The sequence below is a fragment of the Cobetia sp. 2AS genome (assembly GCF_029846355.1).
Taxonomy (GTDB): domain Bacteria; phylum Pseudomonadota; class Gammaproteobacteria; order Pseudomonadales; family Halomonadaceae; genus Cobetia; species Cobetia amphilecti.
In genome coordinates this window covers 921,974-1,037,316 of sequence record NZ_JARWKQ010000002.1, presented here as the reverse complement: position 1 = coordinate 1,037,316, position 115,343 = coordinate 921,974, and the positions used below count along the sequence as shown (strand labels likewise).

At 63.4% G+C, this 115,343-nt stretch carries 92 protein-coding genes and 4 tRNA genes (2 of these 96 running past the window's edge); 56 read left to right on the top strand and 40 right to left on the bottom strand.

Annotated features, from left to right (window positions below):
• The 3 genes in view from QD356_RS09550 to dctP are tightly spaced (at most 10 nt apart) and all read right to left on the bottom strand, a layout consistent with a single transcriptional unit that may run on beyond the window.
• A protein-coding gene (locus QD356_RS09550) for a TRAP transporter large permease (protein ID WP_054555518.1) crosses the window boundary here: on the bottom strand, positions 1-294 show its 5' portion. The gene continues 984 nt to the left of window position 1, outside the view; only the first 294 of its 1,278 coding nucleotides appear in the window; it begins with the start codon at positions 292-294; its stop codon lies off the left edge, out of view.
• Between the two features lie 10 nt (positions 295-304).
• Positions 305-886, bottom strand: coding sequence for a TRAP transporter small permease (locus QD356_RS09545; protein WP_192837559.1), 582 nt, complete (start codon positions 884-886; stop codon positions 305-307).
• Positions 886-2,112, bottom strand: coding sequence for a TRAP transporter substrate-binding protein DctP (gene dctP, locus QD356_RS09540; RefSeq protein ID WP_172978708.1), 1,227 nt, complete (start codon positions 2,110-2,112; stop codon positions 886-888). Before dctP ends, QD356_RS09545 begins: the two co-directional genes overlap by 1 nt.
• A gap of 659 nt (positions 2,113-2,771) precedes the next feature.
• Between dctP and QD356_RS09535 the strand changes: the two genes are divergently transcribed.
• The 3 genes from QD356_RS09535 (at position 2,772) to trxC (ending at position 6,252) form a co-directional block, all read left to right on the top strand.
• Positions 2,772-4,415, top strand: a complete 1,644-nt coding sequence (locus QD356_RS09535; RefSeq protein WP_192837560.1) for a choline dehydrogenase — start codon at positions 2,772-2,774, stop codon at positions 4,413-4,415.
• 79 nt (positions 4,416-4,494) lie between these two features.
• A complete protein-coding gene (locus tag QD356_RS09530; RefSeq protein ID WP_279877631.1) occupies positions 4,495-5,562 on the top strand; it encodes a YeiH family protein in 1,068 nt (355 codons plus the stop codon).
• Positions 5,563-5,814: 252 nt separating this feature from the next.
• A complete protein-coding gene (trxC, locus tag QD356_RS09525) occupies positions 5,815-6,252 on the top strand; it encodes a thioredoxin TrxC (RefSeq protein ID WP_043331344.1) in 438 nt (145 codons plus the stop codon).
• 123 nt (positions 6,253-6,375) lie between these two features.
• On the opposite strand, the gene QD356_RS09520 is transcribed toward trxC, so the two are convergent.
• Positions 6,376-7,230, bottom strand: a complete 855-nt coding sequence (locus QD356_RS09520; protein ID WP_192837561.1) for an SDR family oxidoreductase — start codon at positions 7,228-7,230, stop codon at positions 6,376-6,378.
• Positions 7,231-7,697: 467 nt separating this feature from the next.
• Between QD356_RS09520 and QD356_RS09515 the strand changes: the two genes are divergently transcribed.
• Positions 7,698-8,066 carry a hypothetical protein gene (locus QD356_RS09515; RefSeq protein WP_043331343.1) on the top strand — a complete coding sequence of 123 codons (369 nt, stop codon included), beginning with the start codon at positions 7,698-7,700 and terminating at the stop codon, positions 8,064-8,066.
• 208 nt (positions 8,067-8,274) lie between these two features.
• Here QD356_RS09515 and QD356_RS09510 read toward each other — a convergent pair whose 3' ends face one another.
• The 6 genes from QD356_RS09510 to QD356_RS09485 form a co-directional block, all read right to left on the bottom strand.
• Positions 8,275-8,610, bottom strand: coding sequence for a zinc ribbon domain-containing protein YjdM (locus QD356_RS09510; RefSeq protein WP_107336248.1), 336 nt, complete (start codon positions 8,608-8,610; stop codon positions 8,275-8,277).
• 246 nt (positions 8,611-8,856) lie between these two features.
• Positions 8,857-9,783 carry a hydroxymethylglutaryl-CoA lyase gene (locus QD356_RS09505; RefSeq protein WP_192837562.1) on the bottom strand — a complete coding sequence of 309 codons (927 nt, stop codon included), beginning with the start codon at positions 9,781-9,783 and terminating at the stop codon, positions 8,857-8,859.
• A gap of 5 nt (positions 9,784-9,788) precedes the next feature.
• Entirely contained in the window at positions 9,789-12,074 is a 2,286-nt protein-coding gene (locus tag QD356_RS09500) for an acetyl/propionyl/methylcrotonyl-CoA carboxylase subunit alpha (RefSeq protein WP_192837563.1), read from the bottom strand.
• A gap of 168 nt (positions 12,075-12,242) precedes the next feature.
• On the bottom strand, positions 12,243-13,082 hold the full coding sequence (locus QD356_RS09495; RefSeq protein WP_192837564.1) for an enoyl-CoA hydratase-related protein: 840 nt from the start codon (positions 13,080-13,082) through the stop codon (positions 12,243-12,245).
• A gap of 83 nt (positions 13,083-13,165) precedes the next feature.
• Positions 13,166-14,773, bottom strand: a complete 1,608-nt coding sequence (locus tag QD356_RS09490) for a carboxyl transferase domain-containing protein (protein WP_054555514.1) — start codon at positions 14,771-14,773, stop codon at positions 13,166-13,168.
• A 56-nt stretch (positions 14,774-14,829) separates the two neighbouring features.
• Positions 14,830-15,999 (bottom strand): isovaleryl-CoA dehydrogenase, encoded by a 1,170-nt coding sequence (locus QD356_RS09485; protein WP_043331338.1) that lies wholly within the window; start codon positions 15,997-15,999, stop codon positions 14,830-14,832.
• Positions 16,000-16,629: 630 nt separating this feature from the next.
• Here QD356_RS09485 and QD356_RS09480 point away from each other — a divergent pair.
• From QD356_RS09480 to QD356_RS09470, 3 genes are all read left to right on the top strand, one after another.
• Entirely contained in the window at positions 16,630-17,370 is a 741-nt protein-coding gene (locus QD356_RS09480; RefSeq protein WP_131432512.1) for an ATP-binding cassette domain-containing protein, read from the top strand.
• Positions 17,371-17,378: 8 nt separating this feature from the next.
• The gene (locus tag QD356_RS09475) at positions 17,379-18,944 is read left to right on the top strand and encodes a glycine betaine ABC transporter substrate-binding protein (RefSeq protein WP_225996316.1); all 1,566 of its coding nucleotides are present in this window, start codon (positions 17,379-17,381) and stop codon (positions 18,942-18,944) included.
• A 251-nt stretch (positions 18,945-19,195) separates the two neighbouring features.
• Positions 19,196-19,369: a hypothetical protein gene (locus QD356_RS09470; protein ID WP_165873989.1), complete on the top strand. Its 174-nt coding sequence runs from the start codon at positions 19,196-19,198 to the stop codon at positions 19,367-19,369.
• A gap of 452 nt (positions 19,370-19,821) precedes the next feature.
• On the opposite strand, the gene QD356_RS09465 is transcribed toward QD356_RS09470, so the two are convergent.
• The 5 genes from QD356_RS09465 to QD356_RS09445 form a co-directional block, all read right to left on the bottom strand.
• The gene (locus tag QD356_RS09465; protein ID WP_043331336.1) at positions 19,822-21,126 is read right to left on the bottom strand and encodes a TRAP transporter large permease subunit; all 1,305 of its coding nucleotides are present in this window, start codon (positions 21,124-21,126) and stop codon (positions 19,822-19,824) included.
• 1 nt (position 21,127) lies between these two features.
• On the bottom strand, positions 21,128-21,685 hold the full coding sequence (locus tag QD356_RS09460; RefSeq protein ID WP_192837565.1) for a TRAP transporter small permease: 558 nt from the start codon (positions 21,683-21,685) through the stop codon (positions 21,128-21,130).
• A 260-nt stretch (positions 21,686-21,945) separates the two neighbouring features.
• Complete coding sequence (locus QD356_RS09455; protein ID WP_192837566.1) at positions 21,946-22,965, bottom strand: TRAP transporter substrate-binding protein; 1,020 nt, start codon at positions 22,963-22,965, stop codon at positions 21,946-21,948.
• Between the two features lie 224 nt (positions 22,966-23,189).
• The gene (locus tag QD356_RS09450) at positions 23,190-24,101 is read right to left on the bottom strand and encodes a LysR family transcriptional regulator (RefSeq protein ID WP_153636298.1); all 912 of its coding nucleotides are present in this window, start codon (positions 24,099-24,101) and stop codon (positions 23,190-23,192) included.
• Positions 24,102-24,233: 132 nt separating this feature from the next.
• The gene (locus QD356_RS09445) at positions 24,234-24,674 is read right to left on the bottom strand and encodes a VOC family protein (RefSeq protein ID WP_054555510.1); all 441 of its coding nucleotides are present in this window, start codon (positions 24,672-24,674) and stop codon (positions 24,234-24,236) included.
• A 282-nt stretch (positions 24,675-24,956) separates the two neighbouring features.
• Between QD356_RS09445 and QD356_RS09440 the strand changes: the two genes are divergently transcribed.
• The 3 genes from QD356_RS09440 to QD356_RS09430 are packed head-to-tail and all read left to right on the top strand — an operon-like array spanning position 24,957 to position 27,429.
• Positions 24,957-25,724 carry a 5-oxoprolinase subunit PxpA gene (locus QD356_RS09440; RefSeq protein ID WP_054555509.1) on the top strand — a complete coding sequence of 256 codons (768 nt, stop codon included), beginning with the start codon at positions 24,957-24,959 and terminating at the stop codon, positions 25,722-25,724.
• On the top strand, positions 25,724-26,470 hold the full coding sequence (locus QD356_RS09435; RefSeq protein ID WP_054555508.1) for an allophanate hydrolase subunit 1: 747 nt from the start codon (positions 25,724-25,726) through the stop codon (positions 26,468-26,470). Before QD356_RS09440 ends, QD356_RS09435 begins: the two co-directional genes overlap by 1 nt.
• Positions 26,467-27,429: a biotin-dependent carboxyltransferase family protein gene (locus QD356_RS09430; protein ID WP_192837567.1), complete on the top strand. Its 963-nt coding sequence runs from the start codon at positions 26,467-26,469 to the stop codon at positions 27,427-27,429. Before QD356_RS09435 ends, QD356_RS09430 begins: the two co-directional genes overlap by 4 nt.
• A gap of 454 nt (positions 27,430-27,883) precedes the next feature.
• On the opposite strand, the gene QD356_RS09425 is transcribed toward QD356_RS09430, so the two are convergent.
• From QD356_RS09425 to QD356_RS09415, 3 genes are all read right to left on the bottom strand, one after another.
• On the bottom strand, positions 27,884-28,879 hold the full coding sequence (locus QD356_RS09425) for a class I SAM-dependent methyltransferase (RefSeq protein WP_192837568.1): 996 nt from the start codon (positions 28,877-28,879) through the stop codon (positions 27,884-27,886).
• Entirely contained in the window at positions 28,876-30,573 is a 1,698-nt protein-coding gene (locus QD356_RS09420) for an AMP-binding protein (RefSeq protein ID WP_192837835.1), read from the bottom strand. Before QD356_RS09420 ends, QD356_RS09425 begins: the two co-directional genes overlap by 4 nt.
• A gap of 348 nt (positions 30,574-30,921) precedes the next feature.
• On the bottom strand, positions 30,922-31,443 hold the full coding sequence (locus QD356_RS09415; protein ID WP_317292249.1) for a MerR family DNA-binding transcriptional regulator: 522 nt from the start codon (positions 31,441-31,443) through the stop codon (positions 30,922-30,924).
• Positions 31,444-31,757: 314 nt separating this feature from the next.
• On the opposite strand from QD356_RS09415, the gene QD356_RS09410 reads away from it, so the two are divergent.
• The 7 genes from QD356_RS09410 (at position 31,758) to QD356_RS09380 (ending at position 39,596) form a co-directional block, all read left to right on the top strand.
• The gene (locus QD356_RS09410) at positions 31,758-33,356 is read left to right on the top strand and encodes a CoA-acylating methylmalonate-semialdehyde dehydrogenase (RefSeq protein ID WP_192837569.1); all 1,599 of its coding nucleotides are present in this window, start codon (positions 31,758-31,760) and stop codon (positions 33,354-33,356) included.
• Between the two features lie 43 nt (positions 33,357-33,399).
• Positions 33,400-34,566, top strand: coding sequence for an acyl-CoA dehydrogenase family protein (locus tag QD356_RS09405; protein WP_192837570.1), 1,167 nt, complete (start codon positions 33,400-33,402; stop codon positions 34,564-34,566).
• A gap of 53 nt (positions 34,567-34,619) precedes the next feature.
• Positions 34,620-35,438: an enoyl-CoA hydratase gene (locus QD356_RS09400; RefSeq protein ID WP_192837571.1), complete on the top strand. Its 819-nt coding sequence runs from the start codon at positions 34,620-34,622 to the stop codon at positions 35,436-35,438.
• Complete coding sequence (locus tag QD356_RS09395; protein ID WP_192837572.1) at positions 35,435-36,619, top strand: enoyl-CoA hydratase/isomerase family protein; 1,185 nt, start codon at positions 35,435-35,437, stop codon at positions 36,617-36,619. The genes QD356_RS09400 and QD356_RS09395 overlap by 4 nt, the downstream gene beginning before the upstream one ends.
• Positions 36,620-36,704: 85 nt before the next feature.
• Positions 36,705-37,619 carry a 3-hydroxyisobutyrate dehydrogenase gene (mmsB, locus tag QD356_RS09390; protein ID WP_192837573.1) on the top strand — a complete coding sequence of 305 codons (915 nt, stop codon included), beginning with the start codon at positions 36,705-36,707 and terminating at the stop codon, positions 37,617-37,619.
• A gap of 63 nt (positions 37,620-37,682) precedes the next feature.
• Positions 37,683-38,096, top strand: a complete 414-nt coding sequence (locus tag QD356_RS09385) for a rhodanese-like domain-containing protein (protein WP_192837574.1) — start codon at positions 37,683-37,685, stop codon at positions 38,094-38,096.
• 120 nt (positions 38,097-38,216) lie between these two features.
• Entirely contained in the window at positions 38,217-39,596 is a 1,380-nt protein-coding gene (locus tag QD356_RS09380) for an MATE family efflux transporter (RefSeq protein ID WP_192837575.1), read from the top strand.
• 183 nt (positions 39,597-39,779) lie between these two features.
• Here QD356_RS09380 and QD356_RS09375 read toward each other — a convergent pair whose 3' ends face one another.
• Positions 39,780-40,067, bottom strand: coding sequence for a pyrimidine/purine nucleoside phosphorylase (locus QD356_RS09375; RefSeq protein WP_043331318.1), 288 nt, complete (start codon positions 40,065-40,067; stop codon positions 39,780-39,782).
• Between the two features lie 102 nt (positions 40,068-40,169).
• Positions 40,170-41,003 carry a pyruvate, water dikinase regulatory protein gene (locus QD356_RS09370; RefSeq protein WP_043331317.1) on the bottom strand — a complete coding sequence of 278 codons (834 nt, stop codon included), beginning with the start codon at positions 41,001-41,003 and terminating at the stop codon, positions 40,170-40,172.
• 395 nt (positions 41,004-41,398) lie between these two features.
• Between QD356_RS09370 and ppsA the strand changes: the two genes are divergently transcribed.
• Complete coding sequence (ppsA, locus tag QD356_RS09365) at positions 41,399-43,786, top strand: phosphoenolpyruvate synthase (RefSeq protein WP_043331316.1); 2,388 nt, start codon at positions 41,399-41,401, stop codon at positions 43,784-43,786.
• A 383-nt stretch (positions 43,787-44,169) separates the two neighbouring features.
• On the top strand, positions 44,170-45,462 hold the full coding sequence (locus QD356_RS09360; protein WP_279877612.1) for a dicarboxylate/amino acid:cation symporter: 1,293 nt from the start codon (positions 44,170-44,172) through the stop codon (positions 45,460-45,462).
• 91 nt (positions 45,463-45,553) lie between these two features.
• Here the strand turns inward: QD356_RS09360 and rraA are convergent, their stop codons facing one another.
• On the bottom strand, positions 45,554-46,054 hold the full coding sequence (gene rraA / locus QD356_RS09355; RefSeq protein WP_043331314.1) for a ribonuclease E activity regulator RraA: 501 nt from the start codon (positions 46,052-46,054) through the stop codon (positions 45,554-45,556).
• A 333-nt stretch (positions 46,055-46,387) separates the two neighbouring features.
• Between rraA and QD356_RS09350 the strand changes: the two genes are divergently transcribed.
• Positions 46,388-47,008, top strand: coding sequence for a porin family protein (locus QD356_RS09350; RefSeq protein ID WP_107336268.1), 621 nt, complete (start codon positions 46,388-46,390; stop codon positions 47,006-47,008).
• 159 nt (positions 47,009-47,167) lie between these two features.
• Here the strand turns inward: QD356_RS09350 and acnB are convergent, their stop codons facing one another.
• Complete coding sequence (gene acnB, locus QD356_RS09345) at positions 47,168-49,771, bottom strand: bifunctional aconitate hydratase 2/2-methylisocitrate dehydratase (protein ID WP_192837837.1); 2,604 nt, start codon at positions 49,769-49,771, stop codon at positions 47,168-47,170.
• A 420-nt stretch (positions 49,772-50,191) separates the two neighbouring features.
• Between acnB and QD356_RS09340 the strand changes: the two genes are divergently transcribed.
• The 3 genes from QD356_RS09340 to QD356_RS09330 all read left to right on the top strand — a co-directional run bounded on the left by QD356_RS09340 (position 50,192) and on the right by QD356_RS09330 (position 55,508).
• Positions 50,192-50,686, top strand: coding sequence for a DUF1289 domain-containing protein (locus QD356_RS09340; protein ID WP_192837576.1), 495 nt, complete (start codon positions 50,192-50,194; stop codon positions 50,684-50,686).
• A 7-nt stretch (positions 50,687-50,693) separates the two neighbouring features.
• Positions 50,694-51,515 carry a tRNA-(ms[2]io[6]A)-hydroxylase gene (locus QD356_RS09335; RefSeq protein ID WP_279877609.1) on the top strand — a complete coding sequence of 274 codons (822 nt, stop codon included), beginning with the start codon at positions 50,694-50,696 and terminating at the stop codon, positions 51,513-51,515.
• A 78-nt stretch (positions 51,516-51,593) separates the two neighbouring features.
• Entirely contained in the window at positions 51,594-55,508 is a 3,915-nt protein-coding gene (locus QD356_RS09330) for an AAA family ATPase (RefSeq protein ID WP_043331312.1), read from the top strand.
• 101 nt (positions 55,509-55,609) lie between these two features.
• On the opposite strand, the gene QD356_RS09325 is transcribed toward QD356_RS09330, so the two are convergent.
• Together QD356_RS09325 and QD356_RS09320 are read right to left on the bottom strand one after the other, a co-directional pair.
• Positions 55,610-56,383, bottom strand: a complete 774-nt coding sequence (locus tag QD356_RS09325) for a UDP-2,3-diacylglucosamine diphosphatase (RefSeq protein ID WP_054555497.1) — start codon at positions 56,381-56,383, stop codon at positions 55,610-55,612.
• A 152-nt stretch (positions 56,384-56,535) separates the two neighbouring features.
• On the bottom strand, positions 56,536-57,030 hold the full coding sequence (locus QD356_RS09320) for a peptidylprolyl isomerase (RefSeq protein ID WP_043331309.1): 495 nt from the start codon (positions 57,028-57,030) through the stop codon (positions 56,536-56,538).
• Between the two features lie 238 nt (positions 57,031-57,268).
• Here QD356_RS09320 and QD356_RS09315 point away from each other — a divergent pair, with 238 nt between their 5' ends.
• Both QD356_RS09315 and cysS read left to right on the top strand, forming a co-directional pair.
• Positions 57,269-58,948, top strand: a complete 1,680-nt coding sequence (locus tag QD356_RS09315; RefSeq protein ID WP_043331306.1) for a glutamine--tRNA ligase/YqeY domain fusion protein — start codon at positions 57,269-57,271, stop codon at positions 58,946-58,948.
• A gap of 202 nt (positions 58,949-59,150) precedes the next feature.
• On the top strand, positions 59,151-60,533 hold the full coding sequence (gene cysS, locus QD356_RS09310; RefSeq protein ID WP_192837838.1) for a cysteine--tRNA ligase: 1,383 nt from the start codon (positions 59,151-59,153) through the stop codon (positions 60,531-60,533).
• Positions 60,534-60,655: 122 nt separating this feature from the next.
• Here the strand turns inward: cysS and mtnN are convergent, their stop codons facing one another.
• Together mtnN and folD are read right to left on the bottom strand one after the other, a co-directional pair.
• Positions 60,656-61,366 (bottom strand): 5'-methylthioadenosine/S-adenosylhomocysteine nucleosidase, encoded by a 711-nt coding sequence (gene mtnN, locus QD356_RS09305; RefSeq protein ID WP_192837578.1) that lies wholly within the window; start codon positions 61,364-61,366, stop codon positions 60,656-60,658.
• A gap of 85 nt (positions 61,367-61,451) precedes the next feature.
• Positions 61,452-62,321 (bottom strand): bifunctional methylenetetrahydrofolate dehydrogenase/methenyltetrahydrofolate cyclohydrolase FolD, encoded by an 870-nt coding sequence (gene folD, locus QD356_RS09300; protein WP_054555494.1) that lies wholly within the window; start codon positions 62,319-62,321, stop codon positions 61,452-61,454.
• Between the two features lie 606 nt (positions 62,322-62,927).
• Between folD and QD356_RS09295 the strand changes: the two genes are divergently transcribed.
• The 10 genes from QD356_RS09295 to QD356_RS09250 all read left to right on the top strand — a co-directional run bounded on the left by QD356_RS09295 (position 62,928) and on the right by QD356_RS09250 (position 72,446).
• A tRNA-Pro gene (locus QD356_RS09295) sits at positions 62,928-63,004 on the top strand.
• A gap of 86 nt (positions 63,005-63,090) precedes the next feature.
• Positions 63,091-63,167 (top strand) — tRNA-Arg (locus QD356_RS09290).
• 93 nt (positions 63,168-63,260) lie between these two features.
• Positions 63,261-63,335: transfer RNA gene (locus QD356_RS09285), tRNA-His, on the top strand.
• Between the two features lie 68 nt (positions 63,336-63,403).
• Positions 63,404-63,478: transfer RNA gene (locus tag QD356_RS09280), tRNA-His, on the top strand.
• A 315-nt stretch (positions 63,479-63,793) separates the two neighbouring features.
• The gene (tig, locus tag QD356_RS09275; RefSeq protein WP_043331301.1) at positions 63,794-65,146 is read left to right on the top strand and encodes a trigger factor; all 1,353 of its coding nucleotides are present in this window, start codon (positions 63,794-63,796) and stop codon (positions 65,144-65,146) included.
• 122 nt (positions 65,147-65,268) lie between these two features.
• Entirely contained in the window at positions 65,269-65,889 is a 621-nt protein-coding gene (clpP, locus tag QD356_RS09270) for an ATP-dependent Clp endopeptidase proteolytic subunit ClpP (RefSeq protein WP_043331300.1), read from the top strand.
• 84 nt (positions 65,890-65,973) lie between these two features.
• Complete coding sequence (gene clpX, locus QD356_RS09265; RefSeq protein WP_043331299.1) at positions 65,974-67,263, top strand: ATP-dependent Clp protease ATP-binding subunit ClpX; 1,290 nt, start codon at positions 65,974-65,976, stop codon at positions 67,261-67,263.
• 232 nt (positions 67,264-67,495) lie between these two features.
• A complete protein-coding gene (lon, locus tag QD356_RS09260; RefSeq protein WP_043331298.1) occupies positions 67,496-69,904 on the top strand; it encodes an endopeptidase La in 2,409 nt (802 codons plus the stop codon).
• 177 nt (positions 69,905-70,081) lie between these two features.
• Entirely contained in the window at positions 70,082-70,354 is a 273-nt protein-coding gene (locus QD356_RS09255) for an HU family DNA-binding protein (protein ID WP_043331296.1), read from the top strand.
• A 277-nt stretch (positions 70,355-70,631) separates the two neighbouring features.
• Positions 70,632-72,446: a SurA N-terminal domain-containing protein gene (locus QD356_RS09250; protein ID WP_192837579.1), complete on the top strand. Its 1,815-nt coding sequence runs from the start codon at positions 70,632-70,634 to the stop codon at positions 72,444-72,446.
• A gap of 198 nt (positions 72,447-72,644) precedes the next feature.
• On the opposite strand, the gene QD356_RS09245 is transcribed toward QD356_RS09250, so the two are convergent.
• On the bottom strand, positions 72,645-73,601 hold the full coding sequence (locus tag QD356_RS09245; RefSeq protein ID WP_192837580.1) for a LysR family transcriptional regulator: 957 nt from the start codon (positions 73,599-73,601) through the stop codon (positions 72,645-72,647).
• A gap of 264 nt (positions 73,602-73,865) precedes the next feature.
• Between QD356_RS09245 and QD356_RS09240 the strand changes: the two genes are divergently transcribed.
• From QD356_RS09240 to QD356_RS09230, 3 genes are all read left to right on the top strand, one after another.
• A complete protein-coding gene (locus QD356_RS09240) occupies positions 73,866-74,864 on the top strand; it encodes an NADP-dependent oxidoreductase (protein WP_043331293.1) in 999 nt (332 codons plus the stop codon).
• Positions 74,865-75,305: 441 nt separating this feature from the next.
• Complete coding sequence (locus tag QD356_RS09235; RefSeq protein WP_192837581.1) at positions 75,306-76,457, top strand: iron-containing alcohol dehydrogenase; 1,152 nt, start codon at positions 75,306-75,308, stop codon at positions 76,455-76,457.
• A 263-nt stretch (positions 76,458-76,720) separates the two neighbouring features.
• Positions 76,721-77,914: a CobW family GTP-binding protein gene (locus QD356_RS09230; RefSeq protein WP_225996318.1), complete on the top strand. Its 1,194-nt coding sequence runs from the start codon at positions 76,721-76,723 to the stop codon at positions 77,912-77,914.
• A 29-nt stretch (positions 77,915-77,943) separates the two neighbouring features.
• Here QD356_RS09230 and QD356_RS09225 read toward each other — a convergent pair whose 3' ends face one another.
• Genes QD356_RS09225 through queC form a run of 4 tightly spaced genes read right to left on the bottom strand, consistent with a single transcriptional unit; the run spans position 77,944 to position 80,571 of the window.
• Positions 77,944-78,231 carry a YkgJ family cysteine cluster protein gene (locus QD356_RS09225; RefSeq protein WP_192837583.1) on the bottom strand — a complete coding sequence of 96 codons (288 nt, stop codon included), beginning with the start codon at positions 78,229-78,231 and terminating at the stop codon, positions 77,944-77,946.
• The gene (locus QD356_RS09220; RefSeq protein WP_192837584.1) at positions 78,228-79,127 is read right to left on the bottom strand and encodes a 6-carboxytetrahydropterin synthase; all 900 of its coding nucleotides are present in this window, start codon (positions 79,125-79,127) and stop codon (positions 78,228-78,230) included. Before QD356_RS09220 ends, QD356_RS09225 begins: the two co-directional genes overlap by 4 nt.
• An 8-nt stretch (positions 79,128-79,135) precedes the next feature.
• Positions 79,136-79,828 carry a 7-carboxy-7-deazaguanine synthase gene (gene queE / locus QD356_RS09215; protein WP_107336280.1) on the bottom strand — a complete coding sequence of 231 codons (693 nt, stop codon included), beginning with the start codon at positions 79,826-79,828 and terminating at the stop codon, positions 79,136-79,138.
• Entirely contained in the window at positions 79,828-80,571 is a 744-nt protein-coding gene (queC, locus tag QD356_RS09210; protein WP_192837585.1) for a 7-cyano-7-deazaguanine synthase QueC, read from the bottom strand. Before queC ends, queE begins: the two co-directional genes overlap by 1 nt.
• A 730-nt stretch (positions 80,572-81,301) precedes the next feature.
• Between queC and QD356_RS09205 the strand changes: the two genes are divergently transcribed.
• The gene (locus QD356_RS09205) at positions 81,302-83,029 is read left to right on the top strand and encodes a GGDEF domain-containing phosphodiesterase (RefSeq protein ID WP_192837586.1); all 1,728 of its coding nucleotides are present in this window, start codon (positions 81,302-81,304) and stop codon (positions 83,027-83,029) included.
• Positions 83,030-83,265: 236 nt separating this feature from the next.
• On the opposite strand, the gene QD356_RS09200 is transcribed toward QD356_RS09205, so the two are convergent.
• The gene (locus QD356_RS09200; protein WP_043331288.1) at positions 83,266-84,228 is read right to left on the bottom strand and encodes a LysR family transcriptional regulator; all 963 of its coding nucleotides are present in this window, start codon (positions 84,226-84,228) and stop codon (positions 83,266-83,268) included.
• 451 nt (positions 84,229-84,679) lie between these two features.
• On the opposite strand from QD356_RS09200, the gene QD356_RS09195 reads away from it, so the two are divergent.
• The 4 genes from QD356_RS09195 (at position 84,680) to QD356_RS09180 (ending at position 89,686) form a co-directional block, all read left to right on the top strand.
• A complete protein-coding gene (locus QD356_RS09195) occupies positions 84,680-86,011 on the top strand; it encodes an MATE family efflux transporter (protein ID WP_192837839.1) in 1,332 nt (443 codons plus the stop codon).
• A gap of 410 nt (positions 86,012-86,421) precedes the next feature.
• Entirely contained in the window at positions 86,422-87,681 is a 1,260-nt protein-coding gene (locus tag QD356_RS09190) for a D-amino acid dehydrogenase (RefSeq protein ID WP_192837587.1), read from the top strand.
• 130 nt (positions 87,682-87,811) lie between these two features.
• A complete protein-coding gene (locus QD356_RS09185; RefSeq protein WP_043331285.1) occupies positions 87,812-88,195 on the top strand; it encodes a RidA family protein in 384 nt (127 codons plus the stop codon).
• Positions 88,196-88,459: 264 nt separating this feature from the next.
• On the top strand, positions 88,460-89,686 hold the full coding sequence (locus QD356_RS09180) for a LysR family transcriptional regulator (protein ID WP_192837588.1): 1,227 nt from the start codon (positions 88,460-88,462) through the stop codon (positions 89,684-89,686).
• Between the two features lie 137 nt (positions 89,687-89,823).
• Here QD356_RS09180 and QD356_RS09175 read toward each other — a convergent pair whose 3' ends face one another.
• The 3 genes from QD356_RS09175 to phhA all read right to left on the bottom strand — a co-directional run bounded on the left by QD356_RS09175 (position 89,824) and on the right by phhA (position 92,359).
• Positions 89,824-91,017: an amino acid aminotransferase gene (locus tag QD356_RS09175; protein WP_192837589.1), complete on the bottom strand. Its 1,194-nt coding sequence runs from the start codon at positions 91,015-91,017 to the stop codon at positions 89,824-89,826.
• A 1-nt stretch (position 91,018) separates the two neighbouring features.
• Entirely contained in the window at positions 91,019-91,357 is a 339-nt protein-coding gene (locus QD356_RS09170) for a 4a-hydroxytetrahydrobiopterin dehydratase (protein WP_054555480.1), read from the bottom strand.
• Between the two features lie 120 nt (positions 91,358-91,477).
• The gene (phhA, locus tag QD356_RS09165; RefSeq protein ID WP_192837590.1) at positions 91,478-92,359 is read right to left on the bottom strand and encodes a phenylalanine 4-monooxygenase; all 882 of its coding nucleotides are present in this window, start codon (positions 92,357-92,359) and stop codon (positions 91,478-91,480) included.
• Between the two features lie 427 nt (positions 92,360-92,786).
• Here phhA and QD356_RS09160 point away from each other — a divergent pair, with 427 nt between their 5' ends.
• From QD356_RS09160 to QD356_RS09145, 4 genes are all read left to right on the top strand, one after another.
• Positions 92,787-94,340: a sigma-54-dependent transcriptional regulator gene (locus tag QD356_RS09160; RefSeq protein ID WP_043331281.1), complete on the top strand. Its 1,554-nt coding sequence runs from the start codon at positions 92,787-92,789 to the stop codon at positions 94,338-94,340.
• Between the two features lie 335 nt (positions 94,341-94,675).
• On the top strand, positions 94,676-95,197 hold the full coding sequence (locus QD356_RS09155) for a MarR family transcriptional regulator (RefSeq protein ID WP_052384225.1): 522 nt from the start codon (positions 94,676-94,678) through the stop codon (positions 95,195-95,197).
• The gene (locus QD356_RS09150; protein ID WP_043331280.1) at positions 95,194-96,261 is read left to right on the top strand and encodes an HlyD family secretion protein; all 1,068 of its coding nucleotides are present in this window, start codon (positions 95,194-95,196) and stop codon (positions 96,259-96,261) included. The genes QD356_RS09155 and QD356_RS09150 overlap by 4 nt, the downstream gene beginning before the upstream one ends.
• Positions 96,262-96,273: 12 nt before the next feature.
• Entirely contained in the window at positions 96,274-97,374 is a 1,101-nt protein-coding gene (locus QD356_RS09145) for a DUF2955 domain-containing protein (protein ID WP_225996319.1), read from the top strand.
• Between the two features lie 46 nt (positions 97,375-97,420).
• Here QD356_RS09145 and cfa read toward each other — a convergent pair whose 3' ends face one another.
• On the bottom strand, positions 97,421-98,599 hold the full coding sequence (gene cfa / locus QD356_RS09140) for a cyclopropane fatty acyl phospholipid synthase (protein ID WP_192837591.1): 1,179 nt from the start codon (positions 98,597-98,599) through the stop codon (positions 97,421-97,423).
• 514 nt (positions 98,600-99,113) lie between these two features.
• A complete protein-coding gene (locus QD356_RS09135; protein ID WP_043331278.1) occupies positions 99,114-99,491 on the bottom strand; it encodes a hypothetical protein in 378 nt (125 codons plus the stop codon).
• Between the two features lie 454 nt (positions 99,492-99,945).
• On the opposite strand from QD356_RS09135, the gene fdhA reads away from it, so the two are divergent.
• On the top strand, positions 99,946-101,154 hold the full coding sequence (gene fdhA / locus QD356_RS09130) for a formaldehyde dehydrogenase, glutathione-independent (RefSeq protein WP_054555477.1): 1,209 nt from the start codon (positions 99,946-99,948) through the stop codon (positions 101,152-101,154).
• A 232-nt stretch (positions 101,155-101,386) separates the two neighbouring features.
• Positions 101,387-102,625: an acetylornithine deacetylase gene (gene argE, locus QD356_RS09125; RefSeq protein ID WP_225996320.1), complete on the top strand. Its 1,239-nt coding sequence runs from the start codon at positions 101,387-101,389 to the stop codon at positions 102,623-102,625.
• A 42-nt stretch (positions 102,626-102,667) separates the two neighbouring features.
• Here argE and QD356_RS09120 read toward each other — a convergent pair whose 3' ends face one another.
• Positions 102,668-103,606, bottom strand: coding sequence for a LysR family transcriptional regulator ArgP (locus tag QD356_RS09120; RefSeq protein ID WP_192837592.1), 939 nt, complete (start codon positions 103,604-103,606; stop codon positions 102,668-102,670).
• 135 nt (positions 103,607-103,741) lie between these two features.
• Between QD356_RS09120 and QD356_RS09115 the strand changes: the two genes are divergently transcribed.
• Together QD356_RS09115 and hppD are read left to right on the top strand one after the other, a co-directional pair.
• Complete coding sequence (locus QD356_RS09115) at positions 103,742-104,347, top strand: LysE/ArgO family amino acid transporter (protein WP_043331275.1); 606 nt, start codon at positions 103,742-103,744, stop codon at positions 104,345-104,347.
• 358 nt (positions 104,348-104,705) lie between these two features.
• The gene (hppD, locus tag QD356_RS09110; protein ID WP_192837593.1) at positions 104,706-105,785 is read left to right on the top strand and encodes a 4-hydroxyphenylpyruvate dioxygenase; all 1,080 of its coding nucleotides are present in this window, start codon (positions 104,706-104,708) and stop codon (positions 105,783-105,785) included.
• A 126-nt stretch (positions 105,786-105,911) separates the two neighbouring features.
• Here the strand turns inward: hppD and QD356_RS09105 are convergent, their stop codons facing one another.
• On the bottom strand, positions 105,912-106,400 hold the full coding sequence (locus tag QD356_RS09105) for an Lrp/AsnC family transcriptional regulator (RefSeq protein ID WP_043331273.1): 489 nt from the start codon (positions 106,398-106,400) through the stop codon (positions 105,912-105,914).
• Between the two features lie 556 nt (positions 106,401-106,956).
• On the opposite strand from QD356_RS09105, the gene QD356_RS09100 reads away from it, so the two are divergent.
• Positions 106,957-108,681, top strand: coding sequence for a 2-isopropylmalate synthase (locus tag QD356_RS09100; protein WP_043331272.1), 1,725 nt, complete (start codon positions 106,957-106,959; stop codon positions 108,679-108,681).
• A 457-nt stretch (positions 108,682-109,138) separates the two neighbouring features.
• Positions 109,139-110,329, top strand: a complete 1,191-nt coding sequence (gene gltS, locus QD356_RS09095; RefSeq protein ID WP_043331271.1) for a sodium/glutamate symporter — start codon at positions 109,139-109,141, stop codon at positions 110,327-110,329.
• Positions 110,330-110,566: 237 nt separating this feature from the next.
• On the opposite strand, the gene QD356_RS09090 is transcribed toward gltS, so the two are convergent.
• Positions 110,567-112,063 (bottom strand): SLC13 family permease, encoded by a 1,497-nt coding sequence (locus tag QD356_RS09090; protein WP_192837594.1) that lies wholly within the window; start codon positions 112,061-112,063, stop codon positions 110,567-110,569.
• 523 nt (positions 112,064-112,586) lie between these two features.
• Between QD356_RS09090 and galE the strand changes: the two genes are divergently transcribed.
• From galE to QD356_RS09075, 3 genes are all read left to right on the top strand, one after another.
• Complete coding sequence (gene galE, locus QD356_RS09085; protein ID WP_054555473.1) at positions 112,587-113,609, top strand: UDP-glucose 4-epimerase GalE; 1,023 nt, start codon at positions 112,587-112,589, stop codon at positions 113,607-113,609.
• 214 nt (positions 113,610-113,823) lie between these two features.
• On the top strand, positions 113,824-114,651 hold the full coding sequence (gene cysQ, locus QD356_RS09080) for a 3'(2'),5'-bisphosphate nucleotidase CysQ (protein WP_107336293.1): 828 nt from the start codon (positions 113,824-113,826) through the stop codon (positions 114,649-114,651).
• Positions 114,652-114,730: 79 nt separating this feature from the next.
• Positions 114,731-115,343, top strand: partial view of a sulfatase-like hydrolase/transferase gene (locus QD356_RS09075; RefSeq protein WP_192837595.1) — the beginning only. It continues 1,238 nt past the right edge of the window; only the first 613 of its 1,851 coding nucleotides appear in the window; it begins with the start codon at positions 114,731-114,733; its stop codon lies beyond the right edge, outside the window.

Genomic DNA, 115,343 nt, shown 5'->3' with positions numbered 1-115,343 from the left:
CATGCCCATCCCGCCGCGCATCCAGCTCAGCGTCGAGTAGGCGAAGTCGGAGAGTCGCTTGGCGATGCCCGCCGCGTTGATCAGGTCCCCCGTGAGGATGAACAGCGGCAACGCCAGCAGGCCGAAGAAGCTCAGCCCCTGGAAGAGGGTGACGCCGACATTGGCCAGCGTGAAGTCGATCACCAGACTGGTGCCGACCACCCACAGGCCGATGACGAGGAAGATGGGCACGCCGAGCAGGAAGAAGGCGGTCACGCCCGCCGTGATCAGGGAGATCCAGATACCGTCTGTCATGCTGACCTCCTCAGTCCATGATGGACGGTTGCAGGTTGAAGGAATCGCCGCGGCGATAGCGCGCCCAGTCGGCGTAGAGGTTCTGCAGTACGCGATAGATGATCATCACCCACGCCAGCGGCGTGGCGAGGTAGAACCACCACTGCATGACGTTGTCGGTGCCCGGCACGATGGCGTAGTTGTCGTAGGCCAGCGTCACCTGGGTGGTGGTGAAGTAGATCACCATCAGCCCGAAGCCGATCCACAGCACGGCATCGAGGATCAGGCAGGCGAACTGGCCAGCGCGCGGCAGCTTCATGCGGATCTCGTTGAGGCTCAGGTGGGTGCGCTTCTTGACGTTGAGCGAGGCGCCGAACCAGGTCAGCCACAGAAACAGCAGCACGGGAATGCTGGTGCTCCAGGGGGCCTGCAGGCCGAAGAAGAAGCGCCGGATGACTTCGACGAAGATGATGCCGGCCATGCCGGAATAGGCGATCAGAATGACGACCTGTTCCAGATGGGCGTCCAGCCACAGGAAGGGACGCGCCCAGGGCGCGGCCTTCTTGAGGGCAGGTTGCTTGGTCGGTTGGCTGAAGATGGTGGTATCGCCCATTACCCCCTCCACCAGCGCTGCGGCTTGACGTTGACGGCGGCGACATCACGCGGAATCTCGCGCGCGACATCATGGATTTCCTGATAGATATCGAGACCGCCGGACCACTTGTTGAGGCGTTCACGCCACTGCTCCCATGGCTCGGGATTGAATTCCGGCGAGCACATCTGTTCGGCGCGTGAGCGTTCGGCGTCCGACAGCGGCGCCACGCGCACGTTGTTCTCGGCGAAGACGGTGCCGGCGGCGGGGTGCTCGGTGGCACCGACGATCTCGAAGCGCCCGGCCTCGTTCATGCCCTGGGTGAAGATCTGCGCGCAGTAGGCGGACTCCATCACCTGGTCCTGCAGCTCGGAACCGAGGCTGTCGAACTTGGGCAGGCTCATGCCGGTGTGCTCGGTGCCGGCGAAGAAGCGCAGGTCGACCGCCTGGGACACCACTGGTGCCATGCCGGCGTAGGCCACGGCGCTCATCCAGGTCTCGGCGCCATCCAGCAGGCCCTGACGCAGGCCATCGAGGGTCTCTTCCCAGGCGACCGGCACCGGGTTCAGGCCCAGCTGTTCCATCGCGATACGGCCCATCTGGGTGCCGGTGACGCGATTCTTGGTGCCCTTGAGATCATCGATGCTGGTGACCAGCGGTTTGTCCTGCCACTTGAGGCCGAGCATGATGCCGCGCAGGTCACAGTGGGTGAACAGGAACTGCAGGTTGTGGCGCTGGCGCAGCGGTTCGCGCAGCAGTTGCTCACTCTTCTTGTGATAGAAGAAGTGGAACATCGAGGCGACGGTGGGGAACAGGTAGGCGAAATCGAGCACGTTCAGATACGGCGCGCTGCCCGAGGAATTCTGGGTGGAGGCCGAGTAGATATCGACGATGCCCTGCTGGGTCTTGCCGACGCAGTCCAGCTGGTTGCAGACCTCGTTGCTGCCCATGAACTCGACGCGAATCGCGCCGTTGGTGCGCTCTTCCAGGTCACGCGCGAAGAACAGCTGACCGGATTTCTGGATATCGAGATTGCGCTCATTGAAGCCCGAGGCACCGAAGCGCAGCTGGAACTTGGGCGCTGTCTTGTAGCGTTTCTGCTGCTCCTGGTCGGCGGCGCGCGCCAGCGTGGACGCGGTGAGACCTGCGCCGAGGCCGGTGGCGGCCAGCAGGGTCGAGGTCAGACCGAAGCGACCCGAGATGTCGAGGAAGTCACGGCGTGACAGCTTGCTGAGTGGCGATGGCATGGTAGTGCTCCCGGTATTGTGTTTGCTTTTGTGGTGGGATGCAGGCCTGACGGCCGGGAAGTGATGTCGTATCACTCGCCCTGTGTTGGCGTTGTTATGGGTCTTGCGGTGCGGGGCTTGCTTCCGCTGCTTGTCTGGCAAGCCGTTCGTTGATCACTTCTTTAGCCAAGTGCTTGTTTATCCGTCCTTATTTGTTGTCCTGATTTGCTCGTCTTTATTTGTCAGGCGTTTTCGCAGTGCCTGTTCAGAGCGTGTCTGTTCAGAGAGTGTCTTTTCTGGGCATGTCTCTTCAGAGAGTGTCTGTTCAGAGAGTGCTGGGGCGCTTGTCAGACATATCCGCTATTTCTTCAAAGCCACTCCAAAGTCTCTTCAAATTCTCTTCAGAGTCTCCTCAAGCACGCCTCCAGAGCCCATGAGCCCTGCCTCTGGCCTCTCTGGTGGCTGCCATTGATGGCAGTCTGTGTCGTTCTCGCTAGTTCGTCTTACATAGTTGGTCGTATAACGAGACGAAAAGTACCGTTACCGGCGTTTCAAATCTCAATGTAGGGCACTTTTTCAGCTTTGGCAAAGATATTGAGACAATACGTTTCGTATTTGACGAATCCGAATTTTGATACCATGATTATGAGACAATATGTCTCGATATGGTATATAAAATAATGAAAACAACACGTTACGCCAATGCCGACGCATCAGCCGCCTATGACTACATCGTGATCGGAGCGGGTTCAGCCGGTTGCGTGCTAGCCAATCGTCTAACCGAAGACCCCTCCATCAATGTCTTGCTGCTGGAGGCCGGCGGCTCGGACTGGAATCCGTGGATTCATGTGCCGGTCGGTTATTTCAAGACGATGCACAACCCGGCCACCGACTGGTGCTATCTCACCGACCCTGACAAGGGTATCAATGGTCGTCGGCTGCAGTGGCCGCGGGGCAAGGTGCTGGGCGGTTCCAGCTCGCTCAATGGGCTGCTGTATATCCGTGGCCAGCACGAGGACTACGACGACTGGGCGGCCGCGGGCAATCAGGGCTGGGACTACGCGTCAGTGCTGCCGTACTTCCGCAAGTCGGAGTGTCAGGCGCGTGGCGCCAACCAATGGCACGGCACCGATGGGCCGCTGCATGTCTCTGACCTGCGCCTCAAGCGCGAGATCGCCGAGCGCTTCATCGAAGCGGCGGTGGAGGCGGGGATTCCGCTCAACCAGGACGTCAATGGCGAGCGCCAGGAAGGGGTCGGCTATTTCCAGCAGACTACCTACAAGGGCCTGCGCTGCAGCACGGCCAGGGCTTTCCTGCGCCCGGCGCTCACGCGCAGCAATCTGACGCTGGTCAAGCATGCGCACTGTCGCCGCGTGTTGCTGGAAGGCAAGCGTGCGGTGGGAGTCGAGTACGAGGTGAAGGGCACGATCCACACGGCACGCGCCGAGCGCGAGGTGCTGCTGTCCAGCGGCGCCATCGGCAGCCCGCAGATTCTGCAGTGCTCCGGTATCGGTGAGCCCGAGCATCTGGCCAGTGTCGGCGTCGAATGCCTGCACGCGCTGCCGGGGGTCGGGGAAAACCTGCAGGACCATCTGCAGGTACGGCTGGTGTTCAAGACCCAGTGCCGCACCCTCAATGACGAGGTACGTCATCCGCTCAAGAAGCTGGCGGTCGGCACCCAGTACCTCTTCACGCGTACCGGCCCGCTGACGCTGGCGGCCAGTCAGGTGTGCGCCTTTACCCAGTCGCGCGAGGGGCTGACACGCCCCGATATCCAGTTCCACATGCAGCCGTTGAGTGCCGACAAGCCCGCTGATGGCGTGCATCCGTTCTCGGCGTTCACGTCCTCGGTGTGTCAGCTGCGCCCGCACAGTCGCGGCCAGGTGCGCATCACCAGCGCCGACGCCAGCATCTATCCTTCCATCCAGCCCAACTATCTGAGCGCCGAGGAAGACCGCCGCGTGGTGGTCGATGCCATCAAGGTGGCGCGGCGTATCGCCCAGGCAGCGCCGCTGGCCTCGGTGATCAGCGAGGAGTACGTGCCGGGCGCGCACTACCAGAGCGATGAGGAGTTGCTGGAAGCCGCGCGCCAGTTCAGCCAGACCATCTATCACCCGGCGGGCACCTGCAAGATGGGCCACGATGCGCTGGCGGTGGTGGATGACGAGCTGCGTGTCCATGGCCTGCACGGCTTGCGCGTGGTGGATGCCTCGATCATGCCGGTGATCGTGTCCGGCAATACCAATGCGCCGACCATCATGATCGCCGAGAAGGCCGCCGACATGATCAAGGCCGCCCAGGTGAACATGGCCCAGGCCAGCTAGCAGGCCTGCGTGCCTGAACGACACATCGCGGCGGGGCTGCTTGCCCGTCACCGCTTGCTGGTCTTCAAGAGGAATCCGCGTGGCCACTGACAACAGTTCATCACTGCACGACACACCCACCCCGCCCACCAGCCTGTGGCGGACCCTGGAAGGGCGCGTGCGCACCATCATGCCGGGCCTGTTGATCTGCATCATCATCGCGCTGGCGACCACCTTCATCGCCGATCATTACGGCGGCCCGGCGCTGCTCTATGCGCTGCTGTTCGGCATGTCGCTGCACTTTCTCTCCGAGGAGGGGCCGTGCAAGGCGGGCATCGAGTTCGCCTCCAAGACGGTACTGCGCCTCGGCGTGGCCCTGCTGGGCGTGCGCATCACGCTGGAGCAGGTCGCGAGTCTCGGCCTCGGCCCGGTGATCACGGTGGTACTCGGGGTGGTGGCGACCATCCTGTTCGGCGCGCTGCTGGCCCGCGTGATGGGGCTGGACCGCGACATGGGACTATTGACCGGCGGCTCGGTGGCCATCTGCGGTGCCTCGGCGGCACTGGCGCTGTCGGCGGTGATGCCGCGCAACGCCACCAGCGAGCGTCACACCATCATGACCGTGGTCGGGGTGACGACCCTCTCGACCGTGGCGATGATCACCTATCCGCTGATCGTCAGGCTGCTGGGGCTGGATGATGCCGAGGCCGGCATCTTCCTCGGCGGCACCATCCATGACGTGGCTCAGGTGGTGGGCGCTGGCTACATCATTTCCGAGCACACCGGGGACGTCTCGACCTTCGTCAAGCTGCTGCGGGTGGCGATGCTGGTGCCGGCGGTGATGGTCTTCATGCTGCTGTTCCGCAGTGCGCGCCAGGCCAATGGCGATGAAGGCGGCAAGGTGCCGATGTTCCCCACCTTCCTGATCGCCTTCGTGGCACTGGTGCTGATCAACAGCCTCGGCTGGGTGCCGAGCGTCGCCGTGGAAGGCTTCACCGACCTGTCGCGCTGGTGTCTGGTGGCGGCGATTGCCGCGCTGGGCGTCAAGACGTCGTTCCAGAAGCTGGCGGTGGTGGGCTGGAAGCCGGTGATCCTGATGGTGGTGGAAACCCTCTTCCTGCTGGTGCTGGTGACGCTGTGCATCAAGTTCGGGCTGGCCAGCATCTGACCGACGCTTGGGTGTGCTAAAGCGCGAAGGGCCCCGCCGTGACTGGCGGGGCCCTTCAGGTTGAGGGCAGGCGGGCATTCAGTTCGTTCAGTTCGTTCAGATCAGGCGGGCTCATACAGCCAGCCAATCAGGGCGATAAGGTGGCTCAATTGCTTCCTGGCCCACGAGTCGTATGATCTGCGCTTATCGGTACGCGTCTGACGGTTGACCGTCACCTGGCGCGCCGCATCCCCATTTCTCTGGAGTCCGATCATGTCTGAATCCCTCGTGCTGGCCTGTCCGCAATGTCTCGCTCTCAATCGTGTGGCCACCGCGCGTCTGGATGACAACCCCAGCTGCGGCAAGTGCAGCGCCGCCGTGCTGCCCAAGGAGCCGCTGGAACTGACCAGCGACAACTTCGAGGCCCTGGTGGTGCGCAGTGAAATGCCGGTGGTCATCGACTTCTGGGCCAGCTGGTGTGGCCCGTGCAAGATGATGGGGCCGATCTTCAATGAAGTCGCCGCGCAGATGGGCACCCGTGTGCGTTTCGCCAAGATCGACACCGAAGCCCAGCAGGCGCTGGCCGGTCGTTTCGGCATCCGCAGCATTCCGACGCTGCTGGTGATGAAGCAGGGCAAGGAGCTGGCGCGCGAATCAGGCGTGATGCAGGCCGGTCAGCTCAAGCAGTGGCTGGCACCGCACGCGGTGTGACCACGGCCCGCGCGAGAGAAGTCCGCAGTTGAGCGTTCAGGGAAACCCGGACGCAGCTCAAGAACTGACAACGCCTGACGTGCAATCGCGTCAGGCGTTGTCGTCTCGGTCGGCCTTGTCGTATCAGTCGGCGTAAACCATCTTGCGCGTCATGCCGCCATCGACGACATGGTTCTGGCCGGTGATGAAGCCGGCCTTGTCCGAGATCAGGAAGGCCACCAGCGCGGCGATGTCATCGACATGGCCGACGCGCCCGACGGGGTGCTGGGCGTGGTCTTCGTCACTCAGCGATTCGGCCTCGCCGCTTTTCTGCAGGGCGCTGACGTCGATCCAGCCCGGGCTGACCGCATTGACGCGAATCTCCGGCCCGAGGCTCATCGCCATGGCGTGGGTGAGGGCGACGATACCGCCCTTGCTGGCAGCGTAGGCTTCGCTGTGCGGCTCGGACTGCAGCGCGCGGCTGGAGGCCAGATTGACGATGCTGCCGCCAGTCTCGCGCAGATGACGCGCCGCATGCTTGGCGGTCAGGAAGCTGCTGGTCAGGCTGGTGTCGAGTACCTGATGCCAGCGCTCGAGTGACAACTCTTCGAGCTTGCCCTGGAAGGGATCGGCGATCGCGGCATTGTTGATCACCGCGTCCAGCCGCCCGAAGGCCTCGCAGGTAGCCGCGAGGCTGGCGGCCACGGATGGCTCGTCACGCACATCCAGCGTGAAGACGCGCAGGCGCTCACCGATGTCTTCTGCGGGCTGCGCGCCAAGCGGCGCTGCCGAGCGTTGTGCAAGCTCCTCCGACGGCGCTGCAGGCTCCTCTGTGAGCCCGCTCGCCTGTCGCTTCTTCATCTCTCGATATTGCTGGCCTGCCTCGGCATCGATATCCGCCACGGCCACGCGCCAGCCGTGGGCGAGCAGGTAGTCGCTGATGCCGCGGCCGATGCCTTGAGCACCGCCGGTGATATAGGCCACCTTGGCTGTCTTCATGTGATTCTCCTGATGAGGTGCCGGCAGGGCGATATGACGATGCGCTTCGCACATACATCGTCGATGGCGCGGTGTGCCCCTGCGGGCAATGATATAGGTGCGGCGGGCGCGCGAGACAAGGGCGGTACCGCAGACACCGCGAACGGCGACCATGCCTCAGCATGACAGGCATCAGAGTCGTGATGGGGCTGGCGGGTGGCGCGGCGCCTCACGGCCTGTGTTGAGAACTGATCCTGATGGCTGATTCTATTGGTCAGGGAGTTATCGCCTCGCGTGGCAGCTGTCAGACTGTGCATGAGTCCACGTCAGGCGTCAGGTGCGTCTGGGTGACCACGAGATATCGCCATTCGACGCGAGGGGCGAGGAACTCGACTGCCGAGCCGTTGCCCGAGTCCCCTCAAGCCGCAAGCGAGTGAATGAGCGAGCGGGTAGCTCCCGATGAAGTATCAGTCGCGCGAGGAATGAAGATGAACAAGGGGATGCAACACTGGCTGGCGATGGTGGCCGTGGCGGTGATGCTGATGGCCACAACGGGATGCGATGGCGTCAATGGCCCGCGCCCTACCAGCGTGGCGACGCTGCTGGAACACTCCGAGGCCTGGCAGGGCGAGCAGGTGGCCGTGCAGGGCAGGGTGCGCAGCGAAGACGTGCCCAACCGCTACTGGCTGGAAGGCGAAGGACAGCAGCGCCTGGAACTGCTGCCACCGGAGCGCATCGGTGCCTATATCGGGCGCGAGGTCCAGGTGAGTGGCCGCTTTGAATTCGAGGTCGGCGGTCAGCGCCGCATACGCCTGTCCAAGGTCACACCGCTCGACAAGACGTCGCCTGAGGAGTGAGTGAGCACTTGCTGGGGTGGTGGGTTAGAGCGGACTGAAGCGAATTGGAGCGGGCCAGGGCTGGCCAGAGCGGGCCGAGCAAGACGCCTCGGCAAGCCGGAAATGGCGGGCTGGAAACGACAGTCCACAAACGACAGTCCGCAAACGACGATGCCCCGTCGCGCACAGAGCGCAGGCGGGGCATCGTCGTGTCAGGCGAGCGGATCGATCAGGCTTTCTTGACGAAGATCGACTTCAGCTTCATCGGGCCGACGCCATCGATCTTGCAGTCGATGTCGTGATCGCCTTCCACCAGGCGGATGTTCTTGACCTTGGTGCCGACCTTGACGACGGAGGAGGTGCCCTTGATCTTCAGGTCCTTGATGACGGTGACGGTATCGCCATCGACCAGCTCGTTGCCGTTGGCATCGCGGAATACCGGGCCGGCTTCCTCGACGGCGGCTTCCTTGGACCACTCATGGGCACATTCAGGGCAGACGTACTGCATGCCGTCGTCGTAGGTGAATTCGGAATTGCAGGCCGGGCAGTTCGGGAGGGCGCTCATCACGGTGTCCTGAAAGCTGTCTCGCGCTTCACCCGCTCACAAAACGGGCGAAGATTCAGGCCGAGACATGGTGTTGGAAGGCGCGCATCGGGCTCAAGCAGTGCGCGAACGGCGGCAAGCCTACACCGATTCCATGACAGCGACCATCCAGTGCGGCCCTTGGTCGCAATCAGCGCGCGCCATTGCGGCCTCGCTTCCGGCTCCGATTGTCCGCGCCTTGAACCACTGGCCCTGAGCCACTCGCCCTCAGCCGCTGACCATCAGCGCCTGACCGACGCGTGAGCCATTCGGCCGGCCAAGCTCACGGCTGATCCAGTCACCGGTGCGGGCCAGCGCTGCCAGATCCACCCCCGTCTCGATACCCATGCCCTCAAGCAGATAGAGCACATCTTCACTGGCGACATTGCCCGAGGCGCCCTTGGCGTAGGGGCAGCCGCCCAGGCCCGCCACGGAGCTGTCGATCACCGCGATGCCTTCTTCCAGCACGGCGTAGAGGTTGGCGAGCGCCTGGCCGTAGGTGTCGTGGAAGTGGGCGGCGAGCTGCGTGATCGGCACCTCGCGACTGACCTGCTCCAGCATGTGCTTGGCCTTGAGCGGCGTGCCGACGCCGATGGTGTCGCCCAGCGACACCTCGTAGCAGCCCATGGCCTTGAGCTCGCGGACGACGGCGGCCACCTCGGCGGGGGCTATCTCGCCTTCATAGGGGCAGCCGAGCACGCAGGACACATAGCCGCGCACACGCACACCGGCCTTGAGGGCGTGTTCCACCACTGGCGCAAAGCGCTCAAGCGATTCGGCGATCGAGCAGTTGATGTTGCGCTGCGAGAAGGACTCGCTGGCCGAGCCGAACACGGCCACCTCGCGCACACCACACTCAAGCGCCGCCTCAAGCCCCTTCATGTTGGGGGTGAGGGCGGAGTAAGTGGTCGCTGACTTGGTGGTTGTTGAATTGGCGTGGCCGTCGCGCAGCGCCAGCATGATCTCGCGGTGATCGGCCATCTGCGGCACCCACCTGGGCGAGACGAAGCTGGCGGCCTCGACATGCGCAAGACCGCTGTCGCTCAGACGCCGGATCAACTCAAGCTTGGTGGCAGTCGCGACGGGCACCGACTCGTTCTGCAGTCCGTCGCGTGCGCCCACCTCGACGATGCGTACCTTGCGGGGAAAGTGCATGCTGACTACTCCTTGTCCGACTCGACCTTGTCCGCCGCGGCCTGCGCGGCCGTGAATTCGAGCAGCACATCGCCCTGGACCACGCTGTCACCGGCCGAGAAGTGGAACTGGGCGACCTCGCCATCGGCGGGGGCATTGAGGGTGTGCTCCATCTTCATCGCCTCCATCACCATCAAGGGCGTGCCCTGCGGGACATGGCTGCCCGGCGCGACCAGCTGGGCGACCACGGTGCCATTCATCGGCGCATTCAGGGTCGCCTGGGTCTCGTGGCGCGCGTGGTCCACGGCATCGGCGCGCCGCCACAGCAGGCGTGATTCCCCCTGTGGAGTGCTGCCGGACTGGCTGTGCTGCGCTGACGACAGCACCAGCACTTCACCGCCGCGGGCCGGCGCATGGCTTGCCTGGAAGCGGCGACGATAGCCATCCAGCGTCACGGCAATGGCGTTGCCTTCAAGGTGGGTGAGTCGGCCGAGATGCTTCGTAGTCTGTCTTTCTTCGCCGCAGTGAGTGGTCACTTCAATCTGCCAGTCACCGTGCGAATCGCTCACCAATGACGTACCCGAGGTGTGCGTATTCGCCAGGGAGGCATGCGTTACAGGGCGGCGCGCGATGATATGCGCCACCTTGTCGCTGCGCTCATCGGCATCGGCGTCAGCGGGCAGACACAGCGCCAGGCGCACCTGGTGTGGCAGGCCATTGCGCCAGCCATCGCGGCGCTCCCATGGGCTGGTGCAGGGCGCTTGGCGCGAATGTGATGTGCTGCTCGAATGTGATGTGTGGCTGGCTTGCTCATTCAGGCGCGAGAGCGCCAGCAAGGCACTGGCCGCCAGGCTGTCGTGAACCAGCGTCGCGCTGGGGAACAGGCTGTCGTGATGGCGCTCGATGAAGCGGGTATCCAGCTCGGCGGCGCGGAAGTCAGCATGGCCCGCCAGGCGGGACAGGAAGGCGCGGTTGGTGGTGACGCCGCGCACTTCCAGCGCTGCCAGCGCGCGCAGCAGCGTCTCGAGGGCCTGTTCGCGTGTCGGCCCGTAGCTGATCAGCTTGGCCAGCATCGGGTCGTAATGCATCGAGACTTCATCGCCCTCGGCGACGCCGCTGTCCAGGCGCACCTGCCGGTCGGTCAGCCCGCCTCCTGCCAGATCCAGCCGGAAGCGTTCCAGTACACCGGTGGCGGGCAGGAAGTCGTTGTCCGGGTCTTCGGCGTAGAGACGCGCCTCGAAGCTGTGTCCGGTCAACGTCAGCTCATCCTGCTGGCGCGGCAGGCGTTCGCCCCGCGCGATGCGCAGTTGCCATTCGACGAGGTCTTCGCCGGTGATCATCTCGGTGACCGGGTGCTCGACCTGCAGGCGGGTGTTCATCTCCATGAAGTAGAAGGCGCCGTGGCTTTCGCTGCCCGGTTGCGGCGCGTCGAGCAGAAACTCGATGGTGCCGGCACCCACATAGCCGATCTCGCGCGCTGCCCGCACGGCGGCCTCGCCCATCTCACGGCGCAGCGACGGCGTCAGCCCCGGCGCGGGCGCCTCTTCCAGCACCTTCTGGTGGCGACGCTGGACACTGCAATCGCGCTCGAACAGATAGACACCGCTGCCGTAGCTGTCGCAAAACACCTGGACTTCGACGTGGCGCGGCTGGGTCAGGTATTTCTCGATCAGCATGCGTTCATCGCCGAAGGCGGCGCGGGATTCACGGCGACAGCTGGCCAGCGCCGCCGCAAATTCCCGTGCGCTCTCGACCACTCGCATGCCCTTGCCGCCACCACCGGCGCAGGCCTTGATCAGCACCGGATAGCCCATGCGGTCCGCTTCGGCCTGCAACAGCTCATCCTGCTGGTCATCGCCGTGGTAGCCGGGCACCAGCGGCACATTGGCCGCCTGCATGCGCATCTTGGCGGCCGACTTGTCGCCCATGTCGGCGATCGCGCTCTGGGGCGGGCCGACGAAGATGATGCCGGCCTCGGCCAGCGCGCTGACGAAGGCGGCGTTCTCGGACAGGAAGCCATAGCCGGGATGCACGGCATCGGCACCGCTTTTGCGTGCGGCAGCGATCACCTTGTCGATATCCAGATAGCTTTCGCGGGCGCTGGCGGGGCCGAGACGCACGGCCTCGTCGGCCTCGCGCACATGCAGGGCATCGGCGTCGGCATCGGAGTAGACCGCCACTGTCTGGATGCCCATCGCGCGAGCGGTGCGCATCACGCGTACGGCGATCTCACCCCGGTTGGCGACCAGCAGCTTGCGGATCTCGCCGCAACCGGCGGGGAGGGTCTGGTCTGTCTCGCGGTTGGCGTTCATGGCAAGCGTCCTGTGGCGAAGGTGGCAAGGGAAATCAGGAGTAGGAGAGTTCGGAAGAGAAAAGCTCTTAAGAAAAAATCCGGCAGGCATGGCCCAGGTGGATGGCCGAGAGTGATGACCAGCGCCGAGAGCGTCGCCATGCCGCCAGCGGCTTCAAGTCTCTGGTGTTCATGAGGGCTTAGACGTCTCGGTTGTTTGGTTCTCGGTCGGCACCCAGGGCGCCGGCGTGCCGGCGAAGAAGGCGGCCAGTCCGGCCTGGCCCTGTTCGCTGACGCGCAGCTGGCTGATCACCTCGCAGCAGCGTTCACGGGTCGCGGCGCTGGCAGGTGCCTGAGCCACTTCGCTGAGCAGCGCCTTGGTGGCGCGACTGGCGGCAGGCGAGGTGGCGAGCAGGGTCTGCACCATCTCCGTGATGCGCGCCTCCAGCAGCTCATCGGGGCAGGTCTCGTGGACCAGGCCGATGCGCTGCGCGGTGGCACTGTCGATCACCTCGGCGCTGAGGGCATACCGGCGCATATGGCGTGAGCCGATGGCGCGCTGCACGTAGGGGCTGATGGCAGCCGGTGCCAGCCCGATGCGCACTTCGGAGAGACAGAAGCGCGCCCGCTCGGCGGCAATCACGATGTCGCAGCAGGCCGCCAGGCCGACGGCACCGCCGAAGGTGGCGCCCTGGACACGACACACGCTGGGGCAGGGCAGCTCATCGAGCAGCTGCATCAGTCGCGCAAGCTCGCGTGAGTCGGCGAGGTTATCTTCCAGCGAATACTCGACCATGCGCTGCATCCACTTGAGGTCGGCGCCGGCCGAGAAGCTCTTGCCTTCGGAGGCCAGCACCACCACACGCACCTCGTCGCGGCTCGCCCTGGCGTGCAGGCTCTCCAGATGCTGATTCAGCTCTGCAATCAGCAGATCATCGAAGGCGTTGTGCACCTCGGGGCGCAGCAGAGTGAGGTGGGCGACGCCGTGTTGATCTATCTCGAGTCGACTCGATTGGCGAGGCTCTGTCATCGTGCTTTCTTCCATTCTGTTAGCTTGAAGATGACTATCGGCATTCAGTACAGGTTACAAGCATTGTTGTAGCGCTTGACGGGTTACATGCGCAGCACACCGAAGCGACTGTCCTCGATCTCGGCATTCATGGCCGCGGCCAGTGACAGACCGAGGATGTCGCGGGTCTGCAGCGGGTCGATCACACCGTCATCCCACAGGCGCGCACTGGCATAGGTCGGATGGCCCTGACGCTCGTACTGCTCGCGTACCGGCGCCTTGAAGGCCTCCTCTTCCTCGGCGGGCCACTCGCGCCCCTCGCGGGCATGCTGGTCGCGCTTGACCTGTGCCAGTACGTTGGCGGCCTGCTCGCCGCCCATCACCGAGATGCGTGAGTTGGGCCACATGAACAGCAGGTTGGGGTCATAGGCGCGCCCGCACATGCCGTAGTTGCCCGCGCCGAAACTGCCACCGATCAGCACCGTGAACTTGGGTACCCTGGCGCAGGCCACCGCCGCCACCAGCTTGGCGCCGTGCTTGGCGATGCCTTCGTGCTCGTAGCGCGAGCCGACCATGAAACCGGTGATGTTCTGCAGAAAGATCAGTGGAATCCGGCGCTGGGTGCACAGCTCGATGAAGTGCGCGCCCTTGAGGGCGCTTTCCGAGAACAGCACGCCATTGTTGGCGAGGATGCCGACCGGATGGCCATGCAGATGTGCGAAGCCGGTGACCAGCGTCTCGCCGTACTCGCGCTTGAACTCGTCGAAGTCCGAGTCATCCACCAGGCGGCCGATCACCTCGCGCACGTCGTAGGGTTTCTTGAGATCGGTACCGACGATGCCGTAGAGCTCCTGCGGGTCCAGGCGTGGCGGACGCGATTCGCGCAGCGCGAGCTGCCCCTTGCGTTGCCAGTTGAGGCGCGACACGGCGCGGCGAGCCAGCTGCAGGGCATGGGCGTCGTTGTCGGCCAGATGGTCGGCCACGCCGCTGATCTTGCAGTGCACCTCGGCGCCGCCCAGCGCCTCGGCGCTGATGTCCTCACCGGTGGCGGCCTTCACCAGCGGCGGCCCCGCCAGGAAGATGGTGCCTTGCTCGCGCACGATGATGGATTCGTCCGCCATCGCCGGCACGTAGGCGCCGCCTGCGGTGCATGACCCCATCACCACGGCGATCTGCGGGATGCCCTCGGCAGACAGCGTGGCCTGGTTATAGAAGATGCGGCCGAAGTGGTCGCGGTCCGGGAAGACCTCGTCCTGGTGGGGCAGATGCGCGCCACCGGAATCGACCAGATAGAGGCAGGGCAGGCGATGCTTGCGGGCGATTTCCTGGGCGCGCAGATGCTTTTTGGCCGTCATCGGGAAGTAGGTGCCGCCCTTGACGGTGGCGTCGTTGGCGACGATGACGCATTCCACACCGCTGACGCGGCCGATGCCGGTGACCAGGCCCGCGCCGGGGACGGGGCTGTCGTAGACGTCGTGGGCCGCCAGCGCAGAGAGTTCGAGGAAGGGCGAGCCTTCATCGATCAGGTGGTCGATGCGTTCGCGCACGAACAGCTTGCCGCGCGACTCGTGACGTTCACGCGCCTTGTCACCGCCACCGGCCGCGACGGTCTCCAGCAGCTGGTGCAGGCGATCGACCTCGGCCTGCATCGCCGCTTCATTGGCGCGGAACTGGTCACTGCGCGGATTGATCAGGGAGGTCAGTATGGCCATCGAGCAAGCTCCAGCGGCGAAGGGGTACGAAAAAGAGTAGGGGATGACGAGACGTATCAGGCGCTCTCGTTGAACAGTTCACGCCCGATCAGCATGCGGCGGATCTCGCTGGTGCCGGCGCCGATCTCGTAAAGCTTGGCGTCACGCAACAGGCGTCCGGTGGCGTACTCGTTGATGTAGCCATTGCCGCCGAGCAGCTGGATGGCATCCAGCGCCATCTGGGTGGCCTTCTCGGCGCAGTAGAGAATGACGCCCGCGGCGTCCTTGCGTGAGGTCTGGCCGCGATCACAGGCGTTGGCGACCGCATATAGATAGGCGCGACAGGCATTGAGCGTGGTGTACATGTCGGCGACCTTGCCCTGCACCAGCTGGAATTCACCGATGGCCTGGCCGAACTGGCGACGCTCATGCAGGTAGGGCACCACGATGTCCATGCAGGCCTGCATGATGCCGATGGGGCCGGCGGCCAGGACGGTGCGCTCGAAATCGAGCCCGCGCATCAGCACCTTGACGCCACGATTGACCTCACCCAGCACGTTCTCCACCGGTACCTGGCAATCCTGGAAGACCAGCTCGCAGGTGTTGGAGCCGCGCATGCCGAGCTTGTCGAGCTTCTGGGCGGTGGAGAAACCGGGGAAGTCACGCTCGATGATGAAGGCGGTGATGCCCTTGGAGCCGGCGTCCGGGTCGGTCTTCGCGTACACCACCAGGGTGTGGGCATCCGGGCCGTTGGTGATCCACATCTTGTTGCCGTTGAGCACATAGTGATCGCCGCGCAGCTCGGCCTTGAGCTGCATCGAGACCACGTCAGAGCCGGCGCCGGGTTCGGACATCGCCAGCGCGCCGACATGCTCGCCGCTCATCAGTTTCGGCAGGTAGCGTGCCTTCTGCTCGGCGGTGCCGTTGAGCTTGATCTGGTTCACGCACAGGTTGGAATGCGCACCGTAGGAGAGTGCCACCGAGGCGCTGGCGCGCGAGATCTCTTCCATCGCGATGCAGTGCGCCAGATAGCCCATGCCGCTGCCGCCGTCCTCGTCGGGCACGGTGATGCCGAGCAGGCCCATGTCGCCGAATTTCTGCCACAGGTCATCGGGGAAGGCATTGCTGGCATCGATCTCGGCGGCGCGCGGGGCGATCTCGTCGCGGGCAAAGGCGTTGACCTGCTCACGCAGCAGGGTGTGTGTCTCGTCGAGTCCGAAATCCAGCGGTGAATAGAGGCTGTGCATGATCTGGCATCCTGTAGATCGGTGAAGCGCGATGAGCAAGGCCCGCCAGGGGCTGGGAAGACCTGATGGCGCACGTCTGGCGCAAACGGGCTGTCGCGAATGGTCTATCACGAAGGGCTTATCAAGTCCGCCCGCCATGTGCCGCCTTGGCGTGTGATGGAAATTACTCTAGGTCAAAGTTGACGTTAACGTAAAGGTCATTATGCGGCGCTTTGACCAAGGTCGCAGGACTTGCGGTAGACGGTCAGCAGGGAGACTCGAGAGGGGAGTGCCAGGTCGAGAAGCTCAGTTACATAACGTCAGGGAGAGAAAGTCAGTCAGAGAGGCTCAGTCAGAGAGGCTCAGTCAGAGAGACTCCGGTCGAGAAGGTCAGATCGAGAAGGTCAGGTAGAGAAAGTCATTGAGAGAAAGTCAGCTCAGGAAACGAAATTGCTCCGGCATCGCCGAGGTGACTTGATAAGCTGAGACGCTGTAGTCACTGTTGATTGAGGAAGTCGTGAGGGCGTCAGTGGGGAGCATTCCCGTCCCCTGTCTGGTGTCACCGGCACTCTTTAGTGTGCAAGTGCGCTGACTCGCCAGCGCTTTCCACCATTCCAGACTCATGCTCACCTGCCTAGAAGGACCTACTCGATGAGTGATGACACCGCCCCGGCAGTCCGCTTCAGCGGCCTGCACAAGGGCTTTGCCGGTCAGCGCCTGTTTGAAGGCATTGATCTTGAACTGCCGCGTGACCGTATCACCGCCCTGGTCGGTGCCAGTGGCTGTGGCAAATCGACCCTGCTGCAGCTGATCAACGGCTTGATCCGCCCGGATGAAGGCGAGGTGAAGGTATTCGGCGCCGCCGTCGATTACGCCAACCTGCCAGCCATGCGCCGGCGCATCGGCTATGCCGTCCAGCAGATCGGCCTCTTTCCCCATCTCAGCGTACGCGACAACGTCGCCATTCTCGCTGACCGTGAAGGCTGGAGCGCCGAGCGCGTCAAGGCACGCATCGCGCGTCTGTTCCAGATGATGGATCTCGACATGGCGCTGCTGACCCGCTATCCCCACGAGATTTCCGGCGGTCAGGCCCAGCGCGTCGGGCTGTGTCGCGCCATGATGCTTGAACCACCGTTGCTGCTGCTCGATGAGGCCTTCTCGGCGGTCGACCCGATCACGCGCATCGAGGTGCATGCCCAGTTCCAGCGCATGCAGCAGGAGGAACCGCGCAGCGTGGTGATGGTCACCCACGACATGAACGAGGCGCTGAGCCTGTCCGATCACATGGTGGTGATGGCGCCCGGTGTGGTGCTGCAGGCCGCCAGCCCCGACACCATCACCACGGCGCCAGCGGATGAGCGCGTGGCCCGACTGCTGGAGGCACGCGCATGAAGACGCTGATGACGACTCTCCTCCTGCAACGCTCGCGCCGCGGGCTGTCTGGCGCGCTGATGGTCGCCGGCCTGGCGCTTGCGAGTCTGGGGGCTCTGGTGTCCAGCCCGCTTGCCAGCGCGGAAGAGCAAGCCGCGGCATGGCCCGAGGACAAGCCGATCGTGGTCGGCTCCAAGGCGGACCGCGAAGGGCATCTGCTGGGCGAGATCTTCGCGCAGGTACTGGAGGACGCCGGCTTCACGGTCGAGCGCCGTCTGGGGCTGGGGCAGACCATCATCACCTATCAGGGGCTGGCGGAAGGCGAGCTGGATGTCTATCCCGAATACACCGGCACCCTGGCCCACGCCATTCTCAAGCTGGATGACGTGCCTCCGCTCGAGACGCTCGATGAGCTGAGCCGCGAGCAGGGCCTGCGCGTGCTCGAGCCGCTGGGCTTCAACAATACCTACGCCGTAAGCATGCGCCGTGATCAGGCCGAGTCGCTGGGCATCAGTACCATCGGCGATATGGCCGATCACCCGGATCTGTCCGTCGCGATGTCGCATGAGTTCATCAAGCGTCCGGATGGCTGGCCGGGACTGGCCGCGGAATACGGCCTTTCCCAGGTGCCGCGTGGCATCGAGCACGGCATCGCCTATCAGGCGCTGCGCGAGAGCAAGATCGACGCCACTGATGCCTATTCCACCGAGGGCGACATCAAGCGCTTCGACTTCGTGCTGCTCGACGATGACAAGGGCTACTTCCCCGAGTATCTGGCGGTGCCCTTCGTGAACGCCGCCTTGCCGGAAGATGCCGTCGCGGCGCTCAACCAGCTGGCGGGCAGCCTTGATGAAGACAGCATGCAGGCGCTCAACGCCCGCGTCTCCACCGATGAGCAGAGCTTCGCCCAGGTCGCCAGTCGCTTCATTCAGGAACAGGGCATCACCACCGAGCAGCGTGAAGTCAGCGGCGCCAAGTGGGACAAGCTGGGCACCAATCTGATCGAGCACCTGCAGTTGACGCTCTCCGCATTGCTGCTGGCGTGTCTGGTCGGTCTGCCGCTGTCCCTGCTTGTCTATCGCAATCCGAAGGTCTCGCGGGTGGTGCTCTACGTCACCGGCCTGCTGCAGACCATCCCCTCCATCGCGCTGCTGGCGCTGATGATTCCGTTGTTCGGCATCGGGGTGGTACCGGCGGTGATCGCGCTGTTCGTCTATTCCTTGCTGCCGATCATCCGCGCGGCCATCACCGCGCTGCTGACGGTGGACCCGCTGCTGGTCAAGGTGGCACGTGGCATGGGACTGACGCGTCGTGAGCAGCTGCGTCACGTCATCCTGCCGCTGGCGACGCCCAATCTGCTCACCGGCATCAAGACCGCCGCCATCATCAATATTGGCACCGCGACGCTGGCGGCCTTCATCGGCGCCGGGGGTCTGGGCGAGCCGATCGTCACCGGGCTTTCGCTCAATGACTATGATCTGGTGCTTTACGGGGCGATTCCTGCGGCATTGCTGGCCATCTGCGCCGAGCTGCTGTTCGAGCTGTTCGAGCGCCTGGTGATACCGGCGCATATGCGGGGCCTGAAGTCGCGCTGAGCCGGAAAAAACGGCGTAGTACATTACACGACAATCATGTCGCAACTCTTGTACAAGGCGTGCAGTAAAAAAGGAAGGCTGCTGCGAAGGTTTAACGTTGGTCGTCGATCAGAGTAATGTGAAGGGGAAAGTAAGGGCTTGCTGACAGGGCTTGCTGACAGGGCTTGCTGACAGCGCTTGCAGACAGCGCCGGGCAATCTTGTACGGCTCGGTCCTGCAGCAGCCTCTACCCCCCTTTGAAGGAGAGATTCATGCGTATCAAAAATCTGTTTCCGATTGCACTGGTCGCGGCGACTCTGGCCCTGAGTGGCTGTGGTCTGTTCGGTCATGGCCACGGCCATGGTGGTCACGGCGGTGGCGGTGGTGGCAAAGGTCACGCGATGATCGATACCCCGGCCAGCGCACCGGCGGATCATCTGTCCTGATCTAGCCTCGCCTGTCGGTTGACGAAGAAGCCGCCCCTTTCTGCCTCACGGCAAGGAAGGGGCGGCTTTTTTGTGTGCATGTCCGTGTGCCGATCTGTGTGGGGCAAGGCCGTGTGTGCGAGGACGGTGCTTTCCGTCGCGATGCTTTGAGTCGTGATGCTTTCAGTCGCGGTGCTTTCAGTCGCGGTGCTTTCAGTCGCGGTGCTTTCAGTCGCGGTGCTTTCAGTCGCGATGCTTTCAGTCGCAGTGCTTTGCGAGCGGCGAGCGGCGAGCGCCGGGCAGGCGGCATAAAAAAGACCTCCCCGAGGGGAGGTCTGCAAGCACGTCACCGTATGTCTGCCGTGACGCTCGGCGCCCTTGAGGCAAGGGTCGACCGATAGAGGTGCCGACAGCTGCGGTTCCTGAGTCTGGAAGCGCTACCAGCTGCCATCCATGGCATCGGGGTCAGATGATCAGTTGTTCATGGCCTGCGGAAGATAGAGCACGATCTCCGGGAAGACGTGCATCAGCACGATGGAGAAGATCATCAGCAGGAAGAACGGCAGTGTCGCCTTGGTGATGGTGATGATGTCCTTGCCGGTCAGGCTCTGGATCACGAACAGGTTGAAGCCGACCGGCGGGGTGATCTGCGACATCTCGACCACGATGATCAGGTAGATACCGAACCAGATCAGGTCGAAACCGGCGGCTTCGATGACCGGCATGATGATGGAGGTCACCAGCAGGATCAGCGAGATGCCGTCGAGGAAGCAGCCCAGGATCAGCAGGAACAGCGTCAGCACCACCAGCAGCATGGTCGGCGACAGACCCAGGGTGGCGATGCCTTCGGCCAGCTGCATCGGAATCTGGGTGAAGCTCATCGCGGAGGACAGGAAGGAGGCACCGGCGATGATGAAGGCGATCATGCACGAGGTGCGCAGCGCCGCGAACAGCGATTCCTTGAAGGTGGCGGCGGTCATGTGGCCGTTGAGGCGCGCGATGATCAGCGACAGCACCACGCCGACCGCGGCCGCTTCGGTGGGTGACGCCAGGCCACCGTAGATACTGCCGAGGATGCCGCCGATCAGTGCCAGCAGCGGAATCAGCTGGGCGCTGTTGCGCAGCTTGGCCATGAAGCCCATGTGCGGCTCGTCATGGCCGGCGCGGCCCTGCGGCTCACCGACGACCTTCGACCAGATCGCCAGGTAGCCCATGAACAGGGCCAGCAGCAGCATGCCCGGCAGGACACCGGCGATGAACAGGCGCGAGATGGACTGCTCGGTGACTACGCCGTAGACGATCATCATGATCGACGGCGGAATCAGCAGGCCGAGGGTCGAGGCACTGGCGAGGGTACCGATGGCCAGGTTGCTGTCGTAGCCGCGACGTTCAAGTTCCGGCAGCGTCATCTTGCCGACGGTGGCACAGGTGGCGGCGGAGGAGCCGCACACGGCGGCGAACAGACCGCTGCCGATGATGTTGGAGTGCAGCAGACGGCCCGGCAGGCGATTGAGCCACGGTGCCAGCGCGCGGAACATGTTGTCGGCCAGTCCGGAGCGGAACAGGATCTCGCCCATCCACACGAACATCGGCAGGGCGGTCAGGTCCCAGCCGTAGCTGGCACCCCAGAAATCGGAGGCCAGGATCGGGCCGGTCTCGAAGGTGGAGAAGAAGGTCAGCACGATCCAGCCGGTGCCGATCAGCGAGAAGGCGACCCACACGCCGCTGCCGAGCAGCAAGGCGAGGGCCAGCAGAGTGACGAGGATGAGTGTCAGCATGTCATTCGGCTCCGTCTTCGGGCTCGGGCGCCACGTAGCTTGAGGGCGCGGTGAAGGCGGTGCGCAGCGTGGCGATCAGGGTCTCGAGAATCGCCAGGCACAGCAGGCCGGTACCGGCGACCAGCACGCTCTGCGGAATCCACAGCGGCAGCGCCAGCAGGCCGGAGGAGATGTCGTGGTACTCGAGGCTCTCGCCGACCAGCAGTACCAGTTCATGGGTGATCAACACGCTCAGGCCGAGTGCGATCAGCAGCGCGAGGCTTTCGATCCACACGCGCACGGCGGTCGGCAGGCGGTTGATGACCAGCGTCACGCGGATATGGGCGTGATGCGTGAAGGTGTAGGCGAGGCTCAGGAAGGTGGCGCCGACCAGCAGGAAGGCAGCCATTTCCGACACGCCGGAGATCTCGAAGCCGAGACGCTCGGCACCGAACATCACCATGATGGCGTCGATCAGGCGCAGGAAGACTTGCAGGCTGACGAGGGTGCAGATCAGCAGCATGCAGGCCGCCGCACCCCACGCACCGAGGCGATAGAGTCTGTCGAAGAAATAGGTCATGACGGGCGCTCACAGGGAAGGTGAGGGTGGCCACGCGATGCTGCGCACAGGCTTGTCCGTGGGTCACCTGCCGGCGGACGGCAGGTGTTGGAGTCTCGAGTGGCAAATCGCGTGGCGGGATAGCAACGCTGCAGCTGGGGTCAGTCAGGACATCTGCAGCGCTCAGGCAATGCTCAGACGTTGCTCAGGCAGTGCACGGTCGATGCGCTCAGCCACGTGACCAGCGTTCAACGCCGGGCAGTCGGGCTTGCGAGCGAATCTCAGGCATCCAGGTCTGCGCGGTAGCGCTCGAGCAGCTGCTGGCCTTCTTCACCGGCACGCGACTTCCAGTCCTGGAACAGCTTGTCACCGGCGGCCTTCAAGTCTTCGGCCAGCTTGGCGTCAGGCTCGCTGATGGTGAAGCCATTCTCGGTCAGCACCTTGGCGCTCTCGTCGGCATCGGCCTTGCTGGCTTCCCAGCCGCGGGTCTCGGCGGCCTTGGCGGCATCGAGCACGGCTTGCTGGGTGCTCTCGTCGAGACGATCGAAGGCGCGCTTGTTGACGAAGACGATGTTCTTCGGCAGCCACAGCTTGGCGTCGTTGTAGTGCTTGACGTAATCCCAGGCCGACATGGACTTGCCGGTGGAGCTGGAGGTGATCATCGCGTCGACACGGCCGGTGCTGAAGGCGGTGGGGATGTCGGCTTCTTCGGTCTCGGTGGGCTTGCCACCGACGTTCTCGACGAAGCGCTGGGTGTTGATGTTGGGTGCGCGGATACGCAGCCCCTTGAGCTGGGAGACGTCGGTCAGATCGAAGTCGGTGTAGATGCCCTGGGCCGGCCAGGCGACCGCGTACAGCGGCATCAGACCTTCCTTGGCGAACAGCTCGGTGATGTCCGGCTTGGAGGCCTGCCAGAGCGCGAAGGCTTCTTCGTAGCTGGAGGCGACGCCCGGCAGGGTGTCCAGCTCGTAGACCGGCGATTCGTTGGAGAGAATCGACAGGAAGATCTCACCGGCCTGGACGGTGCCGCGACGCACGGAAGGCTTGATCTCGCCGTGGGAGATCAGGGAACCGCCGCTGTGCACGGTCACGGTCAGCCCGCCATCGGTGGCCTCGGTGACGTCCTCGGCGAACTGCTTGGTGTTCTTGGTGTGGAAGCTGGCATCGCCATACGGAGTGGCGAGGTTCCACTGTGCCGCGAGTGCCGAGCCACTGAAGGCCAGGGCACCCACTGTCGCCAGCCAGGCGAAGGACTTGACTGTCGGGGTCTTGCGAGTGAGGGAATCGTTGGGCTTACGCATGTCTTGTTCCTCATTATTATTGAATGTTGTCGGCAGACAATTTCATTCTTCAAGCGACGGGCCATCCCGTCCAATCGTTAATTCTGATGCGTAGTATCGATGAAATCTTTCACAGTGTCGTCGCATGAAAGCCTTTGACGATATTGTTAGACCTTGGTCTGACGCTGATCTGATGCAGGGCAGGGCGCGATCAACCCTGACTCAGCGCATGGCAGGCGGCCTGATCAGGGATCGGAATGCGCGTGTTGCTGCGAGTAGGTCTCGGCACACTGGCGGCCGAGGCGTGCCACGCTGGCACAGAAATCGGGATAGTTGGCATTGCGCCAGATGGCTTCATAGACCATTGGCGGCAATGGGGTCTTCAGTGGCAGGCGCACCAGTTCGCCGTGGCTGATGACATCCTCCACCGTGGCGACCGGCAGTACGCCGATGCCGAGCCCTTCGCTGCTCATGCGCAGAATGGTCATCAGGGTGCTGGTGCAGTGCACCTTGGGCTGGGTGATGCCCTGTTCCGACAGATAGCTGACCAGCTCGGTATAGGGGCGCGCCTGCTTGCTGAAGGAGATGAATGGTGTGGAGGCGAAGCGCTCGCCATCCTCGGCCAGCTGCCCGGCGAGGGTCGGCGAGGCGAACATGCCCATCTCGAAGGTGCACAGCGGAGTCTGGGTGGCGTAGGGCCCCATGGCGGCGCTGTCCATCGCGAACAGCATGTCGAGATCATTGTCGGCCAGACGCTGATGCAGGGAGGGCGAGATATCGACGGTCATTTCCAGCGTCAGCTTGGGATAGCGTTCGGCCAGCTGGCGCATGAAGGCGGGGAACCAGCTGTTGGCAATGGTCTCGATCACGCCCAGACGCAGGGTGCCTGAGAAGGCGCCTTCTTCCTGAAACAGGCGCATGGCTTCGTCGCGGCCACTGAGCAGGCGCTCGGCGTGGGCGAAGAATTCTCGCCCGCGCAGGGTGGGCTGGATGGGGCGGGTGGCGCGTTCCAGCAGGGATTCGCCGACGGTGGCTTCCAGGCGGTTGATGCGGTCCGAGATGGAGGGCTGGGTCAGGTGAAGCTTGGTCGCGCCCTTGCGGAACGAGCCAAGCCGGACCACCCAGACGAAGGCCTCGAGTTCCTTGAAGTCGAACATGGCAGATGCCCCGTGATGAATCGTGAAGACCGCCCATCTTGCCGCATGCGGCGCGGGGCGTCAGCTTTCATCACGGGGCATGGCCCGCGTCAGGCCGGGCGCGGGCTCATTCGCTTGCGCGGGTCGTTCACGTCATTTGCGAAACAGCTGGCTCTCGCGGTCCTTGAAGGCCTTGAATTCAAGCGCATTGCCGGTGGGGTCGAGGAAGAACATCGTCGCCTGTTCGCCGGGTTCGCCCTTGAAGCGGATATGGGGCTCGATCTCGAAGGTGACGCCCTCGGCGATGAGGCGGTCCGCCAGTGCCTGCCAGGCGTCCATCTCCAGTACCACGCCGAAGTGCGGCACCGGCACGCCATGGCCATCGACCGGATTGCGGTGCTGAGCGACGGCGCTTGCCGGGTCGGCCAGCGCCGGATTCAGGTGACAGACGAATTGGTGGCCATAGAGGTCGAAATCGACCCAGCTGTCGGACGAGCGGCCCTCGGGGCAGCCCAGAAACTCGCCATAGAAGCGGCGTGCCTCGGCGATATCGCGGACCTGGATGGCGAGGTGGAACGGGTCGCTGACGGCCATGGTGAAACTCCTGTTGTTGTTGGGGATTCGGCTGAGCAAGGAATGACTTCAGACAAGCGGTGGGCGGGGTGACAGGCCCTGAAGTCACCGCTCGGCTCGCCCAAGACAGAAGCATGACGCGCTCTGTCGGGCAAGCGATACACGGCCGGTGCTTTCATGGCGCAAGATGATGAAAGATTTCACCGATATGACGAATCATAAAATACGATTGGATACCAAGGCGGCCCCTTACATAGAGTGGAGGCATAACAACACACAAGATCTGACCTGTGAGGTTCCGCTATGTCCCGCTCTGCTCCCTCCCTCCCCCTGCTCAACTGCGATATGGGCGAAAGCTTCGGCAACTGGAAGATCGGTCTGGATGAAGAGGTCATGCCCTTCGTCGACTGCGCCAATATCGCCTGTGGTTTCCACGCCTCCGACCCCACCATCATGCGCCGCACCGTGCGTCTGGCGGTCAAGCATGACGTGCGCATCGGCGCGCACCCGGCCTACCCGGACCTGCAAGGCTTCGGCCGTCGCTCGATGGCGTGCTCGCCTGCCGAGGTCGAGGACATGCTGCTCTATCAGATCGGCGCGCTCGATGGCATCTGTCGCGCCGAAGGCACTCGTGTTCAGTACGTGAAGCCGCATGGTGCGCTCTACAACGACATGGCCGCCGACCCGACGCTGCTGCGTGCCGTCATGCAGGCCGTGGTGCGCTATGACGCCAGCCTGCCGCTGATGGTGATGGCGACCGCCAACCCCGCGCCGATGCAGGCGCTGGCCGACGAAATGGGCATCACGCTGTGGTTCGAGGCCTTCGCCGACCGTGCCTACGACTCACGCGGCCACCTGGTGTCGCGCCGTGAGCCGGGCGCCGTGCATCACGACAGCGAGGTGATCATCGCCCAGTCCGTGACGCTGGCGCGTGGTGAAGCGCTGACCGACAGCAGCGGCGGTGACCTGGTGCTGTCCGCCGATACGCTGTGCGTGCACGGTGACAACGCCGAGTCCGTGGCCGCGGTGCGCGCCATCCGTGAAGCCTTCGATACGTTGGCGGGTGCCTGATGGCGGGGGCTGACAGCCACGGCCGTGGCACGTCACCGCAACTGCGCCTCGAGACCGTCGGCATGGACTCGCTGATCATCCGGCTGTTCGATCGCATCGAGGAATCCAACATGGCCTGGGTGCTGGCCGCCGACAGTGCGCTGCGTGAGGCCTTCGGCGCGGCGCTGGTCGATCTGGTGCCGTCCTACACCACGCTGCTGCTGCACTACGATGTGGCCGCGCTGGAAGAAGGCGAGGCGCGTGCCCGCATCCAGGCCGCGCTGGCGGATCTCGCGCCGGGCAGTGGCCAGCAGGGCCAGCTGCATGAAGTGCCCGTCTGGTACGACGACAGTGTCGGGCCGGAGCTGGCGCCGATCGCCGCGCGGCTGGGCATCAGCGTCGAGGCACTGATCGAGCGTCACGGGGCGCATGACTACTGCGTGTTCGCCCTCGGCTTCGCGCCCGGTTTCGCCTTCATGGGCGTGCTGGAAGAGGCGCTGACCACGCCGCGCCTCAAGACGCCGCGCCAGAAGATCGCCCCCGGCAGCGTCGGCATCGCCGACCGTCAGGCCGCCATCTACCCGTCACGCTCACCCGGCGGCTGGAACATTCTGGGCCGTACGCCCATCACCCTGTTCGGGCGCAACGAGGCCGGTGAACCGTCCAGTCGTTTCATGCCCGGTGATCGCGTGCGCTTTGTCTCCGTGAGCCGAGAGGAATTCGTTCGCCTGGGCGGCGATGTCACCCCGCTGGAGGAGCGCGCATGAGCGACGTGAAGACGAAGACGACGCTGCGCGTCGAGCGAAGTGGTGCCCTGGCGCTGGTGCAGGATGCTGGCCGTCTGGGCGTGCGTCACCTGGGCGTGACCCAGGGCGGCGCGGCGGACTGGGTGTCGCTGGGTTGGGCCAACTGGCTGCTGGGCAACGCCCATGATGCGCCGGGGCTCGAGATCACCATGGGCGGCGGCTTGCTGCTCAAGGTCGAACAGGCCGGCACTCTGGCGCTGTGCGGGGCAGATCTGGCCGCGACCCTCGACGGCGAGGTGCTCGCGCCGGGTCAGGCCTTCGAGGTGGCCAGCGGACAGCAGCTCAAGTTCGAGCGTCCCGTCGCTGGCCTGCGCGCCTATCTGGCCTTCCCCGGTGGCCTGGATGTCGCCCCGGTGCTGGGCAGTGCCGCCAGCACGGTGCGCGACGGCCTCGGCGGGCTGGATGGCGAAGGGCGGGCACTGGCCAGCGGTGATGTGCTGACGGCTGCCAGCAATGAGCTGTCGCTGCGCGAGCTGCCGGCCTTGGCACAGGCATGGCAGCAGTCGCTGGCCGTCAAGGAAGGCGAGGCGCTGGAGTTGCCGCTGGTCGTGGGGGCGCAGATCGCCGAGTTCAGTGGCGACAGCCTCTATCGCGCCTTCAACAGCGAATGGGCGGTGGATGGGCGCGCCGATCGCATGGGCGTGCGCTTGACTGGCCCGCGTCTCGAGCGGGACGGGGCGGGCATGGTGTCCGAGGGCATTCCGCTGGGCGCCGTGCAGGTGCCGGCCGATGGCCAGCCCATCATATTGCTCAATGATCGCCAGACCATCGGCGGCTACCCGCGCCTTGGCGCGCTGACGCCATTGGCCTGCGCACAGCTCGGGCAATGTGTGCCGGGCACCCGGGTGCGACTGGCGGCCGTGACACCGGGTCAGGCGCGCCGTGATCACCTCGAGGTGCTGGCCGGCTGGCAGTCGTGATGCGCCGCAGCGGAGCTTTCAGCTCGACGCCTGCAGGCCAGAGCGTCTAGATCTGAGCGTGCTGACCTGAGCGACTGGATCGAAGCGCGCAGACAAAAAAAGGGCCTCCAAGTGGAGGCCCTTTCGGTTTTCCCGTGAGGGAATCTTTGATGCTGTTGGGAGTGATTGATCAGATCACGCCCTTGATGAACAGATTCCCGGAGAAACGTTGCGCGAGCATCGGGAAACGTTGCACTGACTCGTGGGTATCGATGAAACACGAAGCAATGCGGTCATCATGTCGGGCACATTACCCTCACATGCTGACGGGTAACGAACGGCTTATCCCCCGAACGGGACTGTACTGGCAAGAATAACGGTTGAGGCAGGCGGATGCCAGTCATTTGCGAGCGCTGTTTCCTAATTTTTTCCTCGCCGCGTTCCTGCGGTGAGGTCTGCTGATTCATCGCGCCTTTCACTGCCGGGCAGGACGCTTGCGCAGGCGCCACAGGTGAACCTCCAGCCAGCCGGCTTCCAGGGCCAGCATCAGGTTGCGTTGCATCTGGGAAAAGGCCGGGCCGAAGACCAGTTCCGGCGTCAGGCCGCGGGCGGCCAGCATGGCCGGCGAGGGCGCAGGCGCATCATCACGGTAGGCACCGGGCTGCTCGCTGGTGCTCTCGCGCATGCGCCGCGCCTGCCAGCTCAGCACCTGATCGGTCAGCTCGACATGGGCATCAACCTCGAAGCCACTGCTGGCCATCGCCTCATGCAACTCCTCGCAGCTAGCCAGCCGGTCGCCACGCGGTGACAGCGCCCACGGCAGTGGCAGGGCAGGGCGCTCGCCAAACGCCTGCGCCTGCACGCTGAGCACCGGCTCGTGCAGCAGGAGATAGCCATCCTGCTCGAGACAGTCATGCCACTGGGTGAGCGTGCTGACCTTGTCGCTCAGATGCACCAGCAGGTGCTGGCTGAAGAGGCGATCAAAGCGGCGGCCCGACAGTGCCGGATGCAGCTCGGGGTAGCAGGCATCGCCCTCCAGCACGCGAATCGACTCGCGCAGTCCGGTGGCCCGGTTGAGGGCGATCGCCAGCTCGCAGAGGCTGCTCGAGAGATCCAGCGTGGTGATGTGGTGGTCCGCTCCGGTGTCCCGCGACTGGCTGGCAATATGCCGCGCCAGCCCGCCAAGGCCGGCGCCGAGTTCGAGCATCGCCAGCCCCCGCGACTGGGGTTCCAGCCGGGCGAGGGCCAGCAGCTCGCGGGTGCCCGTCACGCCACCCAGATGCAGTTGGTCCAGCCCGGCCAGTGCCATGATCGGCAGCGCGCCGCTCGGGTGGGCATCGATCAGCGTCTCGAGCGCCTCGTCGAGGGCCGCATGATGGTGGCTCGCCGCATAGTGGGCGATCTGCTGACGAGCGCTGCTCAGGTGGCGTGTGGCGGGGGCGTCATCCTCCTCCTCGCGTGACGTGCTCACCTGGCCAGGCCCAGTTCTTGCGTCGCGGCCTCGCGCATCTTGAACTTCTGGATCTTGCCGGTCACGGTCATCGGGAATTCCTCCACGAACTTGATGTAGCGCGGCACCTTGAAGTGAGCGATACGTCCCTGGCAGAACGCCTTGAGCGCCGGTTCATCGAGCTGCTCGCCTTCCTTGAGCTTGACCCATGCCATCACTTCCTCGCCATACCGCTCATCGGGCACGCCGATCACCTGCACGTCCGACACCGCAGGGTGGGTGTAGAGGAAGTCCTCGATCTCGCGCGGATAGATGTTCTCGCCACCGCGGATGATCATGTCCTTGATACGTCCCACGATCGTCACGTAGCCGTCTTCATCCAGCGTAGCGAGGTCGCCGGTATGCATCCAGCGGCCGGCATCGATGGCCTTGGCGGTGGCCTCCGGATTGTTCCAGTAGCCCAGCATCACGCTGTAACCCCGCGTGCACAGCTCGCCCTTCTCGCCGAGCGGCACCACGCGCCCGCTGTCAGGGTCGATGATCTTGATCTCCAGATGCGGGTGCAGGGTACCGACGGTGGAGACGCGCTTGTCCAGCGGCGCCTCACGCGTGGTCTGCAGACTCACCGGGCTGGTCTCGGTCATGCCGTAGGCGATGGTGACCTCGCGCATGTGCATGCGCTCGATGACCTGGCGCATCACCTCGATGGGGCAAATGGAGCCGGCCATGGTGCCGGTGCGCAGGCTGGTGAGGTCGAATTCGGCGAAGCGCGGGTGTTCGAGTTCGGCGATGAACATCGTCGGCACGCCGAACATCGCGGTGGCGCTCTCCTCGCTGACCGCCTGCAGGGTGGCCAGCGGATCGAAGCCCGCTTCCGGATAGACGATGGCGGCGCCGTGGGTCAGGCAGCCCAGATTGCCCATCACCATGCCGAAGCAGTGATAGAGCGGCACCGGCATCACCAGCTTGTCGTGCTCGCTGAGATTCATGCGCTCGGCGACGAAGAAGCCGTTGTTGAGGATGTTGTGGTGCGAGAGGGTCGCGCCCTTGGGGGCGCCGGTGGTGCCGGAGGTGTACTGGATATTGATCGGGTCATCGAAGGTCAGACTGGCCTGCAGCTCGCTGAGTGTCTCGACGGAGACACTAGCGGCACCGCTGAGCACATCCTGCCAGTTGAGCATGCCGGGCAGGGCATCCTCGGCTTCGAAGCAGATCAGGCGCCTGAGGTCCGGCAGCGCGCCATTGTGAATGCCATCGCGGCCGCGGGCCTCCCTGGCCTCAGGGAACAGCTCCTCGAGGATCGCCACATAGTCGGACGCCTTGAAGCGAGACTGGAAGATCAGCGTCGCCGCGCCGGATTGCTTGAGGGCGTAGGCCAGTTCATGGCCACGATAGCTCGGGTTGAGATTGACCAGCACCACGCCGATCTTGGCGGTGGCGTATTGGATCAGCGTCCATTCGGCGCGATTGGGCGCCCAGATGCCGACGCGGTCGCCGCGCTCGATGCCCATCGCCAGCAGGCCGCGCGCCACGCGCTCGACCTCTGCGTGCAGTTCGGCCCAGGTGTAGCGCAGTCCCTGATGGCGACTGATCAGGGCGTCGCGCTCGGGCCAGCGCGCGCAGATGCGATCAAGGCAATCCCCGATGGTTTCTCCCATCAGTGGCGTGTCGGAGGTAGCGCTGAGATAGCTGGCTGACTGGCTTGCGTGTGCCATTTCGCTGGCAGGCTGGCGTGTGGCGATGGCGTCCTGTGACATGGTGCTTTCCTGTGTCCTTGGTTGTTATTGGTGAGGCAAGGCTTGTCAGGGGGAGCCGCCTCAGGGAGGCGGTGACGCAGTGTTGTCGTTCTTTTAGTTTTTGTCGTCTGGTCGTGCTGTCGTCTTGTCGTGAGGTCAGCGGGCGACGCGCTGCTCTCCGGCAGTCTGCTGTCGCCCGCACTCGCGAGGCGCTGGTCAGTTTTCTACTGACGATTCTCTATAGACAGTCTAGTCGCTGTCACTTGTGTAGCCGGCAGTTATATAGCTGCTGCTGGCACGAGTGGGTTCTGGCGTTGTTGACTCCAATCAGCTCTCGCTGTCGCCGGCCAGGCGGGCGAGGGCTTCGCGGGCACGTGTCTCGACGTCGTCCAGTTCACGTTGCATGGCGGTGAGATCGCGCAGCTGTCGCTCAAGGCCCTCACGCTTTTCGCTCAGGATGCCAAGCAGGCGGGTGAGCTGCTTCTCGCCACCGCCGTCGGCGGCGTCGTAGAGGTCGACCACTTCACGAATCTCGGCCAGCGAGAAGCCCAGTCGCTTGCCGCGCAGGGTCAGCTTGAGACGCACGCGGTCCTTGTCGCGATAGACGCGCGTCTGACCGCGCCGCTCCGGGTGCAGCAGACCTTCCTGCTCGTAGAAGCGGATGGTGCGCGTGGTCACGTCGAAATGCCGTGCCAGCTCGCCGATGCTCCAGGTGCGCTGGGTCGGACGGATGGCGTCGCTGGTGCTGGTGGTGCTCAGCAGGGACTCCACACCGGTATCGTGTGTCGCGCCATCAGGCGTTGCCCGGGATTTGGGGTCAGGACTTGGGGTCATCATCGTATCTGTCATGGGCGCTGCCGCTCCGGATGCTGTGCGCGCCAAGGAGAGGGGAATGCTCCTTGGCGCAGTGGGTGCCAGCGGCGTCTGGCCGTGAATTTTCTACAGACTAGCATTGTTTACGTTAACGTAAAGGGTAATAGTATTTGCAGCCAACCAAGCAGATGCTAGGTTGAATCAGATCACAGTCTCGGCTTGCCGTTTTCTGCAGGACGGCCTGGTTCTGCAGAACGTCTTCAGCTCTGCAAGGCGGCTCGCCTGACGACTTCGGCTCTGTTGACACACTGTCTTCCTCCCAATAACAACAGCCACAGGAATGCCACGCCATGTCTTCGACGTCTCTCACGCCCTCCACTGACGCGTCCTCTACTACCAGTTCACTGGATCTGCTGTCACGCCTGCGCGCCGTGGTCGCCGGTGACAGCGCGCCGCTGGTGCTGCCTCAGCTGATCAATGGTCAGTTTGTCGAAAGTCGCGCCGATCAGCACCTGAGCGTCACCAACCCGGCCACCAACGGCGAGATCGCCCGCGTGCCCCTGTCACCGCTGAGTGAGCTGGATGAAGCGCTGGACCACGCCGAGCAGGCCTTCCAGTGCTGGCGCAACACGCCGGTGCCGACCCGTGCCCGCCTGATGCTCAGTTATCAGCATCTGCTCAAGCAGCATCATGACGAGCTGGCCGAGATCATCTCCCACGAGCTGGGCAAGACCTTCGAGGACGCCAAGGGCGATGTGTGGCGCGGCATCGAGGTGGTCGAGCACGCCGCCAACATTCCCAGCCTGCTGATGGGCGAGACGGTGGAGAACGTCGCCACCGGCATCGACAGCTATTCCGTGACCCAGTCGCTGGGTGTCTGCTTGGGCATCACGCCGTTCAACTTCCCCGCCATGATACCGCTGTGGATGTTCCCGCTGTCCATCGCCTGTGGCAATGCCTTCGTGATCAAGCCGTCCGAGCAGGTGCCGCTGACCACGCTGCGGCTGGCGGAGCTGTTCATGGAAGCGGGTGCCCCCGAGGGCATCCTGACCGTGGTGCAGGGCGGGCGCGATCAGGTCAATCATCTGCTCGCCCACGAGATTCCGCGCACCGTCAGCTTCGTCGGCTCGGTACCGGTGGGTCAGCACATCTATCGCACCGCCACTGACAACCTCAAGCGCGCCCAGTGCTTCGCCGGGGCCAAGAACCACATGGTGATCATGCCGGACGCCCCGGCCGACCAGGTGGTCAATGCGCTGGTCGGTGCCAGTGTCGGCGCGGCGGGTCAGCGTTGCATGGCGATCTCGGTGGCGGTCTTCGTCGGTGATTCGAAGGCCTTGATCGAGCGCGTGCGCGACGCCCTGGCCGAGGTGCGCCCGGGCGCCTGGGATGACAAGGGCGCCAGCTACGGGCCGCTGATCTCGCCGCAGGCGCTGGAGCGCGTGACCGGCTGGATCCAGCAGGGCGAGCAGGAAGGCGCCGAGCTGCTGCTGGATGGTCGCGGCGTCTCGGTGGCGGGCTATCCCGATGGCAACTGGCTGGGGCCGTGTCTGTTCTCCAGGGTGACGCCGGAGATGGTGCTCTATCGCGAGGAAATCTTCGGGCCGGTGCTGTGCTGCATGGAGGCGGCGGACCTGTCCGAGGCCATCGAGCTGATCAACAACAACCCCTACGGCAACGGCACCTCCATCTTCACGCGCTCCGGCGGCGCGGCGCGGCGCTTCCAGAACGAGATCGCGGTCGGTCAGGTCGGCATCAACGTGCCGATTCCGGTGCCGCTGCCGTTCTTCTCCTTCACCGGCTGGCGCGGCAGTTTCTTCGGCGATCTGCATGCCTATGGCAAGCAGGCGGTGCGCTTCTATACCGAGACCAAGACGGTGACGGCGCGCTGGTTCGATGACGCGCCGGCCGAGGGCAATCAGCCCAACTTCTCGATCCAGATGCGTTAAGCGAGTTTTGTCGTCAAGAACAAGGACAACAGGAGGCAGCTGCATGAACTTTTCGCTGACCGATGACCAGCGTGCCCTCCAGGAGGGGGCGCGTGCCTTCGCGGATGCCGAGCTTGCCCCGCATGCCGCCGAGTGGGACGCCACGGCCCACTTCCCCATCGAGACACTTCGCAAGGCGGGCGAGGCCGGCTTCATGGGGCTTTACGTCCCCGAGGAGCACGGCGGCCTTGGCCTGCCACGTCTCGACAGCTCCATCATTCTCGAGCAGCTGGCGACCGGCTGCATCTCGACCACCGCCTACATCACCATCCACAACATGGTGGGCTGGATGATCGCCAGTTTCGCCACGGACAGCTGCCGCGAGCAGTGGGTGCCGGCGATGGTGGCGGGCGACAAGCTTGGCTCCTACTGCCTGACCGAGCCGGGCAGCGGCAGTGATGCCGCCAGCCTGCGCACCCGCGCCGAGCGCGAGGGCGATGACTACTACCTGAGTGGCTCCAAGATGTTCATCTCCGGTGCCGGCGCCACGGACGTGCTGGTGGTGATGGCACGCACCGGCGAGCCGGACAGTGGCGCGGGGGGTATCTCGGCCTTCGTGGTGCCGGCTGACGCCGAGGGCATCAGCTACGGCAAGAAGGAAGACAAGATGGGTTGGAACAGCCAGCCGACCCGACTGGTGAGCTTCGATCGCGTGCGGGTTGCGGCGGCCAATCGTCTGGGCGAGGAGGGCGAGGGCTTCCGCTTCGCGATGAAGGCGCTGGATGGCGGACGCATCAACATCGCCACCTGTTCACTGGGCGCGGCCCAGAAGGCGCTGGAGCTGTCGCGGGATTATCTCGGCGAGCGCAAGCAGTTCGGGCGTGAGCTGGCCCAGTTCCAGGCCCTGCAGTTCAAGCTGGCCGACATGGCCACCGAACTGACCGCGGCGCGCACCCTGGTGCGGCTGGCGGCCTTCAAGCTCGATGAAGGCGACGCCGAGGCCAGCGCCCACTGTGCGATGGCCAAGCGCTTCGCCACCGACATGGGCTTCGAGGTCTGCAATCAGGCACTCCAGCTGCATGGCGGCTACGGTTATATCCGCGAGTACCCGTTGGAGCGGCTGGTGCGTGACACCCGTGTGCACCAGATTCTGGAAGGCACCAACGAGATCATGCGTCTGATCATCGCGCGCCGTCTTCTGACGCCGGGCATGATCGAGTCGCTGGCGTAACGCCGCCTCCACTTCAATTCGTCATTGGTTACCATCTTTCAGGGAGTTACATGATGTCATCCAGTCAAGGGCCATGCCTCGTTCTCGAGAAGGATCGTCATATCGCCCGGGTCACCATCAACAACCCGCCGGCCAACACCTGGACGGAAGCGTCCTTGATCGAGCTGGAGCAGCTGCTCGACGAGCTGGAGGGCGATGGCAGCATAAGTGCCGTGGTGATCACCGGTGAGGGCGACAAGTTCTTCTCCGCCGGCGCCGATCTCAAGACCTTCGCCGATGGCGACAAGGGCGTCGCCGCCACCATGGCGCGTCGCTTCGGGCTGGCCTTCGAACGGCTGGCCAACTTCCCGGGCGTGACGATCGCCGCCGTCAACGGCTACGCGATGGGCGGCGGGCTCGAGTGCGCGCTGGCCTGTGACATGCGTATCGTCGAACGGCAGGCCAGGCTGGCGCTGCCGGAGGCCAAGGTGGGGCTGTTGCCGTGTGCGGGCGGTACCCAGCACCTGCCGTGGCTGGTCGGCGAAGGCTGGGCCAAGCGCATGATCCTGTGTGGTGAACAGGTGGATGCCGAGACCGCCGGTCGCATCGGGCTGGCGGAAGAGGTGGTCGAGACCGGCCAGAGCTTCGAGCGCGCGCTGGCGATCGCCGAGAGCGTCGCCAACCAGAGCCCGAGCGCGGTGGCACGCTGCAAGGCATTGATCATGTCGTCGCGCCATCGCGGCATGAGCGATGGCCTGCGCATGGAGCGCGAGCTGTTCGTCGAGCTGTTCGATGACCCCAACCAGAAGGAAGGCGTGAGTGCCTTCCTCGAGAAGCGCGCCCCGCAATGGGTCTCGCGTCAGGAAGAGGTGAAGGGAGGAGGGCGCTCATGAGCCAGATAGAAGGTGTCACCGCCAAGGCCGCGACCGATGTCGAGGCGCCCGTGGTGTTCGAGACGCGGCGCGCCCGCGACGGCAAGCAGTTGGGAATCATGCGCCTGAACGCGCCGCGTTCGCTGAATGCGCTGTCGCTGGCCATGATCGAGCGCATCGAGGCACAGCTGGATGCCTGGGAGCTGGACAGCAGCATCGCCATGGTGTGGCTGGAAGGCGCCGGCGAGCGTGCGCTGTGTGCCGGTGGCGATATCGTGGCGCTCTATCAGGCGATGACCACGGCGCCTGCCAGCGAAGGCGCAGACCCCCTCGAGGCGCTGGATGATTTCTTCGCCACCCGCTACTTCACCGCCGAATACCGGCTCGATCACCGCCTGCATACCTTCCCCAAGCCGCTGCTGGTGTGGGGTGGCGGCATCGTGATGGGCGGCGGCATGGGGCTGTTCGCCGGCGGCTGTGAGCGCGTGGTCACCGAGAGTTCGCGACTGGCGATGCCGGAAGTCAGCATCGGCCTGTATCCGGATGTCGGTGCCAGCTGGCTGCTCAATCGCCTGCCGCGTGGCATCGGAGAATATCTCGGCGCGACCGGTGCGCAGCTGAATGCCCGCGATGCGCTGGATCTGGGGCTTGCGACACGCCTGATTCCCGATGAACAGCGCGAGGCGCTCAAGCAGGCGCTGTGCGAGGGTGAATTCGGCCGTCACCCGTCGCGTCATCTGAGCCAGGTGCTGAGCGAGTTCGAGCGCCGTGAACTGGCGCCGCCGGGGCAGGTGCTGCCGCTCTTCGATCATCTTCAGCAGCTGGTCGCCGGGCGCGAAGTGCTGAAGGCCTGCCAGCGGATCATCGATGATCCCCAGGCGCGCAGTGACTGCAATGCGTGGCTGAACGCCAACCGCGAGCGCCTGCTGGCCGGCTGCCCCAGTTCACCGCATCTGGTATTTCGCATGCTGGGGCGCCATCGCCACTCCTCGCTGGCGGAGGCGTTCCGCGACGAGCTGACCCTGTCGGTGCGCTGCTGCATGGGCACCGAGCTTGCCGAAGGGGTGCGCGCCCTGCTGATCGACAAGGACAAGCAGCCGCAATGGGCCTATGCCTCGATCGCCCAGGTCTCCGAGGAATACATCGATGGCTTCTTCGCACCGCTGTGGGAAGAGGATGAGCATCCGCTGATGGACCTCTGAGCGCGCTTTTCAGCACCGGTGGCAGGCGCGGCCATGCCGCCGGACGCCAATGACAACAAGAATCTGTTCACAAGGAAGCATTGCCATGACATCCATCGGTTTCATCGGACTCGGCAACATGGGCGGTCCCATGGCGCTCAATCTGGTCAAGGCTGGCCATGCGGTAAGGGTCTTCGATCTGGTCGAGTCGGCCATGAACGAACTGGTCGAGGCGGGCGCCACCCGCGCGGCATCTCCCGGAGAGGTCATCGAGGGTGTCGAGGTGTTGATCAGTATGCTGCCGGCCGGTCAGCACGTGCGAAAGCTCTATCTGGGCGACAAGGAAGACGGCGCGGGTGGCCTCCTGGCCACGCTCGACTCCTCGGTGCTGGTGATCGACGCCTCGACCATCGCGCCAGATGATGCCCGTCTGGTCGCGCGCCACGCCGCCGAGCGTGGCATCACCTTCATGGATGCCCCGGTGTCCGGCGGGGTCGGTGGCGCGCGTGCCGGCACGCTGAGCTTCATCGTCGGCGGCGAGGCCGACGGCTATGCGCGTGCCGTGCCGCTGCTGGAAGTGATGGGCAAGAATCTGTTTCATGCCGGCCCGGCCGGCAGCGGTCAGGTCGCCAAGATCTGCAACAACATGCTGCTGGGCATCCTGATGAGCGGCACCGCCGAGGCGCTGGCGCTGGGGGTCAAGAACGGGCTGGACCCGGCCGTGCTCTCGGAGGTGATGAAGCAGTCATCCGGCGGCAACTGGGCGCTCAACGTCTACAATCCCTGGCCCGGCGTTATGGAAGCCGCGCCGGCCTCCAATGACTATCAGGGCGGTTTCCTGGTCGATCTGATGACCAAGGATCTTGGCCTTGCCTGGGAGATGGCGCTGGGCTCGAAATCGGCGGTGCCAATGGGCTCCCAGGCGCGTAATCTTTTCGTCCAGCATGCCGCCCAGGGCGCAGGACGCCTCGATTTCTCGAGCATCCAGCGCTTCTATCGCTGTGGCGAGGCGGATGCGTGAGCTGTCACGCCGCCAGCCGCTGACATGCACCCCGAGGACAACATCATCTGCAAGGAGCACCCCATGATTCGACCGGTCAGTGAGCTGGTGGCCGCCGCCGAGACGGAGATCGAGACCCTGTCGCCCCGCGAGCTGCGCGAGGCGCTGGAAGAAGCCCGCGCCGGCGGCACGCCGCTGACGCTGGTGGACATCCGCGATGTGCGAGAGCTGGAGCGGGAAGGGCGCATCCCCGGCGCCATCCACGCGCCGCGCGGCATGCTGGAGTTCTGGGTCGACCCGGCCTCGCCCTATCACCGTGCCGACTTCGCGCGCGAGGGGCGCTATGTGCTGTTCTGTGCCGGCGGGCTGCGCTCGGCACTGGCCACCAAGTCGCTCAAGGACATGGGTTTCGGGACGGTGGCCCATCTGGGTGGCGGCTTCGCGGCCTGGCGTGAGGCGGGGGGAGAGGTCGTCTCGCCCTTCATGCAGGGCAACTGACGCAGCGCTGGGATCCTCGGCGCGATCCGGCGTTGCCCCTCACCTGACACGCTGATGCTTTACACTGTTCGGCCCCGCTGGCGCCTCGCCGGTCGGGGTCGTTTTCTGTCCGGAGCCTGTATGTCTGACCCTGATACCCCTGCCACCCCCAAACGTGCCTCGTCTCGGCGTGGCACGCGCGATCTGGTGCGTGACCCGATCGCCTCGACGCTGGCGCGCATGACGGGGCCGGTGATCGGCGGCATCGTCACCATGATGCTGTTCAACCTGGTGGATGCCTGGTTCATCGCCCAGCTGGGCACGCCGGAGCTGGCGGCGGTGACCATGACCTTCCCGGTCACCTTCGGCGTGATCAGCATCGCCATCGGTCTGTCCATCGGCACCACCGCGGTGGTGGGGCGCCGGCTGGGGCGAGGTGAGCTCGAGACCGTCAAGGCGCGCACCACGGATTCCAGTCTGCTGGGGCTGCTGCTGGGGCTGGTGATGCTGGTGCTGGGGCTTGCCAGCATCGAGCCGCTGTTCGGGCTGCTGGGGGCCGATGACACCCTGATGCCGCATATCCGCGATTACATGCAGGTGTGGTATTTCGGCGCACCCTTCGTGTTGCTGCCGCGTGTGCTGGGCAGCGTGCTGCGCGCCGAGGGCAATACGCTGGTGCCCTCGCTGGTGATGGCGGCGGCGGGGGTGCTCAATGCGCTGCTCGACCCGCTGCTGATCTTCGGCATCGGTGGCTGGCAGGGCATGGGCGTGGCGGGCGCGGCGCTGGCCACGGTGCTGTCATGGCTGGCGATGACGCTGGGCTTGCTGGCATTGCCACTGCTGCGCGCGCGGCTCGATTTCCGTCACCTGAGCGTGACGCGGCTGGTGACGTCATGGCGCGAGGTCGGGGCGATCGGCCTGCCTGCCGCGCTGACCAGCGTGATGACGCCGATTGCCACCGCGCTGGTCACGCGTATCGTCAGTCAGCATGGTCACGCGGCGGTGGCGGCCTACGGCATCGGCTCACGCATCGAGTCGCTGGCGCTGATTCTGGTGCTGGCGCTGTCCATGACGCTGTCGCCCTTCATCAGCCAGAACGATGGTGCCGGGCAGCACAAGCGTGTGTGGCGCGCCATCCACGGCGTGCTGGCCTTCATTCTCGTCTGGCAGCTGGTGGTCTGGTTGGGGCTCGGGCTTGGCGGTGAGTGGATCGCGGCGCGCTTCGCCGAGAGTCAGGAGGTCGCGGGGCTGGTCAGCACCTATCTGTGGCTGATACCCGCCGCCCTCGGGGCCCAGGGCGTGATCATTCTCGCCAATTCCAGCCTCAATGCGCTGCACAAGCCGCGCCGCGCGATGGTGCTCTCGCTGGTGCGCCTATTCGCCTTGCTGGTGCCGCTGGCCTGGCTGGGCGGCGCCCTGTATGGCGTGATCGGCATCTTCGCCGGGGTAGCGACAAGTTACCTGTTGATGGGCGGCATCAGTTATCTGGCGCTGCGTTCGGTCCTCAGGCAGCGCGTCTGAGCCTGGTAGCGAGAGGACAGTCGTCGTGACGAAAAAAGCCGCCGTGGCCCGAGAGGGTACGGCGGCTTTTTCATGTCTGGCTTTCAGCGCCTTGGGCGGCTGTCTTCCAGTGCCCCAGGCGTCTTTTTCCCGTTGCCCCAGGCGGCTGTTTTCCAGTGCCTTAGGCGGCTGTTGCCCAGTGCCTTAGGCGTCTTCGTACTTGCACAGATAGGCGGATTCGACCGTGGTGCGTACCTCGAAGCTCTGGTTGGCTTCGACGATGAAGCTTTCACCGGCGGCGAGCTGATACCACTCTTCCGCGCCCGGCAGCAGTACCTGCATGTCGCCGCTGATCAGGGTCATGTATTCGCGTTGGCTGGTGGCGAACACGAATTCGCCGATGGCCATCACGCCGACCGTGGCAGGAAGGTCTGCGCTCTGGAAGGCGATGGAGGCCACCTGGCCGTCGAAGTAGTGGTTGGTGTTGAACATGGGAGGATTTCCTGGGTGAGCAGCGCTGTTGTTGTGGTCGATGTGTCTAGACGTGGTCGACGTGTGTTGTTGTGTTCGACTTGTGATGATCTGGCGTCGGGGTCAGCGCGGTGAGAAGCGGCGCGCCAGGCCGGTCTCGGCGATCATGCGCGTCGAGATCTCTTCGATCGAGAAGCGCGTGGTATCGATGTAGGGCACCTTGGAGCGGCGGAAGAGTGCCTCGGTCTGCTCGACTTCCTGCAGGCACTGATCGATCGAGCAGTAGCGGCTGTTGGGGCGACGCTCGGTACGGATGGCGGCCAGACGGCGCGGGTCGATGGTCAGCCCGAACAGCTTGTGACGATATTGCGCCAGTGAGGCGGGCATCTTGAGGGTGCCGGACTCGTCCAGGTCATCCTCGGTCAGCGGGTAGTTGGCCGCGCGGATACCGAACTGCAGCGCCAGATACAGCGAGGTCGGGGTCTTGCCGCAGCGTGAGACGCCGATGAGGATGACGTCGGCCTTGTCGTATTGATGCGTGCGCGCGCCATCATCGTTGTCGAGGGCGAAATGCACCGAATCGATGCGATTCATGTAGACGTCGTCCTGCCCGATGGAGTGGGTCTTGCCGACGCTGTAGGACGAGTGGGTGTCCAGTTCCTCTTCCAGTGGCTTGAGGAAGGTCGAGAAGATGTCGACCTTGAAGCCGGAGGATTCGGAGATGATGTCGCGGATGTTCTGGTCGACGATGGTGTCGATGATGATCGGGCGCTCGCCGTCATTGGCATGCGCGCTCTCGATGGCCTTGACCAGTGCCGTCGCCTTTTCGGCCGAATCGATGTAGGGCTTGGTCACCATGCGGATGTCGGTGTTCTCGAACTGGGCGAGCAGACTGCGCCCCAGGGTCTCGGCGGTGATGCCGGTGCCATCGGAAATGAAGAAGGCGGTTCGGGTCATGGAGGAAGCTCGTGAAGAACGAATCGAAGACACCAGCCCGCTCAGGCTGTTGCCCCGTGAAGACCCCAAGTGTCGGTGTTCACTGTCGAGCTTGCAATATCCGGCACAGGGCCAGTGGCGCGATATGAGAAATCCCGTGTTCCCGTTCTCTAAAAAAGCGCCTCATGACTACATTCCTGTAGCGGCCGTTCCTGGCTTGTCGACATGTTCGCCGACGATGGCGACATAACGTCTGAAACAGGCTCAGGGTTGTAGTCCTCCTCCACTGACTAGCCGGTTAGACCAATGGCTAATACTAGAGAGAGCTTGTTAGGGTGGCGTCATTGCTGAACGGAAGGCGGTTCATCGTCCTCCATCGGTCATTCGTTTCCATCCATTGGTACCAGGGGGTTCCCTTGTCACAGCAAGCCACATCCGAATACGTCGTCGATTTCGATCAGCTCGGCATGAACGATGTTGATCGCGTTGGCGGCAAGAACGCCTCGCTCGGTGAGATGATCTCCAATCTGGCCGATGCCGGTGTCACCGTGCCCGGCGGCTTTGCGACTACCTCCTATGCCTATCGCGAATTTCTGGCCCACGAAGGCCTCGACAAGCGTATCAATGCCGCCCTCGATGCCCTCGATGTGGACGACGTGGTCGAACTGGCGCGCGTCGGTGCCGAGATTCGTCAGTGGATCATCGACACGCCGCTGCCGCCGGCCTTCGAGGCCGAGATGGAACGTGCCTATGCCGAGCTTCAGGCCAGGCACCCGAATTTGAAGGTCGCCGTGCGCTCCTCCGCCACCGCGGAAGATCTGCCGGATGCCTCCTTCGCCGGTCAGCAGGAAACCTTCCTCAACATCGAAGGCTTCGACAACATCAAGCGTGCGGTTCACGAGGTGTTCGCGTCACTGTTCAACGACCGCGCCATCTCCTACCGCGTGCACAAGGGCTTCGATCACTCACTGGTCGCGCTGTCTGCCGGCGTACAGAAGATGGTGCGCTCCGAGACGGCCGCTTCCGGCGTGATGTTCACCCTGGACACCGAATCCGGCTACCGCGACGCCGTCTTCGTCACCGGCTCCTGGGGCCTGGGCGAGACCGTGGTGCAGGGCGCGGTCAATCCTGACGAGTTCTACGTCCACAAGACCACGCTGGCCGCCGGCCGCCCGGCGGTACTGCGCCGCAACCTGGGCTCCAAGCTGATCAAGATGGTCTACACCGACGACACCAGTGCGGGTCGCTCCGTCGAGACCGTCGACGTGCCGGTGCCGGACCGCCACCGTTTCTGCATCAGCGATGCCGATGTCGAGGCCCTGGCGCGCCAGGCCATGATCATCGAGAAGCACTACCAGCGTCCGATGGACATCGAGTGGGCGCGTGATGGCGACGACGGCAAGCTCTACATCGTCCAGGCGCGTCCGGAAACGGTCGTCAGCCAGGAAGAGGGCGGCAACCTCGAGCGCTTCCAGTTGCGCGAGAAGGGCCGCACTCTGGTCACCGGACGTGCCATCGGCCAGCGTATCGGCCAGGGCGCGGTGCGCGTGATCGACAACCCGGAGCAGATGGACAAGGTGCAGGTCGGCGACGTGCTGGTCACCGACATGACCGATCCGGACTGGGAGCCGGTCATGAAGCGCGCCTCCGCCATCGTCACCAACCGTGGCGGTCGTACCTGCCACGCGGCGATCATCGCGCGTGAGCTGGGCATTCCGGCCGTGGTCGGCTGTGGCGACGCGACCTCGGTGCTCGCCGAAGGCCGCGAAGTGACGGTCTCCTGCGCCGAAGGCGATACCGGTCACGTCTATGACGGTATCCTCAACTTCGATCGCACCGTCACCAGCGTCAACGAGATGCCGGAGATTCCGTTCAAGATCATGATGAACGTCGGCAACCCGGACCGCGCCTTCAGCTTCTCGCGTCTGCCGAATGCCGGTGTGGGCCTGGCGCGCCTCGAGTTCATCATCAACCGCATGATCGGCGTGCACCCCAAGGCGCTGCTCGACTACGCCACCCTGCCCATCGATCTGCAGCAGACCATCGATGCGCGCACCGCCGGCTACGCAAGCCCGGTCGACTTCTACGTCGACAAGCTGGTCGAGGGTATCTCCACCCTGGCGGCCGCCTTCCATCCGCAGAAGGTCATCGTGCGCATGTCGGACTTCAAGTCCAACGAGTACGAGAACCTGATCGGCGGCAAGATGTACGAGCCGGGCGAAGAGAACCCGATGCTGGGCTTCCGTGGCGCCTCGCGCTACGTGTCCGATACCTTCCGCGACTGCTTCGATCTGGAATGCCGTGCCCTCAAGCGCGTGCGTGACGAGATGGGGCTGACCAACGTCGAGATCATGGTGCCCTTCGTGCGTACCACCGGCGAGGCGGAGCAGGTCATCAAGCTGCTGGGCGAGAATGGTCTGGTGCGTGGCGAGAACGGCCTGCGCGTCATCATGATGTGCGAGCTACCGACCAACGCGCTGCTGGCGGATCAGTTCCTCGAGCACTTCGATGGCTTCTCCATCGGGTCCAACGACCTGACCCAGCTGACCCTGGGGCTGGATCGCGACTCCGGCATCGTCGCTCACCTCTTCGATGAGCGTAATCCGGCGGTCAAGCAGCTGATGTCGATGGCGATCCGTGCCTGCAAGGCGCAGGGCAAGTACGTCGGCATCTGTGGTCAGGGCCCGTCGGACCATCCGGAGCTGGCCAAGTGGCTGATGGAAGAGGGCATCGACAGCGTCTCCCTCAACCCGGATTCCGTGCTGGAAACCTGGTTCATGCTGGCGGACAAGGAGCTGGTGTAACCCAGGCTTCCCAGGATGGTGACCTGACGCGCTGAGGCGCAGACGGTCGTTGTCACCCAGGGCGCCCATCGCACTTAACGTGCGGTGGGCGCTTTTCGTTTCGTGCCTGAAACCTGAATGATTGGTCAGCTCGGGCATTGGACCAATGGGGGAGAAAGCAGCACAAAGACGCCAGTTAGTAACAAATGGCAACAAAATGATCTCGATTGCGCGACTAAATGATTATCTTTCTACCTTATGTAAAAAAGGCAGTCATTTATAATCCCAGCCACCCCGCTGACCACAATATCCATGGTGGCAATGACGGCAGGCCTCACCGGTAGCCAGCACTGCGGTGGCACGCAACAACCGACCTTTCAGACACAATCCAAGGTAGTCGTAACGTGAAACAGTCTTTATGGAAAAACATCGGCGTCCAGGTAGTCATCGCCATGATCCTGGGTGCAGGTGTCGGGGCGTACATGGGCGAAGACGCCTCGATGTTCGCGCCACTGGGTGAGCTGTTCATTCACCTGATCAAGATGCTGGTCGTGCCGCTGATCGCGGTCTCCATCGTGTCGGGAGCCGCCAATCTGGGCGACAGCCCTTCTGCCGGCAAGATCGGTATCTCCACCTTCGCCTTCTTCATGCTGACCTCTGCCGTGGCCGTGATGCTGGCGCTGGTGATGGGGCATGTCTTCCAGCCGGGCAGCGGAGTGGACCTGGAAAGCGCCAAGGGCATGTTCTCCAATGCCTATGCTGACAAGGGCAGCGTGCCGGGCGTGATGGACACCATTCTGGGCATGGTGCCGACCAATATCTTCGGTGCACTCACCGATGCCAATATCCTGCAGATTCTAGTGTTCTGCCTGTTCCTCGGCATTGGCCTGTCCAAGACCGGCGAGCGTGGCAAGCCGCTGATCGAAGGCCTCAATACCGTCATCGAAGCCTTCGTGTGGATGATCAACGTGGTGATGCTGATCGCGCCGATCGGCGTCTTCGGCCTGATGGCGGACGCCGTCGGCACCTTCGGCTTCGATGTACTGACGCTGGTGATGAAGCTGTTCCTCGTCTACATGGGCGCCATCCTCATCTACGGCTTCGTGTTCTACCCGCTGGTGGTCAAGTTCGGCTCTGACGTGCCGCTGGGCCGCTTCATGTCCGCGATGAAGAAGCCGCAGGCCGTCGCGCTGTCCACGGCGTCCTCCATGGCGACCCTGCCGGTCAACATGGAAGTCTGCGAGAAGGAGCTGGGCCTCAAGAACGCCACCTCTGCCTTCGTGCTGCCGCTGGGCGCGACCATCAACATGAGCGGCAATGCCATCTATTACGGGCTGGTGGCGATGTTCTTCGCCCAGGTCTTCAATGTCGACCTCGGCTTCTCCGCCTACGCCGCCATCGTGTTCACCGCGACTCTGGGTGCCATCGGTCAGGCCGGTGTGCCGGGGCCGTCGTTCCTGGTGGTCGCCGTGCTGCTGGCGGCCGGTATCCCCATCGAAGGCCTGCCGCTGCTGTTCGCGCTGGATCGTATCTTCGACATGACGCGCACCGCGCTCAACATCACCGGTGACGCTGCCTGCGCCGCCGTGGTGGACCGCTACGCGCGTGCCGATGATGCGGCTGCGGCCTCTCAGGCCAGTGGTCAGGCCGGTGCTAAGGCCGGCTCACAGACCGCTGAGCCCGCCAGCACTCGCTGAGTCCGCGACTTTGAACGCGAAACGCCCCCGCAACCTGCCTGGTTGCGGGGGCGTTTTCATTGCGGCGTGCACCGCGGCGCGAGACGGCGACTCAGGGCGTCGGCTGGGTACGGATCAGTGCTTCCTTGGCGGTGATGACGCCATTGTTGTCGGCGTAGAGATAGTCGCCCGGCACGATGGTGACGCCGGCGAAGGTGACCGGGATATCGCGCTGGCCTTCGCCGCGCTTGATGCTGGGGCGCGGGTAGCAGCCCAGTGCCTGCACGCCGAGGTTGGTGGCGTGGATCTCATCCACATCGCGGATGCAGCCATACATGATCACGCCGGCCCAGCCACTCTTGGCGGCCTGCTCGGCGAGCATGTCGCCCAGCATGGCGCAGCGCATCGAGCCACCGGCATCGACGACCAGGACGCGGCCTGCGCCGGGCTCCGCGACGGCTTCCTTGACCAGCGAGTTGTCCTCGAAGCACTTGATGGTCACGACTTCGCCGCCGAAGGACTCGACGCCGCCGTAGTTGATGAACAGTGGCTCGAGCACCTGCACGTCGGGGAACTCATCGCAGAGGTCGGGGGTGGAGATGGGGTGCGTCATGTCGGATTCCTTGTGCTGGGCGGCCGAGGCAGGCCGCTTGAGGGACGGAGCGCTTTGATTGCTGCAATGCCACAACCCCGAGAATGCCCGATACGCCAGGGCTTTGCATCTGTGCGAAGGGCTAAGCGGGCCTCGGGCACGCGCAAGCGGGGGGAGCGGGAAGGTCACGAGGACATGTTGCTGACTGGCGACGTCACAAGTAGTCAAAACGCCAATCTTGAAACACTGTTCTATATCTACCACGATGCTCCTGCAACCCATGACAGGCGCGGTCTTGTCGTCAGTACCTGGCCGGCAGCTGCCTGTGCCGCCCATTGGATCAAGGAGCAATACATGAGCAAGTCACGTCTTCTGGCCGCCCCGTTGGCTACCGTTTCCTTCGCCGCTCTCGCTCTGGCGCTCAGTGGTCATGCTCAGGCGGCTGGCAATGCCAGCGAAGGGCTCTACATCGGTGCCGGTACCGGCTTCTCCAGCCTTGAGAACGATGATTCCGATGAGGCCGGTGACTTCATCGAATCCGGCAGCGATGACTTCGATGTGGATGATGACGACAACGTCTACAAGGCCTTCGTGGGCTATCAGTACAACCCGTACTTCGCCACTGAGGCCTTCTACACCGACCTGGGGACTGTCCAGCTCAAGGGCAATGACTTCAGCAATACCGATCTCGAGTCCAAGGCCTACGGTGTCAACGTGGTGGGTATCCTGCCCATCGGTCAGTACTTCTCGCTGTTCGCCAAGGCGGGGATGGCCAAGTGGGAAACCGATGTCGATGGCAATCTGGGCAATTCCAGTGTCGATCTGAAGGACAACGACGGCTTTGATCCGGTCTATGGTGCCGGTGCACAGGTCAATCTGGACCCGTTCCTGATCCGTGCCGAGTACGAGCGCTATGACTTCGACAGCGATTATCAGGTGGATGCCTTCACCGCCTCGGTCGGCTACAAGTTCTGAGGCAGGGCGCTTGCACCCACCGAGCTTGTCGCAGGCATGAAAAAACGGGCCGTCCCTTGAGGGGCGGCCCGTTTCATTGTCTGGCATGACGCCAGTTGGCATGACGCCAATGCTGCTGTCAGAGGGGAGTCATGCAGTGGCGCATGACTCCCCGCCTGATCAGGCTTCCTGGGTGACCGGAATCACGTTGGAAGCGGCGTTCTGGAACTCTTCGATCTCATGGAAGTTCAGGTAGCGATAGATCTCGCCCGCCATGGCATCGAATTCGCCCATGTAGCCCTGATATTCCTCGACGGTCGGCAGACGACCGACCACGGCCGCGATGGCCGCAAGCTCGGCAGAGGCCAGGAAGACGTTGGCGCCGTCGCCCAGACGGTTCGGGAAGTTGCGCGTGGAGGTGGATACCACGGTGGACTTGGCAGCCACACGTGCCTGGTTACCCATGCACAGTGAGCAGCCCGGCATTTCCATGCGCGCGCCGGCACGGCCGTAGATGCCGTAGTAGCCTTCCTCGGTCAGCTGGTGCTGGTCCATCTTGGTCGGCGGTGCCAGCCACAGCTTGGTCTTCAGGCTACCGGCCGGCTGCTTCTCGAGCAGCTTGCCTGCGGCGCGGAAGTGACCGATGTTGGTCATGCACGAGCCGATGAAGACTTCGTCGATCTTCTGACCGGCGACGTCGGACAGCAGACGGGCATCGTCAGGGTCGTTCGGCGCGCACAGCACCGGCTGATCGATCTCGGCGAGGTCGATCTCGATGATCTCGGCGTATTCGGCGTCCTTGTCGGCACGCATCTGGCTCGGGTTGGCCAACCACTCTTCCATGCCCGCGATACGACGCTCGATGGTACGGGCATCGCCGTAACCGTTGGCGATCATCCACTTGAGCAGGGTGATGTTGGACTTCAGGTACTCGGTCACGCTCTCGTCGGACAGCGTGATGGTACAACCGGCGGCGGAACGCTCGGCAGAGGCGTCGGAGAGCTCGAATGCCTGTTCAGCCGTCAGATCTTCCAGACCTTCGATTTCCAGAATGCGGCCAGAGAAGGCGTTCTTCTTGTTGGCCTTGTCGACGGTCAGCAGGCCCTGCTTGATGGCGTACAGCGGGATGGCGTGGACCAGGTCACGCAGGGTGATGCCCGGACGACGTTCGCCCTTGAAGCGCACCAGGATGGATTCCGGCATGTCCAGCGGCATCACGCCAGTGGCGGCGGCGAAGGCCACCAGGCCAGAACCCGCCGGGAAGGAGATGCCCATCGGGAAGCGGGTGTGGGAATCACCACCGGTGCCGACGGTGTCCGGCAGCAGCATGCGGTTCAGCCACGAGTGGATGATGCCGTCGCCCGGACGCAGGGAGACGCCGCCGCGGTTCATGATGAAGTCGGGCAGGGTGTGGTGAGTCTCGACATCGACCGGCTTCGGGTAGGCAGCGGTGTGGCAGAAGGACTGCATCACCAGGTCGGCCTGGAAGCCCAGACATGCCAGATCCTTCAGCTCGTCGCGGGTCATCGGGCCAGTGGTGTCCTGGGAGCCGACGGTGGTCATCTTCGGCTCGCAGTACATGCCCGGACGCACGCCTTCCAGGTTGCAGGCCTTGCCGACCATCTTCTGTGCGAGGGTGAAGCCCTTGCCGGTGTCCTTCGGCTGTTCCGGCAGGCGGAAGACGTCAGACGCCTCCAGACCCAACTCGGTACGCGCCTTGTCGGTCAGACCGCGACCGATGATCAGCGGGATACGGCCGCCAGCACGCACTTCGTCCAGCAGGACCTGAGTCTTGAGGGAGAAGGTGGAGATGACTTCGTCGGTGTCGTGACGGCAGACCTTGCCTTCGTACGGGTAGATGTCGATGACATCGCCCATGGTCATCTTCTCGACGTCCATCTCGATGGGCAGGGCGCCGGCATCTTCCATGGTGTTGAAGAAGATCGGTGCGATCTTGTTGCCGATGCAGAAACCGCCGGCGCGCTTGTTGGGCACGAACGGGATGTCGTCGCCGAAGAACCACAGCACGGAGTTGGTGGCGGACTTGCGTGAGGAACCGGTACCGACCACGTCACCGACGTAGGCGACCGGGAAGCCCTTGGCCTTCACTTCCTCGATCTGGGCCAGCGGGCCGACGACGCCATCTTCCTGCGGGTTGATGCCTTCACGCGGGTTCTTGAGCATCGCGTTGGCGTGCAGCGGGATGTCCGGACGTGACCAGGCGTCAGGCGCCGGAGACAGGTCATCGGTGTTGGTCTCGCCCGGCACCTTGAAGACGGCCAGTGAGATCTTCTCGGCCAGTGCCGGCTTGGACAGGAACCATTCGGCGTCGGCCCAGGATTGCAGCACGGCCTGGGCGACGGCGTTGCCGGCCTTGGCGCGGTCAGCGACATCGTGGAAGGCGTCGAACATCAGCAGGGTGTGCTTGAGCTGTTCGCCGGCTTCCTTGGCCAGGCTTTCGTCGTCCAGCAGCTCGACCAGCGTGGCGATGTTGTAGCCGCCCTGCATGGTGCCGAGCAGCTTGACGGCATGTGTCTTGTCGATCAGCGGAGAAGCGGCTTCGCCACGTACGATGGCGGTCAGGAAGCCAGCCTTGACGTAAGCGGCTTCATCAACGCCCGGGGGAATGCGATTGGTGAACAGATCGAGGATGAACTCTTCTTCACCGGCCTGCGGATTCTTGAGCAGTTCGACCAGCTCGGCGGTCTGCTCGGCAGTCAGCGGCTTTGCCGGGATGCCCTGCTGGGCGCGTTCTTCAACCTGTTGACGGTAGGCTTCAAGCACGTGGGAGACCCTCATCTGTAATCGTGTCGAAATGCGCGGGCCAGTCGTCTTGAAGACGCAGGGCGGGGCACCTCGAGGCTTCTTGCGGGTAATTCAAGCGTCTTATTGCGAGCGAATCAGGCGCTACGGGGCGAATGCGAGTCTACTCAACTTTGTCGACAATGTTAAGGAGCGCCCAGTGGCGGGGGCTGAGACTTTGGTCGCCTATTACGGCATAACATTCTGATATTTCATCTGATTGTCAGGAAATCACGCTGAGCAAACACTATGCGGCAACCCTGATGACGCGCTGATGACGCCCAGCGCGGTGCTGACGAGAGGCCCTTTGGGCACCGACGGCGCGATGCTGTCGGCTCTCAGGTACGCACGGTATGATGGGGGTTACCCCGAATCACACTTTCCGCCTCCCCCGAGGGCCACATGAGCCGTATTCTTTCTCCTTGCGTAGGTGTCTGCTCCACTACGGTCGGCGATAGCGTCTGTCGCGGCTGCCAGCGTCATGATCATGAGATCCTGGCCTGGTTCGGCTATGACAGTGACCAACGTGCCCAGCGCATGCTGGCACTGGACGAGCTGCGCAGCCAGGTCGCCGCCCGCTGGCTGCGCGTCGCCGATGACGCCATGCTGGCCGAGCAGCTGACCCGCCATCGCATCCGTTTCCGTGCCGATCAGTCGGCGCTGTCACGCGCCGTTGAGCTGCTGCGCGTCGGGCGCACCCGCATCAAGGACCTGTCGGCATATGGCATCGCACCACTGGCCCATGCGCGAGAACTTGAGCCCGAACAGCTTTTTGCCCATATAAACGATGAAATCATGGTGGAAGCGGCAAAGCGTGCCGATAATGATATGAACTCCGTCGTTGAGGTGTCTCCTGTCAGTCAGCAGCAGACGCAAGCGAGCGAGACAAAAGACTGACGTGACAATGAATTCAATGACCGACGTGACCGAGCGCAATGTGATTGCGCCTGAGCAGAGCAAGCAGCATGATGATGTTCATGCTGGCCAGTATGGCGAGAGTGAGGCTGGGACGCGCGTGATCGCAGCGTCACAGGGGCCAAGCGATGAAGATACCGATGCCTTGCTGCCGGCCTCGCTGCTGGCCTTTCTGCCCTGCAGGACGCCCCTGAGCTGGGTCGAGGCGGCGCTTGAGAATCCGGAGCTGTTGCTGATCGACCATGCGCAGTGCGAGAAGAAAGCCGCCTCCACCGCCATGAGCCTGATGTACCGCTACGTGAACCGGCCACTGCTGTTGACCAAGATGTCACAGCTGGCGCGCGAAGAGCTGCTGCACTTCGAGCAGGTGGTCGGGCTGATGGAGAAGCGGGGCATCGTCTATCGGCATATCAAGGCCTCGCGCTATGCCGAAGCCCTGCGCCAGCAGGTCAGGGACGAAGACCCGCAACGCCTGGTGGACATCCTGCTGATCGGCGCCCTGATAGAGGCAAGGTCGTGTGAGCGCTTCGCGCGCCTCATCCCGTATCTGGAACCAGAGCTTGCAAAGTTCTATCGCACTTTGGTTAAGTCAGAAGGACGTCACTATGAGGATTACCTCATGTTGGCGGAGCAATACACCAATGAACCACTGGAACCCCGTCTCGCGGTGCTACGTGAAGTGGAACGAGAGCTGATCGAAACCCCCGATGCTGTCTTCCGCTTCCACAGTGGTCAGCCGAGCGCACGACGGGCAGCGCGCGCCTCGGCCAGGGTGGGTCGGGACGCGATGGATCAAGGCACGAGAGACTAAGGCAAGGATCAAGGACAGGGGATCACCGGCGCCGTGGCAGGGCTGGCGTTTCGTTCGCGACTTTGAAATGGATGACACATGACGCAGGAAACATCTGGTCAAGCTCAACTGGCACTGCTGGGACATTTCCAGCTGACGTTGGGTGATGACACGCTGACTCAGTTCAGCTACGACAAGGTCAAGGCGCTACTTCTGCATCTGCTGCTGCATGATCAGGCCGTCTCCCGTGCCGGGTTGGCGGAGTTGCTATGGCCGGATCAGGGTCTGTCCTCCGGACGGACCAACCTTCGCCACGCCTTGCACTGTCTGCGTCAGAGTCTCGGCGAAGAGGCTGACAACCTGTTGACGGTGTCGCGCCAGACCATCGCGCTCTCGCTGCCGGAGCACTGGGAGCTTGATCTCGACGAGCTCAACGGCCTGCTGCTGGCACCGCCCTCCGTCGCCACCCTGGGGGAGATTCTCACCCTGTATCGTGGCGACCTGGTCGAGGAGCTTTCCTTGACCCAGTGCCCTGACTTCCAGCGCTGGATGATCAAGGTGCGTGGCGAGTGGCGTCAGCGCGTCATCCAGTTCGCCGAGCGGGTGCTGGCCACGGACGAGCCGCTGCCCGATGACGTGCTGCGTACGCTGGTCAGCCGCTTCTCCGGTTACGGCCCCTTCCATGAGCGTCTCGTGCGTCAGCTGGCCGAAGGCGGCCAGTCGGCCGCGGCCCATGAGCAGTTCAATGCCTTCCTGCAGCAGCTGGCGCTCTCCGGTCAGCAGCCGGACCCCGGCTTCCTGCAGCTGGCGCGCTACTGGTCCGATGGCAAGAGCGAGACCATGAGTGCCATGACGCCGCAGGGCGCCATCTCACGGACCCTGTCGCTGGACAGCGCACCGCTGCGCGAAGAGGAAATCGATCACCGTCAGCTGTCGGTCATGGCCATTCGCCTGAGCGTCAAGGACAGTCATCGTGACCGCGTCTGGGCGCGTGCCTGCCTGACGCTGCAGATCGAGTTGTTGCGCTGGCTGGAGCAGCAGTGTCATCACCTGGGTGGCTTCTGGCTGCCGGGCGCCACGGGTGGCGTGGGCCTGGCATGCTTCGGTACCCACGGCCCGGCGCATCAGCTCGCCGAGCTGGTCGCGCTCTATGAGCACTGCAGCAAGGCGATCCCCGATGAGATCGCCAAGCTGTGGGACGGCGAAGGCAAGCCGCCGGCCTTCTCGCTGTCGGCGGGCCTGCACTCCGGTCAGGTCATCTACCTGCCGGAGCGCCAGCTGGCCGACCCGCTGGGTCAGGTCACGCAATATTCCCTCGAGTTGATGACCGCCGCCGAAGGCAGCGAGCTGGTGATCTCCCAGGAAGCCAGTCAGCACATGCCGCCGGCACTGGACCTGCAGCCCCGCTTGACCTCGCGCCTGTTGGCCGCTGACGGTCGCGTGCGTCTGCGTGCGCTGGTGCTGGGCAGCAGTGTCGCCACTCGCGAATCCTCGCTGCCGACCTTGATCGGTCGCGAGGGCGAGCTGCGTCGCCTGCGTGATGCGCTGGCCCGCGCCAGCATCGGCCTGCGCCAGAGCGTGCTGGTCAGTGGCAACTCCGGCATGGGCAAGTCGGCCTTGATGGTCAATTTCCGTCAGCTGGAGCAGAGCCAGGATGTCGGACTGTGCTGGATGCCGACCACGCGTCTCTCGCAGCTTGAGCCCTACAGTGTCGTGACGGCGCTGATTCGCTGGCGTCTGGACGGCAATATCGATCGCGAAAGCGTCGAGCAGCTGTTCGAGTCTTCCGAGGCGTTGCAGGGCATCAGCGAGGAAGTGCGTCGCTCCTTCCATGCGGTGCTCGGCACGGCGGAAGATACTGCCGAAGACGAAGTGCTGATCCAGTCCAGCGAGACGGTCGAACGCGTCGTGCGCGTGCTTCACCTGGTGATCGAGAAGTCAGCCAGCCTGCGCCCGCTGGTGATGATGATCGATGACCTGCAGTGGCTCGACGAGCCGTCGCTCAAGGTGCTGGCTGGCCTGCAGGCGCGTCTGCCGATCAACATCGGCTTCATGCTGGCCGCGAGCCACAACGGTCGCGACAGCCTGGCGGTCAAGCTCAACTGGGACCAGCACATCGCGTTGGGTCGCCTCGATCCGATGCAGGTCTCGCGCCTGCTGTCGCACCTGTCACGTCGCTATCGCCTGCACCTGAGTCCACGCATGCGCAGCCAGCTCATCGAGCGCTGCGATGGCGTGCCGCTCTACCTGCAGGAAATCTGCCGTCGTCTCGACATGGACCGCCGCGAAGGGCGTCCGGTGCAGCTCGACGAATTGCCCAAGGGCCTGATCGGCCTGCTCTCCAGTCGTATCGATCAGCTGGAAGAAGGGCGCGATGTCGCCCACGCCGCCGCGGTATTGGGGCGTGTCTTCAAGCTGAGCTTCGTGCGCCAGAGCTGTGAATTCGAGGAGGGCCGCCTCAAGCGCGCCATCGAGAACATGCAGCGTCTGGAGATCATCGAGGCCTGCAGCAGCGACAGTGAATTCGACTACCAGTTTACCCATCAGCTGATCCAGGAAGCGGCCTACCTGTCGTGTCCGCGGGATGTGCGGCGCCGGATTCACCATCAGGTGGTCGCGCTGATCGAGGACAAGTATCCCGCCTGGATCAGTCGTCACCCCGGCTACTTCGCCGTTCACCTGCGCAAGTCGCAGAACTTCAGCCGTGCCGCGCGTTACTTCGAGCTCTCGGCGCGCGAGGCGCTCAAGATCAGCGCCAACCGCACCGCGCTCAAGATGGCGGACAACGGCCTGGCCTGCCTCAAGCATGTCGATGGTCAGGAGGAGCGCGAAGTCAGCCTGCTGACGGTACGTGGCCAGTCCGGCTTCGCGCTGGAAGGCCATGGCTCACGCATCGCCCACGAGAGCTTCGTGCAGGCGCGCAACCTGCTCAGCAGCCCTGCGCTGGTCGAGGACGACGAGCCGGACCTCGAGCAGGCCTTCATCGTCAAATGGGGCCTGTGGGTCGGTTGCAGCGAGCGTCATGCCCACGCCGATGCCTTCGCGCTGGCCTCGGGCCTCAGCGAGCTGGCGGAAGAGCTTTCCGATGATCGCTATCGTCGCCTGGCCGATTATGCGCGTGCCCACTGCGAGTTCTGGGCCGGCCGCGTGCGTGTGGCGGGCGAGCACCTGGATGAGATCGATCCGGTCAACCATCCGATGGTGCTCGAATGGCTGCCGTTCAGCGATCACCCGCAGGTGGCGGCCTCCTGTCTGCAGAGCTGGACATCGTGCCTGCGCTGCGACTACGTGAAGGCCGAGCAGCAGGCCGAGGCGGCGATTCGCATGGCCGAGCAGATCGGTCAGCCCGGTTCGCTGGCGATGGCGTTGATGTTCTCCACCTCCCTGTATCGCCAGCTGGGCCACACCCATCTGGCGACCCAGCGCGCCGAGCGGGCCCTGGAAGTGACGCGTTCAGCGGACCTTCACCTGTGGCACATGGCAGCGCATGGTGTGCTGGGCTGGGCGCGGGCGATGAATGGCGACCGCGATGGCCTGTCCATGCTGCAGTCGAGCATGAACGAGTTCGCGGAGCTGACCGGACGCGAGCGTCATCAGCGCCCCAACCTGTGGTACATGGACGCCGTGATGGCGCTGGGCGAGCACGCTGCCGCTGAGGAATACATGGAGAAAGTGCTGCTGGTCGCCCAGGAGCGCAATTCCTTCTACCTGTCAGAAGTCAGCTATCTGGTCGCGAGCCTGCGCAGTGCTCAGGGGCTGCCGCTGGAGAAGGTACGCTCCCTGATCGAGCAGGGGCTGTCCTACTCCATCGAGCAGGAAAACACTCACCATGAAGCCATGGGGCTTGCCACCTGGCTGCGTCTGGTCGATGCCCATGATGCCGAGCGGTGTCAGCGTCTGAAGGTGTTGCTGGAAGAGCTTCCGAGCGCCGATGCCCCCGCGGTACTGGGCTGGCATCAGCTGGTGGAGATCGCCGAGGGGCGTGCGCGCCGCAAGGCATCGTCACCGGCCTGAGCGAAGCGTCTGGCGCAGCGAAGCGCCTGATACTGTGAGAGCGTAAGAAAAAAGCCCCGCTGCCGTGATCGGCAGCGGGGCTTTTTGGTGTGTGCAAGCGATCAGCCGTGGGTGATCGCATCGACCAGCGGCAGCGCAAATTCACGCAGCTCCGGCCCCTGGCCACGGGCGATGATGTCGAAGGCCTGAGTCGGGCGCCAGTCGCCGAGCACGATGCGGCGTGCCGGCTCGCCATCGATCTCGAGTTCATGCACCGCCGGGCGATGCGTATGGCCATGGATCAGCGTGCGCACGTCGTGCTCACGCATCTCGCGCACCACTTCCTCGGGCGTGACGTCCATGATCGCCTCGTCCTTCTCGCTGTTGGTCTCGCCGGACTGCATGCGCAGTGACTGGGCCAGCGCCAGACGCTGCTCCAGCGGCATGGCCAGAATCTGCGCCTGCCACTGAGGGTCGCGGGTCATGGCGCGGAACTTCATGTAGGCCTCGTCGCGGGTGCACATGCTGTCGCCGTGCATCAGCAGCACGCGCTCGCCGTCCAGCTCGATCACGCTCGGGTCGGGCAGCAGCGTCACGCCGGCCTCGGCCGCGAAGGTCTCGCCGACCAGGAAGTCGCGATTGCCGTGCATGAAGAAGATCGCGGTGCCGCGCTCGGCGATGCGCTTGAGCGCAGCGCTCATGCTGTCGGTGAAGTCGTTGCGATAGTCATCGCCGACCCAGACCTCGAAGATGTCACCCAGCAGGAACAGACGCTCGACGGCAGGCTGGCAGGTAGCCAGACGTGCCAGATAGTCGAGGAAGCCCTGGGCGATCTCGGGCGTGTCGGGTTGCAGGTGCAGGTCGGAGATGAAGAGGGTGGTGGCAGTCGTGTTCATGGTCGGGGTCCGCGAAGGTGGGCGGTCAGCAGGGCATCGCAAGGGCGCACTGCCGTGGGAGTTCATAACGCAAACCGCCCAGCCTGGCACTCGCGATCACGAGGCAAGGCCGGGCGGCAGGCACGCCTTGCGGCGTGATCAGGCGAAATCGCTTATTCGGTGATTTCAGCGCTGGTGATGATCACGTCTTCTGCCGGCACGTCGGCGTGGCCGTCGCGACGGGTGGTCTTGACCGCTTCGATCTTCTCGACCACGTCCATGCCTTCGACGACCTTGCCGAACACGCAGTAACCCCAGCCCTGGCTGGTCTTGCTGGTGAAGTTCAGGAAGTCGTTGTCATTGACGTTGATGAAGAACTGGGCGCTGGCGGAGTGCGGGTCCATGGTGCGAGCCATGGCCACGGTGCCGCGGTCGTTCTTGAGGCCGTTGTCGGCTTCGTTCTCGATCACGCCATTGGTCGGCTTCTGGTTGAAGTCGGTGTCAAAGCCACCGCCCTGAACCATGAAACCCGGAATGACGCGGTGGAAAAGGACATTGCTGTAGTGGCCTTCACGCACGTACTGCTCGAAGTTGGCCGCGGTCTTCGGGGCCTTCTCGTGGTTGAGTTCGAGGGTGATATCGCCGTAGTTGGTGTGAAGAACGATCATTCGGGCTTCCCGGTCATCTGTCTTGCTCAAGTGTCAGGCAGGCGCGGCTTCATGGCATCGCCTGCGGGCGTCGCGCTATAATAGCGGCTTTGCATCCAGACACGAAAGCCTGAGCGGGCGGCAGGCGCGTGGATGCAGCCCCGATCATCCGTCTTGTTGTCCTTGCGCACGTTCGTTCAACCACATGACGACCCGCAATACGACGCCCAGGAACCACACAGAGGTGCAGCGAAACTTCATGAGTACCGAGACCCAGAGCGCCCCGAACTTCGTGCTTAACCAGATCCGCGAAGAACTCGAGGCCGGCCGTGCCGATAAGGTTGTCACGCGTTTCCCGCCGGAGCCCAATGGCTTCCTGCATATCGGGCACGCCAAGTCGATCTGTCTGAACTTCGGTCTGGCGCAGCAGCTCGGTGGCGATTGTCACCTGCGCTTCGATGACACCAACCCGGCCAAGGAAGAGCAGGCCTATATCGACGCCATCAAGGAAGACGTCGAATGGTTGGGCTTCGAGTGGGCCGGCAAGGTGCGCTTCGCTTCCGATTATTTCGACCAACTCTATGCCTGGGCCCAGCACCTGGTGCGCGAAGGCAAGGCCTATGTCGATGACCTGTCGCCGGACGAGATTCGTGAATATCGTGGCACGCTTAAGGAGCCGGGTCGCCCGAGCCCATACCGTGAGCGTAGCCCCGAGGAAAACCTCGACCTGCTCGAGCGCATGAAGAAGGGCGAATTCGGCGAGAGCGAGAAGGTGCTGCGTGCCCGCATCGACATGGCGGCGCCCAACATCAATCTGCGTGATCCGATCCTCTATCGTATCCGCCATGCCAGCCATCACCAGACCGGCGACAAGTGGAAGATCTACCCGTCCTACGATTTCACGCATGGTCAGTCTGATGCGCTGGAAGGCGTGACGCATTCCATCTGCACGCTGGAATTCGAGGACCATCGCCCGCTGTATGAGTGGTTCCTGGCCAACCTGCCGGTACCGGTCACGCCGCGTCAGATCGAGTTCGCGCGCCTGAATCTGGATTACACCGTCACTTCCAAGCGCAAGCTGAAGCTGCTGGTGGACGAAGGCGTCGTCGATGGCTGGGATGACCCGCGCATGCCGACCATCTCGGGCATGCGTCGTCGTGGCTACACGGCCGCTTCCATTCGCAAGTTCTGCGACATGATCGGCGTGAGCCGCGCGGATGGCGGCATGGTCGAGATTGGCATGCTGCACCACGCCATCCGTTCCGACCTGGAAGACAACGCGCTGCGGGCCATGTGCGTGCTCAATCCGCTCAAGGTGGTGTTGACCAACCTGCCGGAAGGTCATGAGGAAGTCTTCGAGGTGCCCGGCCATCCGGCACGTGACGACATGGGCACGCGCCAGATTCCGCTGACCCGTGAGCTGTGGATCGACGCCGATGACTTCATGGAAGATGCGCCGAAGAAGTTCTTCCGTCTCGCGCCCGAGAAGGAAGTGCGTCTGCGCAACGGTTACGTCATCCGCTGTGATGAAGTGATCAAGGATGAGGCCGGCGAGATCGTCGAGCTGCGTTGCAGTGTCGACCTCGATACCCTCGGCAAGAACCCGGAAGGCCGCAAGGTCAAGGGTGTCATCCACTGGGTCAGCGCCGAGCACGCGGTGCCGGTCGAGGTGCGTCAGTACGAGAACCTGTTCCTGGAAGCCGAGCCGGACCGTGACAAGGATGTCGACTTCCTTGAGCACCTCAATCCGAACTCGCTGAGCATCGTCAAGGGCTTCGGTGAGCCGAGCCTGCGCAATGCCGCGCCGGAAACGCGTTACCAGTTCGAGCGTATCGGCTACTTCGTCGCCGACCGCCATGACTGCGTCGATGGCGCGCTGGTCTTCAACCGTACCGTCAGCCTGAAGGACGGTTGGGCCAAGGCCCAGAAGAAGGGTTGATGGCAGCCAGGCCTCCTGCGGGAGGCCTGCTGGCACGACTTTTGACCCGCTTCACGGCCCGTAGGCTGATCCTGTACCTTCGATGACGAAGCTGCATGACCGGCCTGCGGGCCGCTCCATTTCGCAAGGCTGACAGCGCACTGTCAGCAAAGTAGCCAAGGGCGATGACTGAATGATTTCACTCGAAGATGCCGCGAGCACACTGTCCATCTACAGTACCCTGAGCCGGACCAAGGCACCCTTCGTGCCATTGGAAGGCAACAAGGTGCGCATGTACGTCTGTGGCGTGACGGTCTATGACCTCTGTCACATCGGCCATGCGCGTGTGATGGTGGCCTTCGACATCATCACGCGTTACCTGCGTGCGCGTGGCTATGACGTCACCTATGTGCGCAACATCACCGATATCGACGACAAGATCCTCAAGCGTGCCGACGAGAATGGCGAAGCCTTCGAGGCGCTGACCGAGCGCATGATCCAGGCGATGCACGAAGACGAGGGGCGTCTGGGGATCCTGCGTCCTGATCGCGAGCCACGGGCGACCGCGCACATCGGCGATATCATCGCGATGACCGAGACGCTGATCGACAAGGGCTTTGCCTACGCGGCCAGCAACGGTGATGTCTACTACCGTGTGCGTCGTTTCGAGGGCTACGGCAAGCTCAACAACCGTCAGCTCGATGACATGCAGTCCGGCGCGCGCGTGGAAGTGGAAGAGGCCAAGGAAGACCCGCTCGACTTCGTGCTGTGGAAGGCCGCCAAGCCGGGCGAGGCCAGCTGGCCGTCTCCCTGGGGCGCGGGCCGTCCGGGCTGGCATATCGAGTGCTCCGCGATGTCGACCTGCTGCCTGGGCAACACCTTCGATATCCACGGCGGCGGGCCGGACCTGACCTTCCCGCATCACGAGAACGAGATCGCCCAGTCCGAAGCCGCCACTGGCCAGCAGTATGCCAATGTGTGGATGCACGCCGGCGCGGTGCGTGTCGGGCAGGACAAGATGTCCAAGTCGCTGGGCAACTTCTTCACGATTCGTGATGTGCTGGAGCAGCACAACCCGGAGGTGGTGCGTTATCTGCTGGTAGCCAGCCACTACCGTAGTGCGATCAGTTACGAGGCCAACTCGCTGGATGAGGCGCGTCGCTCGCTGGAGCGCTTCTACAATGCGCTGGAGAACGTTACGCCCGAACAGGGCGAGGCGTCAGGCGACTGGCGGGCACGCTTCGTGGCTGCCATGGATGACGACTTCAATACGGCCGGTGCGCTGTCGGTGCTGTTCGAGTTGGCTCGCGAGCTGAACCGTGCCAAGAAGGAGGCACCGCAGCAGGCGCCGGCGCTGGCCTTCGAGCTGACCGCGCTGGGCGGCCTGCTGGGGCTGTTTGGCCAGGACCCGGCGGTCTTCCTCAAGGGCGATACTGCCACATTGGCGTTGTCGGAAGACGAGATCCAGGCGCAGATCGAGGCGCGTGCTGCCGCCAAGAAGGCCAAGGATTTCGCGGGTGCTGACCGTATTCGTGACGAGCTGGCCGCTCAGGGCATCATCCTCAAGGATTCCCGCGAGGGGACGACCTGGGTGCTGGAAGGCTGATGCGGTTGGCATGACGCATTGTCGCCGCGAAAATGTCACCGCGAAAAAAAAACCGCCGTCCCGAGAGGGGCGGCGGTTTTTTTTGGCCAGTCGGGCGGGGATCGCTCTCAGGCAGCGGCTGATCAGCTGGCGAGGCGCTTGACCATGGCCTCGACCATGCGCGAGGACTGACGTGCGGCGACGTGCAGGAATTCCTCGAAGGATTGGCTGTTGTTGTCCTTGCCGGCGATGTCAGACAGCGCGCGGATGACCACGAACGGCATCTCATAGACGAAGCAGGTCTGGGCGATGGCGGCGGCTTCCATCTCGGCGGCCAGCATGTCCGGGAAGCGCGAGCGAGTCAGCGCGACCAGCTCCGGGTCTGCCATGAAGATGTCGCCGGTGCAGATCAGGCCTTCACGTGCCTTGATCTCGCCCTGGGCTTCGACGCACTCACGCGCGACCTTCACCAGTGCCGGGTCTGACGGGTAGGCGGCCGGCATCTGCGGTACCTGACCGTATTCGTAGCCGAACACCACGGCATCGACGTCGTGGTGACGCACTTCGCTGGAGATGACCACATCGCCGATCTCCAGATCAGAGGCGAAGCCCCCGGCGGAGCCGGTATTGATGATGGCGTCCGGCTGGTAGTGCTCGATCAGCTGGCAGGCGCCAACGGCGGCGTTGACCTTGCCGATGCCGGACTGCAGCAGCACGATCTTGAGGCCGTGCAGCTGGCCGACGTGGAAGGTGGAGCCGGCATGTTGAGTCGTGGTGCTGTCTTCCAGCAGCTCGGCGAGGATGGCGACTTCCTCGGCCATGGCGCCGATGATGCCAAGTGTCTTGAGGGGCATGGTGAAATCCTGAAGCAGGGCCTGCGGGGCATCCTGTCATGCGATGCCCCGCGGCCGGGGGAGGTGTCAGCGAGAGGGTGCGTGCTTACTTGCCGGCCAGCTGGGCATCGTGCAGCTCGGCGGCGAACAGGGTGTTCTCCAGCAGCGAGGCAACGGTCATCGGGCCGACGCCGCCCGGTACCGGCGTGATCCAGCCTGCGCGCTCCGCTGCCGGGGCGAACTCCACGTCACCGACCAGCGAGCCGTTGTCGAGGCGGTTGATGCCCACATCGATGACGATGGCGCCTTCCTTGATCCACTCACCCTTGACCAGGCCCGGCTTGCCGACGCCGACCACGACGAGGTCTGCCTGGCGGACCTTGCTCTCCAGGTCCTTGGTGAAGCGGTGGCAGACGGTGGTGGTGCAGCCGGCCAGCATCAGCTCCAGTGACATTGGGCGACCGACGATGTTGGAGGCGCCCACGATGGTGGCGTCCATGCCGCGCACCTGCAGGCCGCTCTCGGACAGCAGCGTCATGATGCCCTTGGGGGTACAGGGGCGCATTACCGGCAGGCGCTGCGCCAGACGACCGAGGTTGTAGGGGTGGAAGCCGTCCACGTCCTTGTCGGTTCGGATGCGCTCGAGAATCGGGCGTGAGTCGAGATGCGCCGGCAGCGGCAGCTGCACCAGGATGCCGTCGATGCTGGTGTCGTCATTCAGCTGGTCGACCAGGGCTTCCAGTTCCTGCTGAGTGGTGTCAGCGGACAGGCGGTGCTGGGTGGAGAGGATGCCAGCCTTCTCGCAGGCGAGGTGCTTGTTGCGGACATAGACCTCGGACGCCGCGTCTTCACCGACCAGCACGACGGCAAGCCCCGGAATACGTTCACCGGCATCACGACGCGCATCGACCTGACGACCTACCTGTTGGCGTACGCGTTCGGCAATGGCCTTGCCATCTATCAGTTGTGCTGACATCAGCGATCATTCCTTCTCGTGGGCGATAAATGCAGGAGGGACAACGATGGCCAATTTTCGCATGCCTTGCCCTCCAGTCAACGCCGAATGACGACCTTGGTCGAAAGCTGTCATGGCTGTCAGGTCTTTCGCAGGCGCCCGACAATGCAGAAGACGGCGCCAGGAGGCAGGCGAGAGTGGGGTCATGCCATGCGGTTGTCGCCTTGACGCTCCCTCTGTAGAGGCGCAAGCAGAGGTAGAAGCAAAGGGGGAGACAAAGGGTGAAGCAGAGGGCGGAGTAAGGAGAAGGGTGGGGTAGATGGGAGAGGGCGGATGGCAGAGAGGCAGAAGGCGTGAAGACGAGAGCCAGTCCACCGGCGGCGCTCAGCCGTCGCAAGTCATCACTGCGTCAGTGGCAGAAGCGATGAGAGGCATGGTGTCTTGTATCAGCAAGGAGAGATGTCGGGGGGCTGCAGGGATGAAAGCCCGCGACATGACATTGGCATGACAGCGCGAGGGGCAAACGATTCTTTTGGAAAGAATTCACGTAAGGGCTTGACCGCAGACGAAAGTTCGGTAGAATACGCCTCGCATCGACGGGGTTCGACGGTCGGTTGAAGACGGTTTCGGGATATAGCGCAGTCTGGTAGCGCGCCTGCTTTGGGAGCAGGATGTCGGGGGTTCGAATCCCTCTATCCCGACCACTTGAATACAACGTATCGCAAGGCTTCGGTCTTCTGAAACAGTATTCAGGGCTTTGTCCGGAGGTTGACTCGCAGCATTAGTTTCTGCGCCTATAGCTCAACCGGATAGAGCAACGGCCTTCTAAGCCGTAGGTTGCAGGTTCGAGTCCTGCTGGGCGTGCCATCGAGATGACGTTTGTCATCGAAGTGGATGTCGGAATGCTCTTCATTGAGCCTGATGACTGCGACCAGACGATGTGAAGATGTTCATGCAGTGGTGGGTGTAGCTCAGTGGTAGAGCCCCGGATTGTGACTCCGGTGGTCGTGGGTTCGAACCCCATCATCCACCCCATTGCATGTCAGCTTGAGCAGTATCAACGAGATGGAGACGGCAGGCTTTCTGTCCAACCTCCAGAAGTGGTGGGTGTAGCTCAGTGGTAGAGCCCCGGATTGTGACTCCGGTGGTCGTGGGTTCGAACCCCATCATCCACCCCACGTCTCGATGAATATCAGGATGCTGCCTGGCCCACTTGGGCGGGCGGCATGCCGCAAAAGGGGGAGAAGGCCAATGGCTTTCTCCTCCTTTTTTTTGGTTTTTTCGCACTGCTCCATGCATGACGATTCCGGGTTGCCGGGCGCTCCAAGTGCCTGTCTGGCGGGTAGGTGGAGCAGAAAATGGCCGGGGTCCTTGAATAACTTGGACCAAGGCACCATATGAAAGGGTCATATCCGCGCTTGCCAGCGCGTGGCGGGGTTTCTACAATCTTCGCCTTTATGATTCGAACGCCACCAGTGGGTAGAGGAACTTTCATGCAAGCTTCTGTCGCAACGACTTCTCCGATCGAGCGCACGGTCACCATCACGGTGCCGGCTTCTGAAGTCGACCAGGCCGTCAACGCCCGTCTTCTGGAAACCGCCAAGACCGTTCGTCTGAACGGCTTCCGCAAGGGCCACGTGCCGATGGCAGTGGTGCAACAGCGTTACGGCAAGGACGTGCGCAACGAAATCGTTGGCGAGATCATGCGCCAGCATTACGTGACCGCCGTCACCGAAAACGAACTGAACCCGGCTGGCTGGCCGAAGATCGACGCGACCGTCGATGAAGCCGGCAAGGATCTGGAGTTCGTCGCGACTCTGGAAATCTACCCGGAAATCGAACTGAAGCCGATCGAAGGCGCTGAAATCGAGCGTCCGCAGGCTGAAGTGACCGACGCCGACGTCGAAGAGATGATCGAGACCCTGCGCAAGCAGAACGCCTCCTGGACTGACGTCGAGCGCGCTGCCGCCGACGGCGACCAGGTCAAGATCGACTTTGAAGGCTTCCTCGGTGAAGAGGCCTTCGAAGGCGGCAAGGCAGAAGGCCACGAGCTGGTGCTGGGCTCCAACAGCTTCATCCCGGGCTTCGAAGAGCAGCTGGTCGGCGCTGCTGCCGGCGACGACAAGGAAATCAAGGTTTCCTTCCCGGCTGACTACCAGGCCGAGCACCTCGCCGGTCAGGAAGCGACCTTCAAGGTCAAGGTCCACGCCGTCAAGGCTCAGGAACTGCCGGAAGTGAACGAAGAGTTCATCGCCCAGTTCGGCCTGGAAGCTGCCGATGTCGAAAGCTTCAAGGTGGAAGTTAAGAAGAACATGCAGCGTGAGCTGAAGAACGCGATCGAGAATCGCGTCAAGCAGCAGGTGCTGGCCGAACTGACCAAGGCCAACGACATCCTCGTGCCGCAGGCTCTGGCCGACCAGGAAATCGACGGTCTGAAGCGTCAGGCTGCACAGCAGTTCGGTCTGGGCGAAGACTTCGACGTCTCCCAGCTGCCGGGCGAGCTGTTCCAGGACCAGGCGGTCCAGCGCGTCAAGACTGGCCTGCTGCTCAGCGAAGTCGTCAGCAGCAACGAGATGGACGTCAGCGACGAAGAGCTGAATGCTCGCGTTGAAGAAATGGCTCAGCAGTACCAGGACCCGGCTCAGGTCACCGAGTACTATGGTTCCAACGAACAGGCTCGCAACCAGCTCAAGTCCGTGCTGCTTGAAGAGAAGGCCGTTGACAAGCTGCTGGCACAGGCTCAGGTTAAGGACGTTGCCATGTCCTACCAGGAAGCCCTGCAGGCTGCACAGCAGCAGGAAGAAGCAGAAGAAGAGGCTGCTGAAGCCGAAGGCGAGCAAGCCTGAAGCTTGGTTGACCCCTAGTGCTTGCTAGACCAGGACCCGGCTACGGCCGGGTCTCTGGTCAGTGGGCGGGGTAAAGTGGCATGCTCAATGGATATCAATGTCATCGGATGAAGGAAGCCCCCATGAACGACTTCGACATCAAGAATGCTGGCGGTCTGGTTCCGATGGTTGTCGAGCAGAATGCTCGCGGCGAACGGGCCTATGACATCTATTCCCGCCTGCTGAAGGAGCGGGTGATCTTCCTTGTGGGTCCGGTTGAGGATTACATGGCCAATCTGGTCGTGGCTCAGCTGTTGTTCCTCGAGTCTGAAAACCCGGACAAGGACATCCATCTGTACATCAACTCGCCGGGCGGCTCCGTGACTGCAGGGATGGCGATCTACGACACCATGCAGTTCATCAAGCCCGACGTGTCCACCGTGTGCATCGGCCAGGCAGCCAGCATGGGTGCCTTGCTGCTGGCAGGCGGTGCCGCCGGCAAGCGCTACGCGCTGCCGAATTCCCGCGTCATGATCCACCAGCCGCTGGGCGGCTATCAGGGTCAGGCCACGGATATCGAGATTCACACCAAGGAAATCCTGACCATCCGTGAGAAGCTCAATCGCATTCTCGCGCACCACACTGGCCAGGACTTCGACACCATTGCCAATGATACTGACCGTGACAACTTCATGGCGGCCAATCAGGCAGTGGAGTACGGCCTGATCGATGCCGTGCTGGAACGCCGTCCCGACGTGGAGTGATCCGCGTAAACGGCTGACCTGACGTCGGCAAACATGCATTTCCGGCGGCTCCCCGGGGAGTCGCCGCCATTGAGAGGTACGCGAATGGCTGACGGCAAAGGCAAGGACGAGAACGGCAAACTGCTGTACTGCTCCTTCTGTGGCAAGAACCAGAATGAAGTGCGCAAGCTGATCGCGGGACCTTCCGTCTACATCTGCGACGAATGTGTCGATCTGTGCAATGACATCATTCGCGAAGAGGTCCTCGAAGCCGACGCCGAAGGTGATGATGATCGCCTGCCGGCGCCGCGTGAGATTCGTTCCACTCTCGACGATTACGTGATCGGCCAGGACCGCGCCAAGCGTGTGCTGTCCGTGGCGGTGTACAACCACTACAAGCGTCTGCGTGCCGGTCAGAAGGCCGCGGATGAAGTGGAACTGGGCAAGTCCAACATCCTGCTCATCGGCCCGACCGGTAGCGGCAAGACGCTGCTGGCCGAGACGCTGGCGCGCCTGTTGAACGTCCCGTTCACCATCGCGGATGCGACCACCCTGACCGAAGCGGGCTATGTCGGTGAGGACGTCGAGAACATCATCCAGAAGCTGCTGCAGAAATGCGATTACGATGTCGAGAAGGCCGAGCGTGGCATTGTCTACATCGATGAGATCGACAAGATCTCGCGCAAGTCCGACAACCCCTCCATCACGCGTGATGTCTCGGGTGAAGGCGTGCAGCAGGCACTGCTCAAGCTGATCGAGGGCACCACTGCCTCGGTGCCGCCGCAGGGCGGTCGCAAGCACCCTCAGCAGGAATTCCTGCAGGTGAATACCGGCAACATCCTGTTCATCGTCGGCGGTGCTTTCGCCGGGCTGGACAAGGTGATCCGCGAACGCGCCGAGAAGGGTGGCATCGGCTTCAATGCCGAGGTCAAGAGCAAGCAGGACGAGAAGACCGTGGGTCGCGTGCTGGCAGACGTCGAGCCGGGTGATCTGGTCAAGTTCGGTCTCATTCCCGAGTTCGTTGGCCGCCTGCCGGTCATCGCGACACTGACCGAGCTGGACGAAGACGCCCTGGTGCAGATTCTGACCGAGCCGAAGAACTCGCTGGTCAAGCAGTACTCGCGCCTGTTCGAGATGGAAGATGTCGAGCTGGACCTGCGCGAAGATGCGCTGCGTGCCGTGGCTCGCAAGGCCATCGAGCGTCGTACCGGCGCACGTGGTCTGCGCTCGATCCTCGAGTCCGTGCTGCTCGACACCATGTATGACATCCCGTCCGAGGAGAGTGTCAGCAAGGTGGTGGTGGATGAGTCGGTGATTGCCGGCGACAGCAAGCCGCTGCTGATCTACTCCAAGAACGAAGAGAGTCAGGGCAAGGTGGCCGGCAAGGACGGCTGAAACGTCTGGGCCTGAGTCGCACCAACGGGGGGCCGCAAGGCCCCCCGTTGCGTTTGCGCTCGCAAGCCATCCTTACTGTGATGCATTCGCGGGTCACGCACGGCTTCATTCAGCGTTGAGTTACCGCCAGGCGTGTCGGGATCATTGCAAAATCATGACCTTGCCCCCATGGTCTCAGTATCAAAGTGCCGTGTGAGGCGGCCCACCCACAGAATACCGAGGAACGTCTGCCATGGAGCAGAACGAAGATCAGACCCTGACACTTCCGCTGCTGCCGCTGCGGGATGTGGTGGTCTATCCCCAGATGGTGATTCCGCTGTTCGTCGGCCGGGAAAAGTCGATCCAGGCCCTCGAAGTGGCCATGGAAGGCGACAAGAAGATCCTGCTTGCGGCGCAGCGTGAAGCCAGCCAGGACGACCCGACGGCGGAAGACCTGTTCGCCATCGGCACCGTTGCCGACATCATGCAGCTGCTCAAACTCCCTGATGGCACCGTCAAGGTGCTGATCGAGGGCAGTTCGCGCGCCGATATCCAGGCGATTCGCCTGCACGACGACGGCCACAGCATCGCCGACGTCGCCCTGCGTGACAGCCAGCCGCTGTCCGAGCGGGAGCAGGAAACCCTGGTGCGCGTGCTGCTCAACCAGTTCGAGCAGTATGTGAAGCTCTCCAAGAAGGTGCCCAACGAAGTGCTGGGCAGCCTGCAGGGCATTGAAGACCCGAGCCGTCTGGTGGACACCATCAGCGCGCATCTGTCGCTGGGCATCAATGACAAGCAGGCGCTGCTCGAGATGGACAAGGTGCGTGACCGCATCGAGCACCTGATGACGCTGATCGAAGCGGAGATCGACCTGTTGCAGGTCGAGAAGCGCATTCGTACCCGCGTCAAGGAGCAGATGGAGAAGTCGCAGCGCGAGTACTACCTGAATGAGCAGATGAAGGCCATCCAGAAGGAAATGGGTGAGCTGGATGACGTGCCCAACGAGGTCGAGCAGTACGAGCGTCGCATCAAGGACGCCGGCATGCCGAAGGAGGCAGAGGAGAAGGCCACTCAGGAGCTCAACAAGCTCAAGATGATGGGGCCGACTTCCGCCGAGGCGACCGTGGTGCGCACCTACCTGGACTGGCTGTGCGACGTGCCGTGGAAGAAGCGCACGCGTGTGCGTCATGACATCGACCACGCCGCCAAGGTGCTGGACGAGGACCACTACGGTCTGGATGAGGTCAAGGAACGTATCCTCGAGTATCTCGCCGTGCAGAAGCGCGTCAAGAAGCTCAAGGGGCCGGTGCTGTGTCTGGTCGGTCCGCCGGGTGTCGGCAAGACCTCGCTGGGCAAGTCCATCGCACGTGCCACCAACCGTCAGTACACCCGTATGGCGCTGGGCGGCGTGCGCGATGAATCCGAGATCCGCGGTCACCGTCGCACCTATATCGGGGCACTGCCGGGCAAGATCATCCAGCGCATGGCCAAGACAGGCGTGAAGAATCCGCTGGTGCTGCTAGACGAGATCGACAAGCTGGGCATGGACCATCGCGGTGATCCGGCCTCGGCGTTGCTTGAGGTGCTTGACCCGGAGCAGAACGACAAGTTCGCCGATCACTACCTCGAGCTTGATTACGATCTGTCCGAGACCCTGTTCATCTGTACGTCCAACTCGATGAACATTCCGGGCCCGCTGCGCGACCGCATGGAAATCATCCGTCTGCCGGGTTACACCGAAGACGAGAAGCTGGCCATCGCGATGCGCTACCTGGCGCCCAAGCAGCTCAAGGCCAATGGCCTGAAGCCGGGCGAGCTGACCTTCAGCGAAGCCTCCGTGCTCGAGCTGATCCGTTACTACTCGCGTGAAGCCGGTGTGCGTGAACTTGAGCGCCAGCTCGCCAAGGTCTGCCGCAAGATCGTGCGTGAGCGTGTGGTCGCCGAGGCAAAGGAGGGTGCACTGTCTTCCATGCACCTTGAGGCCGAGCAGGTCGAGCGCTACGCGGGTGTCCGCAAGTACAGCTTCGGCCTTGCCGATGCCGAGGACCAGATCGGCCGTGTCACTGGCCTGGCCTGGACCTCCGTCGGCGGTGAGCTGCTGACCATCGAATCTGTCGTCACGCCGGGCAAGGGCCGTGTCAGCAAGACCGGGTCACTGGGCGACGTCATGAAGGAGTCGGTGAGTGCGGCCCACACCGTGGTGCGAGCGCGTGCCGAGGCCTTCGGTATCGAGGCTGAGCGCTTCGAGAAGGAAGACCTGCACATTCACGTGCCGGAAGGCGCCACGCCCAAGGACGGCCCCAGTGCGGGCGCTGCCATGGTCACCGCGATGGTATCCGCTTACTGTGGACGCCCCGTGCGCTGTGACGTGGCAATGACCGGTGAGGTCAACCTGCGCGGCGAAGTCATGCCGATCGGTGGCCTCAAGGAGAAATTGCTGGCGGCGCGACGCGGTGGTATAAAGCTTGTGCTGATTCCCGAGGAAAATCGCCGTGACCTCAAGGAGGTTCCGGACACCATCAAGGATGCACTCGATATTCGGCCGGTGCGCTGGATCGACGAAGTGCTTGAGGTGGCTCTAGCAGAAAAGTCTACTGCTGAGAAGGACGATTCTCGTTCAGACGATGCCAGTGGTCGTCAGACAATGATCAGTACACATTGACGGGATTTTTTTGGCCATGCCGCTGTCGAAACGGCGGCGTGGTGCGGTTTTGCGCGTGAGGTTGCTTGACAGTCGTTTGAGGGCGTTGCTATAAACTCCGCTTCGTCGCGATCGCGTTTAGCACCCGTAATTTTCGCGCTGATTTCTGGTAATTTTTGCAAATTCAAGGGGTGAAGAGTGAATAAATCCGAGCTGATCGAAGCCATTGCTGCATCTGCCGATATTCCGAAAGCAGCAGCTAGCCGTGCACTCGATGCGATGGTCGACACCGTCACTGATAGCCTGAAGAAGGGTGAGACCGTGGCACTGGTCGGGTTCGGCACCTTTATTGTCAAGGAACGTGCTGCACGTACTGGCCGTAACCCGCAGACTGGCGCTCCGATCGAGATCAGTGCTGCCAAGGTGCCGAGCTTCAAGGCTGGCAAGGCACTGAAAGACGCCGTCAACTGAGGTCTGCCTGCTTCGCAGGCACCCGGTGGCGCGGTACCGGTTCGGTAGTGGTCTGATGACTGCCGAACCGGCACCAGAACATCGAAGCGCATCGCCTGGCGATGCGCTTTTTTTGTGGCTGACCCCGGCCATGTCGGCAGGGCGCAAGCGTTTGATGACCCTGGCGAGTCAGTCAGTCGTGCAAAGTCACCTGCATCTGTCTGCGGCATGCGTATAATCATCAGTCACTGAGTCGCGGCCCTTGTGGCCATTCCAATCCCTGTAGTTCGAGGCCTGCATGCTGCAACGAATTCGAGACCGGTCGCATGGCTGGGTGGCCAAGACGATCGTTGGTTTCATTGTCGTCACTTTTGCCTTCTTTGGTGTTGAGTCGATCATTGGCGCCTTCACTGCCAGCAGTGACGACGTGGCCACGGTCAATGGCGATACCATCAGCCGTCAGGCGGTGGAAACCGAAGTCCAGCGTGCCATCCGTTCTGGCCAGGTAGCGCCGGAACAGGAGCGCGAAGCACGCAATCAGATCATCAACCAGATGATCGATTCCCGCCTGCTGGATCAATACGCCGAGGAAGGCGGCCTGCACATGTCCGATGCGCAGCTCGATCAACTGATCGTGAGCATTCCGGACTTCCAGGACGACAAGGGACGCTTCGATGCCGACCTGTTCCGCAATCGCCTGGCCAGCGCCGGCTATTCTCCCACCTCCTTCCGTCAGCAGCTGAGCAGCGACACCCTGCGCCAGCAGTTGACCGACGGCTTTGCCGCCAGTGCCTTCGTGCTGCCGGGCGAAGAAGAGAAGCTCAGCCAGCTGCAGCGTCAGACGCGCACCTTCCGCTATGCCACGCTGAGCAGTGCGGACCTCGATGCGCCGGTGACGGTCAGCGAAGACGAGCTCAAGGCCTGGTATGACAGCCACCAGGACAACTACCGTCGCCCGGCACAGGTCAAGCTGGCCTACGTGCTGCTGGACCAGAACGAGCTGGCCAGCGGTGGCGATATCAGCGAAGACACCCTGAAGGCCGAATATGCGGCCAAGCGTGCCGATGCGCCGCGGGAAATCGCGCACATCATGGTCGAGAAGGGTGACGATGATGCGGCGGCACGTGCCAAGCTCGAGGGCGCACGTGACGCACTCGCCAACGGCGAAGACTTCGCCAAGGTGGCGGCTGAAGTCTCCGAAGACAGCTCCACGGCCGAGGACGGCGGTGAGCTTGGCGTGATCACCCGCGGTATCTTCGGTGAAGACTTCGATGACGCGGCCTTCGCATTGGATGAAGGTCAGGTCTCGGATATCGTCGATACCGGCGACAGCCTGCACCTGATCAAGGTGACCGGTCTGGACATCGCGCCCTTCGAGGACATGCGCGACGAGCTGCTGACGCAAGCCCGTCAGGCCGCTTCCCGCGATACCTTCAACGAGAAGGCGCAGCAGCTGAAAGATGAGAGCTTCGCGGCGGATGATCTGGCCAGCGTCGCCGAGGATCTGGACCTGCCGCTGAAGAAGACCGACTGGGTCGCGCAGGAAAATGATGACGAACTGCTGTCCGAGCCGGGTGTGATGGCGGCAGCCTTCGGTGACGAAGTGCTGGAAGATGGCTACAACAGTGACGTCATCGAACTGGACGACAGCCGTCGTCTGGTGCTGCGCGTCCTCGAGCAGCGTCCGGCCACCACGCTGGCACTGGATGAGGTCAAGCAGCAGGTTCAGCGCGAAGCCAAGGCCGACAAGACCGCCAAGGCACTCGAAGCACTTGCCGAGAAGCGTCTGGAGACGCTGCGCCAGGGCGGATCACTCGAGGGGATCGACTGGCAGCAGGCTGACGACGTCAGCCGTCAGGCCAGCACCCAGCTGCCGCAGAGTCTGGTCAAGCAGGCCTTCACGTTGGCGCACCCGCAGGATGGCCAGCCGGTCTACGGCAAGGCGTCGCTCAGTGGTGGCATCGCGCTGATCGCCCTGACCGAGATCGGCGAGGCCGAGCCGGGCGAGATGGACCAGTTCCTCTCGCGTCTGGCGACGCGTCTGCGTGCTCAGGCCGCTGTCACGGGTCTGCAGGAATCTCTGCGCGAGCGTGCCGAGATCGAGCGCAACTGATCGAGCGCAACTGAGCCAGGCAACTGGCGTGGGCAGTTTTCCCTGCCAATGAGACCGTCACCCCTTGGGGTGGCGGTCTTTTTTTGGTTCAAGCCCTGGGTTCAGGCCTTTGGGTCAAGCCTCGCAGGCTCAGGTATCGAAGCTCAGGCCGCCAGGCTGAGTGCGAATGTGGTGTAAGGTCATGAGTCTTGTATCAAGTCACGAGCCCAGCCGCTGACGCAGGCGCTGGGAGAGTTCGCGGTGACGGGCCTGAATGCCCGTGGAGAGCGTCTGGCGCAGCCAGCGGTGGCCGGCGTCATGGTGCAGGCGTTCGTGCCACACCAGCCAGTAGGAGAAGCGATTGAGGGTGATGGGCAGCGGACGCAGGGCCAGCGGCAGCTGATCGAGCATGCTGATGGCCAGACAGCCCGGCACGCACAGCAGCAGGTCGCTGTGGCAGCTGACGCTGAAGGCGGCCAGAAAATGGGGCTGGCGCATGACGACCTGACGACTCAGTCCCAGTTCCGCCAGCTTGAGGTCAACCGCGCCTCGCTCATCACCGCCCATGCTGATCAGTTGGTGACTGGCGGCGAGGAAGTCCTCCAGGCTCAAGGTCTCCTTCGCTGCCAGCGGATGGTCCTGGCGCATCACGCAGACGAACTGGTCATCCCCGATCTCGCGACCATGCACGCCGGCCGGCACCCTGGCGGTGGGCACGCACATCGCAAGCTCCGGCCCGCCTTCTTCCAGTTGCTGTTCGACATTGCCACCATAGGCCTGGATATCCAGACGGATGCCGGGCGCCTGCTCGTGCAGCGGAGCGATCTGGGGCGCCACGAAGGCGTGCATGCCGTAATCAGTGGTGGCCAGCTGAAAGCGACGCTGGCTATCTCCAGGCGAGAACTCGGGCGGTGCCAACAGGGCGCCCAGCTCCTGCAGCAGGCGGGCGAGGGGCTGTCTGAGCGCCTCTGCGCGTGCGGTGGGGCGCAGACCGCGTTGCGCGCGCACGAACAGGGGGTCATCGAAGGCCTCGCGCAGCCGGCCCAGGGTGCGGGACACCGCAGGCTGGCTCAGGTTGAGGCGCTCAGCGGCCCGCGACACGCTGCGGGTTTCCAGCAGCGCATGCAGCGCGACCAGCGTATTGAGATCATGGCGGGCAAGTTCAGCCAGGTGCATGGCAAGCGGTTCCCGGTAGCGAGGCGGCCCAGTCACTGGGATGAAAGTGTGCAGTTTCAACCGCACATGATATCAGTCTCATGCATACCGGGATTCAGTTTCTGTCATTGGTGTGATATCGGGAGCGCGCGTAATCTGGGAGCACTTCGTCGCCGAGCAACGCTTGCGGCGGCCAGTCGTCACAGGGTTGAGGCCTCGGGCCTGCGGCCTGATGACGATTCTGATCACATGTCGTTTGACCAGATCATTCGCAAGGAGCATTGCATGCAGACACGCTATTACACGATCACCGACTATCCGAAAGGCACCCCAGAACGCGATCTGTTCCAGTTGCGTGAGGAAGAGCTGAGCGAGCTCGGCGAAGGCGAGGTGCGCATTCGCAACAGCTGGCTGTCCGTCGATCCCTACATGCGTGGCCGCATGAGCGGCGTGAAGACCTATATCGACCCCTTCGAGCTCAATGAGCCGCTGCAGGGCGCAGCCGTCGGTGAAGTGATCGAGTCACGTGACTCTCGCTTCAAGAGCGGCGACAAGGTACGTCACATGGGTGGCTGGCGTGACATCGCGCAGCTCTCTGGTGACCAGGTCGAGCCGCTGCCGAGCATCGAGGTGCCGGAGCAGGCCTACCTGGGCGTGCTGGGCATGCCGGGCATGACCGCCTGGACCGGTCTCAACATCATCGCCGAGATGAAAGAGGGCGATAACGTGCTGGTCAGCGCGGCCTCCGGTGCGGTCGGCTCGCTCGCCGTGCAGCTGGCCAAGGCCAAGGGCGGCACTGTCGTCGGCATCGCCGGCAGCCAGGAAAAGCTCGATTGGCTGGAAGCGCGGGGCGTCAAGGCGGTCAGCTACAAGGGCAAGGACGCCGAGCAGCTGACGAAGGCGCTCAAGGAAGCCTGCCCGGACGGCTTCGATGTCTACTACGAGAATGTCGGCGGTGATTGCCTGGTGGCGGCGCTGAACAACCTGAATGTCGGCGCACGCATCGCCGTCTGCGGCATGATCTCCAGCTACAACGATACCGAGGCGGCACCTGGCCCCTCGAACATCTCGATGATCCTGATCCGCCGTGCGCGCATGCAAGGCTTCATCGTCTTCGATCACTGGCAGAACTACAGCCGCTTCCTCGAAGAGGTAGGGCCGCAGGTCGCCAAGGGCGATATCGACTACGAAGAGACGGTGGAAGAAGGGCTCGAGCAGACGCCGGACGCCTTCCTCAAGCTGTTCTCGGGTGGCAACAAGGGCAAGATGCTGGTGCGTCTCTGATCTTAGAACTGAGTGCTGAGAGCTGCGACAGCATTGCTGAAGATCCGGACTAAAGACCCGAACACCTGAGCGCCGTGCGAATGCGCGGCGCTCAGGCAGTCACGAAAGGCTCGCTACGGCGGGCCTTTTGCGTGGGTGGCCAAGCGTTTGCCATCACGCATTCCTGTTCATCACGAATTCCTGTTCATCACGCATTACTGGTCGCTAAATATCACTGGTCATCAGTATTGGTGACTCTCACGAACCAAAGACGTGCGGCCTGCGCTCTACTTTGGTCTTGGTCACTGCTCTAGAATGCAGACCATCGTTCGTGGGCAGGTGGCGTCATCGTCGCGCTTTTCTGTCACTTCGCCCACATATCACTCTGTGTCAGGTGGCGCCTGACCACGGCCCTGTCATCTCATGTTGCCGTGTCGCCCCTGACTCCGCGAGGAGAGCATCATGCAGGACTTTACCTATCAGAACCCGACCCGCGTGCACTTCGGTGCCGGCCAGATCGCCAAGGTGCGTGACGAGATTCCGGCGGATGCCCGCGTGCTGGTCACCTACGGTGGCGGATCGATCAAGCGCAACGGCGTGATGGATCAGATCGAAGCCGCACTGGAAGGCCGTCAGTGGTGGAGCTTCGGCGGCATCGAGCCGAACCCGAGCTATCACACCCTGCTCGAAGCCCTGGAAGTCATCAAGCGCGAGAAGATCGATTATCTGCTGGCGGTCGGAGGTGGCAGCGTCGCCGATGGCAGCAAGTTCCTCGCGCTCGCCGCCTGTCACGCCGGTGATCCGTGGGAAATTCTCGCCGAGGGCAAGCACCCCGAGACGGCGCTGCCGCTGGGCGTGGTGCTGACACTGCCGGCCACCGGCTCCGAGTCCAATGGCAACGCCGTGGTCACCAACTACGAGACCCACGACAAGCTGCCGATGTTCAGTGAGCTGGCCTACCCGCGTTTCGCGGTGCTGGACCCGGCCACCACCCTGACCCTGCCGGAGCGTCAGAGCGTGAATGGCGTCGTCGATGCCTTCATCCACGTCAGCGAGCAGTACCTGACCTATCCGGTCAATGCGCCGGTGCAGGACCGCTTCTCCGAGGGGCTGCTGATGACGCTGATCGAGGAAGGCCCCAAGGTGCTGAGCCAGCCGGATGATCTGGCTGTGCGCGCCAACATCATGTGGGCCGCCAACCTGGGTCTCAACGGCCTGATCGGGCGTGGCGTGCCGCAGGACTGGGCCACCCACATGATCGGTCACGAGATCACCGCACTGCACGGTGTCGATCATGGTCGCACCCTGACCATCGTGATGCCGGCGCTGTGGGAAGAGCTGTTCGAGGCCAAGCGTGCCAAGCTGGCGCAATACGGTCGTCGCGTCTGGGCGCTGGAGGGCGATGAGGAGAGCGTCGCGCGCGGCGCCATCGACAAGACCCGTGACTTCTTCACTCGTCTGGGCGCGCCGGTGTCGTTGAGCGAAGCCGGTATCAGTGCCGACAGCATCGATCAGCTGGTCGACAATCTGACCCGTCACGGCTTCACCGCCATCGGTGAGCACGGCGATATCACGCCGGACGTGGCGCGTCGTATCCTGACCCGCGCTGCCTGATCGCACGGGTCAGTCAGGCTCGAGTGTCAGCCTCAAACCCCTCGTCACCTCTGGTGGCGAGGGGTTTTGCGTATCTCCCTCCTTGTTTCCCCCTTGTTGCAGCTTGCCGCCCGCCAGATCGCGTCACGCCAAAAGGCCGGATTCGCTTGACGAGACTTCGTCGTCGGCCGGTTTTTGTTACTCTATAACCTTTTGCACGCCCTTCATCTTGCGGAGATTTCAGCATGTCTGTGGCTTCACGCGGCGCCAGGAGCGGCGACGCCTTGACGGAACCAGTTCCGATTCCGGTGCATCTGATCACCGGCTTTCTGGGAACGGGCAAGAGCAGTTTCATCCAGGCATTGGTCGCGGCCAAGCCAGCGGATGAGCACTGGGCGATCCTGGTCAATGAGTTCGGGCAGGTGGGGATCGATCAGGCACTGTTTGCCGGGCGCGAGGATGTCAGCGTCAAGGGGCTGCCCGGCGGGTGTCTGTGCTGCCAGCTGGCCTTCGTGCTGCAGGCGGGGCTGGTCAGTCTGATCCATCAGACGCGTCCTGATCGTCTGATCATCGAGCCCTCGGGGCTAGGGCATCCGGCGGGGCTGATCGATGTGCTGCGCAGCGAAGGGCTGGCCTCGGCGCTTGCGCTTGAGGAAGTCATCACCCTGCTGGACCCGCGTGCACTGGACGATACCCGCACACGTGAGCACGGCACCTTCCAGGATCAGTTGACGCTGGCGGGCGGCGTGGTGCTCAGCAAGCGTGATCTGGCGAGTGATCAGCAGCTGGCGGCCGCGCATGAGTTTCTGGCGGGGATGTGGCCGCGCAAGCGCTGGGTCGGTGAGCTGGGCAGAGCCGAGGGCGAAAGCCAGCCGCCGCAGGCTCGCATGGCCGGTCAGGAGGTCGCACTGATCGATTGGCTGCTGTCAGCAGAACGCGCGCCTCAGCGCCAGGGCGGCGGGCACGTAAGCGCAGTGCGTGAAGACCAGCCCGAGATCAGCATGCCGGCCGCCCATCGCGCTGCACTGGATAGGGCGCGTCTGGCGCAGGCCAGTGATGAATCGCCCGCCCCAGGCATGATGCCGCTGCCCGGCGCACCGGTGATCGAGCAGGCCGAGGGGCTTGAGCATGCCAGTCTGGGCTGGCGAATCGCCGCAAGCGAGGTGTTCGATCTCGATCAGCTGACCCAGTGGCTGGATGGCCTGCCGCGCGAGTGGCGCATCAAGGGCGTCTTTCACACCCAGGATGGTTGGCGCAGCTATAACCGCGCCAATGGGCGTGCCGAGCTTGCGCCGTCCAGTTGGCGCGAGGATTCGCGGCTTGAGCTGATTGCACCGCTGGATGGGCAGGAGCAGGGGGAGGAGCAGGAAGGGATGGTGGCTGCGTTGCCGCTTGAGGACTCCCGTCAGCTGAATGCGGCCTTGCTGGCCTGTCGCAGCGACGGCGCCGCCAGGCCCTTCAACTTCTTCGGCGAGTGAGCTGAGGCGCCTCCCTCAGGGAGTACCTCTCACGTCAGGCGCTCCCACTCGCCGATCAGGCGCAGGGCCTCTTCGCGGGTATCGCCACACAGCTCGTGATCGAAATCGAAGTCGCCGCACACCGCCGGACGCTGCGGCGTGCCGAACAGCTTGCACAGGTTGTCGTCATCCAGCTGCACGCAACGCACCCCCGCCGGCTTGCCATTGGGCATGCCGGGAATCGGGCTCGAGATCGAGGGGGCGATGCAGCAGCCGCCGCAACCGGCACGACAGCCGGGAGCGGCAGCATCTGCAGAAAGGGCGGCAGTCTGCGTCATGAGGTGGCGGACGTGTCTTCGTGCTCGGGGAGGACGAGCGGCTCACGCGCCGTCTGCGGGGTATGGCGCGCGATGGCACCCTTGTTGATGCCCTCGTAGGCTTCGACACGGATACTGTCACCGCTGTCGAGGGCGATCTGGCGCGCCAGCCAGTCGGCGATCCACTCGATGGTGGTCGGTGTCGGCAGCAGCCAGACCTGCTTGCGCGGCAGACGAATGCGGAACCTCCCCTGCGGCGCTTCATAGCTGAATACCAGCTCACGCCCCGGGCGGTCGATCAGATCGCCTTCCTCGGCCAGGTAGCGGTCGTTGAGCTTCTCGGCCCACTCGGCTTCCAGCGCCGTGTCCCGCAGCCCGTTGCGCTCGATGATCAGCGGCGAGCGATGCCCATGCGCGATACGCTGGCAGTTGCCGCTGTGATGACGTAGGCCATGGCTGTAGGTGTAGGCGGCGCCGTCGATGGTCTCGTCTCGCAGACGCACACGCAGCGCCTCGACGCGCGGCGGCAGGCGGCGAGTCAGCAGCTTCTCGAAGTGATTGGCCAGCACCTCAGTGGTGACCTCGGTCACCGGCAGCAGGCAGAAGGCCTGACGCGGGCCGCGCACTTCCATGGCGTAGGGCTGTGTGAAGCGCAGGCACAGTCCTTCCGGGCAGTCCGTGACGCTCACGCCATTGGCTTGGCTGGGCACGATCAGGGTGTGATCGGCATCCTGATCGATCATGCGCTTGGCCCACGGCTTGACGTCGCCGAAGTCGAACAGCATGCCGTCATGGCCGACGGCGCCGTCCAGCTCCAGATCCAGATGCTGGCTGATGCCGTACAGGCCGCGATTATTGCTCCACACCGAGGCATCCACCGCGGTGAGGGCCCTGACGAACAGGGTCTTGGGAGTCATTGCGGTCATCAATCGATACCACTGATCTTGTGAGTCTGCAGCGAGAGCTGCCACTGGGGATTGCGCATGCAGTAGCTGACGCATTGGTTCATCGGCGTGTCGGACGCCAGCACCTCGCGGTAATGCTCGCGGGCTGCGGCAGGCGCGGGCAGGGCGTCGAGGGCGGCGGTATCCAGTGGCTGCAGATAGAAGTGCGCGAAGTCCAGGCTGACGAAGCGCTCCGGCAGGGCCTCCGGCTGCGGGTAGACGAGCTTGAGCTCATCGCCGCCGGTGAGGACCAGCTCGCTGGCGCCCTTGGGGCTGACACACAGCCAGTCGATGCCGGCAGGCGGCTCGACGGTGCCGTTGGTCTCCACCGCGATCTCGAAGCCGCGGGCGTGCATCGCGTCCACCAGCTCACTGTCGAGCTGCAACAGTGGCTCACCGCCGGTGAAGACCACATAGGGCGTGGCGATGCCGGTGTGCTCCGGCCACAGGCTGGCCAAAAAGTCCGCCAGCGCGTTTGCGGTGCGGAACTTGCCGCCATTCTGGCCGTTGGTGCCGACGAAATCGGTGTCGCAGAAGCGGCAGACCGAGGTGTCGCGGTCCTGCTCGCGGCCACTCCACAGATTGCAGCCGGCAAAGCGGCAGAACACGCTGGCGCGCCCTGCGCGAGCACCTTCGCCCTGCAGGGTGTAGAACGCTTCCTTTACCGTATACATCAGAGAGTGCCTGCGCCCTTGGCCGAGTCGGTCGTTTCGTAACTGAGCGGATCGCTCAGCCCATGGGCGGCGAAGGCCTCGAGACGCTCACGGCAGCTGCCGCATTCCCCGCAGGCCAATTCGCGGCCTTCGTAGCAGGTCCAGGTCTGGGCGTAATCGAGCTGCATGGCGATGCCGGCGGCCAGAATCTCGTCCTTGCTCGCGTGCAGGAAGGGCGCGCGAATCTCGACTGGGGAGAAGTTGGCGATGGCGGCGACGGCGTTCATCTTGTCGACGAACTCCGGACGGCAATCCGGGTAGAGCACGTGATCGCCACCGTGGGCACCATAGAAGCAGACCTCGGCCTCGATGTTGACGGCCTTGGCGATGGCCAGTGACAGCAGGATCATGTTGCGGTTGGGCACCACGGTCGAGGTCATGGAGGCCTCGTCGTAGTCGGCCTTGGGCATTGCCTGGTCACTGTTGGTCAGCGCGGAGTTGTCGATCAGGCCATGGATGGCGCGAATGTCGACGACTTCGTGGGCGACGCCCAGCGACTCGCAGACCTGGCGTGCGACGTCGAGCTCACGCGAGTGACGTTGGCCATAATGGAAGGAGAGGGCGTGTACCTCGAAGCCTTCCTTCAGCGCCTGGTGCAGGACAGTGTAGGAGTCCATGCCACCGGAGTAGATAACGACGGCGCGGGGGCGCTCTGCAGAGGAAGCAGAAGCGGAGACAGCGGAATTCTGGACGTTGAGAGTCATGACGGAGAATTTCTTTGACCGATGGATTCGGCGCCCGGGATCCGGTCCGGGCGAAACGGGCGCCTATCCTACTCTTCCGCACGCCTTGATGCCACTCGTGTACTGGCGCGGGCCGCGGATACGCCGCCTGTCGCCAGGTTCTAAAGCGGCCATGGCAGCCAAGCGTTGAGTCGGCGAGAAAATAGCCTTGGTACCCGCACCACAGGCTGGCATAGACTCGGAGTATTAGCGAAGCGTAGAGAGAGTCGTCTGCGTGCTGCACGCTTGTCCACCTAGTGCTTTCCCTGATAGCACGAATTTCGGGATGACGGGGTGAGGAGCCGGTTACGTGGCTTGCCGAATGGCTCCGGGAGTGGCTCTCGCAATGGCGCCTGGTGCAGCGTCAAGTGACAGGCGAAGCGGGAGGCGCTGGCGTTCAAGTGTGTGCTCAAAAGGGCGATCAGAAGAGACAAAGTGCAGCAGTCTGGCGCCTGGTGATGTCCATAGGAGGAGTAGCATGGGCGTCCGGACATTGCCGCATTAGCCATGCGGCCCGGGCCTTGCGGCAGCCAGCGGCGACAATGAAAGCAGGTGTAAGCAGATAAGCGCGAGAACAGCCGGAAGCGTGAATGACGTGTCATGTCCCGGCGGTGTTACCCGCGTTGCGCCAGCCAACGGCCAGTATCACTGGCGACAGGCGGCCCTTGCGGGGCATCAAGCCATTTTCCTTATGACTGCAGGTGGAGTGAGCGTGCCTCTCGATATCTTGATCAAATTGCTGTCGTCCATCGAAGAGCCGTTGTGGATTCATGACCGCTTCGGCCAACTCGCCTGGACGTCGCCGCGCGCTCGACAGGAAGACAGGGTGCCGGAGCTGCCATCCCCGCTGCCCAAGCAGCCGGAGCCTTGTGGCATCAGCGGCCAGCCCGGTTTCTGGTTGATGGGCATCACCGGCGAGCTGGGAGAATGGCTGCTGGTGCAGAAGGCCAATCTGCCGTGGCGCATGGCGATCTTCGATGCCGAGTGTCTGGTGGCCAACACCTGTGGCTGGCAGGAGCTGTTCGGCACCGAGCGGCCGCGTCTCGAGCCGGTCAGCGAGCGGCGAGTTCGCCTCAAGGCGCCGTTCTCGGGGTTGGCGGAGGCCCGGGCGGCCGGGGTGGATGACAAGGTCTTGATCGCCCTGCGCCGCCTGCAGCCCATCAACCTGCTGTCGCGCGATCGCTTCAATGCCCAGATCGATGAACTGCTGCTGGAAGAAAGCGTCGACGGCAGCATCGATGGCGGCATCATCTATCTGTCGCTGACCCACCTGGAAATCATCAACTCGGCGCACGGTGCCGAGCGTATCGATCCGCTGCTGGAGCGAGTGGCAGAAGCCATGTCCCTGCAGTATCGCGACGCCCTGGTCTGCCGCCCCCTGGGCAACGCCTTCGCGCTGTTCTTCGTCGGGGATGAGGCCAGCCTGATCGCGCGTGCCAACGAGCTGTGCGAACGGCTGGTGATGCTGATGCGACTGGATGGCAAGGCCCTGCCGGTCACGGCGCGGGTCGGCATCAGTCTGGCGCCACAGCACGCGCGGCGTGCCCATCGCCTGATGCATCTGGCCGAACTCGCCATGTTGCACGGGGAATACGATGACATCGATGTCTGTGGCCCCCTGCATGTGTTCTCGCCCGGTGCACACATGCAGCACCTCAACGACTATCGTCTGACCAGTGACCTGCGCGAGCATCTCGAAGAGCTGGATCTCGCCTTCCAGCCCCAGTTCGACCTCGCCAGTGGCGAGGCCGTCGGCGTCGAGGTGCTGGTGCGCTGGGACCACCCCGAGCTCGGCACCATCGGGCCGGGTCGCTTCATCCCGCTGGCGGAGCAGTACGGCTTGATCGGCACCGTCGGCGCGCGGGTGATGGACACGGCCCTCTCGGTGACGCGTGACCTGGTGACGCCCAACGGCAAGCCGCTGTCGGTGGCGATCAATGTCTCGGCTCAGGAATTTCGTGACCCCGGCTTCCCCGAGCGCGTCTCGGAGGCTCTGGCGCGCCATGACTTCGCGCCGGAACGCCTGGAGCTGGAGATCACCGAATCCTCACGCGTGCCGGATCTTGATCGCGTCGTGGAGCGACTCACCGGCCTGATCGAGCGCGGCGTGCGCCTGGCGATCGATGATTTCGGCACCGGCTTCGCGTCATTGCTCTATGTGCGCGACCTGCGCGCTTGCCGCCTCAAGGTCGATCAGCGTTTCGTCGGTAGCCTTGACCATGATGCCCGCGACCGCGCCATCGTCTCCCACGCGATCTCGCTGGCCGACAGTCTGGGCATGGAGGTGCTGGCGGAGGGCGTCGAGACCGCAGAGCAGGAGCGCCTGCTGGTCGAGATGGGTTGCCATCTGGTGCAGGGCTTCCGCTATGCACGGCCCAAGCGCCTGCCGGAGCTGGTCGAGTGGCTCAAGCGCAAGCCGTCGATCCATCCCTGCCCCTGAGTGTTTCTTTTGAAGGGTGCTAGATGAAGGGTGCTAGATGAAGGGCGCTGAAGTGAAAGGCGCTTGAAATGAAGGGGCCTGAAATGAAAGGGGCCTGAATTGAAAGGGGCCTGAAATGAAAACGCCCGCCACGCAGTGACTCTGCATGGCGGGCGTTTTCATGCTGGGCATTCAAGTCTGGCAGTGGCCGCGGGAGGTGGCGGCGTGCGTTCAGACTCGAGAGCCGTGGCGACGTCTCATTCGCTGCAACCGCTGCCGTAGCCGTACATGTTCTCGAAGCCCGGAATGCGCTGCTCCCAGACGGGCGGCGTGCCGACGACCTCCTGCAGGCAATCGCTGAAACGACGCGTCTTCTGCGGCAGGTACTGGCGGTGCGGGTAGACCAGGTGGATCGAAGGCAGTGGCTTCATCGGCACGTTGGTCAACAGCGGCACCAGCTCGCCGTTCAAGATCTCGTCCTTGATGTTGATCGCGGACACCATGCCATAGCAGGCGCCCGACTTGATGGCGCCGATCAGCACGTCGGCATCATTGACCTTGAGGCGCGAATCCAGCGCCACCTTTTCCTCGACACCGCTCTCGGTGCAGACGCGCAGGCGATCGAGAATGAAGCCATCGCGGGAATACACCGCTGCCGGCAGGCCAGACAGATCGGCGGGGGTCTGGGGCATGCCGTGACGCTCGATGAAGGCCGGCGAGGCACAGATCAGGTGACGGTGTGCAGCCAGCGGACGCGCGATCAGGTTGGAGTCTTCCAGCTCCGACATGCGAATGGCCAGGTCATAACCGCCGCCGATCAGGTCGGTCAGGTGGTCTTCCAGGCGCACTTCCACCTGGGTGTCCGGGTAGCGCTCCATGTACAGGCGCACAGCCTGGGCGACATAGGTGCGCCCGAAGTGGCTCGGGCTGGTGATCTTCAGGATGCCGCGCGGGCCATCCTGATAGGCGCCGGCCACATCATCGGTATCTTCCAGCACTTCACGCAGACGCAGTGCGTGCTGATGGATCTCGCGCCCCGCATCCGTCAGGGCCAGCGAGCGAGTCGAGCGATTGAACAGGCGAATCTGCAGTTCTTCTTCCAGACGGCTGATCTGCTTGGAGACCACCGAGCGGTTGACCTGACGATGGTCAGCCGCCTTGGAAAAACTCTGTGCTTCTACCACATCGAGAAACAGCAACAAACGGGATGCTTTATCCACGGTCTGACCTCTCGTGATGCCATGGGGAGGGGAACACTCTGCCAGCCATCCGTGAGGCAGTCAGTGCATATAAAGCGACGGTCCAACTTCGGTAGCAGTCGATAATCGGTGACATTGCATGGGACATCATCACGAATCCAGGTGACGGGAATCCCTGACAAGGTGAGTTTATCACGGTCACTGTTTCCTCTAATACCACGCATCAACGCGTTTCTCGCTCTTCCTGTTGCCGACAATGCATCAAAGACATGTCCCACTGAGCCTATCTGGGGTCCGGCGAAATCCCTAGAATCATCCCTCCAGCGTCACGGAAGTGTTCCGACGCCTTTACCTTCATCCAACCAGCCATGCTCGACATGCTGGGAGTGAGTTCATGTCTTCTTCTATGTCCACCGACGCCTCTGCAACATCGACCCCGCCAACGTCGGAAACGCCGACGACGCGTGAGCTGATGTCACGCCTGTGGCGCAGCACCTTGCCGATGACACTCGGCATCATGGGATTGCTGGGCTTCAACCTGGTCGATGCCGCCTTCGTTTCTCACCTGGGCACCGCGCCACTGGCCGCGCAATCCTTTACCTTCCCGCTGACCTTTCTGATCATCGGGGTGCAGGTCGGCATGGGCATCGCGATCGCCGCGATCGTCTCGCGGACCCTGGGTGCCGAGGATGAGGCGCGTGCCCGGCGTCTGGGCGGTGTGGTGCTGCTGGGATCCGGTGTGTTGATGGCACTGCTGATGCTGCTGTTGTGGGTCATCAGGGTGCCGGCCTTCGAGTTGCTGGGTGCCAATGCCACTGAAATGACGCTGATCGAGGTCTATTGGGGCCCGTCGCTGATCGCCAGCTGGCTGGGGGCCATGGCCTATGTGCTCTACAGTCTGTTCCGCGCCCACGGCGACACGCGTCTGCCGGGCGAGATGATGCTGCTGACCAGTGTCTTCAACCTGGTGCTGGACCCGCTGCTGATCTTCGGCGCGGGGCCGCTGCCCGGCTTCGGCCTGGCGGGGGCTGCCTGGGCGACCGTACTTTCCTTCGGGGCCGGGCTTGCCATCACGGCATTCAAGCTCTCGCGCCGCGACTGGATGGAATATCGCGGCCTGTGGGCCGAATGGCAGGCCTCGCGCCGTCAGCTGGCGGGGATCGCGATACCCGCGATTCTGTGTCAGATGATGCCGGCACTCTCCGCGATGCTGGTCACCGCCATCGTCGCGGGACTGGGCCAGACGGAGGTAGCCGCCTGGGGGATCGCCTCACGCCTGGAGACCTTCTCGCTGATCGTGGTGCTGGCCCTGACCATGTCGCTGCCGCCGTGGCTCGGGCGCTGTTATGGCGCCGGCCGTTGGCAGGAAATTCGCCGCCTGATGAACCTGGCCGCCCGCGTGGTGGTGATCTGGCAGCTGGTGCTGGGCATCATCGCCGCAGTGCTGGCGACACCGCTGGCCTATGTGCTGGTGGGCAGTGACGAGGTCTCGGCGGCACTGGCGGTCCTGCTGCCGTGGATGTTGCCCAGTTACTCCTTCCTCGGCATCTGCATGCTGGTCGTGTCGGCTGCCAACGCGCTGGGGTGGCCGCTGCGTGCCACGGCGTTGTCCTTCGTGCGTCTCTTCATCTGCTTCATGCCGGCGGTATGGCTGGGGGCACATCTGGATGGGCTGCGCGGTGTCGCCATCGGCTCGGCGATCGGCAACCTGCTGGCGGGTGTGGTGGCATGGCGCGTCTATCGTCAGGCCCTGGGCGACCGCGGCAAGACAGTGCGTCGCCATGCCTATGTCGCGACGACCTGATCGCTCGGGCCCTCATGACGTCCAGCACGAGCGCCCCCTTGAGATGTCAGGCGCCATTCAGAAGATTCTGTCCGGAAGGTCCTGCTGGAGTCCCTGCCAGTAGGCCTTGCCAGAAGCCCCGTCAGCAGTCCCGCTGAGAAGCACCGAAAGCGGCCATTCCAAAAATGGCCGCTTTTTTGTTTTTTATCACTGCCATGATGCGAAATTTACCTGCTTATTTTCTGATATAGGGTCTCATAACAGAATATTAACCGTGGTTTGCGCCTCTATACTGGATGCATTCAGGCCAAGCCACTGTGAGTCGCCTTGTCGACCGGTGTTGGCCTTCACCGTCTTTATTCGCTGCCGAGTGCGCGAATACGCCTGTCATTTGCCGTGGGGCGCGGCTTGCAGTCATGGGGTAGGCCAACATGAAGATTCTTGTACTCGGTAGCGGCGTCGTCGGTGTCACCAGTGCCTATTATCTGGCGCGTCAGGGGCATGAGGTCACGGTCGTCGACCGTCAGGCCAGCCCCGCGATGGAAACCAGCTACGGCAACGCCGGTCAGGTCTCCTTCGGCTTCTCATCGCCGTGGGCGGCGCCGGGTATTCCGCAGAAAGCCGTCAAGTGGATGTTCCAGGAGCATGCGCCGCTCAAGATCCAGCCGCGCATGGACCCGCAGATGGCCAAGTTCATGGTCAAGATGTTCGCCAACTGCAACGCCGACCGTTATGCCGTCAACAAGGAGCGCATGGTACGGGTCTCCGAGTACAGCCGCGCCTGCATCAACGCCCTGCGCGAAGAGACCGGGCTGCGTTACGAAGACCGCCAGAAGGGACTGTTGCAGCTGTTTCGTACCCAGGCGCAGGTAGATGCCGTGCAGAGCGACATGAAGGTGCTGGCGGGCTGTGGCGTGCGCCACCAGCTGCTGGACGCCGACGCCTGTGCCACGGTGGAGCCGGCACTGACCCGCGTGCCGGGCAAGTTCATCGCCGGCCTGCACCTGCCGGACGACCAGACCGGCGATTGCCATCTGTTCACCAACCGGCTGGCGGATTACTGCCGCGACACCCTGGGCGTCAATTTCGTCTTCAATACCACCATTCAGCGCATCCAGCGCAGCGGCAGCCGCATCGAGAAGGTCATTACCGACCGTGGCGAGATGAGCGCAGACAGCTACGTGATGTGTCTGGGCAGCTACTCGCCGTTCCTGGCGCGTGATCTGGATCTGGACCTGCCGATCTATCCGGTCAAGGGCTACAGCCTGACCGTGCCGATCATCAATGCCGATGCCGCGCCGCAGTCCACCGTGATGGACGAGACCTTCAAGGTCGCGCTGACGCGCTTCGATGACCGCATCCGCGTCGGTGGTACCGCCGAGCTGGCCTCGTTCGATCTGTCGCTGCTCGAGAAGCGCCGTGCGACCATCAACATGGTGGTGCGTGATGTGTTCCCGGAAGCCGGTGACTATGCGCGGGCGGAATTCTGGGCCGGCCTGCGTCCGATGACGCCGGATTCCACGCCGATCATCGGTGGCACCAAGTATGACAATCTGTGGTTGAACACCGGACACGGCACCCTGGGCTGGACCATGAGCTGCGGCAGTGCGAGTCTGTTGGCGGACCTGGTGGATGGTCGCAAGCCCTCCATCGATCCCAATGGTCTCAGTCTTGGTCGCTACGCTGCCTGATGCTCAAAGCAGTGTCTGTATCTGTGTCAGTGTCAGTGGCTGCGCCAGGGTCTGCCAGGCAGTGCGTACTGCCGTGTAGTCGTCTTTTTTCGAGTGTCTCTCCGTCAACTGATTGAACAAGGAATTGCGCATGACCAAGCAGATTATCTCTACCGAGTCCGCACCGGCTGCCATCGGCCCGTATTCCCAGGCGGTGCGCACGGGTAATCTGGTGTTCCTGTCCGGCCAGATCCCGCTGGACCCGGCGACCATGGAAGTGGTGGAAGGCGGTTTTGAAGCTCAGGCAGACCAGGTGTTCCGCAATCTCAAGGCGGTGTGTGAAGCTTCCGGTGGCAGCCTGGATCAACTGGTCAAGGTCAATCTGTTCCTGACCGATCTCAGCAACTTCGCCGTGGTCAACACGCTGATGGAGCAGTACTTCAGCCAGCCGTATCCGGCGCGTGCGGCCGTCGGCGTCAAGGAGCTGCCCAAGGGCGTGCTGTTTGAAGCAGAAGGTGTACTGGCACTCTCCTGATCGCTCGTCGATTGTCGGTCTGCACGAGCGGCCGCTCTGAACCAGTGGCCGCTCTGAACGAACGACTGGCGCGAATCGATGCCTTGTCTCTCACTCCCCTCGCTGATTCATCAGCGGGGGGAGTGTCGTTTCAGGGGGCGTGACGTCCTGCAGGCAGCTTGAGCGTGACATTTGGTGCCAGCATGATTAGCGTAAGGCTAAATAAGCCAGCGCCCAGCGCTGACTCTCGGAGCATCGCGGACGAACCCTTCAAGGAGCAACACCATGGCGCAGTCAGACACAGGCACCCGTGAACCCGGCATACGGCTGCGTCAGCTGGAAATGCTGTGGGCGGTGATCGAGTGTGGCTCGATGAAAGGCGGTGCCGCGCAACTGGGGATCAGCGTGCCGGTGGTCTCGCGGGGCTTGGCACAACTCGAGCAGACGCTGGGCTATTCGTTGTTTCTGCGCGAGGGCGGCAAGCTGGTGCCGACCCCGGAAGCCGAGCGCCTGACGCCATCACTCGCCCGGATGTTCAGCGCCCAATCCGAGCTCAGGCGACTGGCCTTCGGGCCGGGCAGCGGCAAGCGTCCGCGTCTCGTGCTGGCGGTCACACCTGGTCTGGAGGCCTTCAGTGCCGGTTGGCTGACACGCATCGCGGCCAGTGAAGCCTTGAGTGAGTGGCTGCCAAGCCTGGAAGTGCTCGAGGTGTCACAGCATGATCTCGCCATCCGCGAGGGGCGGGTCGCGATGGCGGTGAGTCTGGAAGCACCGCCGGAGCCCCAGGGCGGCAAGCGTGCCAAGACGGCGGCGGCACGCGCCCGTGAGCTCAAGGCCAGTCTGCGTCAGCGTGCGCGCGAGGAGACGACACTCATCGAAGGCGATGACGACGAGGCAAAGCCTACCGCCAAGGCTGCCATGCCCGAGCTGGGGGATACGCCGGAGTTGCCGTTTGACGTCGAGGATGATGCGCACAATGCCGAAGGGACCGCTTCCCGCAGCGGGGCAAGTGAAGAGGCCAGTGACGAGGCGCAAGCCGAGGCACCGCCCGCGCTGAAGCTGCCCTTGATGCTGCTGTGGCCCTCACGCTGGCCGCTGCTGGACAAGCCGCTGACCCTTGCACGCCTCAATGAACGCCCCTTCGTGGATCTGCCGGAAACCAGTAGTCAGGGGCGCTTGATTCGGGGGCTGCTCAAGCGTGAGCGTGTGACGCCGGCGAGTCTGCTGGAAGTCGCCACGCCGGCCAGCGCCGGGCGTCTGGCGCGCTCGGGCAGTGCCGCCACCATCATTGATGCGCTGTCAGCGCTGCAGGTGCTCGAGGATGCCAGAGGCGACCTGATCGGCCTGCCGCTCTCGATGCGCAGCGAGCGCTATCTGGAGCTCAAGTGGCAGTTGCCGACGGCCGAGGAAGGGGAGTCGCTGCACGCGGTGCAGGCCTTACTGGTCAGCCTGCTCGAAGAGGAGGTGGCGGCGAGTCTTGCCCGCTTGCCGCTGGCGGACGAGGAAGGCTGATGGCGCAGGCGCCTGGCGGAAGCCTTGCCTCAGAGTAGAGATCAGGTCAGACAACAGGCCGGACAACCGACCATTCAAGAAAACCCCCGCCGATTGGCGGGGCTTTTCTTGTCTTTCACGACAGCGCTCGCTCGGGCTCAGCCCTTGACGACGGTCGCGATGGCCTTGGCCACGTAGGGCAGGTTCTCGGTGGAGAAGCCGGCCACGTTGGCACGCCCGGAGCGCACCATGTAGATGCCGAACTCGTCACGCAGGCGATCGACCTGTTCCGGCGAAAGGCCGGTGTAGGAGAACATGCCACGCTGTTCGGCGATGAAGGCGAACTGCTCGTCCAGACCATACGGCTTGAGCGCCTCGACGAAGTCACGACGCAGGCCGTTGATGCGCTCACGCATCTCGGTCAGCTCGCTTTGCCACTCGCCGCGCAGGGTGTCGTCCTCGAGGATGTCGATGACCACCGCACCGCCATGCGCCGGCGGGTTGGAGTAGTTTTCGCGCGCGGTGATCGCGGCCTGGGAGCGCACGTCGAGCATGCTCTCCTCGTCCTTGGCGATCAGGATCAGGCAGCCGGTGCGCTCGCAGTAGATACCGAAGTTCTTGGAGCAGGAGCTGGTGATGATGGCTTCATCGACATTCTCGGCCAGCAGGCGCACGCCGTAGGCGTCTTCTTCCAGACCGTCACCGAAGCCCTGGTAGGCGAAGTCGATCAGCGGCAGCAGCTTGCGCGCCTGGACGACTTCCAGCACCTGGTCCCACTGCTCGCGGCTCAGATCGAAACCGGTCGGGTTGTGGCAGCAGGCGTGTAGCAGCACCACGTCACCTTCCGGGATGGTCTTGAGCGTCGCCAGCATGCCATCGAAGTCGAGGCGGTTGTTCTCGTCGACGTAGGGGTAGCTGTGGCGCGTCACGCCAGCGGCGTCGAAGATGCCCAGGTGGTTCGGCCAGGTCGGGGTGGACAGCCAGATATCACGGCCCTTGAGGTTGCTGGCGATGAAGTCCGCGGCCAGACGCAAGGCACCGGTACCGCCGGGCGCCTGAGTGGCGCTGGCGCGATTGGCTGCCAGCACCGGCGACTCGGCGCCCAGCACCATCGGCAACACGACCTTGCCGAAGCGCGGATCACCGTGGGAGCCGATGTAGGTCTTGGTGACTTCATTCCCGACCAGGCGGCTCTCGGCCTGCTTGACCGCACGCATGACCGGCGTATTGCCGTTGGCATCGCGATAGACGCCCACGCCGAGGTCGACCTTCTGCGGGTTGGTGTCCTTGTTGAAGGCTTCGATCAGGCCGAGGATGGCATCCCCGGGTACACGCGCAATCTGCTCGAACATCTTATTTCGCTACCTCGTCGGTTCTGGCGGCCATGATGAAATCGTTCTTGTGCAGACCCTTCATCTCGTGGGACCACCAGGTCACGGTGACCTTGCCCCACTCGGTGAGAAGTGCCGGGTGGTGCCCGACTTCCTCGGCAATCTCGCCTACGCGATTGGTGAATGCCAGTGCCTGCTTGAAATTGCGGAACGTAAAGCACCGTTCCAGTTGCATGATGCCATCGCGATTGAGCAACTGCCACTCGGGAATGGCGGTCTTGAGCGTCTCGATGTCGCTATCGCTGACCTTGGGCGCATCGAAGCTGCAGGCTTCACAGGACTGTCTGGCGAGTTCGGTCATGTCACTATTCTCCGGCTTGAGGAAAGAGGGGGCTGGTGAAAAGGCGTACCCCTTGGGGCAAGGGCGTCTGTGCGATCAGCGCCGGTGCGATCAACGTCTGTGCGATCAGCGTCTGGGCGATCAACGTGGTGCGAAGCGCGGCGTCTTGAGGCCGAGAGCCATGGCCTCGTGCACCAGTGCCATGATGTCGCGGCTGGCGAGTTCATGCAGGTCGTCCAGTGACTCAAGGACATAGTAGAGCGGCTGCAGGATGTCGATGCGATACGGGGTGCGCAGTGCCTCGACGGCATCGAAGGGCAGATGCTCGGGGCGCTCGAGACTCTCCGCAAGCTCACCCAGGGCGTAGCGGGTCTCGCGCGGCGAGGAGATGATGCCGCCGCCGTAGAGGCGCAGCGCACGGCTGCCATCGGGTTGAGTCTCGCGCAGCATGCCGAATTCCACCGTCATCCAGTAGAGGCGGGCCAGATAGACGCGCTCTTCCTTGCTGGCGGCGAGGCCGAGGCGTCCGTAGGTGGCGGTGAATTCGGCGAAGGCGGGGTGGGTGAGCATCGGACAGTGGCCGAAGATCTCGTGGAAGATGTCCGGCTCCTGCAGATAGTCGAGTTCTTCCGGGGAGCGGATGAAGGTGGCGACCGGGAAGCGCCGCTCGGCGAGCAGCTCGAAGAAGCGCGTGAAGGGGATCAAGGCCGGCACGCGAGCGGTTCGCCAGCCGGTGGCGGCCTCGAGGACACGATCGATCTCGCCAAGCTGGGGGATGCGGTCCTCCGGCAGGGCAAGGCGCTCGAGCCCTTGCCGATACTCGCGACAGACACGCCCCTCGACCAGCGCCATCTGACGCGCCATCAGTGTCTGCCAGGTAGAGTTCTCCTGATCGCTGTAATGGATTCGGCCCCGGGCATCCGGCTCATGGGCCACGTAGCGGGTGCCCTTGGCCTTGGCTTGCGAGCCGGGCTGAGCTTCCTGGGATGTCTGTGGCCAATGACGACCCTGCGGTGCGTTCATGCAACCTCCCCAACCAGATGGCGGCGCTGCCGAGCAGGCTGCCGTGTTGTCATTATGGCGTACATGCCAGTCCTTGCATGTCGATGACAACGCTAGGCCTTGTCGGGTGGCGTTGACCAGTGGTCAGGCGTGGCTCTGCGCCGCAGATAACGCTGCGTTGGCGCGTGTCTTGTCACATAATTGTGACACTGGAGCGGTAATCGGGCGCATCCTGTGCCATTTGGGCGTTCGTGCACTGCTGTGTCGCCGTCTTTTGTAAGGAATGCTTTACGACGTTTTTGATAACGCTTACGTTAACGTCACTCAGTCGCCCGTCGCTAAGCTGCCCGTCGCCAAGCCGCCCGTGACTCGAGCGGCGACGCCAGGCCGGCGACACCATTTCGATGACAATGCCAACAAGAATTCCAACGACAATGCCGAGAACGCCATGCGCCTCAAACTGACCTGCCAGAATCGAATCGGGATTCTGCGCGACATCCTGGCCCCCTTTGCCGATTACGGCCTCAACGTGCTGCGCGGTGAGGTCGGTGGGGAGGCCAACAACTCCATCTATCTGCATGTGCCCAACATGCTGCGCATGCAGCTCTCGACCCTGAAGCCGACCCTCGAGGAGATTCCCGGGGTCTTCAAGGTCAGTCGCGTCAGTCTGATGCCCACCGAGCGACGCCATCTGGAGCTCAATGCACTGCTGTCATCGCTGTCAGACCCGGTGATGTCCATCGACATGGATGGGCGCGTGGTGGCGGCCAATCGCGCGGCGGGCAAGTTGCTCGGGGTGCGCATCGATGAGGTGCCGGGGCTGGCGCTGACGCGTCACGTCCAGGATGTCGACCTGCCGGAACTGATCCGGCGCAACAATGCTCGCGTCAATGGCCTGCGCCTGCGGGTGGGGGAGGAGACTTTCCTCGCCGATATCGCGCCACTGCACACCGAGAATGAGGATGTCGCCTCGCTGGCGGGCGCCGTGGTCACCCTGCATCGTGCAGACCGCCTGGGTTCGCGTATCTATCAGATCCAGCGCACCGAGGTGCGCGGCTTCGAAGCGATATTCCAGGCGAGCCGTCAGCTGTCGGCGGTGGTCAAGGAGGCTCGCCGCATGGCACCGCTGGATGCGCCGCTCTTGATCGAGGGTGAGACCGGCACCGGCAAGGAGCTGCTGGCGCGGGCCTGCCACCTGGCCAGCCCCCGCGGCCAGGCCCCCTTCATGGCGCTCAATTGCGCGGGGCTGCCGGAATCGATGGCCGAGACGGAGCTGTTCGGTTACGCCCCCGGTGCCTTCGAGGGCGCGCGGCCGGAGGGCAAGCTGGGCCTGCTGGAGCTGACCAGCGGCGGCACCATCTTCCTGGATGAGGTCGGCGAGATGAGTCCGCGCATGCAGGTCAAGCTGCTGCGCTTTTTGCAGGACGGCGGTTTCCGGCGCGTCGGCAGCGATGAGGAAACCTTCCTCGATGTGCGCGTGATCTGCGCCACTCAACAGGACCTGCCGGCACTGTGCAGCGAAGGGCGCTTCCGCCACGATCTCTTCCATCGCCTCAATGTGCTGTGTGTGCAGATTCCGCCGCTCAGGGAATGTCTGGATGGGCTCGAGGAGCTGGCGCGACATTTCCTCGAGCGCGCAGTGCGTCAGATCGGCGCTCGCGTAAGGGATATCTCGCCCGAGGCCATGGCGCGCCTGCAGGGCTATCACTGGCCGGGCAACGTGCGTCAGCTGGAGAACGTGCTGTTCCAGGCCGTCTCGCTGTGCGATGGCGAGGTGATCGAGGCGCAGCATCTGCGCCTGACCGGTGAGGCGCGTGATGAGGGGCTGGACAACATCGACCTGACCGGCAGTCTGGGCGATATCCATGACGAGGTCGAACGGCGCATCCTGGCGCATCTTTACCCGGAGTATCCGTCCAGCCGATTGCTGGCCAAGCGCCTGGGAGTCTCGCATACCACCATCGCCAACAAGCTCAAGCGTCACGGCATCGCGCAGGAATGACCCGCGGCGCAGGTGATGACGGGTGAGAAGAGACAACAGGGCGAGAGGAAAGCAGACGAGCCGCAAAAGGAGAGAGAGGAGAAGGGGAAGAAGACAGGCAAGAAGACAGAGACGGAGAGGCGCTTAAATGCGTGTTTGAATATCGGAATTGGTGAATTGTTTTGCTCGCTAATAAAGGGTATGATCCTCATATTGTTAGCAAGCTAATATAGATGGCGTCTGATATCGCCGGCAACAGCCGCCCTGACGCCGCACCAATCAAGGCTCTCGTGGGTCTTCCGCTCAGTACCGGTGAGGGGGAGTGTCATGGGAGCCTTCATGTCGAGAGATGATACATGAACGCACATTCTCCGGGGACGGATTCGACACAGGAAATCCCGTTTCACGAGCAGATCAAGCCCTCGCTGGGTGGCCAGGTCGGCCGGGTCCACCGACTATGGCGCACCGCCATCACCAGCGCGGTGCGTAGCCTGGACATGACGGAATCGCGCTGGACGGTCATGGTCCATCTGGAAAAGCTCGGCGAGGGCTGTACCCAACAGATGCTGGCCAGCGAGCTGGGCATCGAGATGCCGTCGCTGACACGCACCCTCAACCAGCTCGAGGCTCAGCAGCTGATTGCGCGTGTGCCGCACGAGACCGACAAGCGGGCGCGTTGCCTGTGGTTCACCGAGCAAGGCCGCCAATGCCTGACCCAGTTGACGGAGCGCATCGAGCGAGTGCGTGCCGAGCTGTACGTCGGCTTCGATGACGAAGCGCTCAATGCCTTCGCCCGCACTCTGCTCCAGTTTGAAGACAATGCCAGTGCCAGCATCGCGCGCTCCCAGGCCGAATATCAGCGGAGTCGTCAGGGGTGACATCCGATCAGCGCTTTCGGCGCTGGGTGCGGGGAGCCTTGCTGATCGCCGTATTCAGTTTCGTGTATTTCCTGATCGCGGACCTGTGGATGCCGATGACGTCCCAGGCGCGCGTGATGCACCCGGTGGTCAGTGTGGCATCGCGGGTCAGTGGTCGTATCGATGAGGTGCTGGTCCACGACAACCAGCATGTCGAGGCGGGCGATGTGCTGTTTCGTATTGATGCAAAGCCCTATCAGCTGGCCGTGCAGCAGGCGGAGTTGGCGCTGGAAGCCGCCATTCAGGCCAATCAACAGCTGGATGCCTCGATTCTGGCGGCCAAGGCGCAGCTCGAGCAGAGCCGTGTCAGCGAGGAAGAGCAGCGGCTGGAGATGGCGCGCGTCACGCGGTTGATCAAGTCGCACAGCATCTCGCGCCAGCAGTACGATCAGACACGTGCCAGCTATCAGGGCGCGCAGGCGACGGTCAGGGCCGATCAGGCCGATCTGGCAGCGCTCAAGGTGCAGCGGGGCCTGACGGGAGACGATAACCTGAGCCTGCGCCAGGCGCGCAATGCGCTGGAGCAGGCGCGTCTCGATCTGGCCTATACCGAGGTGCGCGCCCGCGAGGCCGGGACGGTGTCCAACATGCAGCTGGTCGCCGGCGCCTACGCCAGCACCGGTCAGGCGCGGCTGGCCATCGTGGCCGATCGTGCCGATGTCATTGCCGACTTTCGCGAGAAGTCTCTGTCACGCGTCGCGATCGGCGATCAGGCAAGCATCATCTTCGATGCGCAGCCGGGGCGGGTCTTCACGGCAACGCTTTCATCGCGGGATTCAGGCGTACAGGCGGGTCAGCTCAACGCAGATGGTTATCTGGCCGCCCCCGAGGACAGCGATCGCTGGGTGCGTGATGCCCAGCGCATGCGCGTCCATCTCGTGATGCCGAGGGCTCATGGCCTCTCGCTCAGCCAGCTGCCGACCGGCTCGCGTGCCACCGTACAGCTGTTCCCCGTGGCCGGACCAGCCAGCTGGCTGGCGCATGCCCAGGCGCGTGCGGTCAGCCTGCTGCATTACATCTATTGAGGCGGCGGCATATTGGCGAATGCATTGCGAGACCGGCTGTCCCGTCTGTGGACACGTGGTGAGACCTTGCCGCGCGTCGAGGGTAGTGAGCCACTCCTGAGCGAGAACGATGTCCAGCAGTGCCTGCGGATCGCCTTCGGCGGCACCCTGGGCTTCGTGCTGCTCAAGTGGATGGATTGGACCTACGGCACCTTCTTCGTGGTCAACCCGATTCTGCTGCTGGCCCTGGTGCCGGTTCTGAATGCCTCCATCGCGCGGCAGTTTCTGGCCAGTGTCTTTCTCAACAACGCCTTCACCCTCGTCGTGCAGGGCCTGTTCGGTGACAACCCGGCGATCATGTTGCTGCTGGTGTTTGGCATGCAGCTGGTGCTGTTCAACTGCATGAGCCGCGGGCCATTGTTCCTGTTCGGTGCCCTGAGTGTGGTCGGCATGCATGTGCAGCTGAATTTCGCCAGCTACCCGAGCACGGATATCAGTGATCTGGTGTGGTGCAACTTCGTCGGTGGCGGCACCACGCTTTCGATCGTGGCCCTGATGCATTACTGCTTCCCGGACAAGGCGCCGCGTCAGCCACCGTCACGCCCCGCCAAGCCGCCATCCAATCGTTGTCACGAGGTGCTGTTGACCACCGCGGTGGCGATGGTGGTCTACGTGATGTTCCAGGTGCTCGATCTGAGCGATTCGCTGTCGGCGCAGATCGCCTCGATCCTGATTCTCTTTCCGATGAACTGGTTCGGTGCTATCCAGGCCAGCATTCGGCGCGCCGCGGGTACGTTGGTGGGCTGCAACGTGGCGGTGGCGATCCAGCTGGTGTTGATGACGCACTATTCGTTGCTGTGGCTGGTAGCGCTGGGGCTCTGGCTGAGCTTGATGCTGTTCGCGCGCCACCATGTTCTGGAGCGGGTGGGCTCCGGTGCGGGTCTGGGCGCCATGACCACCATGGCGATCCTGTTTGGCCAGTACATGTCGCCCGACAAGGACCTGATCTACAGCGCGCTCTACCGGACCAGCTCCGTGCTGGTCGCGGTCTGCAGCGCGATGCTGCTGATCTACCTGATGCATGCGCTGCTCAATCGCTTCGCGGCGACGCGTCTGATTCGCCCCGCCGCTTGAGACAGTCGTCGCCGGTCGAGATTGTCGGCGCTCCGCAGGCGGTGGATCAGCGTGGCGCGTCGTAGCGCCCTGCGGTGCCGTGGGTGAACACCACCTGCCACAGCTGCAGCTGGCGGGCGCGGAAGGCGCCTGCGCAGGCGCCGAGATAGTACTCGAACATGCGCTTGTCGCGCGGTGAATAGGTATCAGCCAGCTCATGCCAGTGCTGGTCGAGATTGGCGCGCCACGCCATCAATGTCGGGTCGTAGTCGGCGCCGAAGTTGTGCCAGTCCTCCATCACCAGATGCGCTTCGCTGGCGCGTACCAGCTGACTGGCGCTGGGCAGCACGCCATTGGGGAAGATATAGCGGTTGACCCAGGGGTCGGCCGAGATATCACTCTGGTTGGAGCCGATGGTGTGCAGCACGAAGCGTCCGCCGGGGCGCAGCAGGTGCGCGGCATGGGCAAAGTAGGTGGCGTAGTTCTTGTGGCCGACGTGTTCGAACATGCCAATCGAGGCGATGGCATCAAAGCTGCCCACCGTGCGCCGGAAATCTGGGTCGCGATAGTCCTTGAGCAGGATTTCCACCGGTAGCCCTGCGCAATGCTCGCGCGCCAGCGCGGCCTGCTCGGCGGAGATGGTGATACCGACGACCTCCACGCCGTAATGGCGGGCGGCGTAGGCGGCAAGGCTCCCCCAGCCACAGCCGATATCCAGCAGGCGCATGCCGGGCGCCAGCCCCAGCTTGCGACACACCAGATCCAGCTTGGCCTGTTGCGCCTTGCCCAGGTTCTCCGCGCTCACCGGCAGGTCTTTCCAGTAGCCGCAGCTGTAGCACAGGGTGTCATCCAGCATGCGCGTGAAGAGGTCATTGCCGAAGTCATAATGCACCTTGCCGACCACGCCGGCGCGGCGGCGACTCTGCAGATTGATCACTCCGGCCTGCAGTCGATAGGCGATGCGCTCGCTGGTGGTGTGGGCACGACTGCCCAGGCCATGTCGCAGCAGGCGACAGATCATCTCGTCGATCTGCTCGCAGTCCCACCAGCCTTCCATGTAAGCCTCGCCCAGCCCCAGGCTGCCTTGCTGCAGCACTCGCCGGAAGAGGTCCGGATGGCGAACGCGAATGTCCCAGGGATCAGGGCCGTTGAGCCTGACGCCGGAACCTGCCAGCAGATGTTCGACGGTGCGTCGATGACGGGTGTCGGGGAGTGCAACGGGGGCCAGGCGTTGTTCGATGCTCATGGAAAAGCCTCCTTGACGGCGCGCGGGCGCAGAGAGTCCTGATGGGTTCGTCATGGCGTATGGCAGTGATCGACAGTCCCCGGGCGATAGGGCTGTCGAACATCTCGCATGGCAATGCGCGAGCTTCATGCTGCGAGGTGCATGCAGCGAGGTTGCAGGTACAGCATCCGAGTCGCCCCAGCGTGCCAGCCGGGTGGCTGGTAACAACTTTTTTCACCAGATATACGCGGCGGTCAGGAGCGGCGCTGGGACAGCTTTCGTCTCAGCATAGTCAAGAGTCGTCTAATGGGGCGGTGCAATTGACTGATTTGTGGGGCAACCGATGGTTGCGCCCCCGGAACTCAAGTGCCGTAGTGTCGGTTTCCCTGGGTTATCGCCTGGTGTCGGAACGCAAGAAAGCCGCCCCTGGGGCGGCTTTCTGACGGATGCTGCGCTTTCGCTTTCGCCGTCGTTGCGACTTTCGCTTTCGCGTTCGATCGCACTGTCAGGTCACGCTACCTGACGGGGGAACGCCTCAGCGGCAGCGCACGGTCCAGACGACCTTGTAGCCTTCGCCTTCATGGGTGGCGGCAGCCATTTCGGTGTCTTCATTGACGGTGCCACCTTCCAGCTGGTCATTGCCATCGGCGGCCTTGGCGGTGGCGTCGTGCGGGCCGAAGACGCGCGAGTCGAGCACATCGTACTTGTCGCGGTCCTGCTCTTCACACACCTCGAGCGCGCGTTCCTTGACCTGTGCGATGGCATCATCGCGGTCTTCATCGACGGCGCTGACTTCGTAGCGCGTGTCCTGCTTCTCGATCACGCTGGTGTTACCGCAACCGGCGATGAAGGCGGAGCCGACGAGGGCCAGGGTCATGCAGGAATTGCGCAGGGCGTTGGATGTCAGGGTCATGATCTCTCCTTGAAGTGTCTTTCAGAGCTGTCTTTCAGAACTGTCATTCAGAGCTGTCTTCCAGAGCCGCCGTAAGCGGGCTTGGGTCGCAATATCTGTCGTCAAGATGACGCTGATATCAGTACTGGGGGGTATGGGCGCGTGCTTCAAGTGTCGAGATGCATCGACGCTGGCTGTCGCCTGCCGCCAACAGCAGAGGCGCGGGGGCACTGGCGAGTGGGCTTGCGGGCAGCCGAAGTGACACTTTGGTCGTGAACTGTCTCATTTAGGCATGTCGATGCCTCATCTGGACAGCCAACCTGTGACAACTGACCTAGTCTGCATAAGCCCTACCGGTTGGACGCCACCGACCGGGGGCTGGTGGCCGGGGCAGGAAAAGTGACGGGCGGCGCAAGCCAGCTTGTCTGCCTGACGCCGGCCACGTGCCAAACCCCATGCCAGCCAGGAGCACGTCATGTCAGCCAATGCCAATCGCGGAGTCGTATACCAGGGAGCGGGGAAGGTGAGTGTCGAATCACTGGACTATCCGACCCTGGCGCTGGGAAATCGCAAGTGTGAACACGGGGTCATTCTCAAGGTCGTCTCGACCAATATCTGCGGCAGTGATCAGCACATGGTGCGTGGCCGCACCACGGCGCCGCAGGGCCTGGTGCTGGGCCACGAGATCACCGGTCTGGTCGTCGAGGCCGGGCGCGATGTGGAATTCATCAAGGTCGGTGACATCGTCTCGGTTCCCTTCAACATCGCCTGCGGCCGCTGCCGCAACTGCAAGGAAGGCAAGACGGGGATCTGTCTGAACGTCAATCCGGCGCGTCCCGGCGCGGCCTACGGCTATGTCGACATGGGCGGCTGGACTGGCGGTCAGACAGATTACGTCATGGTGCCCTATGCCGACTTCAACCTGCTCAAGTTCCCGGATGCCGACCAGGCGATGGAGAAGATCCGTGATCTGACGCTGCTGTCCGATATCTTCCCCACCGGTTTCCACGGCTGTGTGACCGCGGGTGTCGGGCCGGGCTCCACTGTGTATATCGCGGGCGCCGGGCCGGTCGGGCTGGCGGCGGCCGTGTCCGCCCAGCTGCTGGGGGCGGCCTGTGTCATCGTCGGCGACATGATCCCCGAGCGTTTGCAGCAGGCCGAGAGCTTCGGCTGCGAGACCATCGATCTGCGTCAGGAAGGCTCGATGGAAGACAAGGTCGAGGTGATTCTCGGCGAGCGCGAAGTGGATTGCTTCGTCGATTGCGTCGGCTTCGAGGCGCATGGCTGTGGTTGTGACCACGGCCGTGAGCAGCCGGCCACGGTGCTCAACTCGGCGATGGCGCTGACGCGTGCCGGCGGCCAGATCGGCATTCCCGGGCTTTATGTCACCGAAGACCCGGGCGCCGAGGACGAGGCCGCCAAGGTCGGGGCGCTGTCGATGCGCTTCGGGCTGGGCTGGGCCAAGTCCCACTCGCTGCACACGGGCCAGTGCCCGGTGATGAAGTATCACCGCCCGCTGATGCAGGCGATCCTGTTCGGGCGCGTCAATATCGCCGATGCGGTCAATGTGCAGGTCATCAGTCTGGAAGAAGCGCCGCAGGGTTATGCGGACTTCGATGGCGGCGCTGCCAAGAAATTCGTCATCGACCCCCACGCCATGGTGCGCAACGGCCGTGCTGCCTGACGCCATCACGGCCTGAATCCCGCCCGTAGCGGAGTTCTATCGCCACAGACGACGCTGCCACGCCCTTTGCCGGGGCGTGGCAGCGTCGTCTTTTCTTGAAGCGTGCCTGCCAGGCGGATGTTGCAGCCAGGCCCTTGTTGTCGAAGAGGCGCTGCGCTATACCGGTGGGCATATGAGGCCAGCGCGCTGCGTATGGTGCTCTCCGCTCTGATGTTTCTGCACAGGAATGCCCATGTCCGCTTCAGCGTCCACCATCGCCAATACCGCCAGCCTGATGCCACAGCATGCCGATTTTTCCGACTGGCCCAATAGCCGCGACTGGCTGGCGCATCTGGTCAGCTTCAATACCGTGTCGCGCGAGTCGAATCTGGCATTGATCCATTGCCTGCGCGACGCCCTGGAAGTGGTCGGCGTCAGTGCCGAGGTCATCCACAACGATGGCGGCGACAAGGCCAATCTGCTGGCGGTGATCGGGCCGGAGGTCGAGGGCGGCGTGGTGCTCTCCGGGCACACCGATGTGGTGCCGGTGGAGGGTCAGGCCTGGGACAGCGATCCCTTCACGCTGCGTGAGGACGAGGGTCGCCTTCATGGGCGCGGTTCCGCCGACATGAAGGGCTTCATCGCCTGCTGCATGGCGGCGGTGCCGGCGCTGGTGAATGCCCAGCGTGCGGGCACGCTGAAAAAGCCGGTGATTCTTGCCTTTTCCTATGACGAGGAGATCGGCTGTCTGGGCGCGCCGCGCATGATCGCACGCCTGCGTGACCGCCTGCCGCGTCCGGCGGCGGTGCTGGTGGGCGAGCCGACCATGATGGCGATCGTCGATGCCCACAAGGGCATTACCGATCTGCGCACCACGGTGACCGGCAAGCCGTCGCATTCCAGCCTGGTCTATCAGGGGGTGAGTGCCATCCATCTGGCGGCGCGCATGGTGACCTTCATCGAGGACCGCATGCAGGCGCGCATTGACTGCGGCCATCTGGACGAGCGCTTCGATGTGCCCCACGCCAGCCTGCACGTCGGGCGTATCGAGGGCGGCACGGCGGTCAATATCACCGCCGGGGAGTGCATCTTCGACTGGGAGCTGCGCCATCTGCCGGGCGAGGATGTCGAGGCGATGCTGGCGGAGATCGATGCCCACGCCGAGCGTCTGGTCGCCCCCTATCGTGAGCGGGCGCCAGAAGTGGCGATCCGCAGTGAGCGCACGGTGGAAACGGTGCCGTCACTCGGGCATGGCGATCGGGACCCGGCCATTCGCCTCTGCCAGCGTCTGCTGGGCGATGAGCGGGCCAGCGAGGCCGTGGCGTACACCACGGAGGCGGGACAGTTCCAGAGCGAAGGCTGGCCGACGGTGGTCTGCGGGCCAGGCTCCATCGGGGTCGCGCATCAGGCCAATGAGTACATCGAGCTCAGCCAGCTGGCGGCCTGTGATCGCTTCCTGGCCCAGTTGGTGCGTGAGCAACAGGGCGGCTGAGCCCCCTTTTTGCCGGGCCTGATGCACGACTGACACGCGCTCTCACAGCATGCCGGGGCGGGGTGTCTCCTGCTCCGGCATCGGGCGCAATACCGTGGCACATTCCCGCAGCAGATGGTCGGTGAGCTTGTCCAGCGTGCTGCCTCCGTGACGCCAGTGATGCCAGTAAAGCGGCACATCGAGGGCATGGTTCGGCGCGATATCCACCAGCTCACCACTGGCCAGCAGATGCGCCGCCTGCTGCTCGGGAATCATGCCGTAGCCCATGCCGCTCAAGGCCAGACGCACGAAACCTTCCGACGACGGGCAGAGATGGTGGGGGAAGGGCTCATCGAAGCCCATGGTCGACAACAGCCGGTGTTGCAGGCGGTCATCACGGCCATAGACGATGGCGGGCATGCTGCGCAGGGTCTCGGCCGGCAGAATGGGCGGGATGGCGTGGCCTTTCTTCGCGATATGGCGCTGCACGAAGTCCGGGCTGGCCAACGCCCGATAGCGCATGCTGCCCAGCGGGTGGGAGCGTGCCCCCTGCACCGGGCGTGGCGTGGCACAGATGCAGCCCGCGACTTCTCCATCGCGCATGCGCCTGAGCGCCACTTCCTGATCTTCCACCAGCATGTCCAGCAACAGGTCACGCTCGCGACAGAAACTGCCGGTGACGGTCGGCCACCAGGTGGCCAGCGAATCGGCATTGATGGCGATGCGCAGCCGCTGCTCGCTCTCGCCGAGGGCGGGAATCTGGTCGAGCAGGTCATGTTCCAGCAGCCGCACCTGCTGGACATGATTGAGCAGGCGCCGCCCGAGCGGCGTCGGCCCCAGGCGTGGTGTACGCACCAGTACCGGCTGCCCCAGCCGTGCCTCCAGCAGTTTTATGCGCTGCGAGACCGCCGACTGCGTCAGCCCCAGTGCTCGCGCCCCGCGTTCAAAGCCCGCCTGATCGATGACGGCCGCCAGTGCCTCCAGCAATTTATAGTCCAGCATCAGTATTCCTTATGATCCATTCCCTGAATCAATTTCCTTGATGGATTCATCCTAGCGTACTCTGCCTGCCTCAGCACTGACAGCCGTGGCAGGCGCCGTCAGTCACGGCAACGACACGACGAAAGGACAGGCGATATGTGGTGGTCATTCTTCAATGGGGCAGGGGTAGGCGCAGGCTTGATCATCGCCATCGGGGCGCAGAACGCCTTCGTGCTGGGGCAGGGGCTCAAGCGCGAGCATCAATGGTGGGTGGCAGGGCTCTGCGCGCTGTGCGATGGCGTGCTGATCATCGCCGGCGTGCTCGGGCTGGGGGCACTCATGCAGCAATCGCCGCTGTTGATGAGCATTGCCCGCTGGGGCGGGGTGGCGTTTCTGCTCTGGCAGGCACTCAAGGCGTTGGGGCGCATGCGCACAGGCGGCCAGCTGACGGCCAGCAACGCCCTCAAGGCCAATCTCGGCAAGGTGCTGGCGGCGACCTTGGCCGTCACGCTGCTCAACCCGCAGGTCTATCTGGATACGCTGGTAATGCTGGGCGCGATCGGCGCGCAACAGCCGTCCCCGCAAAGCTTCATCGTCGGGGCGAGCCTGGCCTCCTTCGGCTGGTTCTTCGGCCTGGTGGCATGTGCCGGTTGGCTGGCGCCACGCCTGACCAGTCCGCGTGCCTGGCAGGTCATCGAGGCCTTCATCGCCACGATTCTGCTGTGGGTGGCCTGGCAGCTGGGCAGCGGTGCCTGGCTCTAGCGGCCAACGCCAGGCGGGCAAGAGGCAACGGCAGGCGTGACGCGCCGATAGGTGTAAAGAAAGCATGACGCAGTGTCAGGCGCTGGCGGCAGTGGGAGCGCCCCGAGGGGGCAGTGTCGAGATGGCCGTCAGCGCCATGGCAGGGTTTCGTTACATGTCTGGCGTGGGAAGAGGCCGGACACGGCACCAAAGCAGGCGCAAGGCGCATGGGCAGGGCGGCAGGCAAGGCATAGATTTCCGATAACGGAATCGGGACACGACAGGTGATGCGCGCGACGTGTTCGCCTGTCGTGAAGGATGTTGCCCGCCTTTTCTCTACCTTGCCTGCCCTGTCGGCAGCCTGACTCAGGAGCCCCTCATGAACGCACCGGCGCGTATCGAACAGCACAATCCCATCGGCACGGACGGCTTCGAGTTCGTCGAATTCACGGCCCCGGATGCGGCCGGCATCGATGCCCTGCGCAAGTTGTTCAACCAGCTCGGATTCACCGAGACCCGTCGCCATCGCTCCAAGCAGGTGTTCCTGTTCCAGCAGCACGGCATCAATGTGGTGCTCAACGCTGAGCCGAACAGCCCAGCGGCGGAATTCGCGGCGATCCACGGCCCGAGTGCCTGTGCGATGGCCTGGCGCGTGGCGGATGCCGAGCAGGCGCATCGCTACGCCCTGGCGCACGGTGCGCGCAGCGTCGAGCACCCGGTCGGGCCGGGCGAGGTGGGCATCCCTGCGGTGCAAGGCATCGGCGGTTCGGTGCTGTACTTCGTGGACCATCACCGCGAGCGCTCGATCTACTATACCGACTTCGTCGCCATCGATGGCGCGATCGAGAATGCCAACAGTGTCGGCCTGCATACGCTGGATCACCTGACCCACAATGTCGGGCGTGGCCAGATGGATGTGTGGGCCGACTTCTATGCGCGTATCGCCAACTTCCGCGAGATCCGCTATTTCGATATCGAAGGCAAGATGACCGGGCTCTTCTCGCGCGCGATGACGGCGCCGTGCGGCAAGATGCACATTCCCATCAACGAGTCAGCAGATGATGACTCCCAGATCGCGGAATTCATCCGCGAATACCATGGCGAGGGTATCCAGCATCTGGCGATGGCGACGGATGATATCCATGCCACCGTCAAGGCGCTCAAGGCCAATGGCGTCACCTTCCTGAATACGCCGGCCACCTATTATGAGAAGGTCGATGCGCGGGTGCCCAACCATGAAGAGAATGTCGAGGACCTCAAGGCATTGAATCTGCTAGTCGATGGCGCGCCGGGGGAGGGGATTCTGTTGCAGATCTTCACCGAGACGGTGATCGGGCCGATCTTCTTCGAGATCATCCAGCGCAAGGGCAACGATGGTTTCGGCGAGGGCAACTTCAAGGCGCTGTTCGAATCCATCGAGGAAGACCAGATCCGCCGCGGCATCATCGGCGGCGAGTGATCCACCCATTCCGGCACGCCCTGATCAGGGCGTGATCACGATGGCATCTTCAGCAACACGAAAGCCCCGTCGGCTATCACCGGCGGGGCTTTCGTGTTGCTGAAGTCTTGATTCAGGCAGTCAGGCTCAGGAGGTCGTCGGGACGCGCTGGTGATCGATCACCTGACGCAGCACGAAGCTTGAATGCACGCCGGTCACCCCCTCGATCCGCGTGATCTGCTTGAGCAGCAGGTCGTGATAGTCATCCATGTCCTTGACCACCACCTTGAGCTGGTAGTCGGCTTCCTGGCCGGTGATCAGCAGGCATTCCATCACCTGGGGCAGCGAGGCGATGGTGTCCTCGAAGTTGGTGAAGCGCTCCGGGGTGTGGCGGTCCATCGAGATATGCAGCAACGCCATCAGGCTGAGTCCCAGCTTGCGGGCATCTATCTGGGCGCGGTAGCCGGTGATCATGCCGCTTTCTTCCAGCGCACGGACTCGGCGCAGGCAAGGCGACGGGGACAGGCCAATGCGTTCCGCGAGTTCCTGATTGCTGATGCGACCCGAGTGCTGAAGCTCGTCAAGAATGCGGCGGTCGAAGCGGTCCAGTGTCGGGAGAGGAATATTCTGGCTCATTTTCGCAATCCATTAGCGGTGAAGATGTGAATGGTGAAATAATCTGCTTTTAAGATGGCGATGTCATGTGGTTTTCGCAATCGTCCGCCCTGATATGCGGCATATACTGTAATCACTGCTCAGCGATGAAGACGCCCGCTCGGGTCGTGGCTGTCGCATGACACGACGCACGACACGAACGACAGACCTGAGCAGGATGAGCCACCGGCGCTGGCGACACGCCTTTGCAACCGGTGAACGCGGAACGCAGTCGGCTTCTGATCGAAGCGAGGCTGCCGAAAGGGCTCTGGTGGTGATCCCACCGTCCTTCTCTCCGCGCTGGAGACCGTGATCCGGTCCCGGAGCTTGCGGCGGGCAGTGACGTTACGCTGCCCCCGACTTGCTTGCTTGCCCTGCTGACGGCAAGCTTTCGGATGCAAGGCCTTCACGCCTTCGTCATCTCACATTTACTCAGGCGCCCCGATTGGGACACTGTTGAGTGCGAAAGGTGCCATCGATCTCCCGTATCGGGCCTCGATTGCCGGTTTTTCGCACCCAGACCGCCAAGGACACGACCATGACTGCTGCATCCACGCCAAGTGCTGCCTTCGACCACACCAAATATCGCCCCGTGACACCTGTTGCACTGACCGACCGCCAGTGGCCGTCGCGTACCGTGACCCAGGCGCCGCTATGGGCGAGTGTCGACCTGCGTGATGGCAATCAGGCGCTGCTCGAGCCGATGACGGTCGAGCAGAAGAAGCTGATGTGGAAGCTGCTGGTCAAGATCGGTCTCAAGGAGATCGAAGTCGGTTTCCCCTCCGCCAGCCAGCTCGATTTCGACTTCGTGCGCTGGTTGATCGAGGAAGACCAGGTTCCGGAAGGCGTCAGCATCCAGGTGCTGGTGCAGGCGCGTGAGCATCTGATCGCGCGTACCTTCGAATCGCTGGTCGGTGCGCGTGATGCCGTCGTTCACGTCTACAACTCCACCTCCACCGTGCAGCGTGAGCGGGTGTTCGAGATGGACCGTGACGGCATCAAGGCCATCGCCGTCGAGGGCGCACAGCTGGTCAAGGACTACGCCGAGCGCTACCCGGACACCAACTGGGTGTTCCAGTACTCGCCGGAGAGCTTCACCTCCACCGAGATGGATTACGCCGTCGAGGTGTGTGAGGCGGTGATGGATGTCTGGCAGCCGACGCCGGAAAAACGCTGCATCCTCAACCTGCCGGCCACGGTGGAAGTGGGCCCGGCCAATCACTTCGCCGACCAGGTCGAGTACTTCATCAAGCACCTGAGCCGTCGTGACTGCGCGATCATCTCGCTGCACACCCACAACGACCGCGGTGGCGCCGCCGCCGCCGCCGAACTTGGCCTGCTGGCCGGCGCTGACCGCATCGAAGGCACCCTGCTGGGCAACGGTGAGCGCACCGGCAACATGGACCTGATCACCCTGGCGATGAACCTCTACAGCCAGGGCATCGATCCGGAGCTGGATCTCTCCAACCCGGACGAGATCATCCAGGTCTACACCGAGTGCACCAATCTGCCGGTTCACCCGCGTCACCCGTGGGTCGGTGAGCTGGTCTACACCGCCTTCTCCGGCAGCCACCAGGACGCCATCCGCAAGTGTCTCAAGAAGCAGCAGCCTGACGAGCCGTGGCAGGTCGCCTATCTGCCCATCGACCCGCAGGATCTGGGCCGTGACTTCCAGGCGGTGATCCGCGTCAACAGTCAGTCCGGCAAGGGTGGCATGGCCTTCCTGCTCGAGCGCGATCACGGCATCAGCCTGCCGCGCTGGATGAGCCTCGAGCTTGCGCCGCACGTGCAGAAGGCCAGCGAGCAGGTCAGTGGTGAGCTGTCCAGCGACCAGATTCGCGCGATTCTCGATGCCAGCTTCAAGCGTGAGGCGCCGCTGAGTCTCAAGGGCTATCGTCTGGATCGTGAAGGGGCCGAGCAGCTTACCGCGACGCTGGTCGATGACAAGGGCGAGCAGATCGCGCTGGCCGGTGAAGGCAACGGTGCCATCTCCGCCTTCATGGATGCCTGGCAGCGTCACACCGGTTCCACCGTCAGCGTGGTGGACTACGGTGAGCACGCCCTAGGCGAAGGCAGCGATGCCGTCGCTGTGGCCTTCGTGATGCTCAACCTGGATGGCAAGCGTGTCTGCGGCATGGCCGAGGATGGCGATACCGTGAGTGCATCGCTCAAGGCCGTGCTGTCGGCGGTCAATCGCGGCCTGGAAAGCAGTGCACGCAGCGAAGCGGAACGTGCCGAGGAAGCCGGTCCGGTCGCTGTCTGACGACAACACGCCTCATGCCTGACTGATCAGGGGCTTTTTTGCCTCTCTCGAGACCCTCGCTCATCAGAGCGGGGGTCTTGGCGTTTCGCGGCAGGGCAGAAGTTGCCCGGCTGGCGCTCATGCCCGCCGTTGCTGGGCTGACGCGGGCAGGCTTGCGTGGAAAATACGTGTCATGCTCGCCAGGTCGCTATAGACTTTTGTCTGATGTTGACGGCTCAGTCAACATCCGGACTTGCACCGGTGCCCACCCTGCGTATCATCGCTGCACCCGCATAATGATAACGATCTGGTGGCAGACCGGATTCGAGAACACAACAATTCCAAGCGGTGCAAAGGCAAACCCCCTGATTGAAGAGATAATGGATGCGTCCCCATCCCTGCTCTGATCGGGCATCGCCAGTGCACCTCTCGTTCAGGAGGTCCGCTAGAACAACCCACAACTACTCATCGGTATCGCATGATTCAACTTGATGCTATCACCACCCTGTTGCTGGCGGCGCTTGTCCTCGTCGTTGGCCATCTGATCGTCGAGCGCGTGCGCGTGCTGCGCGAATTCAATATCCCCGAGCCTGTGGTCGGCGGCCTCATCGCTACCATCATCGTCACCGGCCTGCGCGGCCTGGGTTACGAGTTCCAGTTCTTCGGCGGTCTCCAGACTCCTTTCATGTTGCTGTTCTTCGGCTCCGTTGGCCTGTCGGCAGACGTTCGCATGATTCGTGCCGGCGGCAGCAAGCTGGTGCTGTTCCTCGCGCTGGTCATCGGTCTGCTCATCCTGCAGAACCTGCTGGGTGTCGGTGTTGCCAGTCTGTTCGGTCTTGATCCGGTACTGGGTCTGCTCGGCGGTTCCATCACCATGTCCGGTGGCCACGGTACTGGCGCGGCATGGGCCAACGTCTTCGCCGACGAATATGGCATCAATGGCGCGATGGAAGTCGCGATGGCCTGTGCCACCTTCGGGCTGGTGTTCGGTTCCCTGATCGGCGGGCCGACGGCGCGTTTCCTGATCAATCGCATGAAGCGCGAAGGGCAGGACATCAACGCCCAGGTCAGCGATTCCGAATATGACGAGACGGAAGTCCAGCATCCGCTGAATACTTCCAATGCCCTGAAGACACTCTTCATGCTGCTGCTCGGGGTCGTCTGTGGCCAACAGCTGCAGTCACTCACCTCGGGCACCGCCTTCTCGCTGCCGACCTTCGTGTGGGTGCTGTTCAGCTGTATCGTCATCGGCAACGTGGTGCGCGCCTTCGGCGACAAGCACCTCAATACCCACGCCGTGGATGTGCTGGGCAACATCAGCCTGTCCATCTTCCTGGCGCTGGCGCTGATGACGCTCAAGCTCTGGGATCTGGCCAATCTGGCACTGCCGATTCTGGCCATCCTGCTGGCACAGGTCGCGCTGGTGTTCCTCTACACCACCCAGGTCACCTTCCGCCTGATGGGCAAGAACTACGACGCAGCAGTCCTGGTCGCGGGTAACTGTGGTTTCGGCATGGGCGCCACGCCGACGGCGATCGCCAACATGCAGGCGGTCACGCAGCACCACGGGCCGTCGCGTCTGGCCTTCATCATCGTGCCGGTGGTGGGTGGTTTCCTGATCGATATCGCCAACTCGCTGATCATCAAGGGCTTCCTCGGCTTCTTCTGAACATGACAGCAGGTGTCATGATAAGAAGTCGCAGAATCTGCCTGGCATGAACGACAACGCCGGACTCCATTGGAGTCCGGCGTTGTCGTTTCGGGGGCTGAAGTTTCAAGGGCGGAAGCTTCAAGGGCTCAGGCTTCAAAGGCGGTGAGAAGCTCGTCAGGCACTTGTGCTTTCACCCTCGTTCTCACCTTCGCTTTCACCTTCGTTCCCTTCCAGGCCCCGCGCCAGCACTTGCCTCTACACCCACAGTGCCACGATCAGGCCATAGGCCAGCAGCGTGACGACCACGGTACCGGCCAGGTTCAGGAAGAAGCCGGCGCGCATCATGGTCTGGATCTTGAGGTGGCCGGTGGCGAACACGATGGCGTTGGGCGGGGTCGCCACCGGCATCATGAAGGCACAACTGGCCGCGATGGCCGCCGGCACGGTGATCAGCAGCGGATCGATGTCCAGTGACAGCGCCAGTGCCCCCAGCAGCGGCAGGAAGGCAGCTGCCGTCGCGGTATTGGAGGTGACCTCGGTCAGGAAGATGATCACCACGACCACGATGGCGACCAGGCCGATGAGCGGCAGCACGCTGAACATCGACAGCTGGCCGGCGATCCACTCGGCGAGCCCCGAGCTCTTGATCACGCCCGCCAGTGCCAGACCACCCCCGAACAGCAGCAACACGCCCCAGGGCAGGTCACGCGCGTCTTCCCACACCAGCAGGCGGCGGCCGCGTGAGGTGCCGGAGGGAATGGCGAATAGGCCCACGCCGATGGCCATGGCGATGCCGGTGTCCGACAGCCAGGCAAGGCCCATCTGGTTGATCAGCGGACGGAACATCCACAGCAGGGCAGCCACCAGGAAGGCGGCGCCGACACGTTTCTCGGCGCTGCTCATGGCGCCCAGTGCCTTGAGCTCGCGGCTGATCATCTCGCCGCTGTCTGCCGTCTCGGACTTGAAGGAGAAGGGCGTGCGCGTCAGCCACCACCAGGTGATGGCGCACATCGCGATGGCGACCGGCAGGCCGACGAGCATCCACTGGGCGAAGCCGATCTCGATGCCTTGATCACTGGACAGGTAACCTGCCAGCAGGGCATTGGGCGGCGTGCCGATCAGGGTCGCGATACCGCCGAGGCTGGCGGAGTAGGCGATGCCCAGCAGCAGGGCGGCGGCGTAGCGCTTCAGTTCAGGGTCATTGCTGTCGCGCTCGTCCTGACCACTGGACATCAGGCTGACCACTGACATGCCGATGGGCAGCATCATGATGCTGGTGGCGGTGTTGGACACCCACATGCTGATGAAGCCGGTGGCGATCATGAAGCCGGCGATCTGGCGGCGCGGCGAGTGGCCGGCAAGCTTCAGCGTATGCAGAGCCACGCGGCGATGCAGGTCCCAGCGCTGCATGGCGATCCCGAGCAGGAAGCCACCGAGGAACAGGTAGATGGTCGGGTTGGCATAGGCGGCGGTGGTGCTCTTGATGTCGTCGATGCCAAGCGCCGGCACCAGCACGATGGGCAGCAGCGAGGTCACCGGAATCGGCAGGGCCTCGGTGGCCCACCAGGTAGCCATCAGCAGGGCCAGGCCGACGCAGAGCCAGGCGCTGTCCGGCATGTCACCCGGCGCCGGTGTCAGCCAGGTCAGCAGCAACAGGAGGGGTCCGAGTATCAGGCCGATGCGCGCCGCGAGTGGCGCTTGTGGCGGCGTAGTGGATTGATCAGCGACGTGATCGGGAGATTGCTCAGGCATGTCGACTCCAGAGAAGCCGGTCGGCGACTGGCTTCCTCATCATGGTGGTCATCGTGTTGTTGGTATGGGTCATGGTAGGTGATGGCGAGTTGTCGTGTTGGTGTTATTCATTACATGTCACGCATGTATCCCCGGTCGGGGTGACGTGCACGGCGTGTCATGTTGCCTGCCTTGTCAGAAAGTCGCTCGCGAGTCGATCAGCCGGGCGCTCAGGCGGCAAGGCGCGGCCATTGTCTCAGCATTGCGGCGCGGCTCAATAGCCTTCATTGCCTGTTTTGAAACTCCGGCAAGTGAAACCTTGACGCCGCGCAAGCGCGACGCTTGATCCGAGGTGCTCACACCTCGGGCCAGGCCCTGTGTGACGCTATCTTGCACGGGTCAGGTTGCTGTCTGGCGACAGACGCTGTCGTTGGCTGTGGACTTGTGAGCGCAAGGGCTGGAAGGTAGGGTTAGCAGCCATGAACAGGGCCAGCGCAGGACAACTGCGTGGCCCACTGTCGCGTTACTTTCACAAGGAAGATGATTGATGATTCTGGTCACGGGTGGTGCAGGCTACATCGGCTCTCATACGGTATTGGCGCTCATGGAGGCCGGCCATCAGGTGCTGGTGCTGGACAACCTGTCCAATGCCAGTGAAGCCTCTCTTGCGCGTGTGGCGACGCTTGCCGGACGCGAAGTGCCGTTCGTCGAAGGGGATATCCGCAACGGCGCGCTGCTCGACAGCCTGTTCGAGCGTCACGATATCGAGGCCGTGGTCCACTTCGCCGGGCTCAAGGCGGTCGGCGAGAGCGTCGCCAAGCCGCTGGCCTACTACGACAACAACGTCAACGGCACCCTGGTGCTGTGTGATGCCATGGCGCGTGCCGGTGTCAAGCGTATCGTGTTCTCTTCCTCCGCCACCGTGTATGGCGATCCGGCCTCCACGCCGATCCGTGAAGACTTCCCGACCTCCGCGACCAACCCCTATGGCCGCTCCAAGCTGATGGTCGAGGAAGTGCTGCGCGACCTGGCCGTCGCGGATGACAGCTGGCGCATCGCGCTGCTGCGCTACTTCAATCCGGTGGGCGCCCATGAGTCCGGCACCATCGGTGAAGATCCCAACGGCATCCCCAACAACCTGGTGCCGTATATCAGCCAGGTCGCCGTGGGCCGCCTCGAGGAACTGGCCGTGTTCGGTGATGACTACCCGACGCCGGATGGCACCGGGGTGCGCGACTACATCCACGTCGTCGACCTGGCCGATGGCCACCTCAAGGCGCTGGACTACCTGGCCGGTGATGCGCGGGATGGCGTTCACACCTATAACCTGGGCACCGGTACCGGCTACAGCGTGCTGGACATGGTCAAGGCGTTCGAGAAGGCCAGCGGTCGTCCGGTGCCGTATCGCATTGCACCGCGTCGTGCCGGCGATATCGCCGAATGCTGGGCAGAGCCCGACAAGGCCTTCAACGAGCTCAAGTGGAAGGCCGAGCTGGGTCTCGATCGCATGATGGCCGACAGCTGGCGTTGGCAGTCACGCAACCCCAACGGCTATCGCAGTGCCTGAAAACTGACACTGCAGGGTCAGTGCGCCTGAGTTGACGAGCTTGAGTTGACCGAGCTTGAGTTGACCGAGCTTGAGTTGACCGAGATTGAGTTGACGGCGCTTGTGTGAAGACCTCTCGAAGCGGTCGCGGGCAGCATCCGCGGCCGCTTTTGCGTATGATGACGGCGGGCCGAAGGGCCCGTGTCGACTCCTTCGAATTCTCTGCGAGACCCCCATGACCCAGTCTGATGTCACCCTCGATCTTGAACTGCTGACGGCCATTGAACAGCTTTGCCGTGAAGCGGGGCAGGCGATACTCGCCGTTGCCCGTGGGGGAGAGCTCGGCACGCGTGCCAAGGCGGATGACAGCCCCGTCACGGCGGCGGATATGGCGGCGCATCATGTGCTGGTCGAGGGGCTGGCCCGCCTGACGCCGCAGATTCCGGTGCTCTCGGAGGAGAGCGACAAGGCCGATATCGCGGCGCGGCGTGACTGGCAGACCTTCTGGCTGGTCGACCCGCTGGATGGCACGCGTGAATTCGTCACCGGCAGCGGTGAATACACCGTCAACGTGGCACTGATCCAGGGTTCGCGCAGCGTGCTGGGCGTGGTGGATGCGCCGGTACTGGAGACGACTTGGAGCGGGCTCGCCGGCGTGGGGGCCTTCCGGGAAGACGCCACCGGGCGTGTCGCGATCACGGTCAGTCCGGAGCCCGAGGTATTGAGAGTCGTGGCCAGCAAGTCGCATCTCGATGCGCGTACGGCGGCGCTGATCGAGCGCCTGACACCGGTGGAGAACGTCAGCTGTGGCAGCTCGCTCAAGTTCTGTCGCATCGCGGAAGGCAATGCGGATCTCTATCCGCGCTACGCGCCGACCAGCGAGTGGGACACCGCGGCGGCTCAGGCCGTACTGGAAGCGGCCGGCGGCCAGGTCTTCGATGCCGAGTCATTGCCCGCACAACCGCGTCGTCTGGACTACAACGCCCGCGATACGCTGGTGAATCCCTTCTTCATCGCCTGTGGCCAAGCGGATGGTCGCTGGCGCCAGGCGCTGGACGTCTGAGGGTGGCCGGGGCTCGACGGCTCGTGCACCCATTGGCCCGCGTGAGGGCTGAAGCGTTCATATCATGGCGAGGACGCGCATGAAGGGCCTGCTGCAGCGCCTCGTCCGTCGCCTGTTTGCGCGCAGTGATCAGGCGAGCAAGCGGGCCGGGGTGATCTCCGCCATCACGCTGGCCCTGCTGGCGAGTCTGGTGCCGTTGATCTATCACGGCCTGCTCGAGGGCGGCCTGATCCTGTTCGGCAATCTGTTGCTGTGGCCGTGTCTGCTGGCGGCGCTGCATCGTCCGCGCTGGCGTTGGCCGGCGCTGGGTCTGATGGCGGCGCTGGGCGTCAATCTCTCCGCAAGTGTGGTCAGCGCCGTCTATTACGATTCCCGCTATGGGCTGGCCTTCGCGCTCAGCTCGCTGGATACCAGCCGCAGCGAATCGATGGCGATGCTGTTCAAGTTCCCGCTGGCCCTGATCGTCCCGCTGGGGTTCTTCCTGCTGGCACTGTCACTGGGCAATCGCTTCGGGGCGGGGCTGGCTCGCGTCCGGCTGGGCGGGCGCAGCGGAATCGCCTTCGTGCTCTGGATGCTGATGCTGCTGGTCGGTAGCTGGCAGTGGGGCCGTGCCAGCGTGCCGTTGGCCATCACGACGCTGTCGGTCTCGCCGGGCTGGAACCTGGCCACCACCTCGCATGCCTGGTGGGAGA

What these genes read in the sequence shown, in the direction of transcription:
- QD356_RS09545 (WP_192837559.1), bottom strand. Translation starts at nt 886, where the DNA reads ATGGGCGATACCACCATCTTCAGCCAACCGACCAAGCAACCTGCCCTC.
- dctP (WP_172978708.1), bottom strand. Translation starts at nt 2,112, where the DNA reads ATGCCATCGCCACTCAGCAAGCTGTCACGCCGTGACTTCCTCGACATC.
- QD356_RS09535 (WP_192837560.1), top strand. Translation starts at nt 2,772, where the DNA reads ATGAAAACAACACGTTACGCCAATGCCGACGCATCAGCCGCCTATGAC.
- trxC (WP_043331344.1), top strand. Translation starts at nt 5,815, where the DNA reads ATGTCTGAATCCCTCGTGCTGGCCTGTCCGCAATGTCTCGCTCTCAAT.
- QD356_RS09520 (WP_192837561.1), bottom strand. Translation starts at nt 7,230, where the DNA reads ATGAAGACAGCCAAGGTGGCCTATATCACCGGCGGTGCTCAAGGCATC.
- QD356_RS09515 (WP_043331343.1), top strand. Translation starts at nt 7,698, where the DNA reads ATGAACAAGGGGATGCAACACTGGCTGGCGATGGTGGCCGTGGCGGTG.
- QD356_RS09510 (WP_107336248.1), bottom strand. Translation starts at nt 8,610, where the DNA reads ATGAGCGCCCTCCCGAACTGCCCGGCCTGCAATTCCGAATTCACCTAC.
- QD356_RS09505 (WP_192837562.1), bottom strand. Translation starts at nt 9,783, where the DNA reads ATGCACTTTCCCCGCAAGGTACGCATCGTCGAGGTGGGCGCACGCGAC.
- QD356_RS09500 (WP_192837563.1), bottom strand. Translation starts at nt 12,074, where the DNA reads ATGAACGCCAACCGCGAGACAGACCAGACCCTCCCCGCCGGTTGCGGC.
- QD356_RS09495 (WP_192837564.1), bottom strand. Translation starts at nt 13,082, where the DNA reads ATGACAGAGCCTCGCCAATCGAGTCGACTCGAGATAGATCAACACGGC.
- QD356_RS09490 (WP_054555514.1), bottom strand. Translation starts at nt 14,773, where the DNA reads ATGGCCATACTGACCTCCCTGATCAATCCGCGCAGTGACCAGTTCCGC.
- QD356_RS09485 (WP_043331338.1), bottom strand. Translation starts at nt 15,999, where the DNA reads ATGCACAGCCTCTATTCACCGCTGGATTTCGGACTCGACGAGACACAC.
- QD356_RS09480 (WP_131432512.1), top strand. Translation starts at nt 16,630, where the DNA reads ATGAGTGATGACACCGCCCCGGCAGTCCGCTTCAGCGGCCTGCACAAG.
- QD356_RS09475 (WP_225996316.1), top strand. Translation starts at nt 17,379, where the DNA reads ATGACGACTCTCCTCCTGCAACGCTCGCGCCGCGGGCTGTCTGGCGCG.
- QD356_RS09470 (WP_165873989.1), top strand. Translation starts at nt 19,196, where the DNA reads ATGCGTATCAAAAATCTGTTTCCGATTGCACTGGTCGCGGCGACTCTG.
- QD356_RS09465 (WP_043331336.1), bottom strand. Translation starts at nt 21,126, where the DNA reads ATGCTGACACTCATCCTCGTCACTCTGCTGGCCCTCGCCTTGCTGCTC.
- QD356_RS09460 (WP_192837565.1), bottom strand. Translation starts at nt 21,685, where the DNA reads ATGACCTATTTCTTCGACAGACTCTATCGCCTCGGTGCGTGGGGTGCG.
- QD356_RS09455 (WP_192837566.1), bottom strand. Translation starts at nt 22,965, where the DNA reads ATGCGTAAGCCCAACGATTCCCTCACTCGCAAGACCCCGACAGTCAAG.
- QD356_RS09450 (WP_153636298.1), bottom strand. Translation starts at nt 24,101, where the DNA reads ATGTTCGACTTCAAGGAACTCGAGGCCTTCGTCTGGGTGGTCCGGCTT.
- QD356_RS09445 (WP_054555510.1), bottom strand. Translation starts at nt 24,674, where the DNA reads ATGGCCGTCAGCGACCCGTTCCACCTCGCCATCCAGGTCCGCGATATC.
- QD356_RS09440 (WP_054555509.1), top strand. Translation starts at nt 24,957, where the DNA reads ATGTCCCGCTCTGCTCCCTCCCTCCCCCTGCTCAACTGCGATATGGGC.
- QD356_RS09435 (WP_054555508.1), top strand. Translation starts at nt 25,724, where the DNA reads ATGGCGGGGGCTGACAGCCACGGCCGTGGCACGTCACCGCAACTGCGC.
- QD356_RS09430 (WP_192837567.1), top strand. Translation starts at nt 26,467, where the DNA reads ATGAGCGACGTGAAGACGAAGACGACGCTGCGCGTCGAGCGAAGTGGT.
- QD356_RS09420 (WP_192837835.1), bottom strand. Translation starts at nt 30,573, where the DNA reads ATGGCACACGCAAGCCAGTCAGCCAGCTATCTCAGCGCTACCTCCGAC.
- QD356_RS09415 (WP_317292249.1), bottom strand. Translation starts at nt 31,443, where the DNA reads ATGACAGATACGATGATGACCCCAAGTCCTGACCCCAAATCCCGGGCA.
- QD356_RS09410 (WP_192837569.1), top strand. Translation starts at nt 31,758, where the DNA reads ATGTCTTCGACGTCTCTCACGCCCTCCACTGACGCGTCCTCTACTACC.
- QD356_RS09405 (WP_192837570.1), top strand. Translation starts at nt 33,400, where the DNA reads ATGAACTTTTCGCTGACCGATGACCAGCGTGCCCTCCAGGAGGGGGCG.
- QD356_RS09400 (WP_192837571.1), top strand. Translation starts at nt 34,620, where the DNA reads ATGTCATCCAGTCAAGGGCCATGCCTCGTTCTCGAGAAGGATCGTCAT.
- QD356_RS09395 (WP_192837572.1), top strand. Translation starts at nt 35,435, where the DNA reads ATGAGCCAGATAGAAGGTGTCACCGCCAAGGCCGCGACCGATGTCGAG.
- mmsB (WP_192837573.1), top strand. Translation starts at nt 36,705, where the DNA reads ATGACATCCATCGGTTTCATCGGACTCGGCAACATGGGCGGTCCCATG.
- QD356_RS09385 (WP_192837574.1), top strand. Translation starts at nt 37,683, where the DNA reads ATGATTCGACCGGTCAGTGAGCTGGTGGCCGCCGCCGAGACGGAGATC.
- QD356_RS09380 (WP_192837575.1), top strand. Translation starts at nt 38,217, where the DNA reads ATGTCTGACCCTGATACCCCTGCCACCCCCAAACGTGCCTCGTCTCGG.
- QD356_RS09375 (WP_043331318.1), bottom strand. Translation starts at nt 40,067, where the DNA reads ATGTTCAACACCAACCACTACTTCGACGGCCAGGTGGCCTCCATCGCC.
- QD356_RS09370 (WP_043331317.1), bottom strand. Translation starts at nt 41,003, where the DNA reads ATGACCCGAACCGCCTTCTTCATTTCCGATGGCACCGGCATCACCGCC.
- rraA (WP_043331314.1), bottom strand. Translation starts at nt 46,054, where the DNA reads ATGACGCACCCCATCTCCACCCCCGACCTCTGCGATGAGTTCCCCGAC.
- QD356_RS09350 (WP_107336268.1), top strand. Translation starts at nt 46,388, where the DNA reads ATGAGCAAGTCACGTCTTCTGGCCGCCCCGTTGGCTACCGTTTCCTTC.
- QD356_RS09340 (WP_192837576.1), top strand. Translation starts at nt 50,192, where the DNA reads ATGAGCCGTATTCTTTCTCCTTGCGTAGGTGTCTGCTCCACTACGGTC.
- QD356_RS09335 (WP_279877609.1), top strand. Translation starts at nt 50,694, where the DNA reads ATGAATTCAATGACCGACGTGACCGAGCGCAATGTGATTGCGCCTGAG.
- QD356_RS09330 (WP_043331312.1), top strand. Translation starts at nt 51,594, where the DNA reads ATGACGCAGGAAACATCTGGTCAAGCTCAACTGGCACTGCTGGGACAT.
- QD356_RS09325 (WP_054555497.1), bottom strand. Translation starts at nt 56,383, where the DNA reads ATGAACACGACTGCCACCACCCTCTTCATCTCCGACCTGCACCTGCAA.
- QD356_RS09320 (WP_043331309.1), bottom strand. Translation starts at nt 57,030, where the DNA reads ATGATCGTTCTTCACACCAACTACGGCGATATCACCCTCGAACTCAAC.
- QD356_RS09315 (WP_043331306.1), top strand. Translation starts at nt 57,269, where the DNA reads ATGAGTACCGAGACCCAGAGCGCCCCGAACTTCGTGCTTAACCAGATC.
- mtnN (WP_192837578.1), bottom strand. Translation starts at nt 61,366, where the DNA reads ATGCCCCTCAAGACACTTGGCATCATCGGCGCCATGGCCGAGGAAGTC.
- folD (WP_054555494.1), bottom strand. Translation starts at nt 62,321, where the DNA reads ATGTCAGCACAACTGATAGATGGCAAGGCCATTGCCGAACGCGTACGC.
- tig (WP_043331301.1), top strand. Translation starts at nt 63,794, where the DNA reads ATGCAAGCTTCTGTCGCAACGACTTCTCCGATCGAGCGCACGGTCACC.
- clpP (WP_043331300.1), top strand. Translation starts at nt 65,269, where the DNA reads ATGAACGACTTCGACATCAAGAATGCTGGCGGTCTGGTTCCGATGGTT.
- clpX (WP_043331299.1), top strand. Translation starts at nt 65,974, where the DNA reads ATGGCTGACGGCAAAGGCAAGGACGAGAACGGCAAACTGCTGTACTGC.
- lon (WP_043331298.1), top strand. Translation starts at nt 67,496, where the DNA reads ATGGAGCAGAACGAAGATCAGACCCTGACACTTCCGCTGCTGCCGCTG.
- QD356_RS09250 (WP_192837579.1), top strand. Translation starts at nt 70,632, where the DNA reads ATGCTGCAACGAATTCGAGACCGGTCGCATGGCTGGGTGGCCAAGACG.
- QD356_RS09245 (WP_192837580.1), bottom strand. Translation starts at nt 73,601, where the DNA reads ATGCACCTGGCTGAACTTGCCCGCCATGATCTCAATACGCTGGTCGCG.
- QD356_RS09240 (WP_043331293.1), top strand. Translation starts at nt 73,866, where the DNA reads ATGCAGACACGCTATTACACGATCACCGACTATCCGAAAGGCACCCCA.
- QD356_RS09235 (WP_192837581.1), top strand. Translation starts at nt 75,306, where the DNA reads ATGCAGGACTTTACCTATCAGAACCCGACCCGCGTGCACTTCGGTGCC.
- QD356_RS09225 (WP_192837583.1), bottom strand. Translation starts at nt 78,231, where the DNA reads ATGACGCAGACTGCCGCCCTTTCTGCAGATGCTGCCGCTCCCGGCTGT.
- QD356_RS09220 (WP_192837584.1), bottom strand. Translation starts at nt 79,127, where the DNA reads ATGACTCCCAAGACCCTGTTCGTCAGGGCCCTCACCGCGGTGGATGCC.
- queE (WP_107336280.1), bottom strand. Translation starts at nt 79,828, where the DNA reads ATGTATACGGTAAAGGAAGCGTTCTACACCCTGCAGGGCGAAGGTGCT.
- queC (WP_192837585.1), bottom strand. Translation starts at nt 80,571, where the DNA reads ATGACTCTCAACGTCCAGAATTCCGCTGTCTCCGCTTCTGCTTCCTCT.
- QD356_RS09195 (WP_192837839.1), top strand. Translation starts at nt 84,680, where the DNA reads ATGTCACGCCTGTGGCGCAGCACCTTGCCGATGACACTCGGCATCATG.
- QD356_RS09190 (WP_192837587.1), top strand. Translation starts at nt 86,422, where the DNA reads ATGAAGATTCTTGTACTCGGTAGCGGCGTCGTCGGTGTCACCAGTGCC.
- QD356_RS09185 (WP_043331285.1), top strand. Translation starts at nt 87,812, where the DNA reads ATGACCAAGCAGATTATCTCTACCGAGTCCGCACCGGCTGCCATCGGC.
- QD356_RS09180 (WP_192837588.1), top strand. Translation starts at nt 88,460, where the DNA reads ATGGCGCAGTCAGACACAGGCACCCGTGAACCCGGCATACGGCTGCGT.
- QD356_RS09175 (WP_192837589.1), bottom strand. Translation starts at nt 91,017, where the DNA reads ATGTTCGAGCAGATTGCGCGTGTACCCGGGGATGCCATCCTCGGCCTG.
- QD356_RS09170 (WP_054555480.1), bottom strand. Translation starts at nt 91,357, where the DNA reads ATGACCGAACTCGCCAGACAGTCCTGTGAAGCCTGCAGCTTCGATGCG.
- phhA (WP_192837590.1), bottom strand. Translation starts at nt 92,359, where the DNA reads ATGAACGCACCGCAGGGTCGTCATTGGCCACAGACATCCCAGGAAGCT.
- QD356_RS09160 (WP_043331281.1), top strand. Translation starts at nt 92,787, where the DNA reads ATGCGCCTCAAACTGACCTGCCAGAATCGAATCGGGATTCTGCGCGAC.
- QD356_RS09155 (WP_052384225.1), top strand. Translation starts at nt 94,676, where the DNA reads ATGAACGCACATTCTCCGGGGACGGATTCGACACAGGAAATCCCGTTT.
- cfa (WP_192837591.1), bottom strand. Translation starts at nt 98,599, where the DNA reads ATGAGCATCGAACAACGCCTGGCCCCCGTTGCACTCCCCGACACCCGT.
- QD356_RS09135 (WP_043331278.1), bottom strand. Translation starts at nt 99,491, where the DNA reads ATGACCCTGACATCCAACGCCCTGCGCAATTCCTGCATGACCCTGGCC.
- fdhA (WP_054555477.1), top strand. Translation starts at nt 99,946, where the DNA reads ATGTCAGCCAATGCCAATCGCGGAGTCGTATACCAGGGAGCGGGGAAG.
- argE (WP_225996320.1), top strand. Translation starts at nt 101,387, where the DNA reads ATGTCCGCTTCAGCGTCCACCATCGCCAATACCGCCAGCCTGATGCCA.
- QD356_RS09120 (WP_192837592.1), bottom strand. Translation starts at nt 103,606, where the DNA reads ATGCTGGACTATAAATTGCTGGAGGCACTGGCGGCCGTCATCGATCAG.
- QD356_RS09115 (WP_043331275.1), top strand. Translation starts at nt 103,742, where the DNA reads ATGTGGTGGTCATTCTTCAATGGGGCAGGGGTAGGCGCAGGCTTGATC.
- hppD (WP_192837593.1), top strand. Translation starts at nt 104,706, where the DNA reads ATGAACGCACCGGCGCGTATCGAACAGCACAATCCCATCGGCACGGAC.
- QD356_RS09105 (WP_043331273.1), bottom strand. Translation starts at nt 106,400, where the DNA reads ATGAGCCAGAATATTCCTCTCCCGACACTGGACCGCTTCGACCGCCGC.
- QD356_RS09100 (WP_043331272.1), top strand. Translation starts at nt 106,957, where the DNA reads ATGACTGCTGCATCCACGCCAAGTGCTGCCTTCGACCACACCAAATAT.
- gltS (WP_043331271.1), top strand. Translation starts at nt 109,139, where the DNA reads ATGATTCAACTTGATGCTATCACCACCCTGTTGCTGGCGGCGCTTGTC.
- QD356_RS09090 (WP_192837594.1), bottom strand. Translation starts at nt 112,063, where the DNA reads ATGCCTGAGCAATCTCCCGATCACGTCGCTGATCAATCCACTACGCCG.
- cysQ (WP_107336293.1), top strand. Translation starts at nt 113,824, where the DNA reads ATGACCCAGTCTGATGTCACCCTCGATCTTGAACTGCTGACGGCCATT.